The following is a 115343-nucleotide window of genomic DNA, read 5'->3' on the forward strand; positions in this document are numbered from 1 at the left end:
GCAAAAATCGAAGGCCCGATCGATGCCCAGCGCGTGCAAAATCCCTGGGGCATTGAGCGATACGGATGCCAGCCCAATTTTGACCTTCGCGGCACGGATCTCCGCCAGCACGTCGCGGATCCCCGGCAGCAGAGAATCCTGCGTTAGTGATGCCAGCGACTGGACGTAAAGCGCGTTTTTTTTCGTCGCAAGCGCCAGGCACTGCTCCTCGCTAAACATCCCCGTTTTATCGCCATGCTTGAGAATGCGCTGGAGGGAATCCATGCGGCTTATCCCCTTCAGCTGTTCGTTAAAAACTTCATCAAAGGTGATGCCAATGTCTTCCGCCACGGCGCGCCACGCCAGAAAGTGGAGATGTGCGGTATCGGTGATCACACCGTCCAGATCGAATACGACAGCCTTAAGCGTCATGGTGCCCCTCCGTGGTAGCGGTCCCAAATGCGAATGCAGAAAAGTCCTTACAGGCGCAAACTTTTCGCTCCGATACGTGCAGCGTTTTGCCCCACAGCGTCAGCGTGGCAGGTGCCGTGGTTTCAATGGTTAACACCTCGTTTTCATAGGTGAAGTGCATGGTTGCGTTCCGCCACCGCAGCGGGAAAGCGAGTTTCTGCCAGTGAGCAGGCAGTTTCGGCGCGAGATGCAGTTCCCCTTCAATGATTTGCAGGCCAGCAAACCCCTGAATTGCGCCAGACCAGATCGCACCGGTGGCCGCGGCATGAATGCCCTCATCGCTGCTGTGCGGATCGTCGCCCAAATCAATGGCGATACCGTCGCGCCAGAAGGCATAGGCCCCCTGCGTGTCACCGCAGCGCGCGAGGACAATCCCGTGAATGGCCTTGCTCAGGGATGAGTCATGGATCGTGCGTGGCTCATAGAACGCCAGATTGGTGGCGCATTGCTGTGGCGTAAACCGCTCCGGCAACAGGTAGTTAAGCATCACCACATCGGCCTGCTTAAGGATCTGCATCTCGTTCACTTCCGCGCGGGAATAATCGAGCAGAATCGTCTGTTTACCCGCTTTGGCTTTGTAGCGGCTCAGATCGATGGCAGGTTTAGACATGAAGGTATCATCCTGCGGGATCACACCGTCTGCATCAGCCTCTGGCAGCCATAAGCGCGCCAGGAACTGCGTGGCATTCTCCGTAAAACGCGTATCCTCACGCTCAAACATCGCCATAAACTGGCGCGCGCAGGCAACGTTGTGCCAGGCCAGATAGTTGGTGTAGGCGTTGTTGTTCACGTGCTCGGTGTATTCGTCCGGTCCGATCACGTCATGGATTTCCAGACGACCATTGATTTCAGTGGCGCGTCCCATCCAGAACAAGGCCGTTTCCATCAGCAGCGTCAGGCCTTCATTACGCATAAAGGCATCATCGTGCGTCGCCTGCCAGTAAGTGACGACGGCCCAGGCGATATCTGCCACGATGTGATGTTCAGCGAGTGCGGAAGCCACCTTCTGGCGTACCCCGGTGCGGATGTTAATCGCCGCGAACTCTGGCGTCTCTTCCTCTCCGCTTGCGGCGCTTTCCCATGGGAACAGCGCGCCAGGCCAGCCGTTACGACGGGCTTTTTCCCGGGCGCCTGAGAGATTAAGCCAGCGATAGCGCAGAAGGCTACGGGCAATCTGCGGGCGGGTAAACAGATGGAAAGGCAGCAGGAAAATTTCGGTATCCCAGAAAACGTGGCCTTTATAACCCTCTCCCGTCAGCCCTTTTGCAGCAATACTGCTTCGCTCATCATGGGCAGGCGTCATCGTGGTCAGATGCCAGACAGCATAATCCAGCGCCATCTGATCCTGATGTTCAGCGGAAGCCACCTCCACCCGAGCGTCACGCCAGACGTCTTTCCAGGCATACGCTGAGCTTTCAAGCAACGCGTCGTAACCTCTTGCCGCAGAGACTTTGAGATCGGCCAGTGCGTTGCGTGCAAAAGACTCCTGCGACAGCGATTTATCACTGCGATGCGTCAGCCAGACGATTTTCTCAAGCGTGACAGTGTCACCCTGAGCAATCGTCAGCGAATGGTGAACGCTGAGACGACGATTTTTGGCGGTGAAGCAGCTGTCGCTCTTCGCTGAGAGCTGACAAAACGCCGAAACAACAACCTCTGACGCCCGATCCTGCGTTTCATACACGCCCTGCATGTAGTGCTGGTCAAAAACCCTGACCGAGATTTCATCCAGATGCTGTCTGCCGCTGTTCGTTTGCGTTGCGTCGATGCCGGTTTTCAGCACCGCGTGCGTGGCGTCATCAAGAGGCGTGATCGAGAGCTGCATAGCCACTAAAGGCAACTGGTCCAGCGACACAAAACGACGGCTCTCCAGCCTATAGTGCTTCCCGTTGGGTGAACGCCAGACCACGTTACGATGCAGCTCGCCGTTCGCAAAGGCCAGTTCGCGCTGCCACTCAAGGATTTCCCCTGAAAGGAGGGTGAAATTGATGCCATCCAGCTCAACATCAATCCCGGTGATATCCGGCAGATTGACCAGCTCAGTGGTCTCATTGCGCCCCGCGCGATGATACAGCCCCGCGAGATACATGCCTCTGGTCTGCTGGGTGTAATCTTCTTCGTGCACAGCGCGAATGCCCATGTAGCCATTGCCGGTGGCCATGACAGAGGCATATTTATTCAGGCTGTGAGGACAAAAGCCCGGATCGGTTAATACAGACACGTTCAGCATAATGTCACGCTTTCCCCTGTTTCTGCTGATTCATACAGCGCGGCGACAAGCTGCTGAATAACCAGTCCCTGTTCTGCATCGGCAATCATGACGGGCTCTCCCTGCACATGGCGCACGAAGGCATCCATGCTGCGCAGATGGCGCTGATCGTCCGCCTCTTCGCGCTGGGTAACGGTTTCTAAAACACCGGCTTCGTCGTTGTAGATGTGCGCCGGGAACAGCGTTGCACCCGCCTTTTCTCCGCAGAAAGAGACGTTCATGATGGACTGCTCGCGAATGTTAAGCGCAAAGGAGGTGTCCAGACGCAGAATGCCGCCGTTGCAGAATTCAATCGTGCCAAACAGGGCATCTTCCACGGTAAATTGCGCAGGATCCCACTCGCCAAACTGACCGGCGCTTTTACGGTTTCCCAGCCTCTGGAAGCTGTGCGCGGTCACCCGTTTTACCGCCGGGAAACCCAGAACATACATTGCGGCGTCAAGCATATGAATGCCGATATCAATCAGCGGTCCGCCACCCTGTAACGATTTGTTGGTAAAAACGCCCCATCCCGGTACGCCGCAGCGGCGCAGCGCCTGCGCCGAGGTAAAGTAAACTTCACCGAGCGTCCCGTTCATTACCGCATCACGCAGCAGTTGGGTATCCAGGGCAAAGCGATGGTGAAAATCGTACGCCAGGACTTTTCCTGCCTTGCGCGCCGCGATGCGCATCTGGTCGGCCTGTTCCGACGTCATCGCCGGGGGCTTTTCACACATAACGTGGCAACCTGCTGCAAGGGCCGCCATCACGTGTTCAAAATGGAACCGGTTAGGCGAACAGACGCTCACCACATCCGGTTTTACTGCCTGCAACATCTCGTGAGCGTCCTGCCATGCCGATGGAATAGCATAACGTTCCGCGAACGCCTGTGCCTGCTCAAGGCGGCTGTCCATGACAGCCACCATTTGAACATCACTGCGCGTGGCGTAATACGAGGCATGCACTTTGTCCGCGACCTGCCCGGCGCCAATAATGGCGACGCGCAGAGGCGAAGGTGTAGAAGCACTCATCACGCTCGTCATCCTTAGCATTCACGCAAATAAGTGAGAGAGTCCTGATAAGCCTTAGCCGGATCCTCGGCGCGAACACGGCATTCATATACCACGTATCCCTGATAGTTATCGGCACGCAGCTGGTCGAACAGGCTGGCAAAATCAAGGCTGCCGCTGCCTGGCTGATAGCGATGATTATCTGCAATGTGCACATGACCCAGCAGATCGCGGTTCTGATGCAGCGCGTCCGTCAGCGAGTCTTCTTCAATGTTCATATGATAGAAGTCGCCGATGATCTGCACGTGCTTCAGGCCGTTCTCTTCGATATAACGACGCGCTTCTGCCAGGGTGTTGATCATATGATCCTGATAGCGGTTCAGCGGTTCCAGGTAGACGGTAGTACCGGTGCGCGCCGCCACCTCATCCAGCCAGCGCAGCGAGGCGCTAACCGCTTTGCGGTCACCGTCGAGGCTGCGTGGGGAGGTCATTGGCGGCAGACGGAAGGTAAACATCCCCCAGGCAGCAGGCACGATAATGCCCTTTCCGCCGACTTCCGCCAGCGCTTCCAGAATGCGTTCGATCTGCTGTAACCCGTTCAGTCGGCGTTCTTCGATGAAATCACCGATCCAGCCATCGTATCCGCCACATGCTGTCGTCACCGGCAGACCAGTGGCTTTGATAGCGGCTTTCACTTCGTCGAGGTTTTCAACCAGCAGGCGGCCGTCAATTTCGTAGCCATCAAAGCCCATTGCTTTGATGTACTCGAATTTTTCCATAATGCTGGACGGGAAAAAAGCCTGGTTTTGTGTTGCGATCTTCATGATTTGCTGTCCTTAGCTTAAAAAGTGACGCCCATTTTGATACTGAGTTCCGGGTGCTGATCGACATACTTCATATAGCTCTCCGGGCTGGTGGCGAAGGTCACGACCGGGTCGATCAGATCTTCACAATTCAGATAACCGTTCATCAGCAATTCCCAGCAGGTCTCTTCGATACGCTTGCGGCTCCAGCGCGGATAGTCCGGGTTGGGTTCACTGCAGGCGCGGGAGAAGACAATCTTCGCGTTGTTGAAATGCGCTTCGCGGCCGAGGTTGAAACCCGCGGCAAACGGCTTGGCGAACGCCACGTAGGAGATGGTTCCGCCATAGGCGAGTCCGCGCAGCGCAGACTGCAGTGCATCCGCAAACCCGCTGGTTTCGATGATCACGTCTGCGCCCTGCTTGCCGGTCAGCTTTTTGATTTCCAGACCCACATCGGTACCGATTGGATTCAGGCAGTGGTCAGCACCGTGACGACGAGCGATCTCACAGCGGTGTTCAATCGGATCAACGCCGATAACCACTGACGCACCGGCTTTTTTCGCCAGCTGAATCGCAATCTGCCCGATGGCTCCCAGACCGACCACGACAACAAAGTCGCCCACGCGGACGTTGGCATCACGCACGCCGCTCATGGCGAACTGCGCCGGATCGTAGCAAACGGCATTCTTCCAGGACGCGCCCTGCGGCATTTTACGCAGCTTATAGTTGTTCACCGCGTTAACGATGACCGTCTCCTGCAGCGGGCCGTAGCAGCAGACGCTGTCGCCGACCTGGTATTCCGTCACGTCTGCACCGCATTCAATAATGTCGCCAACGATCATGTTGCCCAGCTGGAACTTACCGAATTCGATACCGCGCGCAGCGCCCTCTTCACGCGGAGTGAACATCTGCCACTCTGCGTTGAACTCTTCATCAATAAACGGGCTTGCCGCGCGGAAATCCACGACTTCCGTTCCGTGCTTCGGGGCGCCAAAGCGGGCGCGAATTTTCACTTCATGTGCTTCCACAGCACGGTCTTCATATTCCACCAGCGCCGCCACGCGTGGCGCTGTCGCAACTAACTTCTTCATAACTTGCTCCTGATAAAAAAATTGGCCGCCTTAGCCCTTGACGCCACCGGCGGTCAAACCACTTTTAATAAAACGTTCAGAGAGTGCGTACATGATGACCACCGGAAGCGCCGTCACCAGCGATGCCGCCATCATGCGACCCCAGATATAATCTGGCGTACTAAAGAGCGTGTTCAGCCCGACCGGCAGGGTAAAGTTGCTGGCACTGGACAGGAAAATGGAGGCAAACAGGTAGTCGTTCCATGCCACCATGAAGCAGTAAACAAACACCGACACGAGACCGGAAATGGCCAGCGGCACGGTAATGCGGAAGATGATTTGCAGTCGGTTCAGACCATCCATCATCGCGGCCTCTTCTATTTCGTCCGGAATGGTGTCGAAATAGCTGCGCAGCATGAATACCGCCGTAGGCAATGTCTGGGTCACCATGGTGATGATCAGCGCCAGTTCAGTGTCATAAATGCCGAGCGCGGTAATGATTTTGAACAGCGGCACCACCAGCAATATCCCGGAGAACATATAGACGGTGTAGAAGCTCGCATTGATCGTCGTGCGTCCTTTAAAACGCAGCTTGGACAAGGCGTAAGCGCCCAGCGTGCCGAGAAACACCGCAATTACCGAAGACGTCAGCGACACCACCATGCTGTTGCGGAAGTAATCCACAAACGGGAAGATCAGCGGGTTAAAGATGTCGACATAATGCTGAAGCGTCCACGCCTGCGGCAGAATAGTCGGATTCAGCGATATGGCCTCTTTCGCGCTCTTGAATGACGTCATCAGCATCACGAAGAACGGGAACAGCGTGATAATCAGAAATACCGCCAGCCCCAGATAGAAACCAATACGGCCCAGTATGCGTTTATTTGTTGCCATTGAGGTTTACCCTTTTTCTGGTCAGCAGAATGACGGCGAAGATGATCACAAACAGCACAACGGAAATGGCGGCTGCTTTACCCAGATCGTTGAATGCAAAGGCGGTTTTATAGAGATACACGCCCAGAATATCGACCTTCGTGGTCAGCAGATAAACATCCGCAAACATGTAGAACATCCAGATAGTTCGCAGCGTGACCACCGTTGCCAGCACAGGCATGATGGCGGGCAACGTGACGATACGGAAACGCTGCCAGGCGTTTGCCCCATCCATCTCTGCCGCTTCGTACAACGATTTATCAATGGTCTGCAAAATTGCCAGGAATGAGATAAAGGCATACGGGAAGTAACGCCAGATGGCGAACAGCACCACCAGCACAAAGCTGCTGCCAGGGTTGTCGAACCAGAGCGGCGCCTGGTCATACAGATGCAGCAGATCGACGCCCAAATAGTTCACAATGCCGTAGCCGTTGTTGAACATGTATTTCCAGGCAAACACCAGGGAAATAGACGGCGTCACGTAGGATAAAATCACCAGCGAACGCGCCGTCTTACGCAGACGAAACTCACGGTTAAAGAAGATGGCGACGGCAAGCCCCAGCCCGGTGCTGCCGAGCACGACCAGCGCCGTATACCAGAACGTCATCCACAGTGAATGCCAGAACGCAGCATCCCCCAGAATGCGGATGTAGTTATCCAGGCCGACGAACACCGCATCAATACGCGGGTTAAGCGGCAGACGTAAGAAACTGATTTCAATATTGGAAATCATTGGCCAGGCCACCAGGCCCCCCAGCAAAATCAGGCTGGGGGCCAACAGCAGCATGGCGAAAGGCATATCTGAACGACCAGAAAACAACGTCTTCATAATTTCCTTCCGCAGAGCGCTCCTATCGTTGTGAAATCAGGTCAGTCAGTCGCTTTTGGCTCTTGCTAAGCGTTGCGCTGAGATCTTGTTTACCCACAGTGACGTTATGCACCATGGAGCTGATAATGCCGGAGCCTGTCACATCGCCCATGCGCGTGAAGTTTTTGTCGCCGACAGCGCCAAATACCTGCACGTTCGGAAACTGGGCGATCAGCTCATAAGGCAGTTGCCCAAACGCTTTAATCACGTCGTTGTTTTTCCAGGTGTCCGTGCCTACCACCAGCGTGTTCACCGGCAGCGCCGCGCCCGGCGACATCATGACCCAGTCGGTTGCGTTTTGAGCCTGCTCCATCCACGTCACAAACTTTTCAGCCGCTTGCGTTTCTTCTTCGGTTTGGCCGGTGGTGATCGTCAGCGACGTGACCATGCCGTAAACGGCAGAGGACTTTTCTGTAGGCACGACGAAGCCAAGGTTGGCAGGGTTACCATCCTGGAATACTGCCGGCAGGATGTAGGTGGAATAGACGGCCATCGGTGCAGAACCGTTCATGAAGGCATCTTTGATCTCCATGACGTCGTTCGAGCCCGGCATGGTGGTCGCGGCCAGCGTTTTATAGAACGCCAGTGCTTTCGCCATTTCAGGGGTATCAATTTCAACGTTTCCGTTGGCATCAAAAACGTTCGCGCCGCCGGACAGAGCAAACTGAGAGAACGCCTGCTCGGTCATGACGCTTTCCGCGGTGGGCAGTGCAATGCCGTAATGTTTCCTGGCCGGGTCGTTAAGTTTCTGGCTGGCGTTCAGCAGCTGTTCCCAGTTATGCGGCTCCTGGATACCTGCGGCGGCAAGCACATCTTTGTGATACCAGACGCCGGACAGCCAGGCACTCATCGGCACCCCCGTCCAGGCTGTACCGTCTTCGGTACGCACAACGCGCAGGATCCCGTCATAGAAGGTCTTTTCACCTACCGCTTTAATGACGTCACCGACAGCCTTGCGATCCAGCAGCTGTTCCTTATCCATGACTTTCGCGTAATCATGGCTGACTTCAATCACTTCAGGCAGCGCGCCCGTTCTGGCGAGCGTAATCACCTTGGTGTTGTAGGCGTCTTCTTCCACCGGTACCTGCTTCACCGTAATGCCAGGGTTTTCTTTCTCGAATTTTTCGATCAGTTTCGTAATAACCGCCTGACGCTCCTGCTCTACTGACGAGTGCATGAACTCAATGGTCACAGCAGACGCTTTATCATCCTTACAGCCTGATAACAGGGCGCACGAAACCAGCGCTGATAACAGCACAATTTTGGGCATTTTCATTTTAGGGTCCTTTTTAGTTTTCTTTAATCCACATAACTTGCCATGGATTGAGGGTCAGTTCTTTACCGCTAACAGCTTGTCCTGATAGTAATTCCATACCAGTAAGCGTGTCCCCATAAACGGTATGAACGTTATTACTAAAATTAAACAGCGCTGTAATTCTCTCACCATTTTCAGCCACGCGAACAATTTTAAGAATTTGTTCATCCAGTGATTCAAAAATTGCCTGTGCATCAGGGTGAAACGCACTTTCCCCACGTCGGATCGCAATATATTCGCTTAAACGGGAATAAATCTTATGACGAATGCTATTTTTATTATTAAGTTCAAGATCAACCTGACCCGCAGTATATTTCTTGCGGTTTATCGCGCGGTTATAGCCGAGGCGCTCGACCCCTTCATAATCGTTACGGGAGCCAAGAATGCTTTGAATATACACGGCAGGTACGCCTGGGAAACTTAACAGCACCGCATGCGCCAGAATAAAGCGCGCAATGCGTTCATCATCGGAACTGTTTTGCGCACTTAACGCGTCAAGATAGGTCACATTGATTTCGTAAGGACTGCGCGTTCCGTCAGGATTATTTTTCCAGTTGACCAGTGCCCCTTCCTGCTGAAGTTTCTCAACCAGTGCGAGGATTTCTGATTCCGGCAAAATGCCGCGCAGCGGGTTCAGACCGATACCGTCATGAGACGCCAGGAAGTTGAACCAGGTAGTTTTTGTTGAAGGCAGCGCCAGCGATCCCGCCCACTGACAGAGGGCTTTAACATCCTGACGGTGCACTGCATGCAGCACCAGCGGTGGCAAGGAGAACTGATAGACCATCTGGGCTTCATTTTCACCGTCGCCGAAGTAAGAGATATTGTCCTTATGAGGAACGTTAGTCTCAGTAATGATCACCGTTCCTGGCGCCACGGCCTCGGTAATGGCACGGAAAAGCTGGATAAGACAGTGGGTCTGTTCCAGGTGGATGCAGCTTGTTCCAGGGATTTTCCACATAAACCCGACGGCATCCAGACGGATATAACGCGCCCCTTCCGCCAGGTAATGGAGCAGCACGTCAACCATCGCAATCAGCACCTGAGGCGAGGCGAAGTTGAGATCGATCTGGTCATCACTGAAGGTGGTCCAAAGATGACGCACGCTGCCATCATGCAGCGTAAATGGCGTCAGCAACGGTAATGCGCGAGGACGCGTTACCGCAGATAAATCGGTTTCAGGATCGACAGCAATAAAGAAATCTTCGTAGCCAGGTTTTTGCGCAAGATAATTAGCAAACCATTCACTTTTTGCTGACATATGGTTGCACACGAAATCAAACATTAAACTGGCGGACTGTTTTAAATCAGCAACGTCTTGCCAGGTTCCGGTTTCAGGCGCAACGTTATGGTAATCAATAACGGAAAACCCGTCATCAGAGGACCACGGATAAAAAGGTAAAAGGTGGACATGGGAAAACGTGCGAGCAAGCCACTCATTATAAAAGCGGGTAAATACCGGCAACGCTTTCTCCCCTTTCGCGGAGAACTGATCGGCGTAGGTAATCAGAACAACGTCTTTTTCATCCCAGCCTGATTTACGCTTTTCTGTAATATCAACAGCAGCTTGTTCAAGCTTTGTTAATAACATTTTAAAATGTGCTTCAGAAAATGATTCACCGTAAATATGATTGATAAGATTTTTAATTTTTGCGTTCACATTATTTTCCATGGTAGCGGTCCCACGAAGGGCAATCTACTCCCCTGAAAAATATCTGTCAACGAACCGGGAGGCTGAAAAACGCAATTACAAAGCAGCTCTGTGCAGTAATGTGAGCTGCCGCAAAGAAAGTGAGGGGAAAGGATGAAATGTCGTTGCCCTTCCAGGGAGAGAAAGGGCTAACGCGAGCGTAAATTATCGGGATAGATAGCGGCGTGACAGGCGCTTTGCCGCTTTTTGCAACAGGGGTTCAAGGGCTACGGCCAGCAACATTCTGACCGGCTTGCGGGCAACAGATTTGATCGCCCAGCCCGCCACACCTGCCGGGCCGTAACGCAACGCCGTCATCAGAACCAGTTTACCTGCGATTTTCAGGCCGGGTTTTACCTTCTGACCGGCCTGTTGCCAGTTTTTCTTCATGTATGTTCTCTCTTAAAGCTGACGAAAACGACTTCTCAGCGTAAAGGTATCGGATGTGACATAACGCTCCATCTCACGCAACCGCTTCTCACCGGCTGCCAATTGATCGTCAACCGCATTGAGAAGATCGTTACTGGTAGGCGCGCCTTCGGCAGCCAGCTCTCCTTCCGGCATCGGGTCAAGTACAAACGACAGAACGATGTAAGCCACGAAAGTGATAAACGCCAGGCCAAAAAATATCGACAGCACCGTGACCACGCGAACCAGTTTGACCGGAACGTCAAGATAATGGGCCAGCCCGGCGCAAACGCCGCGCACCATGCCCTGCTGTGGAATTCGCCACAATTTTTTATTCAGATTCAGTCCTGACATTAACGGTCCCTCCAGTTAGGATGTTCTGCATCCAGGATAGCTTCCAGCGCCTGAATGCGATCGCGCATCTTATTCGCCTGCTCGGTAAGTTGCGCCAGACGTTGTTGTTCACTCTGGGATAAATCGTCCCGCGATGACCGGTTGCTGTAGTGCAGCCATAACCAAATCGGCAAAACAAACAGCACGAAAATCGTCAGGGGAATAGCCAGGAAAAGCGCGCTCATGTGTACTCCTTGTCGTAGGATGCTTAGCGGCACGCTCAGGTGCCGCAACATTATTATTGGTTATCTTGCTTCATTTTGGCTTTCAATGCCGCCAGCTGCTCGCTGATTTCATCGTCCGCTTTCAGGTCGGCAAACTGTTGATCCAGCGACTTTTGCTTACCCATGCTGTGGCTCTCTGCTTCCGCTTCCATCTGGTCGATACGACGCTCAAATGACTCAAAACGCGCCATAGCCTCATCCAACTTGCCGCTGTCCAGCTGACGACGCACGTCGCGAGAAGAGCTTGCCGCCTGATGACGCAGGGTCAGCGCCTGCTGACGCGCCCGGGTTTCGCTCAGTTTATTTTCCAGCTCACCAATCTCTTTCTTCATGCGGGTGAGCGTGTCGTCCACCAGCGTTACTTCATGCTCAAGCGTAGCGATCATCTCCGCCAGCTTCTGCTTTTCAATTAACGCCGCGCGTGCCAGATCTTCTTTATCTTTGCGCAGGGCGAGTTCCGCTTTTTCCTGCCATTCATTGAGCTGAGCGGTGGCCTGCTCAATACGGCGCGTTAACTGTTTTTTCTCAGCCAGCGCACGGGCGGAGGTAGAACGCACTTCAACCAGCGTGTCTTCCATCTCCTGAATCATCAGGCGCACCAGCTTCTGCGGATCTTCCGCTTTCTCCAGCAGCGAGTTGATGTTGGCGTTCACGATGTCGGCAAAACGAGAAAAAATACCCATAATCAAATCCTCATAGTTCTGTTATCGGGCTATGCCCTGCTGTACTGATAATACAATTCCCGTGCCAACTTTTTATCTTATTGATTTTACAGAGAGTGATTGATTTTTATTCATTGCAGAACTATGCTGACCTGGTGAATATCGCTAAGGAGTGGTTAATTTCATCATGGCTCACTATAAAGATAACTTACTCGGCGAAGCCAACAGTTTTCTTGAGGTGCTGGAACAGGTTTCTCGCCTTGCGCCGCTCAACAAACCGGTGCTGATTATCGGCGAGCGCGGCACAGGTAAGGAACTGATTGCCAACCGTCTGCACTACTTATCCGGACGCTGGGACGGCCCCTTCATTTCTCTTAACTGTGCGGCGCTGAATGAAAACCTGCTCGACACCGAGCTGTTCGGCCACGAGGCGGGGGCATTTACCGGCGCTCAGAAGCGTCATCCGGGGCGTTTTGAGCGCGCCGACGGCGGTACCCTGTTCCTTGATGAACTCGCCACCGCGCCGATGCTGGTGCAGGAAAAACTGCTGCGCGTCATTGAGTATGGCGAACTGGAACGCGTCGGCGGCAGCCAACCGCTGCAGGTTAACGTGCGCCTGGTCTGCGCCACCAACGCCAATCTGCCGGAGATGGTTGCGGAGGAGAAATTCCGTGCCGATCTGCTTGACCGTCTGGCCTTTGACGTCGTTCAGCTTCCGCCCCTGCGCGATCGGAGAAGCGACATCATGCTGCTGGCTGAACAATTTGCGATCCAGATGTGCCGCGAGCTCGGCCTCCCCCTGTTCCCCGGCTTTAGCGATTATGCGCGGGAGACGCTACTGGCCTACCGCTGGCCGGGAAATATCCGCGAGCTGAAGAACGTTGTGGAGCGTTCTGTATACCGCCACGGCAGCAGCGAGACGGAGCTGGACAATATCATTATCGATCCTTTTCAGCGCAATGCGCCATCGCTACCCATGCCATCGTCTTCAGGCGACGCCCCAACTCTCCCGCTGGATTTACGCCAGTTCCAGCACGACCAGGAGCAACAGCTGCTTGAGCAAAGTCTGAAGGCGGCGAAATATAACCAGAAACGGGCGGCTGAACTTCTGGGCCTGACCTACCATCAGTTACGGGCATTGCTCAAAAAGCATCAAATGCGCTGACAATATCGGCACTTGCTCGCAGACATTTTTACGAAGCAGGCGTAAGTGCGATACACTTTGCAGATCGAACCTAAAAACCTTAAAAATTATGCGTCTGGTTTTATCGTCCTTTTTTGCACTCGGTCTGTTCAGCGGCCTGGCGTTTGCTGCGCCCGGGCAAACTACGCAGCCTGACATCCGTGACAGCGGCTTCGTTTATTGCGTGAGCGGCCAGGTAGATACCTTTAACCCGCAAAAAGCGGGCAGCGGCCTTATTGTGGATACGCTCGCCGCGCAGCTGTATGACCGCCTGCTTGATGTCGACCCGTACACCTACCGCCTGGTGCCTGAACTTGCGGAAAGCTGGGAAGTCCTGGACAACGGTGCAACCTACCGTTTTCGCCTGCGCGACGATGTCGCGTTTCAGCGCACGCCGTGGTTTACCCCCACGCGCAAGCTGAACGCGGATGACGTTGTCTTCACCTTCCAGCGCATCTTTAACCGTAACCACCCGTGGCATAACGTTAACGGGGATAATTTCCCCTATTTCGACAGTCTGCAGTTTGCAGACACTGTTAAAAGCGTGCGCAAGCTGGACAGCCGGACGGTTGAATTTACGCTGGCGCGCCCGGATGCCTCCTTCCTCTGGCACCTGGCGACCCACTATGCATCCGTCATGTCCGCCGAATACGCGGCGAAGCTGACGAAAAAAGATCGCCAGGAACTGCTCGACCGCCAGCCGGTCGGTACCGGGCCGTTCCAGCTGGCCGAATACCGCGCGGGGCAATATATTCGCCTGCAGCGTCACGAACATTTCTGGCGCGGCACGCCGCTGATGCCGCAGGTGGTGGTCGATCTCGGTTCTGGCGGAACGGGACGGCTCTCGAAACTACTCACCGGGGAGTGTGACGTGCTCGCCTGGCCTGCCGCCAGCCAGCTCACGATTTTACGCGACGATCCGCGTCTGCGTCTGACGTTACGCCCGGGTATGAACATCGCTTATCTGGCCTTTAACACCGATAAGCCGCCGTTGAACAACCCTGCCGTTCGCCACGCGCTGGCGCTGGCGATTAACAATCAGCGCCTGATGCAGTCGATCTACTACGGCACGGCAGAAACCGCAGCATCAATTTTACCGCGCGCCTCGTGGGCCTACGACGGTGAGGCTAAAATTACGGAATACAATCCGGCAAAGGCGCGTGAACAGCTGAAGGCGCTGGGCGCAGAAAACCTGACGCTGCAGCTTTGGGTGCCAACCAGTTCCCAGGCGTGGAACCCGAGCCCGCTGAAAACCGCCGAGCTGCTGCAGGCGGATATGGCGCAGGTGGGCGTCAAAGTGATCATTGTACCGGTTGAGGGCCGTTTTCAGGAGGCGCGCCTGATGGACATGAATCACGATCTCACCCTGACAGGCTGGGCCACCGACAGTAACGACCCGGACAGCTTCTTCCGGCCGCTGCTGAGCTGTGCGGCGATAAATTCGCAGACCAACTACGCTCACTGGTGTAACCGGGAGTTTGACGCCGTGCTGCAAAAAGCGCTCTCTTCCCAGCAACTGGCCTCGCGCATTGACGCCTATGATGAAGCGCAGAAGATCCTCGCTCAGGAACTGCCCGTGCTACCGCTGGCCTCTTCCCTGCGTCTTCAGGCCTATCGCTACGATATTAAAGGTCTGGTGCTGAGTCCGTTCGGCAACGCCTCGTTCGCCGGCGTGTCGCGCGAAAAAGAACAAGAGGTGAAAAAACCATGATTATTTTTACCTTACGTCGACTCCTGCTGCTGCTGGTGACGCTCTTTCTGCTGACCTTTGTCGGCTTCAGCCTGAGCTATTTTACGCCGCACGCCCCGCTTCAGGGCTCATCGCTGTGGGATGCCTGGCTGTTCTGGTTTAACGGTCTGCTGCACTGGGATTTCGGCGTGTCGAGCATAAATGGGCAGCTTATCTCCGAGCAGTTGAAAGAGGTGTTCCCGGCCACGATGGAGCTGTGCATTCTGGCCTTCGGCTTTGCCCTGATGGTGGGTATCCCCGTGGGCATGCTGGCCGGGATCTACCGCAACAAATGGCAGGATAAGTTTATCAGCGCCCTCGCCCTGCTCGGCTTCTCTATCCCGGTATTCTGGCTGGCGCTGCTGCTGACGCTATTCTTCTCGCTGACGATGGGCTGGCTGCCGGTCTCTGGCCGTTTTGACCTGCTCTATACGGTTAAAACGGTGACGGGTTTTGCCATCATTGACGCGTGGCTTTCCGATTCGGTGTGGCGCCATGAGATGATCGTCAGCGCCCTGCGCCATATGGTATTGCCGGTGCTGACGCTGGCGGTTGCGCCGACGACCGAGGTGATCCGCCTGATGCGCCTGAGCACCATCGAGGTGTTTGAGCAGAACTATGTCAAAGCTGCTGCCACGCGCGGATTATCGCGCCTGACCATACTGCGCCGCAACGTCCTGCACAACGCTTTGCCGCCGGTGATTCCGCGTCTTGGGCTGCAGTTCTCCACCATGCTTACGCTGGCCATGATCACCGAGATGGTCTTTAGCTGGCCAGGGCTGGGACGCTGGCTGATTAACGCCATCCGCCAGCAGGATTACGCCGCTATCTCAGCGGGTGTGATGGTGATTGGTTCGCTGGTCATTATTGTTAACGTGTTGTCCGATATTTTGGGTGCGATGGCTAACCCATTGAAGCATAAGGAATGGTATGCCTTACGATAACGTATACAGTGAAAAGCGCACGCCCGGTGCGCTGCGTACCGTGTGGCGTAAGTTCTATGGTGACACCACGGCAATGATTGGTCTTTATGGCTGTGCCGGTCTGGTATTGCTTTGCCTCTTTGGCTCGTGGTTTGCGCCTTATGGCATCGATCAGCAGTTCCTTGGCTATCAGCTGCTGCCGCCTTCCTGGTCTCGCTACGGCGAAGTCTCTTTCTTCCTCGGCACTGACGACCTCGGACGCGACGTGTTAAGCCGTCTGTTAAGCGGGGCCGCCCCGACGGTGGGCGGCGCGTTTGTCGTGACGCTCGCGGCGACGATCTGTGGACTGGCGCTCGGTATTTTCGCGGGCTCCACGCATGGCCTTCGCTCGGCGGTGCTGAACCACATTCTGGACACGCTGCTGTCGATTCCTTCTCTGCTGCTGGCAATCATCGTGGTTGCCTTTGCCGGCCCGCATCTGTCACATGCCATGTTCGCCGTCTGGCTGGCTATCCTGCCCCGCATCGTGCGCTCGGTTTACAGCATGGTGCATGACGAGCTGGAAAAAGAGTATGTCGTTGCGGCCCGTCTGGACGGTGCGACGACCTTCAACATTCTGTGGTTTGCCGTTCTGCCAAACATCGCTGCCGGGCTGGTCACCGAAATCACCCGGGCGCTGTCGATGGCGATCCTGGACATCGCTGCGCTCGGCTTCCTCGACCTCGGCGCACAGCTGCCGTCCCCTGAATGGGGCGCGATGCTCGGTGACGCGCTGGAATTGATCTACGTGGCGCCCTGGACGGTTATGCTGCCGGGGGCGGCGATTATGGTAAGCGTGTTGCTGATCAACCTGCTGGGCGACGGTATTCGCCGTGCAATTAACGCGGGGGTGCAATAATGCCGCTTCTTGATATTCGCAACCTCACTATTGAATTCAAAACCGGTGAAGGCTGGGTAAAAGCCGTCGATCGCATCAGCATCACCCTCGCCGAGGGCGAGATTCGCGGGCTGGTGGGTGAATCCGGCTCGGGCAAAAGCCTGATCGCCAAAGCTATCTGCGGCGTGGCGAAAGATAACTGGCGCGTGACCGCCGACCGTATGCGGTTTGACGATATCGACCTGCTGCGCCTCTCCCCGCGCGAGCGGCGTAAGCTGGTCGGCCATAACGTCTCGATGATTTTCCAGGAACCACAGTCCTGCCTCGATCCGTCCGAGCGCGTAGGCAAACAGCTGATGCAGAACATTCCCGGCTGGACCTATAAAGGCCGCTGGTGGCAGCGTTTCGGCTGGCGCAAACGCCGCGCCATTGAGCTGTTGCACCGCGTCGGGATCAAAGATCATAAAGACGCGATGCGCAGCTTCCCGTACGAGCTTACCGACGGCGAGTGCCAGAAAGTGATGATTGCCATCGCGCTGGCTAATCAGCCACGTTTGCTGATTGCGGATGAGCCGACGAACGCAATGGAGCCAACCACGCAGGCGCAAATTTTCCGCCTGCTGTCGCGCCTGAACCAGAACAACAACACCACCATATTGCTGATCAGCCATGACCTGCAAATGCTCAGCAAGTGGGCGGATAAAATTGACGTGATGTACTGCGGACAAACGGTCGAAACTGCCCCCAGTGAAGACCTGATCACCGCGCCGCACCATCCGTACACGCAGGCGCTTATCCGCGCCATTCCGGATTTTGGCAGCGCCATGCCGCACAAGAGCCGTCTGAATACCCTGCCCGGGGCGATTCCGCTGCTGGAATCATTGCCAATAGGCTGTCGTCTGGGGCCGCGTTGTCCGTATGCTCAGCGTAAATGTATCGAAACACCGCGCCTGACCGGCGCCAAAAATCATCTTTACGCCTGTCATTTCCCGCTGAACATGGAGAGAGAGTGAAATGGTCGAAACCTTGCTGGAAGTCCGCAATCTGAGTAAGACCTTTCGCTACCGCACGGGGCTGTTTCATCGTCAGACTGTCGAAGCGGTGAAGCCGCTGAGTTTTACCCTGCGTGAAAAACAGACGCTGGCGATCATTGGCGAAAACGGCTCCGGCAAATCCACGCTGGCGAAGATGCTTGCCGGCATGGTCGAGCCCACCGCTGGCGAAGTATTGATTGACGATCATCCTCTGCAGTTTGGCGATTACTCTTTCCGCAGCCAGCGCATCCGCATGATCTTCCAGGATCCGTCAACCTCGCTTAATCCACGCCAGCGCATTTCGCAGATCCTTGATTTCCCTCTGCGTCTGAATACCGAACTGGAGCCAGAGGCGCGCCGCAAGCGTATCTTCGAAACCCTGCGTATGGTTGGGCTGTTACCGGATCATGAAAGCTACTACCCGCATATGCTGGCCCCGGGTCAGAAACAGCGTCTGGGCCTGGCGCGCGCGTTGATTCTGCGCCCGAAAGTGATCGTTGCTGACGAAGCGCTTGCCTCGCTGGATATGTCGATGCGTTCGCAGCTGATTAACCTGATGCTGGAATTGCAGGAAAAACAGGGGATCTCGTATATCTACGTCACCCAGCATCTGGGGATGATGAAGCACATCAGCGACCAGGTGATGGTTATGCACCAGGGGGAAGTCGTCGAGCGCGGCAGCACGGCGGATGTGATGGCCTCCCCGCTTCATGAGCTGACGAAAAGGCTGATTGCCGGTCATTTCGGTGAAGCATTGACCGCCGATGCGTGGAGAAAGGACCGTTAAGTGCCGCGGTAAACACAGATTGCTCCGCTTAAATAAGGATTAAATAGTCTGCACGCGCTATTTAATCCTTTAATTTTTTGTCTCCATCTCTGCTCCATAGTTTAAGCACTATCCATCAACAGTTCTTCTCCAGAATATCCGGATATTACGGAGGAGAAGAAATGAACACCGCCACCTATGTTCTGAAATACGCAGAGTATCTCATCAGAAAATGCCGTTCATATTTAATGACGGACCTTAATTTTCATACTGCAAGGCTCGAAAAGACATCAGGGAAAACCCCTGACATTAAATCACCCACTACGTTGAGTGAAAAAATATGCCATCGACTGGTCTATGACCATAATAATCTCTACACAATGCTTGCCGATAAACTCGCAGTCCGTGAATACGTTGCGACCAGAACAACGCGAGTAAAAGCGGTGCCTCTGATTGGAGTATACCGCAGGTTTTCGCATATTGATTTTTCAACACTGCCCGATCAATTCGTCCTTAAGTGCAATCATGATAGTGGTAGCACAATAATCTGTACAAACAAAGACCAGTTCAATTACCGGCAGGCCCGAAAAAAGCTCAATCTCGCATTAAAGAAGAATTTGTATTACACCACGCGCGAGTGGCAGTACAAAAATATTATACCCGTTATACTGTGTGAGCCTTATGTCGATCTTTTCAATAATGCGGACAGGAACAGCACGCCGGAAATGCTGCGAATTCACTGTTTTCACGGCATCGCACACTATGTTGAGGCCGATTTTACGGATGACCGCGGCAGAGAGTTTATCAACGTTTACGACCGATACTGGAATTTACAGCCTTTCCGGATGGAATACCCTAATACGCCGGTAGCGCCCGGCGAGCCGGGGTTGTTCCGTGAGGCTTTGCTGGCCGCTCAGGAACTGGCGAATGGCCTTGACTACTGCCGCGTTGACCTCATGCTAAAAAGCAATGAAATTTACTTCAGTGAAATAACCTTAAGCCCAAAACGAGGCAAACTGCGTATTACCCCGATGGAGTGGGATACAAAATTAGGCGCTATATGGCAGTTGCCGCTATCGGCGGACAGGCCAGGCTGACCTCCCGCCAGGGCTCAGGCATCGGGCCAGGTCAGCTTGAACAGGGAGTGGTTTTGCTTCGATAAGGTATACGTTACGTCGCCACCATGAGCCAGCATGATTGCTTTTACCACCGATAAGCCTAAACCACATCCTTCAGGATTCAACTCTCTGGCACCATTATCCCGCTGGAAGGGTTGAAATAAGAAATCATGAAATTCTCTGGGGATGCCCGGCCCGCCATCCTGAATAAGAATAAAATTGCCTTTATCAGAGACGCCATTTTTTACGATGAGTTTCCGCGAAGTTGAATAATGTAATGCGTTGTCAAACAGAACGGCCAGACACTGATTGATGCGCAAGGGGTCGAACACGCATCGCTGTTCTCTCAGCTCAGTCTTAAGCGTAAATTGGTTGCGTTTGAACTCGGGCATGAAAGTATCAAGCGCATCCTGGATTGTGCCTTTGAGGTCTGTTCTGAATTTATACAATGTATAACCCGCCCCGCCGTCCGAGCTGATCACCCGGAGATCTTCAATCAAACGGGTCAACCCCTCAGTCTGCCTGAGAAGGTTATTAAAGAGCTGCGGATCCGGCTCAAAGACGCCGTCAACCAGCCCCTGAAGCCGACCGCGTAAAATCGTGACCGGGGTTCGCAACTCATGGGCAATGGCGGCATTCCAGGATTTCCTCTGAATATCCAGCGTCTGGAGTTTTTCCGCCATTTCATTGAAATCCGTGACCAGATGATTGACCTCTCCGAGCCGGGAGCTGGCACAATAAGCCCGGGCGTCCAGTTGACCCTGAGAAATTTTTCTCAGGCTGGACGCTACCGCGTTTAACGGGGTGAGTATTCGCGAAGAAAGTTTGATCGTTAAAAATATCGCGATTATCAGACTGATTGTTGTGGCGGTCCCGATCCACACCCAGTCCCACATCGTCATCTGCTCATCATCACCCGCAACGGCGCCGCCGGGGAGGTGATCGAGAATAAAAGAGTAAAAAAACCAGGAGCCCAGTACCGCAATGGCAATTATCGTAAACGTCAGCAGCAGCATATACGTTAAGATCTGCCGACTCAGGACAGAATCTCTGTTCATTTTTTCTCCCCAAGCCGATAGCCCATCCCCCGAATACTTTCAGGAATGCCATAAAGGCCCGCAAGCTCCAGCTTTTTACGCAGCTTGCTCATATGGCTGTCTACCGTCCTGTCGAGCGTATCGCCCTCCGGCAGACACGCGTTGAGTAACTCTTCCCTGGAACAGACCTTACGCGGGTATCTCACCAGATAAGTAAGAAGTTTAAATTCCGTCGTCGTTAATACCGGCGAGACCACCTCTTCGCCAGCGGTGACCTCAACGTAGAAATCGTCCGGATAGACCGTAATAAAAGGCGTCCTGAGAGGCACGGCCCCCGCCTGCTGGAGAGCCGGTTTGGTTCTGCGCAGCACCGCTTCAACCCGCGCGACCACTTCGGATGGGTTGAAAGGTTTGATGACGTAATCATCCGCGCCAAGCCGCAGCCCCATAAGCTTATCCACGTCCTGATCGAGAGCGGACACCATAATAACAGGCACGGTACTTTCCTGGCGGAGCGTCGTGAGTACGCTCCAGCCATCGCACAGGGGCAAATGGATGTCCAGCAAGATAAGATCCGGTTTATGGAGTCGATTGAGCGCTATCGCCTGTTCGCCCTGCCGGGCTCTCAGCGTTTTCATCCCTGAACGCTCTAAGTAACTCATCAGTATATCGGCAATTTCGTCTTCATCTTCAACAACAAGGATTAGAGTATTTTTGTTCATTTTATCTCCGCGGGTGAAATCCCTTTGAGCACGCTATCAGATATCTTTAGCACAATAAGACACAGGCTCCGGGAAAAAGTGCCGTGGCCGCGAAAATTTCCTGGGTTAATTTAAGTGTCCGGCAATTTCTCCATACAGCCTACACATTCAGTCAATAAAGGCTCGACAATGACAGTCCAGAATAGTTATTCGGAGTTAAACCGTCTTCCGTTTAACGTAGTAAATAACCCTGTCGCTTAAAGGCTTTCTGAATTTGGTTGAGATAATGAACATGGAACTTTCGAAATACCTCTCTCCTAAAAAAATCGGCATATTTTCCCTGTTCCTGCTGCTAACGTGGGGATTACTTTATACGTGGCTGATACTGATGCATAAAATGGATGAAAAAGTCGCCGCAACGCTGCCCTCTTCCCCCATTATCTATGGCTGCATTGTCTTGTCGGTTGTCTCTCTGATAATACAAAACAAAGCAGGTGCGTTCACAGAATTACTTCTCATCGCCTTCTGGCTGATGGTGATTTTTGTTTATCTCATTATTACGTTCACTGTTCTGCTGAACGCTACGCCAGATTTTAACGATCTGGTGTTTTACTACGAATGTTATTTAATTCTGTTTTTTGGCGGTGCACCGCTTTACCTCATCATGAGAATGATTTAAACAACCGCGCTGTTTCGCTCCACACTCTCTCCATAAACCGCCCATGTCCGCTAAACAGGCGAGCTGTAGAGTTTCCATCACACCATTTGAACAAAAATAACTCACTGAAATAGCCATATACCTGTTACCCATAATGATAAACCTCACTAATAACCGTCGTTCTCCTCAGGGATACCGGCTAGCGCGTGTCAACCGACGACGAAATTCACGTATCTGGAAGTTAAATTAATGCCTCATTTTTTTATTGAACGTCCAATTTTCGCCTGGGTAGTGGCGCTTTTTATCGTCCTGGCAGGTGTTTTGTCTATCCCCCGGCTGCCGGTTGCGCAGTATCCGGCGGTGGCACCGCCTGGGATCATTATTTCTGTCACCTACCCGGGTGCCAGCCCCGATATTATGAATACTTCAGTGGTGTCGTTAATTGAGCGCGAAATATCTGGCGTCGATAATTTGCTCTACTTCGAATCATCCAGTGACACAACCGGTTCTGCGTCTATTACCGTGACGTTTAAGCCCGGCACGGACATCAAGCTGGCGCAGATGGACCTTCAGAACCAGATCAAAATTGTGGAGCCGCGTTTGCCACAGGCGGTCAGGCAAAATGGTATCAACGTCGAGGCGGCCAATTCCGGATTTTTAATGATGGTGGGATTGAAATCTCCAACCGGTAAATTTGAGGAGGCCGATTTAAGCGATTATTTCGCCCGGCATGTCAGCGACGAACTTCGCCGCGTACCTGGAGTAGGGAAAATTCAGCTTTTTGGTGGCGAAAAAGCGCTACGCATCTGGCTGGACCCAATGAAGCTTCATAGCTACGGACTTTCTGTGAGCGATGTGCTTACCGCTGTTGGCCAGCAAAATGCCCTGGTTTCACCCGGCAAGACGGGAGATGAACCGGCATCTGAAGGGCAAGGCGTAACGTATCCGATCGCCGTCAAGGGGCAGCTCGCTTCCGTAGAGGCTTTCAGGAATATTACACTGAAATCAGAGGCGTCCGGCGCAAGGCTAAAGCTGTCCGACGTCGCACGAATTGAGTCCGGCCTGCAAAGCTACGCTTTCGGCATCCGCGAAAATGGGGTACCCGCAACGGCTGCGGCAGTCCAGTTATCGCCCGGCGCCAATGCGATGAGCACGGCTGCAGGCGTACGCGCGCGCATCGACGAACTTTCTCAGGTGTTGCCGGAAGGAATGATGTTTACGGTTCCCTTCGATACCGCGCCTTTTGTGAAGCTTTCCATCATGAAGGTGGTGCAGACATTTGTGGAAGCGATGGTCCTGGTCTTCCTCGTGATGCTGCTGTTTCTGCACAAGATACGCTGTACGCTTATCCCGGCTATTGTTGCCCCCGTCGCACTTCTTGGCACCTTCACGGTGATGCTACTGAGTGGATACTCCATCAATATTCTGACCATGTTCGGCATGGTTCTGGCGATAGGGATTATCGTAGATGACGCTATTGTGGTCGTGGAGAACGTTGAGCGCCTGATGGAAGAAAAAAAACGCTCTCCGCGCGACGCGACCCGGGAGGCCATGAATGAAATCACGCCGGCAATTATCGGGATCACGCTGGTGCTTACCGCCGTCTTTATTCCCATGGGTTTCGCCGAAGGATCCGTCGGTATTATTTATCGACAATTTTGTATCTCCATGGCGGTATCGATACTGTTGTCGGCATTTCTTGCCCTCACGTTGACTCCCGCGCTTTGCGCGACGCTACTTAAGCCTCACAGCGCAGAGAAGCACGGTGGCGGCAGGTTCGCGGCAGGGTTTAACGCCCGCTTTCGTACGCTCACGACGTGGTACGAATCCGGGCTGGGCGCGGTGCTGAGACGAACCGGACGTATGCTGCTGCTGTACGTTGCGCTTTGCGCTGCGCTGTTTTTGGGGCTTTCTTCGCTGCCCTCGTCCTTTCTGCCCGATGAAGATCAGGGCTATTTTATGTCCTCAATTCAGCTGCCTTCCGATGCCACCATGCAGCGCACCCTGAACGTGGTTAAAAAATTTGAAGAGGAAATTGCGGCCCGGCCGGATATTGAAAGCAACATTATGATCCTGGGGTTTGGTTTTTCAGGATCGGGCCCGAATTCGGCCATGGGCTTCACCACGCTGAAAGACTGGAAAGATCGGCAGGGTTCGACGGCACAAAATGAAGCCGACCATATACAGGCCAGCATGGCGAGCGTCTCTGATGCCGTCACGATGAGCCTGCTCCCGCCGGCCATTTCGGATATGGGCACCTCCTCGGGCTTCACCTGGTACGTGCAGGACAGGGCGGGACTGGGCTACGAGGCGTTAAAGAGTGCGGCCGATGCGCTGGTTGTGAAGGCTAATCAGCGTCCTGAACTGAGTGACGTGTATATAGACGGTCTGCCGGAAGGAACAAGCCTGGCCCTTCACATTGACCGGGAAAAAGCAGAAGCACTGGGCGTTTCATTTGATGAAATCAACCAGACGCTCTCGGTCACCATGGGGTCGAACTACGTTAATGACTACACGAACAATGGCCGCGTTCAGCAGGTCATTATTCAGGCCGATGCCCCTTACCGCATGCAGCCTGAGCAGATCCTGAAATTATCGGTAAAAAACCGTATGGGGCAGATGGTGCCAGTATCTACGTTTGCGACGCTTTCCTGGAACGTTGCGCCGCAGCAGTTGACGCGTTATCAGGGATATTCTGCTATCCGCATTACCGGCAGTGCAGCCCCGGGCACATCCAGCGGTACCGCAATGAAGGCCATGGAGACGTTGTCACGGGATTTACCGCAGGGGATGGCCGGCGAGTGGGCCGGGAGTTCATTGCAGGAGAGAAAATCCGAATCTCAACTCCCGGGTCTGATCGTTCTGTCGATACTGGTCGTGTTCATGGTGCTCGCCGCCCTGTATGAGAGCTGGTCAATTCCCTTTGCGGTGATGCTGGTCGTTCCCCTGGGGCTTATCGGTGCGGTGGCTGCCGTTTCCGTTGCGGGCATGACGAATGATGTTTTCTTTAAGGTCGGTCTTATTACCCTGATAGGCCTCTCCGCCAAGAACGCCATTCTGATTGTCGAGTTTGCAAGGCAGCTCCACCGGGAAGGACAATCCCTGCTGGCGGCAACGATACAGGCCGCAAGCCAGCGCCTGCGCCCTATTCTGATGACATCGTTAGCCTTTACGTTAGGGGTGGTGCCACTGATGCTGGCGCGTGGCGCGAGTGACAGCACGCAGCACGCTATCGGCACCGGGGTGTTTGGCGGCATGATTAGCGGTACGCTTCTCGCGATCTTCTTCGTCCCGGTATTCTTTATTGTCGTTGCGCGTTTCGTTGAAGACGCCAGGGACGGATAGCGGATCCTCGCTGGTTGGATGAGGCGAAGCTGCTGCCGGGTGATATACTGGACGAATGCTGAAATTTTGAGCCCCCGCCAGCCCGCGCCTCACCTTTTAGGGCATTTGTCTTCAGAGATCGGCGAGAAATATCGTGACACAAGGGGCCGTGAGTGGGCTATAATTTCGAGCTAATTTCGAATGATTTTGAAATACTGCCTGTAACGCTATGAATTACAAGGCAAAATAAGCAATGAATATAAGGATTAAAGCTATGGGTTTTCTTTCCGGTAAGCGCATTCTGGTGACTGGCGTTGCCAGCAAACTGTCCATCGCATACGGCATCGCACAGGCAATGCATCGCGAAGGCGCTGAGCTGGCGTTCACCTACCAGAACGACAAGCTGAAAGGCCGTGTTGAAGAGTTTGCCGCGCAGCTGGGTTCCAGCATTGTTCTGGAATGTGACGTTGCACAAGACGAAAGCATCGACGGCATGTTTGCTGAACTGGCAAAAGCATGGCCGAAATTCGACGGTTTCGTTCACTCCATTGGCTTCGCTCCTGGCGACCAACTGGACGGCGACTACGTGAACGCGGTTACCCGTGATGGCTTCAAAATCGCTCACGACATCAGCTCCTACAGCTTCGTAGCGATGGCAAAATCCTGCCGCGCGATGCTGAACCCGGGCGCAGCCCTGCTGACCCTGTCCTACCTGGGCGCTGAACGTGCTATCCCTAACTACAACGTTATGGGTCTGGCGAAAGCGTCTCTGGAAGCCAACGTACGCTACATGGCAAACGCAATGGGTCCAGAAGGCGTGCGTGTTAACGCCATCTCTGCGGGTCCTATCCGTACCCTGGCGGCGTCCGGCATCAAAGATTTCCGTAAAATGCTGGCACACTGCGAAGCGGTTACCCCGATTCGTCGTACCGTTACCATTGAAGATGTGGGTAACTCTGCTGCATTCCTGTGCTCTGATCTTTCCGCAGGTATCTCCGGCGAAGTGGTTCACGTTGACGGCGGCTTCAACATCGCTGCAATGAACGAGCTGGAAATTAAATAAGCTGTGGCTCTCTTCCCGCACGGGAAGAGAGCTTTCCCCCTCCGCACTCCCCCCTTCGTTATTCCGTTCTGCTATTTGTTATCACCTAACAATATTTTTCCCTTTATCTGCCTTACGCCAGGATATTGATCGCCATTTTGAGATCAAGGAACGCACATGGAACAACGCCGTTTTTCCGGCAAAGGCCACTGGTATCACGAAACCCAGTCAAACCACGCGCAGCCGGATGTGCTGCCTCTGGTGCCCGAAGCCGCTAACGTCGACGATCGTTTTTTGCTCGATTTAGCCCTGCCAGATGAGATTGTCGCCGCCTGTACCGGCTGGCTTGCTCCAGCCAGATCCTTATGCCACCAGCTGTTCCCACTCTCACTTCCCGTAAACCGCCTGCGAACGCTCAGCGCCTACGATCGGTTAAGTACCGCGTTGACGGTGGCGCAGGCCTGCGGCGTTCAGCGGCTTTGCAACCACTACGCCGCCCTCCTCGCCCCGCTGCCGGGTCCCGACTCCTCCCGCGAAAGTAACCGACGGCTGGCGCAAATCACCCAGTACGCCCGCCAGCTCGCCAGCTCGCCTGACGTCATTGATGATAAGGCGCGAAACGAGCTTGATGAGGTAGGTCTGTCTACCTATGACATAGTGGTGATTAACCAGATAATCGGCTTTATCGGTTTTCAGGCGCGCGTGGTCGCCGTCTTTCAGGCGCTGCTTGGCCATCCCGTTCGCTGGTTGCCGGGCCATCATATTCAGCCACACAGCCTGCCGGCGTGCTCCGACGCGTGGATAGTGCTTCTGCCCGTTGTCGAGCTTCGCTATGCCAGTGCGCATCAACTTGAGTCCCTCTCCCGCTGGCAGGCAGAGCCCGCGCTTGAGGCGCTGACGCCGGTACTGTGTCATGAACCGACCTTGCTCGACCTGACGGGTGAGATCCTGATAAACAGCCGGGAAACGATTTCGCATCCTCCTCCAGCGCTTACGGCAGCAGCCGAATTGCTGACACGCTCGCCGGACCGCTTCAGTGCCGCACAATTTACCCCGCTAACGGAAGAAGGACTTACTGCCGTTCAGGCGATCAACATGCTGAGCCAATGCGCGCTGGAGGGCTGGCTCAATCGGCTAAAAGTCGCTTCCGGCAAAGCGGAATAACCACACTCTTTCCCCAAAGAGCGCTTGCTGTAGCAGTGAGAATCGCGTAAAACTGTCAGCCGCTCAATGGCTACGAAAATAGAACATTATGTTTCAGGACAACCCGCTGCTAGCGCAGCTTAAACAGCAACTGCATTCCCAGACGCCGCGTGCAGAAGGGGTCGTGAAAGCCACGGAAAAGGGCTTTGGCTTCCTTGAAGTTGACGCGCAGAAAAGCTACTTCATTCCGCCACCGCAGATGAAGAAAGTGATGCATGGCGATCGCGTCATGGCCGTCATCCATACCGAGAAAGAACGTGAATCCGCCGAGCCGGAAGAACTGATCGAGCCGTTCCTGACCCGCTTTGTGGGCAAAGTGCAGAGAAAGGACGATCGTCTTTCTGTCGTGCCGGATCACCCCCTGCTGAAAGATGCCATTCCGTGCCGCGCCGCCCGCGGCGTTGAGCATGATTTTAAAGAAGGTGACTGGGCCGTAGCAGAAATGCGCCGTCATCCTCTGAAAGGCGACCGCGGTTTCTATGCTGAACTGACCCAGTTCATCACCTTTGGCGACGACCATTTCGTCCCGTGGTGGGTCACGCTGGCGCGCCATAATCTTGAAAAAGAAGCGCCGAACGGCGTGGCAACCGAGATGCAGGATGAAGGTCTGACGCGCCGCGATCTCACCGCGCTGGAGTTTGTCACCATCGACAGCGCCAGCACCGAAGATATGGACGATGCGCTCTACGCTGAAGAGAGCGCCGATGGCAAACTGCATTTGACCGTCGCCATTGCCGATCCCACCGCCTGGATCGTAGAAGGCAGCAAGCTGGACGAAACGGCGAAAATCCGCGCGTTCACGAACTACCTGCCAGGCTTTAACATCCCGATGCTGCCGCGCGAACTGTCTGACGACCTCTGCTCGCTGCGCCCAAATGAGGTGCGTCCGGTTCTTGCCTGCCGCATGACCATTGCCGCCGATGGCGCGATTGAAGACGATATCGAGTTCTTTGCTGCCACCATCGAATCCAAAGCCAAGCTGGCCTACGATAACGTCTCCGACTGGCTAGAAAATACCGGCAGCTGGAAACCTGAATCAGACGCCATAGCCGCGCAGCTCCGTCTGCTGCACCGCATCTGTCTGAACCGCGGCGAGTGGCGTAAAACCCACGCGCTGGTGTTCAAAGACCGACCGGATTATCGCTTTGTTCTGGGCGAGAAAGGTGAAGTGCTGGACATCGTGGCCGAACCGCGACGCATTGCGAACCGCATCGTTGAAGAGGCAATGATTTCCGCCAACATCTGTGCCGCACGCGTGCTGCGCGACAGGCTGGGCTTTGGTATTTACAACGTTCACACCGGATTCGATCCGGCCAATACCGAAGCGCTGGCGGCTCTGCTGAAGAATCACGATGTGCATGTTGATCCGGAAGAAGTGCTGACGCTGCCAGGCTTCTGCAAGCTTCGCCGCGAGCTGGACGCTCAGCCGTCCGGTTTCCTGGATAGCCGTATTCGCCGCTTCCAGTCCTTCGCGGAAATCAGCACCGAGCCAGGCCCGCACTTCGGCCTCGGTCTGGAGGCCTACGCCACCTGGACATCCCCAATCCGCAAGTACGGCGATATGGTTAACCACCGCCTGCTGAAAGCGATTATCAAGGGCGAAACCATTGCCCGTCCTCAGGACGACACGACCCTACAGATGGCTGAGCGTCGCCGTCTGAACCGCATGGCGGAACGTGACGTAGGAGACTGGCTTTATGCGCGCTTCCTGCAGGATAAAGCCGGTACCGATACCCGTTTCGCGGCGGAGATCGTTGATATCAGCCGCGGCGGAATGCGCGTACGCCTGGTGGATAACGGTGCGGTAGCCTTTATCCCTGCTCCGTTCCTGCACGCCGTTCGTGACGAACTGATCTGCAGTCAGGAAAGCGGCACCGTGCAAATTAAAGGCGAGACGGTTTACAAAGTCACTGACGTGATTGACGTGACTATCGCTGAAGTTCGCATGGAAACCCGCAGTATTATTGCGCGCCCTGTCGCCTGATAACCTCTGCTAAATTGTCGGTCATTTCCGTTCGGAAAGGCCGACAATTTTTTCTCCCGTCTTTCCCCCCGCAAAAGCATCATTTTTCTTACTTTTTTCAGTCCCGGCTCGCCCAAAATGGCCATAATTATCTACAGTAAAAGAGTGCTGTCCTGTTCGGGCACGTGGATTTTATACGCTCAGCATTTTTATATGCCTGATGCGTTTTATTATAAAAAAGCTCAGAAAAACAATACTTTCACTGCGGCTTTGCCGCAATTTTCAACGGAAAAGTCGACGGCAAATGAATAATTTGTGCGCTAATACGTCGCGGCGGGAGAAATCATGATCGACGAACTTGTGCAGAATTTGCTGTTTCGTTACACGGGTACTCACAGCCCGTGGTGGCGATTGTCGGCTGATAGCAACGCTCTGCACCTTGCTGCCAGCGAAAATGCAGACGTCACTCAGGTGGTCACGCTGACCGACGATCAGGCCGCACTGATCCGCCAGCTAACGGTGATTACCTCCAGCCTTTCTATGAACCTTTCTCTTTATGGCGAAGAAGTTCCCGTCCATCTTGTCGGACGAAAAATAACCCGCAACGAGTGGGCCGGCACGGCCTCCGCCTGGAACGATACGCCCTCCGTGGCACGCGATCTGGCTCAGGGGCTCTCCTTTGCAGAACAGGTTGTTTCTGAAGCGAATTCCGTCATTGTTATTCTCGATCAAAACGGCAATATCCAGCGTTTTAACCGCCTGAGTGAAGAGTACACCGGTCTGAAAGAACACGAAGTCATTGGCCAGAACGTGTTTGAACTGTTCATGAGCCGCAGCGAAGCGGCAGCCTCGAAGCGCAACATTGCGGGTATCTTTCGCAACAGCAGCTCCTACGAAGTCGAACGCTGGATCAAAACGCGGAAAGGGCAACGCTTGTTTCTGTTCAGAAATAAATTCGTTCACAGCGGCAGCGGTAAAAATGAAATTTTTCTTATCTGTTCAGGGACCGACATTACCGAAGAACGGCGGGCGCAGGAGCGCCTGCGCGTGTTGGCCAATACTGATACCATCACCGGCTTGCCAAACCGCAACGCGATCCACGAGCTGATTTCAGGCGCCATAGCCAACCGCGGCGATACGCAGGTTGGCGTGGTGTATCTCGACCTGGATAACTTCAAAAAGGTCAACGATGCCTACGGACATATGTTCGGCGATCAGCTGCTGCAGGCGGTTGCACTTGCCCTTCTGAGTTGCCTGGATGAGGGGCAAGTTTTAGCGCGGCTCGGTGGCGATGAGTTTATCGTTATGGCCACCCATACCTCTCAGGGCTCTCTGGAAGCGATGGCGTCGCGCATTTTGACCCGCCTGCGTCAGCCGTTCAGAATCGGTCTGATTGAGGTTTACACCGGTTGCTCCCTGGGAATCGCCCTCGCGCCGCAACATGGGAACGATCGGGAAAGCGTGATTCGCAATGCCGACACCGCTATGTACACCGCCAAGGAAAACGGCCGTGGCAAGTTCTGCGTCTTCTCCCCCGAGATGAACCAGCGCGTGTTTGAGTATCTTTGGCTGGACACCAATCTGCGTAAAGCGCTGGATAACGATCAGCTCCTGATCCACTACCAGCCAAAAATCACCTGGCGCGGCGAGGTCAGAAGCCTTGAAGCGCTGGTCCGCTGGCAGTCGCCCGAGCGCGGGCTGATCCCTCCTCTGGAATTTATCTCTTATGCCGAGGAGTCCGGTTTGATTGTCCCGCTGGGTCGCTGGGTGATGCTTGATGTGGTTCGGCAGGTGGCAAAATGGCGAGACAAGGGAATTAACCTGCGCGTGGCGGTGAACGTCTCAGCACGTCAGCTCGCCGACCAGACAATTTTCAGTGAGTTAAAGCAGGCGCTTAAGGATCTGCATTTTGAGTACTGCCCTATCGATGTCGAGTTGACCGAAAGCTGTCTTATCGAAAACGAAGAGCTGGCGCTCTCTGTGATCCAGCAATTCAGCCGGCTCGGGGCACAAATTCATCTGGACGATTTCGGTACCGGCTACTCTTCTCTCTCACAGCTGGCGCGTTTTCCTATTGACGCTATTAAGCTCGATCAGGCTTTTGTCAGAGATATTCATAAGCACTCTGTCTCCCAGTCTCTGGTGCGCGCCATTGTCGCAGTGGCGCAGGCGCTAAATCTGCAGGTGATTGCCGAAGGGGTGGAGAACGCAAAAGAGGACGCCTTTCTGACCAAGAACGGCGTCAACGAACGACAGGGTTTTCTTTTCGCTAAGCCGATGCCCGCTGCCGCATTCGAGCGCTGGCTAAAACGATATCAAGCGCGACAACAGCGTTAAGGCCATAAAGAGGTTCACTTTCGTTTATGTAATTTCGTTATGGCGTTTTTTCCCTTCTCTTTTGACCCTATTTTCTGCATCATTGAAATTATTAACTTTTCGTTCCTGGGGAGAGATTATGTCTACTATTGATCCACAAGCTGTAGCACAACGTATTGATACCGTGCTGGATATCCTGGTGGCGGGTGATTATCACTCTGCGATCCGTAATCTCGAGATCCTGAAGTCTGAACTCCTCGCTCAGGATGGCGCTGACAATGCCCCCGAAAACCGACAGCCTAAAGCGCCGTGGGAAGTTTAATCCCACTGTCCCAGACCTCGTTTCGCTTTATTAATTGGATGCTATGAATTCCCGACAACAACTCATTTTGCAGATGGTCATCGATCAGGGGCGCGTAAGCGTAGTCGAACTCGCGAAAACCACCGGCGTTTCCGAAGTCACCATCCGTCAGGATCTTAATCTGCTGGAAAAACAGAGCTACCTGCGCCGTGCGCATGGCTATGCCGTGCCGCTGGACAGCGACGACGTTGAGACGCGCATGATGAATAACTACGCGCTTAAACGAGAACTGGCAGAATTTGCCGCATCGCTGGTAAACCCAGGCGAGACGGTCTTTATTGAAAACGGCAGCAGCAACGCCCTGCTGGCACGTACGCTTGCCGAACAAAAAGACGTTACCATCATCACCGTCAGCAGCTATATCGCCCATTTGCTCAAAGAGACACGCTGTGAGGTGATTTTACTGGGCGGCATTTACCAGAAAAAGAGTGAGAGCATGGTAGGCCCGCTGACCCGGCAGTATGTCCAGCAGGTTCATTTCAGTAAGGCGTTTATCGGGATTGACGGCTGGCAGCCGGAGACAGGCTTCACCGGCCGGGATATGATGCGATCTGACGTGGTTAATGCCGTCCTGGAAAAAGAGTGTGAAGCCATTGTGTTGACCGACAGTTCCAAATTTGGTGCCGTTCATCCTTACACCATGGGTCCAGCCGCGCGCTTCAGCCGCGTAATTACCGACGAAAGGTTAAGCGACGAACATCGTATTAAACTGGAAGAAGACGGTCTCATTGTCGATATTATTAAAACCTCCGCCTGACTCCATTTTGCGCCCGTATGCCGGGCGCATATGCCCCCTTCGTCTGAGAGGATTCCTAACCTTCCTTTAAGAGTTTTTACCTGTTTAACCTGCCGTAAAGTCGTAAAATTAATGTTAGCGATATAACAGGAAGTGACTATCACTTGCGTGATTACGTAACGCCTGCGCGACCAGCTTTCACGGGAAAAGAATTAAGTATTCATTTTGACTATACTTAACGTGTACATCTTTCCGTGAATCGATAATTCAGGAGAAAGTATTATGACCTTAACCAGCAAAAAATTAGCCGCCGCTGTTCTGGCAATCACTGTAGCAATGTCCCTGAGCGCGTGCTCTAACTGGTCTAAACGTGACCGTAACACCGCTATTGGCGCCGGTGCTGGTGCGCTCGGTGGTGCAGTATTAACGGATGGTAGTACGCTGGGTACATTAGGCGGCGCCGCTGTCGGTGGTATTATCGGTCACCAGGTCGGCAAATAATTATTCTATAAGCCTTCCCGTTATGGCGATTTAGCATCGCATTTCAGGTCTGACTAACGCACGTATATAACACGAGCCACGGCATTTGCCGTGGCTTATTTATTTTAACCGCCTGCCAGTTTAACTTTCATGCCTTTGGCTTCAAGCAGCGATTTAATTAAATCGCGTTTATCGCCCTGTATTTCGATAATGCCGTCCTTAACGGCACCGCCGCAGCCACATTTCTTTTTCAGTTCGGCTGCCAGCTTGTTCAGTTCCGCATCATCCAGATCAATCCCGGAGATCAGGCAGACCCCCTTTCCTTTTCGTCCGCTGGTCTGACGCTGGATGCGGACAATACCGTCACCTTTCGGACGCTCCGCTTTCATTTTCGGTTCGTCTATGCGCCCGCTCTCCGTTGAGTAAACCAGACGACTGTTGGAATCGGTCATTGCGCCCCCTTTTTCAGTGATGCGTTGATAGCCTTAAGCGTCTCTGCCGGGTGCGCAGACTGCGTCACCGGACGCCCGATAACCATGTAATCAACGCCTGCGGCCAACGCCTGCTCAGGCGTCATAATACGGCGCTGATCGCCCACGTCGCTGCCTGCCGGACGAATGCCCGGCGTAACCAGCTTAAACGCGTTGCCCAGCTCTGACTTGAAGCGCACCGCTTCCTGAGCAGAGCAGACGACGCCATCAAGGCCGCAGTTCTGCGTCAGACGCGCCAGGCGTTCAGCGTGCTCGGCTGGTGACAACGTCACGCCAAGGTCGCGCAAATCGCTTTCGTCCATGCTGGTCAGCACGGTGACCGCAATCAGTAATGGCGCATCGTTGCCGAACGGCAGGAGCGCTTCGCGAGCGGCTGTCATCATTCTCGCCCCGCCCGACGCGTGCACGTTGACCATCCACACACCCAGTTCCGCAGCGGCGGCAACGGCGTGCGCCGTGGTGTTCGGGATATCATGGAATTTAAGATCGAGGAAGACATCGAAACCGCGCTGCTGCAGATCGCGGACGATTTGCGGTCCAAACAGCGTGAACATCTCTTTACCAACTTTCAGACGACAATCGCGGGGATCGATACCGTCGACAAAGGCCAGTGCAGCATCGCGCTTATTGTAATCAAGCGCGACAACAACAGGAGAATCCGTAATAACGCGGGAAGTGGAAGAAGTAACAGACGTCATGACCAGCCCTTTTCGTCTATGGGCGCGCAGCGGCGCGGAACAGATAAACGGCCAGCATTCTACCTGCCGCCGCCCTAAATTGACAGAATCCATTTACGTGCCTGCCAGACCGACAAACCGCACGGTGCTGAGAGAGAGGTAAAACTTTAGTATGTTGTAACTAAAATGAGGGATTTTAAAAAATTACTGCCCGTCAAGGCCACGAATAGGCTTGATGGTAGACCAGGCACGGCAGGAAGGACAGTGCCAGTAGAGCGTATACGCGGTAAAACCACACTTCTGACAACGGTAACGCGGTTTGCTGCGCACCTGCTCACCAACCATGTCGCGCAGCACCATCAGGCTCTCTTTGGCGCGCCCTTCTTCCGCATCGTTAAGATGGTAATCCATCAGCTTATGGAATACGCGCATCGTGGGATGACGCTGCAGCTGACGGGTAATATAAACCTGTGCGGTGTCGCTCCCCTCATATTGCTCAACCACGTCTGAGAGCATCAGCTCAGCGGTCGCGCCGGTATTCTCTTCCACGCAACGGCGCAGGAATGCCACCCACTCTTCCTGCTTGTCCAACTGCTGATAGCAGGTTTGCAGCATTTCAAGCGTTTCGCTGACCAGCTCTTTGTCCTGGTCAATAACCCGCAGCAGGCTTTCAACGGCTTTAGCGTAGTCGCCGCTGGCCATAAAAACACGCCCCATCATGATAGAGATACGCGCGCTATTGCGGTCCGCGGCGGCGCCTTTCTTCAGTAACGCCATGGCTTTATCCATGTCGTCGTTGCCCATCTGCTGTAGGGCAAGCTCGCAGTAGAAATGCGCAATTTCAACGCGCTGCTTGTCTTTACCCAGCTTCACCAGACGCTCGGCCGTATCAATGGCTTTCTGCCAGTCGCTGGTGGCCTGGTAAATCTGTAGCAACTGCTGCAGCGCGCCAATGCGGAAATCCGTTTCATCTACCAGCTGAGTGAACATATCTTCAGCGCGATCGTACAGCCCCGCGGCCATATAGTCTCGGCCCAGCTGTTGTACCGCCAGGAGACGCTGTTCGTAAGTCAGGGACGCGCTTTCCATCAGGGTCTGGTGGATACGGATGGCGCGGTCAACCTCGCCACGAGAGCGGAACAGGTTACCGAGAGTGAGATGGGCTTCTACGGTCCCCGTATCCTCTTTCAGCATATCGAGGAACAGATCTACCGCTTTGTCCTGCTGATTGCTCAGGAGGAAGTTCACCCCCGCAACGTAGTCGCGGGAGAGTCGGTTAGCCTCATCCTGTTTTGTTTGTTGCGCACTTCTGCGGCCCATATACCAGCCATAGGCTGCGGCTACAGGCAAAAGCAGAAACAACAACTCCAGCATAGTCGATTATTCCTTCACGACCGGCACACCTGAGCTTTCCGGAATGTCGGACGCAGGCGCAATATTATGCTCAAGTCGTTTAATTTTACGTTCAGCGCGCGCAAGAGAAACACGAACCTTCAACCAAAACAGGCCGCAAACCAGCCAGCCTATGGCAAAGCCTGCAGCAAACAGGACCGCCAGCAGACTTGATACGCGATACTCGCCCTGCGCAAGCAGATAGTTAAACGTTACCTGCTGATCGTTTTGTGCACCCAATGTGACTGAAATGACAAAAATCGCCAATACCAGTAAGAAAATGAGTAAATATTTCACATTACTTCCCGTTATGTGGTTCAAGCGAATAAAGTGTGTTCAACCCACCGCAATCAGCCTTATAAACTACCATTTTAGCGACGGGCGCGAAACGGAAAAAGTAACGCGCACGTCATGGATTTATGGGCGAAATGCACAATATCAACCGTCAGGCGTCGCTTTGCTCCCTTTCGGCGATCTCTTCTTTCTCTTCAGGCGGTGGCGTGAGCGGGCCGCAGAACCGTTCTGCAAGCCAGGTTGCCAGCGTTACCAGCATCCAGGAGATCAGCGTAGCAACCACCAGATCCCGCGGCCAGTGCATCCCCAGCAGCAAGCGACTGCCCATAACCCCTGTCGCCCAAACCAGTAAAATCGCGATGGTCATCGTGCGACGTCGAGGCCAAAGCAGCCCAACGCCCAGCAACGCCCAGCTGGCCGCAAACATCGTATGGCCGGAAGGAAACGCGAAACCCGTCTCTTTTTGCCAGTGCTTACGCAGGAATTTGGGAATATCTTCCTGTTCCGCAAGCTGTTCTTTCACCAGCGCACCGCGATCTTTACGCTTTAAATTGTAGAACTCATCCACCGGAACATGGTGCGCTTTTTCCAGCCAGACGACAAAAGGTCTTGGCTCCTGAACATGATCCTTTACCCAGGACTTCACACCCTGTCCAATAACGATCGCGCCGCCGAGGATAGCAAAGAGCATTAGCGCCGCGCGCAATCGAAAGCGCAAGCACCACAAGAACCAGCCGCAAAGGATGACGTGGGTAATAATTCCCCACGGTTGCGTGACCGTTTCCGTTACCCAGTATAACGTTTTCAGCCACGTGGCATTCTGCCCCGGCTGCCACATCCAGCCGGAGACCCACACGGCCAAAGGCATAATCAGTAAAATGGCCGCGCCTGCTGCCGTACGTCTGGCGATTGAAAGCATGTCTTCTCCTTTTTCGCTAAGCTTCACAATCATAACTGAAATTCATTCGATGGGTGGATATGTCGGATCGTGCGTTTAACGTTCATATAGCATGGTGCCCATTAGGCGAACGTGCTGAGCTTGTGGCAAAATGAACAAATACAGAAAGCAAAACAGGCGTAAGGCACGAAACGTGTCAGCCTACTCTGGAGAATCACATGCAGCTTAAACGTGTGGCAGAAGCCAAACTGCCAACCCCATGGGGCGATTTCCTGATGGTGGGGTTTGAAGAACTGGCAACCGGACAGGATCATGTCGCGCTGGTCTACGGCGACATTTCAGGGCAGACGCCGGTACTGTCCCGCGTCCATTCGGAGTGTCTGACCGGCGACGCGTTGTTCAGCCTGCGCTGTGATTGCGGTTTCCAGCTCGAAGCAGCCCTTACCCATATCGCCGAAGAAGGCCGCGGCGTGCTGCTCTATCACCGTCAGGAAGGTCGTAACATTGGTCTGCTGAATAAAATCCGCGCTTACGCACTGCAGGACCAGGGCTACGATACGGTGGAAGCCAACCACCAGCTCGGTTTTGCCGCCGATGAACGCGACTTCACGCTGTGCGCCGATATGTTCAAGCTGCTGGGCGTGGACGAGGTTCGCCTGCTAACCAATAACCCGAAAAAAGTTGAGATCCTTACCGAAGCGGGGATCAACATCGTCGAGCGCGTACCGCTGATTGTCGGCCGCAACCCGAAAAACGCCCACTATCTCGATACCAAAGCGGCCAAAATGGGCCATCTGCTGAAAGAGTGAGAGTAAAAAGCCCGGCACAAATGCCGGGCTTTTTTATCAATCCAGCATCTTACGGATCACATAATGTAAAATGCCGTCGTTCTGGTAGTAGGTCAGTTCGGTTGCGGTATCAATACGACAGCGGCATTCCAGTACCTCTGTTTTCCCGTCTGCCCGCGTTAATTTCACCGGCACCGTTTTGCCCGGCTGCAGGTTTTGCAGGCCGCTAATATCAATTTGCTCTTCCCCGGTCAGGCACAGCGTTTTGCGCGTGACGCCCTGCGGGAACTCAAGCGGCAGGATCCCCATGCCAATTAGATTCGAGCGGTGAATACGTTCAAATGACTCGGCAATGACCACGCGAACGCCAAGCAGACGTGGACCTTTCGCCGCCCAGTCACGGCTGGAGCCGGATCCATACTCTTTCCCGGCGATAACCGCCAGCGGCGTACCTTCCTGCTGATATTTGACGGCTGCGTCATAAATCGACACGACTTCAGTCCCCGGCAGATGGCGCGTCATCCCCCCTTCCACGCCCGGAACCATTTCGTTACGAATGCGGATGTTGGCAAACGTTCCGCGCATCATCACTTCATGGTTACCGCGGCGCGAGCCGTAAGAGTTAAAATCGCGGCGCTCCACTCCCCGGCTTTGCAGATAACGGCCTGCCGGGCTGTCGGCTTTGATACTCCCCGCCGGAGAAATGTGGTCAGTGGTGACGGAGTCCCCCAGCATCGCCAGTATGCGCGCGCCATGGATATCCTTAAGCGGTGCAGGCTCGGCCAGCATCTCATCAAAGAACGGCGACAGACGAATATAGGTTGAGTCGTCCTGCCAGTCATAGGTGTCCGAGCCCACAACGTTGATGGCTTTCCATTCCGGCGTACCTTCAAACACTTCCGCATACTCTTTGCGGAACATCTCGGTAGAAACCTTTTCAACGGCCATCGCGATTTCACGCGAGGATGGCCAGATATCTTTCAGGTAGACAGGCTCATTCTTACGGTCGTAACCAATGGGATCGGTCGCCAGGTTAATATTCATGTTCCCGGCCAGCGCGTAGGCCACCACCAGCGGCGGCGAAGCGAGCCAGTTGGTTTTCACCAGCGGGTGAATACGCCCTTCAAAGTTACGGTTGCCGGAAAGGACTGCGCCAACCGTCAGATCGCCCTGCCTGATTGCCGTTTCAATAGGTTCAGGCAGCGGGCCGGAGTTACCTATACAGGTGGTACAGCCGTAGCCCACGAGGTTAAAGCCCAGCTCGTCAAGATACGGCGTTAGCCTGGCCTGTGCCAGGTAATCCGAAACCACTTTCGAGCCCGGTGCCAGCGAGGCCTTGACCCACGGCTGGGGTTTCAACCCCAGCTCAACCGCTTTTTTAGCCAGCAGACCGGCCGCCATCAACACGCTGGGGTTCGAGGTATTGGTGCAGGAGGTAATGGCGGCAATGACAACCGCGCCGTCCGGGAGCTGATACTGATGTCCGTTCAGAACATAGTCGATTGGGCGATGGTCCTTCTTCGCCACGTTGACTTCCAGCTCATTGCTGGCGGCAAACGCTTTTGGCACGTCGCTTAACGCCACGCGATCCTGCGGACGCTTCGGACCAGCGAGGCTCGCCTCAACGCTTCCCATGTCGAGCGCGAGCGTGCTGGTAAATACCGGCTCATCGCCCGGATTACGCCACATGCCCTGCGCTTTGGTATACGCCTCCACCAGCGCCACCTGCTCTTCGCTGCGACCGCTCAGGCGCATGTACTCCAGCGTGACGTCATCAATGGGGAAAAAGCCGCAGGTTGCGCCATATTCTGGCGCCATGTTGGCGATGGTCGCACGGTCAGCCAGCGGCAGCGAATCCAGCCCGTCACCGTAAAATTCAACAAATTTGCCCACTACGCCATGCTTACGCAGCATCTGGGTAACGGTGAGCACCAGATCGGTGGCGGTAATGCCTTCAGAGAGCTTCCCGGTGAGCTTAAAGCCCACAACATCAGGGATGAGCATGGAGACCGGCTGACCGAGCATGGCGGCTTCCGCTTCGATACCGCCGACACCCCAGCCCAGCACGCCGAGGCCGTTAATCATAGTGGTATGGGAATCTGTGCCCACCAGCGTGTCCGGATAAGCCACCCACTCTTTGTCCTGCAATTCACTCCAGACGGCTTTACCGAGATATTCAAGGTTAACCTGGTGACAGATACCGGTGCCGGGTGGAACTACGCTAAAGCGGCTGAACGCCTGCTGGCCCCACTTCAGGAAGACGTAACGCTCGTGGTTACGCTCCATCTCAAGACGCACGTTCTCGCCAAAGGCATCGTCATCACCGAAGTGGTCAACGGTTACGGAGTGGTCAATCACGAGGTCGACGGGGGAAAGCGGGTTCACTTTAGCCGTATCGCCACCGAGGCGTTTAACCGCCTCACGCATGGCGGCGAGATCCACCACGGCAGGCACGCCGGTGAAGTCCTGCATCAGGACCCTTGCCGGGCGGTAGGCAATTTCTCTGTCGGCATGGGCATTCTTAAGCCACCCCGCCAGCGCCTGAATATCGTCGAGAGTGACGGAATCACCGTCCTGCCAGCGCAATAGGTTTTCCAGCAAAACTTTCAATGACTTGGGTAAACGCGAAATGTCCCCAAGCGTTCTGGCAGCCAGCGGCAGGCTATAGTAGTGCCAGGTTTTATTTTCTGCCTGTAATGTGTCCTTACTGGCTTCGCGTAGGGTTAACGACATAAGCTCCTCCTTAATTACAGAGATGTCCTGACAATCATCAGGGCCGTAATTAAAGATAACACAAAGATGTCGTAACGTTTTGATAACAACCCGAATTGATAAATTTAGGAATGGTCCAGAGGAGAGCAAAACAAAAAACCCCGCCGCAGCGAGGTTTTATCATTTAGTGGATGGCCAGCCAGATGAGCTGACTCCAGAACAGAATCGACAGGGTAAAAACGCCGATCCATGACCAGTATTTTTGAGACATCATGTTATTCATCATAGGGACACCAGGCATTATTTATTAAACATTCCGAGGCAGGTCCTCGTGCTATATTGCTGATGTGTATTTATTAAAGAGTACAAAGGTGCACAATCATTATTCAGACTAGCTGCATCATTACGCAATAAACTAAATTATTGTTTTTTGGGTTCGTCTTCCGCGAACACATCAATAAAAGCCTGCTGCTGCGGCGTCAGTTTCCAGGACGCTGGCACAGCTGTCGCAGGGGCTTTGCGTCCTTTGTGAACAGTGTCATGATGCTGACACATCCGTTTTGCCGTTTCTGTACGTACCGTCACTGCCATATTCAACCCCAATATTTCCAGGCCAGGAGAGCAACCATCACCCAGAACAGGGCGGAAACGAGAAAGACCGCCAGCCAGGCTTTACGCTTGAGCGCAGGATCCCTTTGCGGTTCTTCACTTCCTGAAGGCATTGCTAACCTCATACAATCGATATCGCTTATCATTTAGGACCAAACAATTGGTACAATTAATCATCTGTTGAGATAAATCCTAAAGAAACTTTAGCCGAAAAGCCAGTGAATTTACGCATCAGGAGGCATGAAATATTCAATCTTTTGACCAGAAATAAATATTTGAAAAGAAAAATTTGCGTAGCCGTTAATTAGTTTCTATTTTTGTCGCCAATTCACGACATTAAAACCACACAAATTTAAAGGATAATGGCAATATATGGCAGGGAAAGTGCAGATGATGATAATTCTAATTTAGCTTTAAGCCGATATTTCGGTATCTTTCCCTCAGGGAAAGATACCGGGTGTGATTATTTTTCGGGGAGTTTGATATCTTTAAACATCTCTTCAATATCTTCATTTGAGCGTAATGCCACGGCGGTATCGACCACGTCACGCGTTAAATGCGGGGCAAAGCGCTGAATAAAATCATACATATAGCTTCGCAGGAAGGTACTACGACGGAAGCCAATTTTTGTCGTGCTATGGCTGAAAATATCATGTGCATCAAGACGCACCAGGTCGGGGTCTGATACCGGGTCGACCGCCATGCTGGCGATCACCCCTACCCCCAGGCCAAGCCGTACATAGGTCTTAATCACGTCAGCATCGGTTGCGGTAAAGACAATCCGCGGCGTTAACCCGGCCCGGTTGAAGGCGGTATCAAGCTCAGAACGTCCGGTGAAGCCAAACGTGTAGGTGACTAAAGGATATTGCGCCAGCTCTTCGATTGTCACCGACCCTTTGCCCGCCAGCGGGTGATCGGGAGTCACCACAATGGAGCGGTTCCAGTGATAGCACGGAAGCATGACTAGATCGTCATACAAATGGAGTGCTTCCGTCGCGATGGCAAAATCTGCATTGCCCTTCGACACCGCCTCAGCAATTTGCGTCGGCGAACCCTGGTGCATATGCAGAGAGACGCGCGGATAGCGCTCGATAAAGCCCTTAATAACACCCGGTAACGCATAGCGCGCCTGGGTGTGCGTCGTGGCAATATACAGCGAGCCTTTATCCGGCCAGGTATGTTCCCCCGCCACAGACTTAATCGCATCGACTTTGGAGAGGACTTCCCGCGCAATACGGATGATTTCCTGCCCTGCTGGCGTCACCTGGGTAAGGTGCTTACCGCTGCGGGCGAAAATCTGAATACCTAATTCGTCCTCCAGCATGCGAACCTGCTTGCTGATGCCCGGTTGCGAGGTATAGAGCCCCTCGGCGGTAGAAGAGACATTAAGGTTGTGATTCACCACCTCAACGATATAACGAAGCTGCTGTAATTTCATGCCAGACCATCCGATTTAGCGCACGCGGTCAATCGCTTAAGACGATTTGATAATAAGAAAAGGGTTAACTATAACCACTATATCATTTATAGCCCGACTGTATAGTACGGAACAAAAAATAATAATAAGGTAATAAAAAAGGGCCGGATGTCCGGCCCTTTTACAGGTAAGTTACGGTTAAGGAAGATTATTTCTTGCCTTCAACCCATTTACCATCGACATAGAAGGCGGACCATCCGGTCGCTTTGCCCTCTTTCTCTGCCGCCACGTACTGCTGCTTCGTTTTACGGCTAAAACGGACCACCGTCTTATTGCCTTCAGGATCCTGCTGTGGCGCATCGGCCAGATAACGCAGTTTTTCAGGCAGGCGATCGCGGAAGCGATACAGCTCTTCCACCAGCGGCGCACGCGTTTCACGCGATTTCGGGAAGGTGTTCGCGGCCAGGAAGACTCCTGCAGCGCCATCACGCAGCACGAAGTACGCGTCGGATTTCTCACACGGCAGTTCTGGCAGCGGAACCGGATCTTCCTTCGGCGGAGCCACTTCACCGTTACGCAGTATCTTACGCGTGTTCTTACACTCGTCGTTGGTGCACGCCATGTACTTACCGAAACGCCCCATTTTCAGGTGCATTTCAGAGCCACACTTCTCGCACTCCACGATCGGGCCGTCATAGCCTTTAATGCGGAACTCGCCCTCTTCGATCTCATACCCGTCACAGGTTGGGTTATTACCGCAAACGTGCAGTTTGCGTTTAGGATCGATCAGGTAGCTGTCCATCGCCGTGCCGCATTTTTTGCAGCGGCGCTTGGCGCGCAGGGCGTTAGTCTCCGCATCATCACCCTCCAGCACGTTGAGAACTTCGTTCTCCGGCACCAGGTTGATGGTGGTTTTGCAGCGCTCTTTTGGCGGCAGCGCGTAGCCTGAACAGCCCAGGAAGACGCCTGTTGTCGCGGTACGGATACCCATCTTACGGCCACAGGTCGGGCAGTCGATGCTGGTAAGAACCATCTGGTTAGGCAGCATGCCGCCCTCTTCAGGATCTTTCTCCGCTTTCTCAAGCTGGTTGGTAAAGTCGCTGAAGAAGCTGTCGAGAACCTTCTTCCACTCAGCCTTGTGGCTGGCCACCTCGTCGAGGCTGTCTTCCATCTGCGCGGTGAAGTCATAGTTCATCAATTCGCGGAAGTTAGCTTCCAGACGGTCGGTGACAATCTCCCCCATTTTTTCGGCATAGAAACGGCGGTTTTCTACGCGAACGTAACCGCGGTCCTGAATGGTCGAGATGATTGACGCGTAGGTTGACGGACGGCCAATCCCGCGTTTTTCCAGCTCTTTAACCAGCGACGCTTCACTAAAGCGCGCAGGCGGCTTGGTGAAGTGCTGGGCCGGAACCAGATCGACAAGCGACAACTCGTCGCCTTTGTTTACCGCAGGCAGCGTACGGTCTTCATCACCTTTACGCAGCGCAGGCATCACTTTCGTCCAGCCGTCGAAGCGCAGGATACGGCCGCGCGCTTTCAGACGGAAATCGCCCGCGCCAACGGTCAGCGTAGTGGAGTCATACTTCGCCGGCGTCATCTGACACGCGACGAACTGACGCCAGATCAGCTGATACAGCTTCTGGGCGTCGGCTTCCATATCTTTCAGCGACTCGGCAAGCACAGAGACATCAGAAGGGCGAATCGCTTCGTGCGCTTCCTGAGAATTCTCTTTGCTGGCGAATTGGTTGGCGCTCTCCGGCAGGTATTTTTTACCAAAGTTTTCGCTGATATAGCCGCGCACCATGTTCACCGCGTCCTGGCTCAGGTTCGTTGAGTCAGTACGCATGTAGGTGATGTAACCTGCTTCATACAAACGCTGGGCCATCATCATGGTTTTCTTCACGCCGTAGCCCAGACGGGTGCTCGCCGCCTGTTGCAGTGTGGACGTGATAAACGGCGCGCCAGGCTTGCTGCTGGTCGGCTTATCTTCGCGTTCCAGCACCTGATATCGCGCTTTTTCCAGCAGCGCCACGGCGGCCATGGTCTGGTCGCGGTTTTCAGGGCGGAAAGGCTTATCGTTGTGATGGCTGACCTGCAGCGGCAGCGCGTCACCGCCCGGGGTGGTGACGTTGGCGTCAACTTCCCAGAACTCTTCCGGCACGAAGGCTTTAATTTCGCGTTCACGCTCAACGACAAGACGCACGGCTACCGACTGCACGCGTCCCGCAGACAGGCCGCGGGCAATCTTTTTCCACAACAGTGGAGAAACCATGTAACCCACAACGCGGTCCATAAAGCGACGCGCCTGCTGGGCGTTTACACGGTCGATATTCAGCTCGCCCGGCTTCTCAAACGCCTGACGAATCGCATTCTTTGTAATTTCGTTAAACACTACACGGCTGTAGCGTTTGTCATCCCCTCCGATCACTTCCCGCAGGTGCCACGCAATGGCTTCCCCTTCGCGGTCAAGGTCGGTTGCGAGATAGATGTGGTCTGCTTTTTCAGCAAGCTGCTTCAGCTCGTTAACGACTTTTTCTTTCCCGGGCAGCACTTCATATTGTGCATCCCAGTTGTGCCATGGGTTAACACCCATGCGGTTGACAAGCGCGCTACGTTCATCCTTTTTAGGCTTTTTAGCCCCTTTGGTGGAGGTAGAGTCTGCGCTCTTTTTGCTGGCTGAGCCACTGGTCGGCAAATCGCGGATGTGACCAACGCTGGACTTAACCACGTAGTCATTACCCAGATACTTATTGATCGTTTTGGCTTTTGCCGGGGACTCAACGATGACGAGAGCTTTACCCATATTCACCTTTACCTAATTTAATTCTTCCAGGAATACGCCGCACGTTGATTTCCCTTCCGCTGACGACGAGCCAATGATATTGCGACTGCGTCAGGGGATATCAACCCCTATGTCTTACCGAACGTCAGAATGGCGACATCCAGGTCATTGAGTTATCGGGTATTTTTCTCACATCTCGTATAATTCGTGACGAATTCCCGGTCGAATGTCAAGCAATTCTGTTGCCAGAATGACGAAAGCGCACACTCTACCTGATAAAATTCGTTACGCAACTTTATTAGCATGCAAAAGCAAATCCCGCCAACCTGCCCTCTGCACCTTATCCCCTCACATTACAGGGAAAATTTGCCCCCAAAGCGCCCCCGGCGTAGACTATTGTCACTGTTTAAGGAGTGGATTATGCAGAATACGACCCAACCTATTGACCGAGCCTCTCTGCTTATCGAAGCAAACAAGCTTATTCGTGACCATGAAGATACGCTCGCCGGCATTGAAGCCACCGGCGTTGAGCAGCGTAATGGCGTGCTGGTTTTCAGCGGCGAATACTTCCTTGACGAGCAGGGGTTACCGACCCCGAAAAGCACCGCCGTGTTTAATATGTTCAAATACCTGGCGCATACGCTTTCAGAGAAATATCACCTGGTCGATTAATGCAAAACGCGAGGCAGATGCCTCGCGTTTTTGTTTACAGCAGCGGTTTTTGTCCGCGCTGTAGCCAGCGAAGCAGCAGGCGGTCCGCGCTTTCCGCCGCACTGTTGGTAAAGCGGTCCATCAGTCGTTTGCGCTGGGTGAAGCGCACGCCTACCAGTTCACGGCCTTCCATCAGTTTGAGCAGCAGGTCATCGCTGGTACCCACTTCATCCACCAGCCCTTTTTCCTGCGCCTGAATGCCGTACCAGTGCTCACCGGTCGCCACCTGTTCAATATCCAGCGTTGGGCGCATGCGGTGTACGAAGTCTTTAAACAGATGGTGGGTTTCATTCAGATCTTCACGGAATTTTTGACGCCCCTCTTCCGTGTTTTCACCCAGCAGCGTCAGGGTGCGTTTGTACTGACCTGCCGTGTGAAGTTCGATATCAATCTCTTTATTTTTCAGGAAGCGGTTAAAGTTAGGGATCTGTGCGACCACGCCAATTGAACCAATGATGGAAAACGGCGCCGCAACAATTTTGTCCGCCACACAGGCCATCATATAGCCACCGCTCGCCGCGACTTTATCCACCGCCACGGTAAGCGGGATCTGCTTCTCTCGCAGGCGCTGCAGTTGTGAGGCGGCCAGCCCGTAACCGTGAACCACCCCGCCCGGGCTCTCAAGACGCACCACGACCTGATCCTGAGGCGTTGCCACAGCCAGCACGGCAGTCACCTCTTCGCGCAGCGAGGCGACTTCATGCGCATCCATGCTGCCTTTGAAATCGAGCACATAGACGCGAGGTTTTGCGTCAGACTGTGGCGTCGCGAGCTTCGCTTTCGCCTTCGCGGCTTTGGCTTCCTGCTTATGCTTTTTCTTCTGGGCTTTCAGCCACAGCTTTTGTTGATGACTATCAAGCAGCGAGAGGGACATCTCTTCCTGCATCTCTTTATACTGTTCGCTCAGGCGGGTAATGCGTAACTCCCCACGCTGACGCTTGCGCTGCGTCAGGTTAACAATCAGAACGGCAACCACCGCAATGGCAATTACCACCGTCGCGATTTTGGCCAAAAACAACCCATATTGAGAAAGTAATTCCACGCGTTCCACCTTGATTTAACCACGAATCTTTCACGGCAGTGTACAACAGCCCTGCCTCTGCGTCTCGCCCGTGACATTACCTATGCGAGCCGTCTTCAGGAATCCCCGTTCTGCGGTTTAAATATTTGCAAATTGTTAATTTTACAGTAATACGTCCTGTAGACTGATTGAATTCTCACGCTAATTCGGGCATAAAGCCGAAAAGTCATTATGAAGGCGTGATTGAGATACCGTGCGCCTGAGGAGTCACCGTGCATTATCAACCGCAAAAAAACCTGCTGCAAAACCGGATCATTCTTGTCACCGGCGCCAGCGATGGTATTGGTCGCGAAGCGGCCCTGACGTATGCTGAGTATGGCGCGAGCGTCATTCTGATTGGGCGCAACGAAGAAAAGCTCAAAGGGGTCGCAAAGGAAATTGAAGCCGCAGGCGGCACGCCGGCCCCATGGTACACGCTCGATTTGCTGACATGCACGCCAGCGGAGTGCCAGGAACTTGCCCGCCGTATCAGTACCCACTACCCACGTCTGGACGGCGTGCTGCATAATGCCGGTTTGTTAGGCGAAGTGCGTCCGATGGATGAACAGGATCCGGATATCTGGCAGCAGGTCATGCAGGTTAACGTCAACGGCACCTTTTTCCTCACGCAGGCCTTGCTTCCTTTATTACTCAAATCCGAGTCCGGGTCTCTGGTCTTCACCTCTTCCAGCGTAGGCAGAGAGGGACGCGCAAACTGGGGGGCTTATGCTGTCTCAAAATTCGCGACCGAGGGCATGATGCAAGTGCTGGCGGAGGAGTATCAGAACCGCCATCTGCGCGTAAACTGCATTAACCCGGGCGGTACGCGCACCAGCATGCGTGCCAGCGCGTTCCCGACAGAAGATCCGCTGAAGCTGAAAACCCCGGCAGACATAATGCCGCTCTATCTCTGGCTGATGGGTGACGACAGCCGCCGCAAAACCGGAATGACCTTTGATGCACAGCCGGGCCGCAAACCGGGGATTTCGCAATGAGCGAAGAGCGTCATCAGCAGCGCCAGCAGCGCCTGAAGGAACAGGTTGACGCCCGCGTCGCGGCAGCCCAGGACGAGCGTGGGATCGTCATCGTTTTTACCGGTAACGGCAAAGGCAAAACCACTGCCGCGTTTGGCACCGCTACCCGCGCCGTCGGCCACGGGCAAAAAGTGGGGGTCATCCAGTTTATCAAAGGGGAATGGCCCAACGGTGAGCGTAATTTGCTTGAACCTCACGGCGTTGAGTTTCAGGTGATGGCGACCGGGTTTACGTGGGATACGCAGAACCGGGAAACCGATACCGCAGCCTGCCTTGCCGTCTGGGAGCACGCCAAAAGAATGCTGGCTGACCCGGCGTTAAATATGGTGCTGCTGGATGAGATCACCTATATGGTCGCCTACGACTACCTGCCGCTGGAGGACGTACTGGATGCACTGAAGAACCGACCTGCGCATCAGACTGTTATCGTGACAGGTCGCGGGTGTCATCGGGAGATTCTGGAGCTGGCAGATACCGTGAGCGAGCTGCGTCCGGTCAAGCATGCGTTTGATGCAGGCATCAAAGCACAAATTGGCATTGATTACTAAAGAAAAAAGCCCGGTACGTTCACCGGGCTTTTTTAAATCAACCGTTGTTATTCCGGCTGCCAGAGCGACGATTGCTGTTCACCTGGCTGTGTCGTTTCACCGCACGACGGATCTGATTCGCCTTCATGCGACGACGATCTTTCTCCACCGCCACTTTAGAGGTGGTTTCCGGAGTCAGGCCAACCAGCTCCCGCAGGTAGTTAGTCTGAGTAAGATCCAGCTCGGTATAACCCCCGCGCGGCAGGCCTTTCGGCAGCAGAATGTCGCCGTAGCGAACGCGGATCAGGCGGCTCACCTGCACGCCAACCGCTTCCCACAGACGACGCACCTCGCGGTTACGTCCCTCAGTCAGGGTGACGTTGTACCACTGGTTAATCCCTTCACCACCGGTAAATTTGATGGTTTTGAACGCCGCAGGCCCATCTTCCAGCTGCACGCCGCGCGACAGATCGCGCAGTTTATTCTCATCAACCTGGCCAAACACGCGCACCGCGTATTCACGTTCCACTTCGCGGCTTGGGTGCATCAAACGGTTTGCCAGTTCACCATCGGTGGTAAACAGCAGCAGACCGCAAGTGTTCACGTCAAGACGACCTACGGCAATCCAGCGAGCGCCGCGCAGTTTTGGCAGACGGTCAAACACCGTCGGACGACCTTCCGGATCGTTGCGGGTACATAGCTCGCCTTCCGGCTTGTAGTACGCCAGCACGCGGCAGATTTGTTCTGCGGACTCTTTTACGGAGATAAGATGGCCGTCGATGCGGATCTTCAGCCCCGGTACGATTTCAACGCGGTCACCCAGCGTGGCGATTTTACCGTCCACACTCACGCGGCCCGCTTCAATAATGGCTTCGATTTCACGGCGTGAACCGTGGCCGGCGCGCGCCAGCACTTTCTGTAACTTCTCGCTCATTGAGCTTCCTCAGGTGTCGCCTTCACAGGCGTCGAATCAGGTCAAAACAGGGCCGAGCCCTGCTTTGATGGCCGCGTAGTATATCTGCTTACACCTCTACAAGAAAGGCTTAACATCACCCACGCCTTCACGAATCACTTCCGGCGCATCTTCAGTGAGATCCACAACGGTGGTCGGCTGCTGGCCGAGATAACCGCCGTGAATAATCAGCTCCACCACTTTCTCCAGGCGATCTTTGATCTCTTCCGGATCGGACTCGGTAAACTCGCTTCCCGGCAGCATCAGCGAGGTTGAGAGCATCGGTTCGCCGAGGGTCTCCAGCAGCGCCTGGGCAATCGGGTTCGACGGCACGCGCATCCCGATGGTTTTACGCTTCTCCTGCAACAGACGGCGCGGCACCTCTTTCGTCCCTTTCAGGATGAAGGTGTAGTTCCCCGGCGTGTTGTTCTTAATCAGGCGAAACGCCACGTTATCCACATAAGCATAGGTCGACAGCTCAGAGAGATCGCGGCACATCAGAGTAAAGTTATGGCCGTCCGGCAGCTGACGGATGCGACAGATACGCTCCATCGCCCCTTTATCTTCAATTTTGCAGCCCAGCGCGTAGCCCGAATCGGTTGGGTAGACTATCACACCGCCTTTGCGGACGATCTCCACGGCCTGGTTAATCAGACGTGGCTGCGGGTTATCCGGATGGATATAGAAAAACTGACTCATACTTCCCTCTCTTCAATTTGCTGCGGCTGCTCCCAGAGCTGCCAGACCGGCTCAACGCCAGCGGGTAGCCAGAGCTTGCGCCCGAGTTCGATCCACGCGCAGGGCTGATGGAAATCAGAGCCCTGTGACCCAAGCAGGCCAAACTGGCGGGCGTAAGTCGCGAGCTGCGCGCGCTCGTTGGGCGCCTGCTGACACTGGGCGACTTCCATCGCCTCGCCACCGCATTCGGCAAAGTGCGCCAGCAGTCTTTTCAGCCATTTAGCAGAAAGATTATACCGTCCCGGATGGGCCAGCACGGCCTTACCGCCAGAATGATGAATCACATCAATAGCTTGTTTTATTGTACACCACTGTGGCGGAACGTATCCGGTTTTCCCGCGCGCCAGATACTTTTTAAAGACGTCCGCCATGGTCGTCGCTTTACCCACTTGAACCAGAAAACGGGCGAAATGTCCGCGGGTGACCGCCCCGCCGTTCGCCAGCTTTCGCGCTCCTTCCAGCGCCCCCGGAATATGCGCCTTTTCCAGGCGCTCGCCGATCATCTCCGCGCGCTGGTTGCGACGCGTTTTTTGTTCTTGCAAAAAGGCAAGAAGTGCCGGATGTTCTATATCAATGTTCAGGCCAACGATATGAATCTCATGGTTTTCCCAGACAGTCGATATCTCGACGCCGGGCACCAGATTCAGCGCCAGCCCGCTGCGGGCAATCTCGGCGCGCGCTGCCGGAATGGCGTCGGTGGTGTCGTGATCGGTTATCGCCAGCGTGCCGACACGCATTTCAACCGCGCGATGAACCAGGGCTTCGGGTGTCAGCAGGCCATCAGAAGCCTGAGTATGGCTGTGTAAATCATAAATAATCGCGTAGGTGGTATCGCTCAAAGCACTTCCCATATCAGGTTAGAGACATCCGAAACCGCCATGATACCGACTTAACGTGAAATTCTGAAATCAAGGGTTGACAACACGCCACCGAACCAGTTAACTAGTACGCAAGTTCACACGATAAAGGTATCTGAAAATGACGGCACATTTCACTCTGCACGGTTGGTGGCGCACTACCTGATATTCGGGCAGTGTCACGCGTCTGCGAAATGCAAACAGATACCCGCCCGCTAACCAGCGGGCTTTTTTTTGAACAGAAAATGAGAACAACAACATGCAAACAGCCAAACCCCATCTTGAACTGTTGACCTGCGAGGCGGCCTATCGCCACAACCCGACCGCGCTGTTTCATCAGGTATGCGGCGCGCGTCCGGCGACGCTGCTGCTGGAGTCTGCGGATATCGACAGCAAGGACGATCTGAAAAGCCTGCTGCTGGTCGACAGCGCGCTGCGCATTACCGCATTAGGTGACACCGTCACCATTAAGGCGCTTTCTGACAATGGCGCATCGCTGCTGCCGCTGTTAGATGAGGCTCTGCCTGCGGGCATCGACAATGAACGTCACCCTGACCTGCGAATTTTGCATTTCCCGCCGGTAAGCCAGCTGCTGGACGAAGACGCGCGCCTCTGCTCGCTGTCCGTATTCGATGCCTTCCGACTGCTGCAAAATCTGGTGACCGTGCCGGAAGATGAGCGTGAAGCCATGTTCTTCGGCGGGCTGTTTGCTTACGACCTGGTTGCCGGTTTTGAAGATTTGCCGGAAACCGAGCAGGGCAACCGCTGCCCGGACTACTGTTTCTATCTGGCCGAAACCCTGCTGGTGATCGACCATCAGAAACAATACACCCGCATTCAGGCCAGCCTGTTCACGCCTTCTGGCGCTGAGAAAAACCGTCTGGAGCACCGCATTGCCCAACTGCAGCAGCAAATGACGGAAGCGCCGCCTGCGCTACCGGTGCAGCGCGTCGAGAAGATGACCTGTGAAGTTAACCAGACCGACGATCAATACGGTGCCGTGGTTCGCCAGATGCAAAAGGCGATTCGCGCCGGGGAAATTTTCCAGGTGGTGCCTTCCCGCCGTTTCTCTCTGCCCTGCCCGTCGCCGCTTGCGGCTTACGACGTGCTGAAGAAGAGTAACCCGAGCCCGTACATGTTCTTTATGCAGGACAACGATTTCACGCTGTTCGGTGCCTCGCCGGAAAGCTCGCTAAAATATGATGCCACCAGCCGCCAGATTGAGATCTACCCGATTGCAGGTACCCGTCCGCGTGGCCGTCGTGCCGATGGCTCGCTGGACCGCGATCTGGACAGTCGCATCGAACTGGAAATGCGTACCGACCATAAGGAGCTCTCCGAGCATCTGATGCTGGTTGACCTGGCACGTAACGACCTGGCGCGTATTTGCACGCCGGGCAGCCGCTACGTGGCGGACCTGACCAAAGTCGACCGCTACTCCTTCGTGATGCACCTGGTCTCCCGCGTGGTGGGTGAGCTGCGCAGCGACCTCGACGTGCTGCACGCCTACCGCGCATGTATGAACATGGGCACCCTGAGCGGCGCGCCGAAGGTGCGTGCCATGCAGCTTATCGCCGAAGCGGAAGGACGTCGGCGCGGGAGCTACGGCGGCGCGGTGGGTTACTTCACCGCCCACGGCGACCTCGATACCTGCATCGTGATCCGTTCCGCCTACGTAGAGGACGGTATTGCTACCGTTCAGGCCGGCGCCGGGATTGTTCTCGACTCTGTTCCGCAGTCTGAAGCTGACGAAACCCGCAGTAAAGCGCGCGCGGTATTGCGCGCCATCGCTACCGCACACCACGCACAGGAGATTTTCTGATGGCTGACATTCTGCTGCTCGATAATATCGACTCCTTTACCTATAACCTGGCAGATCAGCTGCGTGCAAATGGCCACAACGTCGTTATCTACCGTAACCACGTTCCGGCTCAGACCCTGATTGACCGTCTGGCGACCATGCAAAACCCGGTGCTGATGCTCTCCCCGGGGCCGGGCGCGCCGAGCGAAGCGGGCTGTATGCCCGAGCTGCTGACCCGCATGCGCGGCAAGCTGCCAATTATCGGTATCTGCCTGGGTCACCAGGCGATCGTGGAAGCCTACGGCGGCTACGTCGGCCAGGCGGGAGAGATCCTGCACGGTAAAGCCTCCAGCATTGAACATGACGGCCAGGCAATGTTTGCCGGGCTGCCGAATCCGCTCCCGGTCGCGCGCTACCATTCGCTGGTCGGCAGCAACATTCCGGCCGGGCTGACCATCAACGCCTCGTTCGAAGGGATGGTGATGGCGGTACGCCACGATGCGGATCGCGTCTGCGGGATGCAGTTCCACCCGGAATCTATTTTGACCTCCAATGGCGCACGCCTGCTGGAGCAGACCCTTGACTGGGCATTACAGAAGCTGGAGCAGACCAACACCCTGCAGCCGATTCTGGAAAAACTATATCAGGCGCAGACCCTGAGCCAGCAAGAGAGCCACCAGCTCTTCTCCGCCGTGGTGCGCGGTGAGCTGAAGCCTGAACAACTGGCGGCAGCGCTGGTCAGCATGAAGGTGCGCGGCGAAAGCCCGCAGGAGATCGCCGGCGCGGCCACTGCCCTGCTGGAAAATGCCGCCCCGTTCCCGCGCCCTGACTATCAGTTTGCCGATATCGTCGGAACCGGTGGTGACGGCAGCAACAGTATTAACATCTCCACCGCCAGCGCGTTCGTGGCGGCGGCGTGTGGTTTGAAGGTAGCGAAACACGGTAACCGCAGCGTCTCCAGTCGTTCAGGCTCGTCCGATCTGCTGGCCGCTTTTGGCATCAACCTGGAGATGAATGCCGAGCGTTCACGCGAAGCGCTGGACGATCTGGGCGTTTGCTTCCTGTTTGCGCCGAAATATCACACCGGTTTCCGCCACGCCATGCCGGTTCGCCAGCAGCTTAAAACCCGCACGCTGTTTAACGTGCTCGGCCCGCTGATCAACCCGGCCCATCCGCCACTGGCATTAATTGGCGTTTACAGCCCTGAGCTGGTCCTGCCGATTGCCGAAACGCTGCGCGTGCTGGGTTACAAACGCGCCGCCGTGGTGCACAGCGGCGGAATGGATGAAGTTTCGCTGCATGCGCCGACGCTGGTGGCCGAGCTTAACGATGGCGAAGTGCTCAGCTATCAGCTTGAAGCGTCTGATTTCGGCTTAACGCCGTACCATCAGGAAGCGCTGGCAGGCGGTACGCCGGAAGAAAACCGTGACATTCTGACGCGCTTACTACAAGGTAAAGGTGAGGCCGCTCATGAGGCCGCCGTGGCTGCCAACGTCGCCATGCTGATGCGTTTGCACGGTGAGGAAGACCTGAAGGCCAATGCTCAAAAAGTTCTGGATGTACTGCGCTCCGGTGCAGCTTACGATCGCGTTACCGCACTTGCGGCAAGAGGGTAAAGAATGCAGACCGTTTTAGCGAAAATCGTTGCCGATAAGGCCATCTGGGTGGAAGCACGCAAAGCAGAGCAGCCGCTTGCCAGTTTCCAGAATGACGTCGTCCCAAGCAGCCGTCGTTTCTATGACGCCCTGCAGGGTGCACGCACCGCCTTTATTCTGGAGTGCAAAAAGGCGTCTCCCTCAAAAGGCGTTATTCGTGACGATTTTGACCCGGCGCGTATCGCCGGTATTTATAAGCATCATGCGTCGGCTATCTCCGTGCTGACGGATGAGAAATATTTCCAGGGCAGCTTCGATTTTCTGCCGATCGTCAGCGGCATCGCGCCGCAGCCGATCCTGTGCAAAGACTTTATTATCGACCCGTATCAGATCTGGCTGGCGCGTTTCTACCAGGCCGATGCCTGCCTTCTGATGCTCTCGGTACTGGACGACGAACAGTATCGCCAGCTTGCTGCCGTGGCGCACAGCCTGAAAATGGGCGTGCTGACCGAAGTGAGTAACGAAGAAGAGCTCGAGCGTGCCATTGCGCTGGAAGCCAAAGTGGTCGGCATCAACAACCGCGACCTTCGCGACCTGTCGATTGACCTGAACCGCACGCGCCAGCTGGCTCCGCGTCTGGGTTCTGGCGTCACGGTGATCAGCGAATCCGGCATTAACAGCTACGCCCAGGTGCGCGAGCTGAGCCACTTCGCCAACGGTTTCCTGATTGGCTCCGCCATGATGGAGCATGACGATCTCAACGCGGCGGTGCGTCGCGTACTGCTGGGTGAAAACAAAGTCTGCGGCTTAACCCGTGAACAGGATGCACTGGCCGCGTATGAGGCTGGGGCAATCTATGGCGGTTTGATCTTCGTTGACGCCTCACCTCGCACAGTCAATGAGGAACAGGCCCGCAAGGTAATCGCAGCGGCCCCGCTGAGCTATGTTGGCGTATTCCGCAATGCGGATATCGCGGACGTTGTGGCAAAAGCCGCGACGTTATCCCTGAGTGCCGTTCAGCTCCATGGCGAAGAAGACCAGGCGTATATCAATGCCCTGCGCGATGCGCTGGCACCGCAGGTTCAGATTTGGAAAGCGCAAAGCGTGGGCAGCACCCTGCCCGCACGTAATCTTAACCACGTTGACAAATACGTGCTCGATAACGGCCAGGGCGGCACCGGACAGCGTTTTGACTGGTCGCTGCTGAACGGCGAAAAGCTGGACAACGTCCTGCTGGCGGGCGGACTAAGTCCGGATAACTGTGTGGAAGCCGCGAAAACCGGCTGTGCAGGCCTCGATTTCAATTCAGGCGTAGAGTCGCAACCGGGTATAAAAGATGCCAGCAAGCTGGCCTCAGTGTTTAAAACTCTGCGTGCATATTAAGGAAGAGAAGATGACGACATTACTTAACCCGTATTTTGGTGAGTTCGGCGGGATGTACGTTCCGCAAATCCTGATGCCCGCGCTGCGCCAGCTTGAAGAAGCGTTCGTGAGCGCGCAGAAAGATCCGGCGTTTCAGGCGGAGTTTACCGACCTGCTGAAAAACTATGCCGGGCGTCCAACCGCGCTGACCAAATGCCGCAACCTCACCGAAGGCACCAAAACCACGCTGTATCTTAAGCGTGAAGACCTGCTGCACGGCGGCGCGCATAAAACTAACCAGGTGCTGGGCCAGGCGCTGCTCGCAAAGCGTATGGGTAAAACCGAAATCATCGCCGAAACCGGCGCGGGACAGCACGGCGTGGCTTCTGCGCTCGCCAGCGCCCTGCTCGGCCTGAAGTGCCGCATCTACATGGGCGCGAAAGACGTTGAGCGTCAGTCGCCGAACGTGTTCCGTATGCGCCTGATGGGTGCGGAAGTGATCCCGGTGCACAGCGGCTCCGCGACGCTGAAAGATGCCTGTAACGAAGCGCTGCGCGACTGGTCAGGCAGCTACGAAACCGCGCACTATATGCTCGGTACCGCGGCGGGCCCGCACCCGTTCCCGACCATCGTGCGCGAATTCCAGCGCATGATCGGTGAAGAGACCAAAGCGCAAATCCTTGAAAAAGAGGGTCGTCTGCCGGATGCGGTGATTGCCTGCGTCGGCGGCGGATCTAACGCCATCGGCATGTTTGCCGATTTTATCGACGAAACCCGCGTAGGGCTGATTGGCGTCGAGCCTGCCGGTCACGGGATTGAAACCGGCGAGCACGGCGCGCCGCTGAAGCATGGCCGGGTGGGGATTTACTTCGGCATGAAAGCCCCGATGATGCAGACCGATGAAGGGCAGATTGAAGAGTCTTACTCGATTTCTGCCGGACTGGATTTCCCGTCCGTTGGGCCACAGCACGCGTTCCTGAACAGCACGGGGCGCGCGGATTATGTCTCCATTACCGATGATGAAGCGCTGGAAGCCTTCAAAACGCTGTGCCGCAGCGAAGGTATCATCCCGGCACTTGAGTCTTCACACGCGCTGGCGCACGCGCTGAAAATGATGAAAGAGAACCCGGAAAAAGAGCAACTGCTGGTCGTTAACCTTTCCGGTCGCGGTGACAAAGATATCTTCACCGTTCACGATATTCTGAAAGCACGAGGGGAAATCTGATGGAACGCTACGATAATGCATTTGCTGAACTGAAATCCCGCCAGGAAGGCGCGTTCGTTCCCTTCGTTACCCTGGGCGACCCTGGCCCGGAGCAGTCTCTGAAGATTATCGACGCCCTGATCGAAGCCGGTGCCGACGCGCTGGAGCTGGGCATTCCATTCTCCGATCCGCTGGCGGATGGCCCGACCATCCAGAACGCCACCCTGCGCGCGTTTGCCGCAGGCGTAACCCCAACCCAGTGCTTTGAGATGCTGGCGGCGATCCGCCAGAAGCACCCGACCATTCCGATTGGCCTGCTGATGTACGCCAACCTGGTGTTTAACCGTGGTGTTGACGAGTTCTACGCCGAGTGCGCGCGCGTGGGTGTTGACTCGGTGCTGGTAGCAGACGTGCCCGTTGAAGAGTCTGCGCCGTTCCGCCAGGCGGCAATGCGTCATAATGTCGCCCCGATTTTCATCTGCCCACCAAACGCTGATGACGAACTGCTGCGCCAGATTGCCTCTTACGGACGCGGATATACCTACCTGCTCTCCCGCGCAGGCGTGACCGGTGCCGAGAATAAAGCCGCACTGCCGCTGCATCATCTGGTGGAGAAGCTGGCCGAATACCATGCCGCGCCTCCGCTGCAGGGCTTCGGGATTTCCTCTCCGGATCAGGTCACTGCGGCAATTGAGGCGAAGGCGGCTGGCGCCATCTCCGGCTCCGCGATAGTGAAGATCATCGAGAAGAACGTGGACAAGCCCGAGCAGATGCTGAACGAATTGAAAGCGTTCGTGACCGCAATGAAAGCGGCGACGCGGAAAGCATAATCCCTCCACCGTCTGGCATCTCTGCCAGACGGTTACGCCTCCTTCACCATCCACTACAAAGGATCACGTCAAAATTGATCCCTTCGATATTTTCGGTGTGAATAGCTTCCCATTCTTGCCTGCAGGCGTATGATCTGGACTCTTTTTTATCTTTAATCCTTCTGAGTTCAGAGGCTTATTCATGTCATGGCAATACTTCAAGCAGACTTACCTGGTTAAGTTCTGGTCGCCAGTTCCGGCCGTCATCGCGGCAGGCATTCTCTCTACTTATTATTTCGGCATTACCGGCACCTTCTGGGCCGTCACCGGCGAGTTCACCCGCTGGGGTGGTCAGCTGCTGCAACTTGCAGGCGTGCATACCGAAGAGTGGGGCTACTTCAAACTGATTCACCTGGAAGGCACACCGCTTACCCGCATCGACGGGATGATGATTGTCGGCATGTTTGGCGGCTGCTTCGCCGCGGCGCTGTGGGCAAACAACGTTAAGCTGCGCATGCCCAAAAGCCGTATTCGCATTCTGCAGGCGGTAGCAGGGGGTATAATTGCCGGGTTTGGTGCCCGCCTGGCGATGGGCTGCAACCTGGCCGCATTCTTTACGGGGATTCCGCAGTTCTCGCTTCATGCCTGGTTTTTTGCTGTCGCCACGGCAATCGGCTCTTACTTTGGGGCAAAATTCACCCTGCTGCCGCTGTTCCGCATCCCGGTGAAAATAACAAAAGTCAGCGCGGCGTCCCCGCTAACCCAGAAGCCGGACCAGGCAAAGCGTCGTTTCCGCCTGGGTATGCTGGTCTTTTTTGCCATGATCGCGTGGGCCATTTGCACGGCGATGAATCAGCCGAAGCTTGGCCTGGCGATGTTGTTCGGCGTCGGCTTTGGCCTGCTGATCGAACGCGCGCAGATCTGCTTTACCTCCGCGTTTCGCGATATGTGGATCACCGGACGGACGATGATGGCGAAGGCAATCATTGCCGGTATGGCGGTGAGCGCCATCGGCATCTTCAGCTACGTTCAGTTAGGCGTGGAACCGAAAATCATGTGGGCTGGCCCAAACGCGGTGATTGGCGGCCTGTTGTTTGGCTTCGGGATTGTGCTGGCGGGCGGGTGTGAAACCGGCTGGATGTATCGCGCGGTAGAGGGACAGGTGCACTACTGGTGGGTCGGGCTGGGTAACGTCATCGGCTCAACCATTCTGGCGTACTACTGGGACGACGTCTCTCCGGTACTTGCAACGAACTGGGACAAGGTCAACCTGCTGAGCACCTTCGGTCCCCTTGGCGGTCTGCTGGTCACCTATGCCCTGCTGCTGGTCGCTTTTTTACTGGTTGTTGCGCAGGAGAAACGTTTCTTCCGCCGCGCCACCGTTAAAACTGAAACGCAGGAGAACGCTGCATGAAAGAGATCGTCCCCAATTATCGACTGGATATGGTCGGTGAACCCTGCCCGTATCCGGCGGTTGCCACGCTTGAGGCGCTACCGCAGCTCAAAAAAGGTGAAATTCTGGAGGTGGTCAGCGATTGTCCGCAGTCCATCAACAACATTCCGCTGGATGCGAAAAACCACGGTTATACGGTGCTGGATATCCAGCAGGATGGGCCAACCATTCGCTATTTGATTCAGAAGTAATATACGAAATGCGCCCCTTCGGGGGCGCATCGAACAGCCTGAATTAGAAACGATAACCCGCAGAGAACATAAACACCCACGGATCCAGACGCGTATTGATGCTTTGCTGCTCACCGCCCGCCTTGAAGCGCACGTCCGTATCAATGTCCATGTACCAGACCGAGGCGTTGATCAGCCAGTCGCGGTTAATCAGATAGTCCAGACCAACCTGCCCCGCCATGCCCCACGAGTCTTTCAGGCTGAGATCGGAGAGACCTGCCTCTTTCCCGGTATCGTTGAATTTCTCATCGAAGAAGGTGGTGTAGTTGACACCTGCGCCAATATACGGACGCACCTTGCTGCTGGCATCGCCAAAGTACCATTGCGCCATCAGCGTTGGCGGCAAATGGTGAACCGTGGCGATATCACCGGTTGCCCCAAGACCGACCCGGTGACGGAACGGCGTTGCCGCCAGAAGCTCAACGCCAACGTTATCCGTCGCCATATAGGTGAACGTTAACCCCAACTGGGTGTTGTTACTGACGTTAAAACCGCCCATCCCCAGCACGTTATCCGAACCTTCAGTTGGGCGAACCGTGGCCGAACCGGCACGAATAAAGAACTCGCCTGCTTCATGCGCGTACGCGCCGCCAGAGAGACTGCTTAATACAAGGGCTGCCACCGCTAATTTTTTCATATCCGCTCCATCGTTGTGGTTTTAATCGCGGATGAGAATATACTCACAAAAGAGTAATAAGTGATCTGCCACAGATCACATTAAAACCAGTAAGTTAACATTCATTGATCTGGGTTAATTTTTTGTGGCGCCCTGAAAAGCAATAAGTTGTTTCTATGTCAATTTTTAGCATTTCACAGTTACAAAATTTTCTCTTTTCTCCCTCTTGCTCTTCCTCTGGCGGCTGGATAATTTATCGTTCTCACAAGTTGATTTGATGCGTTCTTCTTTTGCAGGTGTGTCATGAGTGAAGTTAACCCGTGCATGACGTGCGGAGCCTGTTGTGCGTATTTTCGAGTCTCTTTCTACTGGGCCGAAGCCAGCGATGGCGGCGGTACCGTTCCGGTTCATCTCACTGAGCCAGTCACTCCTTTTCTGCGGTGTATGCGCGGCACAAACCAAAAGCAGAGCCGCTGCGTGGCCTTACAGGGGGAGCCGGGCATCTCTACCCGGTGCGCTATCTATGAAGATCGCCCCAGCCCGTGCCGGGAATTTGCCATGTCCGGCGAAGATGGGCAGGTCAATGAAGCCTGTAATCGTGCCCGGGCACGCTTTGGATTACCGCCGCTTTACAAAGATATGCTTTTCCATACAAGCCTTGATGCTGCCACAGCAGGTGCATCCGGTGTACAATTGCCGGCTAATTAACACCTGCAATACTCAAGGAGAGTGCATGTCTATCACGGCGAAGTCTGTCTACCGTGACACGGGAAATTTTTTCCGCAATCAGTTCATTACCTTTTTACTGATCGCGTTGCTTTGCGCCTTTATCACTGTGGTGCTGGGTCATGCGTTCTCACCGAGTGAAGAACAGATTGCCAGCCTGAGCCAGGGCGACCATCTGGCAGGAAGCGTGGGGCTGTTTGAACTGGTGCAAAACATGACGCCGGAGCAGCAACAGATTCTGCTGCGGGCTTCTGCCGCATCCACTTTCTCCGGGCTCATTGGTAATGCGATTCTGGCAGGTGGCGTTCTGCTGATGATTCAGCTGGTGTCGGCGGGCCACCGGGTCAGCGCCTTACGGGCGATTGGAGCCAGCGCGCCGGTCTTACCTAAGCTGTTTATCCTGATCTTTTTAACCACCATGCTGGTGCAGATGGGGATTATGCTGGTCGTGGTGCCGGGTGTGTTACTCGCTATCGTGCTTGCTTTTGCTCCCGTGATGGTCGTGCAGGATAAAATGGGGATTTTTACCGCGATGCGCAGCAGCATCAGGCTGGCATGGGCGAACATGCGTCTGGTAGCGCCCGCCGTGATCGGCTGGCTGCTGGCAAAAACGCTCCTGCTCCTGTTTGCACCCAATTTTGCGGTATTAACCCCGAATGTTGGCGCGGTGGTCGCGAATACGCTGAGCAACCTGATTTCAGCGGTACTGCTGGTCTATCTGTTCCGCCTGTATATGTTAATTCGTCAGTAATCCTGATGCCGGGAGGATGATCTTTCCCGGCTCAACAGAGAAGATGGAATCACAGAATGAAGCAGTTTCTTGATTTTTTACCGCTGGTTGTCTTTTTCGCATTTTATAAGCTGTATGACATTTATGCTGCGACCACGGCGCTGATTATTGCGACTGCGGTTGTGCTGATCTACAGCTGGGTGCGCTACCGTAAAGTTGAAAAAATGGCGCTGGTGACGTTCGTCCTGGTCGCCGTATTCGGTGGACTAACCCTTTTCTTCCACAATGATGAATTCATTAAGTGGAAAGTTACGGTGATCTATGCGCTGTTTGCGGGTGCCTTACTGATCAGCCAGTGGGTGATGAAAAAACCTCTGATTCAGCGCATGCTCGGCAAAGAGCTGACGCTGCCTCAGGAGGTCTGGTCTCGCCTGAATATCGCCTGGGCGGTGTTCTTTATCCTTTGCGGTCTTGCCAATATCTATATTGCCTTCTGGCTGCCGCAAAACATTTGGGTCAACTTTAAGGTCTTCGGCCTGACGGCCCTGACGCTGATTTTCACCCTGCTAAGCGGCGTTTATATTTATCGCCACATGCCGCAGGACGATAAGCACTGATTGTTGACTGACCAGAACGTGTTCGACAGGCGTTCTGGTCTATTCTCTCCGCTGTGAAATCATAGTAGCATCCCGCCTGAAGTCTTCCGTTATGAGTTAAAACAATGACAACAAATAACGCCCCTCAGGGCGAACTGGTTTTACGCACACTGGCAATGCCCGCTGACACCAATGCCAATGGCGATATTTTTGGCGGCTGGCTGATGTCGCAGATGGATATGGGCGGCGCAATTCTGGCAAAAGAGATTGCTCATGGGCGCGTGGTGACCGTGCGGGTGGATGGAATGACCTTCCTGCGCCCGGTTGCGGTAGGTGATGTGGTTTGCTGTTACGCCCGTTGCGTAAAACGCGGCAATACCTCCATCTCCATCAACATTGAAGTCTGGGTGAAGAAAGTCTCTTCTGAACCGATTGGGCAGCGTTATAAAGCAACTGAAGCGCTGTTTATTTATGTAGCTGTCGATAGCGAGGGTAAACCTCGTCAGCTTCCGCCAGCCTGAACGACAGGCAAAAAAAAGCCTCCTTCCGGAGGCTTTTCTTATTCCATCTGCGCCCCGCCATTCAGGCGGAAAACAATGTTCACGATCAGTCCACTACCCGGTTTACCGGGTTCGTAGCGCCATCTGCGCATCGCCGATTTCACTTCGCGCTCGAACATATTTGAAGGTTGAGCAGACAGGATTTCCACGTTATCAACGCGGCCATCCGCAGTGACGTCAAATTTCACCCGTACGCGGCCTTCAATGCGTAAGGCCTGAGCTCGCGCCGGGTACTGAGGCTGATTACGGCTCAACGCACGTGGGCCTGCCGGTGCGGCAACCGTCGGCTTCGCGGCCGGCGCGCTGTTATTCATAACCGGACGCGAAGGCGCCGTATTCTCGACCGGCTGGGTCGCGCGTGGTTCAACCGGGCGTTCTTCACGTTTTGGACGCTCTTCAACCTTCTTAACCGGCTTTGGCTTCGGCTTAGGTTTTGGCTTTGGTTCAGGTTTATGGATCACCACCGGTGCTTCCTTCGGTGGTTCCGGGACAGGCTCGGGTTCCGGCTCAGGCTCAGCAACAGGCTGTGGCGGGGGCGGCGCAACCTGCGGCGGTTCGAGATCCGCTGGCGAGACCATGGTCACCGAGATCGGCTGGGCGGGTGCGGGCATTTCAATAACCTGATGAACCGAAGTGTAGAGCAAACCCGCCACGACGGCACCGTGAATCACGACGGACAGCAGCGTCGGCCAGGGAAAGCGGCGAGGTAAATCAAGGGTCATCGAAGTCATAATCATCAACGTTAAAAAACCGAACTCCGATTTTAAATGCAAATAGCAATCATATTCAATAAGACACTTTGTTCTGGCGCAATTTAAGCGCTGGAGTGGTCAAAAAAGGGGCACTCAGATTGGGGGATTAACGTTGTTTTTATCTTTACATTGCAGTTAATTGCCCTTTCACATAACGTAACTGTCACTTTATTACGCTTAAGGAGCTTCACCGTGCTTTACGTGATCTACTCTGAAGATGTCGCTGATTCCCTCGAAAAACGTCTCTCGGTTCGCCCTGCCCATCTGGCTCGCCTGCAGTTGCTCCAGGACGAAGGCCGTTTGTTGACCGCAGGTCCAATGCCTGCTGTTGACAGCAATGACCCTGGAGCCGCCGGTTTTTCTGGCTCCACGGTCATTGCGGAGTTTGAGTCTCAGGAAGCGGCGCAGGCCTGGGCTGACGCAGACCCATACGTTGCGGCGGGTGTGTATGCGAAAGTGACGGTGCGGCCATATAAGAAAGTGTTCTGATGTAAAAAGGCTCCGGGAGGAGCCTCTTTTCACATCAATGCAGCGACGCTAACCGCGCCGCAAATCCGACAAACAGCAGCCCTATCAGCCCGTTCCCCAACTTTGCCAGCTTCTTTTTGGTTTTCAGATAACGCGTGACAAACGCCCCGGAGAAGATCAGGAAGCTCATGTACATAAAGCTAATCAACTCAAGCGTGGTGGCGAGGATCAGGAAAGAGGTCCCGGTATTTTGCGCATTCACGTCGATAAACTGCACAAAGAACGAAACGTAGAACAGAATCGCTTTTGGATTGGTCAGGCTCAGGACGAGGGAGCGTTTCATGATCGTGCTGGCCGGCTCGGTTCCGCTCTCTTGAGCGTTATTCTGACGGGTAATTACCGACCAGAGCATTTTGCCCCCCAGCCACAGCAGATAGAAGGCCCCAAGATAGCGCACGATATTAAAGAGTACGGGGGTCGTCTGGATCAATGCCGCAACACCCGCCCAGGCCAGAAACATCAATACCGCATCACCGATAAACACACCGGTCGCGGCAAGATACCCTTTTTTCACTCCGTGACCAATCCCGGTTTTCAGCACAAACAGGGTGTTTGGCCCGGGAACCAGCACGATAAAAAATGCGCCAACAACATACGTCCAGAAATTCAGTACACCAAACTCCGCAAACACCTCTCCCTCCTTTTGCTAAAAATAACCGGAATATCGCCGCAATAACGATATTCGCAAAATCAGACACTATAAAATCAGCGGGCACCTTGCGGTGCCCTCATGGGTTACAGATATCCTGGACTGCGAACAGCAACGCATTGCGGTGCCGGGTCAATCCACATTTTCTGATGGCGTGGATACGCATATTGCGGCGGGATTGTGCCTCCAGCCAACGAGCCTTACGACGACTCACCTGTCGCAACATGCGCCAGCGCCCTACTTCTGTTCTACTGCGCTTCATGTCTACAACTCTTTCTCAAACAGAGCCGCCATTATAAACCCAACCCGGCAGCAAACCAGCGCTTTTACCTGGCGTTTTTATTTGCCAGATGAATCCTGATGCGTACACTCATAACAATACGCTTTCAAAAGGATTTTTTTAACTATGACAACCTTCTACACCGTGGTGAGTTGGCTGGTCATTCTGGGATACTGGCTGTTAATCGCGGGTGTGACGTTACGCATCCTGATGAAGCGCAGAGCCGTACCCTCTGCCATGGCCTGGCTTCTGATCATTTATATCCTCCCACTGGTGGGAATTATTGCCTATCTCTCTTTCGGTGAGCTTCATTTGGGTAAACGCCGGGCCGAGCGGGCGCGTGCCATGTGGCCTTCCACCGCGAAATGGCTTAACGATCTCAAAGCCTGCAAGCATATCTTTGCCGAGGAGAACAGTAGCGTCGCCTCCTCGCTGTTTAAGCTCTGCGAGCGCCGCCAGGGGATTGGCGGCGTGAAGGGCAATCAGCTCCAGCTACTGACGTCGTCCGATGATGTCATGCAGGCGTTGATTCGCGATATTCAGCTGGCTCGCCATAATATTGAGATGGTGTTTTATATCTGGCAGCCCGGCGGCATGGCTGACCAGGTCGCTGAGTCGCTGATGGCGGCCGCACGCCGGGGGATCCACTGCCGTCTGATGCTGGACTCCGCGGGCAGCGTGGCATTTTTCCGTAGCCCCTGGGCGGGCATGATGCGTAACGCCGGTATCGAGGTGGTTGAGGCGCTGAAGGTTAATCTCCTGCGCGTGTTTCTGCGCCGGATGGACCTTCGCCAGCACCGTAAAATGGTCATGATCGATAACTATATTGCCTACACAGGCAGTATGAACATGGTTGACCCGCGCTTCTTTAAACAGGATTCCGGCGTCGGGCAATGGGTGGATCTGATGGCGCGAATGGAGGGGCCGATTGCCACCTCGATGGGCATCGTGTACTCCTGCGACTGGGAAATAGAGACCGGCAAGCGTATCCTGCCGCCGCCGCCGGATGGCAATATCATGCCGTTTGAAGAGGCCAGCGGCCATACAATTCATACCATCGCCTCCGGACCGGGCTTCCCGGAGGACTTGATTCATCAGGCGCTGCTGACGGCAACCTACTCCGCGCGTGAATATCTGATTATGACGACGCCCTACTTTGTCCCCAGCGATGACCTGCTGCACGCGATTTGTACCGCAGCGCAGCGCGGTGTCGATGTGAGTATCATTCTGCCGCGCAAAAATGACTCCCTTCTGGTGGGCTGGGCCAGCCGTGCCTTCTTTAGCGAACTGCTGGCTGCCGGGGTGAAAATTTATCAGTTTGAAGGCGGGCTATTGCACACCAAGAGCGTGCTGGTCGACGGCGAGTTAAGCCTGGTGGGCACGGTTAACCTTGATATGCGCAGCCTGTGGCTAAACTTTGAAATCACCCTGGTGATTGATGACGCTGGCTTTGGCGGTGACCTGGCGGCAGTTCAGGATGACTATATCTCCCGCTCGCGACTGCTGGATGCCAGGCTGTGGGTAAAACGTCCGCTATGGCAGCGAATAGCTGAACGACTGTTTTACTTCTTTAGTCCGTTGCTGTAAAACGTGCCCAACGATGTTAAACAGGTAGTCATCATGGAAATGGATCTGAACAATCGCCTGACCGAAGACGAAACGCTCGAGCAGGCCTATGACATTTTTCTCGAACTGGCGGTTGATAACCTCGATCCCGCAGACGTGATCCTCTTTAATCTGCAGTTCGAAGAGCGCGGCGGTGCCGAATTGTTCGACCCTTCAGAGGACTGGGCCGAACATGTGGATTTCGACCTGAATCCTGACTTCTTTGCCGAAGTGGTAATTGGGCTGGCTGACGAAGACGGAGGGGAAATTAACGACATCTTCGCCCGCGTCCTGCTGTGTCGCGAGAAAGACCACAAGCTGTGCCATATACTCTGGCGCGAATAATAAAAAAGGCTGCGATGGCAGCCTTTTTTATTTAATCCGGTAACGCACTTCCACAGCGGTTGCAAAACCGCGCGCTGTGTTCATGATCGGCCTGGTGGCAGTTCGGACATTTGCGCCGCTGTTTATGGTTCTGAAACGCGCTGCTCATGTGCGTGGTGATAAGCCCCGTCGGGATGGCAATAACCGAGTACCCAATCAGAATCAGCACGGATGCCACTATCCGCCCCAGCGGCGTATGGGGCGTGATATCGCCATACCCCACGGTCGTAACGGTCACTATCGCCCAGTAGACGGACGCATTGAGCGTCGCGAAGCCATATTTCGGCCCTTCTATCAAATACATCAGCGCGCCGAAAACAATCATGACGATGGCAATAAACGAATAGAAAAGAATAAGCTGGTGTCGTGCGCTGACGATCGCGCTCCAGAATACCCGCAGCGACGGCATAAAGCGCAGCAATTTCAGGATACGTAATACCCGAATAACACGCATCGCTCGCCAGGCGAAAACATAGTTGAGGCTGATCTCCGGCCACAACCACATCACATAGAGCGGCAGGATAGTGGCTAAATCAATGAAGCCCCAGAAGCTGAAGACGTACTTTGCCGGGTTGGGCCAACAAACTACCCGCAAAATATACTCAGCGGTAAAGACCAGGGTGATAATCAATTCCAGCCAGACAAACGCATGCCATTCCTCAAATGTCAGGTGATACTGCGTACCAACACCCGATTCAATAAATATGACCACTACGCTGAGTAGCGCAAAGAGCGCGCAGAGACCTTCAAAACGGCGTCCCGATACCGTTTCAGGATCGAATAAAAGATGATAGAGCCGACGACGGACTGAGGTGAATAAACGCGACACGATAACCTCGCAAAAAATAAGGGCTGACATCATGTCAGCCCTTACGATTATAACGGGTCTACTTTCAGGCAGGAAACCGCATGTCGGAAACTGCCTTCAAGAACCGGTCGCGTTTTCGCACATTCCGGCCCCGCCATCGGGCATCGCGTGCGGAACACGCAGCCCGACGGCGGGTTAATTGGCGACGGCAATTCCCCTTCCAGAAGCTGAATTGTTTTATTCTTTTCCAGATCGGGGTCAGGGATCGGCACCGCCGACATCAGCGCTCTGGTGTAAGGGTGCAGCGGGTTGTGATACACCTCATCGTAGGTACCTAACTCCACGGCATGGCCGAGATACATCACCAGCACGCGGTCTGAGATGTGTTTTACCACCGCCAGGTCGTGCGCGATAAAGATCAGCGACAGCCCCATTTCTCGTTGCAGCTTCTGAAGCAGGTTCACCACCTGCGCCTGAATAGATACGTCCAGCGCGGAAACCGGCTCATCACAGATTATCAGCTTAGGTTCGAGGATCAGCGCACGAGCAATACCAATACGCTGGCACTGGCCGCCGGAGAATTCATGCGGATAACGGTTGATGAGGTTAGGCAACAGGCCGACTTTCAGCATCATCGCCTTCACGCGGTCGCGCACTTCCTGACGCGACATCTTAGGATGATAGGTGCGCAGCGGCTCGGCGATAATCTCACCGATGGTCATACGCGGGTTTAATGACGCCAGCGGATCCTGGAAAATCATCTGGATATCGCTGCGCACTTCGCGCCACTCGTCGGGCTTCATGCCCAGCAGATCTTTACCCAGCCAGGCTACTTTGCCGCCGGTGGCTTTCACCAGTCCGATAATCGCACGCGCAAAGGTGGATTTACCGCAGCCAGACTCTCCCACCACACCCAGGGTCTCCCCTTCGTACAGGCGCAGCGTGACGCCATCCACCGCTTTCAGGGTCTTCGGCGGCTGCCAGAACCACTGTTTGCCGTCTTTGATGTCGAAATGCACCTTGAGGTCAGCGATTTCGAGAAGCACGTTGCGTTTTTCATCTACTGCGTTCATACCAGCTCCTCCTGCGGCTTAAAGCAGGCGCGCAGACGGCCTGGGGCAAATTCTTCCAGCGGCGGCGCGCTGTTGCAGATTTCCATTGCGTGCGGGCAGCGCGGCTGGAATGGACAGCCTTTCGGCAGACGCAGCAGGTTTGGCGGGTTGCCAGGAATGGTGAGCAGGGATTCCCCTTCCGCATCAAGACGCGGCACCGCGTTCAGCAGGCCAATGGAGTAAGGATGGGCAGGCTGATAGAACACGTCACGCGCTTTGCCGTATTCCATGGTGCGCCCGGCATACATCACCAGCACTTTGTCACAGATACCTGCCACGACACCAAGATCGTGGGTGATCATGATAATCGCCGTGTTGAACTCACGCTTAAGCTCGTTCAACAGGGTCATGATTTGCGCCTGAACGGTCACGTCCAGCGCGGTAGTCGGTTCATCGGCAATCAGCAGCTTCGGCCGACACAGCAGCGCCATCGCAATCATCACGCGCTGACGCATACCGCCGGAAAACTCGTGCGGGAACATGCGCATGCGCTTGCGCGCTTCCGGCATTTTCACCGCATCCAGCATTTTCACGGATTCCTCAAAGGCTTCCGCTTTGCCCAGGCCTTTGTGCAGCATCAGGACTTCCATAAGCTGCTCGCCGACGCGCATATACGGGTTCAGCGAAGTCATCGGATCCTGGAAAATCATTGAGATTTGTTCGGCGCGAAGCTTGTTCAGCTCGTGCTCCGGTAAGTTGAGGATTTCACGGCCGTTGAATTTTGCCGAACCGCCAATCACGCCGTTCGCGGCCAGCAGGCCCATCAGCGCAAAGGCGGTCTGGGATTTTCCGGAACCGGATTCCCCCACGATCCCCAGCGTTTCACCTTTGCTCAGGTTAAAGTTGAGATCGTTGACTGCGGTCACATCCCCGTCCGGCGTTTTAAAGGTCACGCGGAGGTCTTTCACATCCAGCAGAAGGTTGTTCTGCTGTTGCGCCTGAGGCGCGGTGGCCGTTTCAATTATTGTCATGACGGCGCTCCTTAACGGTCTTTCGGGTCGAGGGCATCACGCAGGCCATCGCCGATAAAGTTAAAACAAAACAGGGTGACGACCAGGAAACCCGCCGGATAAAGCAACAGCCACGGTGAAACTTCCATCGAGTTTGCGCCGTCGCTCAGCAGCGCGCCCCAACTGCTCAGTGGCTCCTGCGTACCCAGCCCCAGGAAGCTGAGGAAGGATTCAAACAGGATCATGCTTGGCACCAGCAGTGATGCATAGACCACCACCACGCCCAGCACGTTAGGCACGATATGACGAACCACGATATTACTGGTTGATACGCCCCCTACCTGCGCCGCTTCGATAAACTCTTTGCGTTTGAGGCTCAACGTCTGGCCGCGCACGATACGCGCCATATCCAGCCAGGAAACCATCCCGATAGCCACGAAGATCAACAGGATGTTCTGGCCAAAGAAGGTCACCAGCAAAATAACGAAGAACATAAACGGGAAGGAGTTCAGGATTTCCAGCAAACGCATCATCACTGAGTCTACTTTGCCGCCAAGGTAGCCGGAGAGCGCGCCGTAAAGCGTCCCCACAATCACCGCCACCAGCGCGGCAGCGATACCGACCATCAGTGAAATACGACCACCAATCGCCACGCGCACCAGCAAATCACGGCCGGATGAATCGGTACCGAAATAGTGGCCAGACTCCATATCCGGCGCGCTGGACATCATGCCCCAGTCCGTATCGAAATAGGTAAATTGCGACAGCATAGGTGCCAGGGTCACAAAAAGCGCGATGATCACCAGAACCACCAGGCTGGCGACCGCGGCACGGTTGTGCATAAAGCGACGGCGCGCGTCCTGCCAGAGGCTACGACCTTCTACTTCCAGTTTTTCACTGAAGTTTTCCAGCACCTCGCTGTTTTTCTTACTCAACATCATGGCGTGCTCCAGCGTTAGTAACGGATTTTCGGGTCGATAACGGCATACAGCACATCGACAACGGCGTTAAAGAGAATGGTCAGCGCGCCCACGAGGATCGTGAGGCTCAGAACGAGCGAGTAGTCACGGTTAAGCGCCCCGTTAACAAACAGCTGACCAATGCCCGGCAGGCCATAGATCGTTTCGATAACCATTGAACCTGTAATGATGCCGACGAATGCCGGTCCCATATAGGAAAGCACTGGCAGCAGCGCCGGCTTGAGCGCGTGACGGAAGATGATCCGGCGCATCGGCAGCCCTTTCGCGCGTGCGGTACGGATGAAGTTTGAGTGCAGCACTTCGATCATAGAACCACGGGTGATACGCGCAATACTGGCGATGTATGCCAGCGATAATGCCACCATCGGTAAAATCATGAACTTCAATGCCCCGCCGTTCCAGCCGCCCCCGGGCAGCCATTTCAGCGTGATGGCAAATATCATCACCAGCAATGGCGCGACAACGAAACTGGGTATCACTACCCCGGTCATTGCCACCCCCATTACGGCATAATCCCATTTGGTATTTTGTCTGAGCGCGGCGATAACGCCTGCGGTGACTCCGAGAACGACGGCCAGAATGAATGCTGCAGCACCCAGTTTTGCCGACACCGGGAAGCTGGAGGCCACCAGGTCGTTAACGGAATAGTCTTTATATTTAAATGACGGTCCAAAATCACCGTGCGCCAGCTGCTTCAGATAGTTGAAGTATTGGGTGGTGATGGGATCGTTTAAGTGATACTTCGCCTCGATGTTCGCCATAACTTCCGGCGGCAGCGTGCGTTCACCGGTAAATGGACTTCCCGGCGCGAGACGCATCATAAAGAAGGAAATCGTAATTAGAATAAATAGCGTTGGTATCGCTTCTAAGCAGCGACGCAGGATAAATTTCAACATTGCCCGTACCTTCTGGCGTGTGCCTGATGAATGTTACAAAGTAGACACAGTGGGGCAAGCCAGGCTCGCCCCACGTATTGCCATTAATGCTTGATAATATAGAGATTCTTAACGGAAATATTATCCAACGGGTCTTTACCGGTATAACCCCCTACCCACGGTTTCACCAGACGGGCGTTAACGTAGTAGTAAACCGGTACAATTGCAGAGTCTTTATCGAGCTGCTCTTCTGATTTCGCGTACAGCTCTGCGCGCTGCGCATCGTCAGACACTTTCAGCGTTTCGGCGATGATCTTGTCGAACGCCGGGCTCTTATAGTGCGCCGTGTTGTTGGAACTGTCGCTGAGCATGGTGTTCAGGAATGAGGTTGGTTCGTTATAGTCCGCACACCAGCCCGCACGCGCCACGTCGAAGGTCCCCTGATGACGCGTATCGAGGAAGGTTTTCCACTCCTGATTTTCCAGCTTAACGTTCACGCCCAGGTTTTTCTTCCAGATAGACGCCACCGCAATCGCCAGTTTCTTATGCAGATCTGATGTGTTGTACAGCAGGTTAAACGTCAGCGGTTTATCTGCGGTGTATCCTGCTTCAGCCAGCAGTTTTTTCGCCTCTTCGTTTCGTTTTTCCTGTGACCACTTGAACCACTCAGGCTCAACCAGCTTCATCCCATCGGTATACGGAGGCGTGTAGCTGTACGCTGGCAGATCGCCCTGGTTTTTCACTTTGTTCACGATAATATCGCGATCCAGTGCCAGCTTCAGCGCAGTACGAACGCGCACGTCGGTGAACGGTGCTTTCTGGTTGTTGATTTCGTAGTAATAGGTGCACAGATACGGATCGACGTGAACTTCTTTCGGGATCTCTTTCTTCAGCTTCTGGAACAGTTCAATCGGCATGTTGTTATAGGTCATGTCGATTTCGCCGCTGCGGTAGCGGTTAACGTCGGTCACTTCGGAAGAGATTGGCAGGTAGGTGACCTGATTAATCACGGTCTTCGCGTTGTCCCAGTACTGCGGGTTACGCTCCAGCACCATACGTTCGTTGACCACCCAGTCTTTGAGCTTATAGGCACCGTTGGTCACGATATTGGCAGGCTGTGTCCATTTTTCACCAAATTTTTCGACAGCGGATTTTGGTACAGGCGATACGGACGGGTGAACCAGCAGCTTATAGAAGTACGGAACAGGTTCGCTCAACGTCACTTCAAAGGTATTAGCATCGATCGCCTTCACGCCCAGGTCGGTGACCGGCTTTTTACCAGCGATGATGTCATCGATATTGGCGATGTGGCCATACTGCAGATAGCTCGCATACGGAGAAGCGGTGTTTGGATTCGCCAGACGCTGCCAGCTATACACGAAATCTTCGGCGGTAACCGGTGTACCGTCGGACCATTTGGCATCTTTACGCAGATGGAAGGTCCAGACTTTGAAATCTTTGTTTTCCCACTTTTCTGCCACACCCGGTGCCGGGTGGCCGTCTACGTCAGTCACCAGCAAGCCTTCGAAAAGGTCGCGGTTAACGTTCGACTCAGGAACGCCTTCAATTTTGTGCGGGTCGAGAGACTGCACTTCCGCACCGTTGTTACGAACCAGCGTCTGTTTCTCCGCCAGTTGAACACCTGCAGGAACGTCCGCAGCCATTGCAGCGTTGCCCGCGATTAGCGCAGTTAAAATCCCCGCCGCTACCAGATTTTTTTTTGTGATGATGGACATTGTGTTGGTACTCCACTCATTATAATTACTGGCTTTCGCCAGCTGTTTAATCCCCTGTTGGGGCCTGTACAGCGCAGGAGTTTTTTTTGCTGCTGTCAGGTTCTTTTTTTACTTCTTGCTATCACCGACTTTTTTATTACTGACCGCTCGTATGGCCGTCTTGCGTCGATTCTTGCCAGGCCTCCCCTGTTTGAGACCTGTGCCGGATATCTGAGAAGAGGACTATATGAAAATAATTCTCATCTGGTTGTTTTATGCTGCAAAATATTAGGCCGGAAAGTATCAAATGGCGTAAACACGCGCCAATACATTTTGCAAATTTGTTAAGCAATTCTCTTTTACGGTGAGTGCCGTATCTTTGGTGGCGGCCCTGCCAGACGTTGAACATTAAGAAAAACCAATAATATTCAAAATGATAGAGAAAGTTTTCTCTACAAGCGCGTCGCTGCGCTATCATCGCGTGATTTTGTACAAAAATTTAACAACTGGTTATTATTTAGCACATTCATCTACATGAATGTTGAAATTACTAATATCATTTCGGTTATCACTCAGCAAGCCCCAGACTATCGTGTGAGTAAAATAACAGAGCGTTCGAAGATTTTCTGCGCAGGTGGACTGGAGGGGAATTCATAACTCTATGAAATACAAGCAATGAACATTATTAGTAGAATTTATTATGATATGTGAGCATTTCAACTTTATTTATATGATTTGCTGATAATTACATAAAAAAATCGGCGCCGCAGCGCCGTTCTTTCATATGAAATATCAATGCAACAAGCCGGGGAAAATGCTTTTAATACCCGTTACAATGAACTCGATCCCGAGTGCCATCAACAGCAGCCCCATGATACGCGTAATAACGTTAATGCCCGTCTGCCCCAGCAAGCGCACCAGCCACGGCGCCATGCGGAATACACCCCAGCAACAGAGCGCGAAAACGGCAATTGCGACAGAAAAGCCAATCAGGTGCATGAGACTATGGTAACGCGTGCCCCAGACAATCGTCGAACTGATGGCACCCGGCCCGGCCATCAGGGGTAACGCCAGCGGAACCACGCCGATACTTTCGCGAATGGCGGTTTCTGACTTTTCCTGCTTGTTCTGCTTATCCTCACCCAGCTTACCGCTGATCATGGACATGGCAATGGTCACCACCAGGATCCCGCCCGCAATGCGGAAGGAGTCAATCGAGATGCCAAAGATCTGGAGAATGGCATCTCCCAGGAAAAGCGAGGTGAGCAAAATGATCGCCACAGACAGGTTAGCGGTGAGATTGGTTTTGTTCCGGGCCGCCGCCGTCTGGTAACTGGTCATACTAATGAAGACAGGAATGATCCCCACCGGGTTGACCAGGGCAAACAAACCAATAAAAAATTTGAAATACGTAGGAAAATCAAAGAGCGTTTGGATCACGTTTTGCTCCGCTTTTGCGCATGCCCGGGACTGGTACGTTGTCATGAAAAATCGCGCTGAAGATACGCTTTTTATTAGCATACTTCACCAGAAATCTGTGCCAAAACGTTAGCATTTCAGAATGTTAAACATATGTTGAGACAATGATAGCGCCACTTCCAATAGTTACTTAATTAATTAACAGTGGAAATATATCCATTAAATAACCCTGCTGAAAGGTATCAGCTTGGTGGAAAATTGACGCAGATCATGATTTCTGTACTCAGAAGTGAGTAATCTTGATTACGCCCCCAGGGAGGTCACCTGACAAAAAGGGATGATGCTAAGGTAAGGCTCTTTTAGTAAATTAGTGTACTGGAGCATAAAGTAACCCTTTGTTTTACTTTATGTAACGCAAGTCGTATTGGCACTGTCTATACTGTCTGACGTATCGAGCGCTGGTTTACTAAAAGAGTTTAAACATTATCAGGAGAGCATTATGGCTGTTACTAATATCGCTGAACTGAACGCCCTCGTCGAGCGCGTTAAAAAAGCCCAGCGTGAATATGCCAATTTCACCCAAGAACAGGTTGATAAAATCTTCCGCGCGGCCGCTCTGGCTGCTGCAGATGCTCGAATCCCTCTCGCTAAAATGGCCGTTGCCGAATCTGGCATGGGTATCGTTGAAGATAAAGTGATCAAAAACCACTTTGCTTCTGAGTATATCTACAACGCCTATAAAGATGAGAAAACCTGTGGCGTTCTGTCTGAAGACGACACCTTCGGGACTATCACAATCGCCGAACCTATCGGTATCATTTGCGGTATTGTTCCAACCACTAACCCAACTTCAACGGCTATCTTCAAATCACTGATCAGCCTGAAGACCCGTAACGCAATCATCTTCTCTCCACATCCACGTGCGAAAGACGCGACAAATAAAGCAGCAGACATCGTTCTGCAGGCTGCAATTGCCGCTGGCGCACCAAAAGATCTGATTGGCTGGATCGACCAACCTTCTGTTGAGCTGTCCAACGCGCTGATGCATCACCCGGACATTAACCTGATTCTGGCGACCGGTGGTCCTGGCATGGTTAAAGCGGCATATAGCTCCGGTAAACCAGCTATCGGTGTGGGTGCAGGTAACACCCCAGTTGTTATCGATGAAACCGCTGACATCAAACGTGCTGTGGCGTCTGTTCTGATGTCTAAAACCTTCGATAACGGCGTTATCTGTGCATCTGAACAGTCTGTTGTTGTTGTCGATTCCGTGTACGACGCAGTACGCGAACGTTTCGCCAGCCACGGTGGCTACCTGCTGCAGGGTAAAGAGCTGAAAGCGGTTCAGGACATTATCCTGAAAAATGGCGCGCTCAACGCCGCTATCGTGGGTCAGCCAGCCTATAAGATCGCTGAACTCGCAGGCTTTACCGTTCCGGCAACCACCAAAATCCTGATCGGTGAAGTTAAAGTTGTCGACGAAAGCGAGCCGTTTGCTCACGAAAAACTGTCTCCAACGCTTGCTATGTACCGTGCGAAAGATTTCGAAGACGCGGTAGAGAAAGCCGAGAAGCTGGTTGCCATGGGCGGTATCGGTCATACCTCATGTCTGTACACCGACCAGGATAACCAGCCAGAGCGTGTTGCCCACTTCGGTCAGATGATGAAAACAGCCCGTATCCTGATTAACACCCCTGCTTCTCAGGGTGGTATTGGCGACCTGTATAACTTTAAACTCGCACCTTCCCTGACTCTGGGTTGTGGTTCCTGGGGTGGTAACTCCATCTCTGAAAACGTTGGTCCAAAACACCTGATCAACAAGAAAACCGTTGCTAAGCGAGCTGAAAACATGTTGTGGCACAAACTTCCGAAATCTATCTACTTCCGCCGTGGCTCTCTGCCAATCGCGCTGGATGAAGTGATTACTGATGGCCACAAACGTGCGCTCATCGTGACTGACCGTTTCCTGTTCAACAACGGCTACGCTGACCAGATCACCTCTGTACTGAAAGCGGCTGGCGTCGAAACTGAAGTGTTCTTCGAAGTTGAAGCTGACCCGACCCTGAGCGTTGTCCGCAAAGGTGCTGAGCTGGCGAATTCATTCAAACCAGATGTGATTATCGCACTGGGTGGTGGTTCCCCAATGGACGCCGCGAAAATCATGTGGGTTATGTACGAGCATCCGGAAACCCACTTCGAAGAACTGGCGCTGCGCTTTATGGACATCCGTAAACGTATCTACAAGTTCCCGAAAATGGGCGTGAAAGCGAAAATGATCGCCGTCACTACCACTTCCGGTACCGGTTCAGAAGTGACACCATTTGCGGTGGTAACGGATGACGCAACAGGTCAAAAATATCCACTGGCTGACTACGCGCTGACCCCAGATATGGCTATCGTTGATGCCAACCTGGTTATGGAGATGCCGAAATCTCTGTGTGCATTCGGTGGTCTGGATGCGGTCACTCACGCCCTGGAAGCCTACGTTTCTGTACTGGCGTCTGAGTTCTCTGACGGTCAGGCTCTGCAGGCTCTGAAACTGCTGAAAGAAAACCTGCCAGCGTCCTACAACGAAGGTTCTAAAAACCCTGTAGCACGTGAACGTGTCCACAGTGCAGCAACCATCGCCGGTATCGCGTTTGCGAACGCCTTCCTGGGTGTTTGCCACTCTATGGCGCACAAGCTGGGTTCACAGTTCCACATTCCTCACGGTCTGGCGAACGCCCTGTTGATCAGCAACGTTATCCGTTATAACGCTAACGACAACCCAACCAAGCAGACTGCTTTCAGCCAGTACGACCGTCCGCAAGCGCGTCGTCGTTATGCTGAAATCGCTGACCACCTTGGTCTGAGCGCACCGGGCGACCGTACTGCTGCGAAGATTGAGAAACTGCTGGCATGGCTGGAAAGCCTGAAAGCTGAACTGGGTATTCCTAAATCTATCCGTGAAGCAGGCGTTCAGGAAGCTGACTTCCTCGCTCACGTAGACAAGCTGTCTGAAGATGCCTTCGATGACCAGTGTACTGGTGCTAACCCGCGCTACCCACTGATCTCCGAGCTGAAACAGATTCTGCTGGATACCTACTACGGTCGTGAGTTCAAGGAAGGTGACGTTGCTGCTGTGAAAACAGAAGCTCCGGTCATTAAAGCTGACAAGAAAGCGAAGAAAAGCGCTTAACTGACAGCCTGATGAAAAAACCCGCCTTCGTGGCGGGTTTTTTTATGTCTGAACAACAGCAGATATTATTTTCTGTTGTCGTGCTGGATCGCCGTGAGCGAGCCTACGGACAATGCTTCCTTATAGTGCTTACGACAGACCGACACATAGCGTTCATTGCCGCCAATCACCACCTGCTCACCGTCCGCATAAGGTTTTCCGGCCTGGTCGAGACGAAGCACCATGCTGGCCTTGCGTCCACAGAAGCAGATAGTTTTCAGTTCAACCAGCTTATCTGACCAGGCAAGCAGATACTGGCTTCCGGCAAACAGTTCCCCGCGGAAGTCTGTACGCAACCCGTAGCACAGGACGGGGATATCGAGCTCATCAACCACTTCAGAGAGCGCGTGCACCTGTTCACGCGTCAGGAACTGGCTTTCATCAACCAGAACGCAGTGAATAGGCTCTGACGCATGCGCAGCGCGGATATCCTCCAGCAGGTCAGTTTGCGGGTTAAAAAGCCTGGCTGGCGAAGAGAGGCCTATTCTGGAACTCACCTTCCCTGCACCGAAGCGATCGTCGATTTCAGCAGTATAAACAACGGTACGCATTCCTCGTTCCTGGTAATTGTATGAGGATTGCAGCAGCGCGGTGGATTTACCGGCATTCATTGCCGAATAGTAGAAATAAAGTTGTGCCATTGGCCGTCAAACCCTAATCAATGTGTAATATTCCCGATGATTCATTGTACCATATTTTGTCTGGTCATCAGCGACACGCCGCACAAACGATGCCGTGCTGAAAGGTGTAAAACACCTTCTTTTCGCAAAAATAATCCGTTAAAACAGAGAGTAATGGAGGTCATGCTGATCAATAGGTTATATGGTTAGCCAAACATAACACTTCTTTTTATAGTGGAATCCGCGTTCATTAAAATTCACTGTTTATTAACTATTCCTGCCTTAGCGCCGTAGCCTGGAACTAATACAAAAGGCTGATATTTATCCGCCGAAACTATAATTCCTGCGGTAAATGTCACAAAAAAAAGATGCAAGCGGCGGGGTTAAGCAGGTTATCGTGATAACAAGCGAGACTGTCGAAGAGGAAATTTAAGTTAGCGTAATTAATAATAGCGGCTTTATTTAGTATTTTTTGAATTCCTTACATTCCTGGCTATTGCACATCTGAATTTATGGCTCTATTATTAGGTCAACAAACCACCCCCCATTATAAGTTTGAGATTACTACAATGAGCGAAGCACTTAAAATTCTGAACAACATCCGTACTCTTCGTGCGCAGGCAAGAGAATGTACCCTTGAAACGCTCGAAGAAATGCTGGAAAAATTAGAAGTTGTAGTTAATGAACGTCGCGAAGAAGAAAGCGCTGCTGCTGCTGAAATCGAAGAACGTACGCGTAAACTGCAGCAATATCGTGAAATGCTGATTGCTGATGGTATCGATCCAAATGAATTGCTGAACAGCATGGCTGCTGCAAAAACCGGTACCAAAGCAAAACGCGCTGCCCGTCCTGCTAAATATAGCTATGTTGATGAGAACGGCGAAACTAAAACCTGGACCGGCCAGGGCCGTACTCCTGCTGTAATCAAGAAAGCCATGGATGAGCAAGGTAAACAGCTGGATGACTTCCTGATCAAGGATTAATCACGCCGAATTCAGAAAAATCCCGCCTCTGGCGGGATTTTTTTTGCCCGCAATTTATCACAAACATCCTCTTACACTCCGTCATAAAGAGTTATTCGGCTATTTAGTTTTGCTTACAAACAGGCTCGTGATGGCGTTTTATGGGCATAAAAAAACCGGTGGGCAGCGCCACACCGGTTTCAGAGATTTACGCCCGGGTTATTTCTTAATACCCATACTCTCTTTGAGCCAGCCTTTAAATTCTTCACCCAGCGTATTATGGCGAATGCCATATTCAACGAACGCCTGCATATAACCGAGCTTATTACCGCAGTCATGGCTCTTACCTTTCATGTGGTAAGCCTCAACGGTCTCTTTCTCGATCAGCATATCAATGGCATCCGTCAGCTGGATTTCATCCCCTGCTCCTGGAGGCGTTTTCGCCAGCAGAGGCCAGATTTCAGCGCTCAGGACATAGCGACCCACCACCGCCAGATTAGACGGCGCTACGTCGGCTTTAGGCTTCTCTACGACACCAACCATTGGCACGCTTTCGCCTGGCTCAAGGTTCACACCCTTGCAGTCAACCACACCGTAAGCGGTCACATCTTCAACAGGCTCAACCATGATCTGGCTGCAGCCCGTTTCGTCGAAGCGATGGATCATCTCAGCCAGGTTATCCTGGGAAAGATCGGATTCGTATTCATCCAGAATAACGTCTGGCAGAATGACCGCGACAGGCTCATCACCCACAACCGGGTGTGCACACATAACCGCGTGGCCCAGACCTTTAGCCAGCCCCTGACGGACCTGCATGATGGTAACGTGCGGAGGGCAAATAGACTGAACTTCTTCTAACAGCTGACGCTTAACGCGTTTTTCCAGCATGGCTTCGAGTTCAAAACTTGTATCGAAGTGGTTTTCGATAGAGTTTTTAGATGAATGCGTAACCAGCACAATTTCAGTGATGCCGGCCGCGATACACTCATTAACGACATACTGGATTAATGGCTTATCAACCAGAGGCAGCATCTCTTTAGGAATCGCCTTAGTTGCTGGTAACATCCTGGTCCCCAATCCCGCTACCGGGATGACGGCCTTTCTGACTTTCGAATTTAGGGCAGCCATTCAAATTCTCCTGAGCTGTTCAAGTTTTGAACTTTTATGCAATAAATAACGCGTTGAGTATATCAGCCTCGCCCCGCAGTCCGGGTCTGAAAAGAACGCGTTGCCGATCAATTAGGACAAATACGCATGAATCTGGGCAGCGATAGTAGCACTCCCGAGAAAACACAGGTAAAGCAATCTTAAAATTAAGATCCAATTGCTTATTCCGTGGACAACATTAAGCGTAGCCTTCCCCCGGCACCCCAAATTTGGCACTGCCAGGAAGAACAGCGATGGCTAATTTGATTGAGATACGCCGTTCCCAGCGTTCCAAGCGGCACACCGTTACTCACCTGAATATGGTGCTCCCCGGTATTCAGTGACGCGTTGAGACCTGCTGAAACGAGGATAAGATTCTTTAAACCGCTATGGTAATAACCAACCAGCAGCGGGAACTGTCCGGGTAAATTAGCCTGACGAAAAAGCTGGTTTACCTGTTTGAGTAAACTTCCTAACTCAGGGAGCCGTTGTCCCTGATGTGATAACTGTTCCTGCAATAATCCATTAAAGAGCGCACGAAGTAACAACGCAGCTAATACGCCATTATCCCCTGCCCGGGTTACGTCCAGAGAATAAAATGCGAGGTCGGAATCAGACAGAGGTGCAATATCCAGCACCAGCCCAGGCTGATCGGCCGCCACCAGCTGGCGATAATTTACGCGACAGTGGGAAATAGTTTGCTGAACGGGAGGCTGAAGCTCTTGCAGCAATTTCGCCGCCGCTGGCGGATTACTCACCAGCGCGTCCCAGTCCTGAAAAAGGCGTTCCTCTTCCTCAACGCGAGAATTAAACATATTCGGATAAAGGCACGCTAATACCGTTTCACGTAACCGGCTCAGATCTTTGACGGGTTTAAGCAGAATATCCTGAACGCCAAGACGTAATGCTTTGGCAATATCCGCCATATTCTCAGTCGCGGAGATCACCAGAATGGGCATCTGGTCACCCTCGTTGCGCAAATGTTCAACCAGTTTCAATCCATTCATTCGCGGCATCGCGATGTCGCAAATCATCAGATCGGGCGTAATACCGGTCATTTTTTCCAGCGCGTCGACACCATCTTCGGCCAGTAAAGTGTTTGCTCCCAGCGAGGATAACCACGAATCCAGTAGCGATCGGAAAACGGGCTCGTCTTCAACAATCAAAATGAGTTTTCCGGCCAATGGCTGCGTCATGGTTCCTCCCCTGGCTGACAGTTACTAAATAGTGGCATGCTATCGGCACTATCGCCTGTCAGATTTTGCTGAAGTAGTCAAAAAAAGGTGCTTAACGTGCTGTTCGCACAAACGGCAGCAACTCGTCTATTTTCTTTTCGACGGCTAGCGAGCCCGCTGCGATGGCGGCCTCAGCCCGATGGAAATCAAGGGTAGAGATTTGCGGACAGTAAGGCTGAATAAGAATATCCGGTGGATCGCCGGCCATACGGTTACGTTTGAGGCGATTTTCAAGAACCTGAATTGAGGTGGTCATGATTTCCATGGCTGTCGGCGCGGCAACCGATCGCCGTGCGGCCATACGCCCGATTCTTCCGCGCAGGCGCTCATGCCAGGCAAGCTTTTCGACTTCGGCACTTTCGCTCTGGAGATTGACCGGCATAAGGTCTTGCTGCATCAGATGAGCATCGTGCTGCAAATCCACGGCGATGACGATGTCGGCCCCCATGGCACGCGTCAGAGAGATGGGAACCGGGTTCACGACGCCACCATCGACAAGCCAGTAGCCGTTATGAGGCACGGGCGCCATAAGCCCAGGAATACTGCATGAAGCACGCACCGCAAGGTGAATATCCCCTTCGGTCAGCCAGAGTTCACGGCCTGTGCTGAGATTCGTCGCGACGGCGCCAAAAGGCATCCGGCAGTCAGTAAAATCTTCGAGAGGCATCACCCGGCGGAACTGGTTAAAGACGCGTTCACCGCGCAACAGCCCACCGCGCTGCCAGGAGAGATCCATCAGACGCAGCACGTCCCAGTAACTGAAGGAGCGTACCCAGGTTTCGAGTTCAGGGAGTTTGCCGCACGCGTAAGCGGAGCCGACCAGCGATCCTATTGAACATCCTGCAACGATATCAACGTCAACACCCATTTTGTTTAAGGCATTAATCACGCCGATATGAGACCATCCGCGGGCTGCACCTGAGCCCAGCGCCAGTCCAATTTTAACCTTTCTCATTAGCCCTGTTTTACTTCCCCTGGATTCCTGACATAGCGTCAACGCAACTGCTCAGTTAACATAGTGCTACCCGAAGCGTTTTACGCCCTTATTTTTTTCCAGGAAGAGAATCGTGTCTCAACTCTGCCCTTGTGGTAGCGCTCTGGAGTATAGCCTATGTTGCCAGCGATATCTTTCTGGCAATCAGGTTGCACCGGACCCGTCACACCTCATGCGTTCACGGTATACTGCTTTTGTGATCAAAGACGCAGACTACCTGATAAAAACCTGGCACCCGTCCTGCCACGCCGCCGATTTCAGACAAGAGATCGAAACCGGGTTCGCCAACACCCACTGGCTCGGGCTTACCGTGTTTGAATCGTCACCAGGCAGCCACGACGATGAAGGCTTTGTCAGCTTTGTTGCCCGTTTTACCGAAAACGCCAGGCCTGGCGCCATTATCGAGCGTTCCCGGTTCTTAAAGGAAAGCGGGCAATGGTATTATATTGACGGTACGCGCCCACAGTTTGGTCGTAACGATCCCTGCCCTTGTGGTTCAGGAAAAAAATTCAAAAAGTGTTGCGGGCAGTAACGCCTGACAACCCAGACTTCGCAAATACAAACAGGATTTCCCGGCGATGCAATCATTACAACGTAAAGTTCTGCGCACTATCTGTCCCGATCAAAAAGGGCTGATCGCACGAATTACCAACATTTGCTACAAGCATGAACTGAATATCGTGCAGAACAACGAGTTCGTTGACCACCGTACCGGTCGCTTCTTCATGCGCACCGAGCTGGAAGGCATTTTCAACGACACCACCCTGCTGGCCGATCTGGACAGCGCGCTGCCGGAAGGTTCCGTGCGTGAGCTGAATCCAGCGGGCCGTCGTCGCATTGTGATTCTGGTGACAAAAGAGGCTCACTGCCTGGGCGATCTATTGATGAAGGCCAATTACGGTGGTCTGGACGTGGAAATCGCCGCTGTTATCGGTAACCACGAAACCCTGCGCACGCTGGTTGAGCGTTTTGATATTCCGTTTGAGCTGGTGAGCCATGAAGGCCATACCCGTGAAGAACACGACAACCTGATGGCTGCTGCCATTGAAGCGCATAACCCGGACTACGTGGTGCTGGCGAAATATATGCGCGTGCTGACGCCTTCCTTCGTGGCGCGTTTCCCGAACAAGATTATCAACATCCACCACTCGTTCCTGCCGGCCTTCATTGGCGCCCGCCCATACCATCAGGCGTACGAGCGAGGCGTGAAGATCATCGGCGCCACCGCGCACTACGTGAATGACAACCTGGACGAAGGCCCAATCATCATGCAGGACGTGATTCACGTGGATCACACCTATACCGCGGAAGATATGATGCGTGCCGGACGTGACGTTGAGAAGAACGTGTTGAGTCGTGCCCTGTATCAGGTGCTGGCGCAGCGTGTCTTTGTCTACGGTAACAGAACCATCATTCTTTAATCTTTCGGAAAATGAATTGATTAGCTTTGCGCCTTTACGGATAAAAAGCAGGCAAACAACTTCATTTCCCTAAAGGAATGCTTTACAGGGGCGTCTCATTTGATATGATGCGCCCCGCTTCCAGCAGGAAGCAGGCCAGTTAAAAGCATTACCCCGTGGTGGGGTTCCCGAGCGGCCAAAGGGAGCAGACTGTAAATCTGCCGTCATCGACTTCGAAGGTTCGAATCCTTCCCCCACCACCATCTCTCAGCACGACCTCAAAATTTGAATTACCCCTGGTGGGGTTCCCGAGCGGCCAAAGGGAGCAGACTGTAAATCTGCCGTCATCGACTTCGAAGGTTCGAATCCTTCCCCCACCACCATCACTTCCAAATGACCTTAAATTTTCTATTCGCACTGCGCATCATGTATTCCCATAACGGGGAATGATGAGAAGCTTCGATTCGAGCGTAGCGAGAAAGCGTTGCCGCAGGCAACGACCCGAAGGGCAAGGCGCAACGCGCCGAGTAATCCTTCCCCCACCACCATCGCTTTCAATAAAATCCAAACGTCATAACAAAACCGAACCGAATCTACCTTCGCAGGCCGGGTAAGGCGCAGCCGCCACCCGGCAACAGAAATCTACATCGGCGGCAACCGGCGCTTCACCGGCGAACTCTTCACAATCGACGTATTACACTGGGCATGCTCCGCCAGCCCGTCCAGCAGCGCATCCAGTTGCTCTATCGATCGCACCACCAGCCTAATCACAAAGCAGTCTTCCCCGGTCACCTTGTCGCTCTCAATACACTCCGGCATCGCCTGAATGTATTTATCCACCTTATGCAACAGCCCTGGCAGAGGCCGCACGCGCACCAGCGCCTGCAGCGTATACCCCAGCGCGGCCAGATTCACCCGCGCACCATATCCCTGAATCACGCCCCGCTCTTCCAGCCGCTTCAGACGTTCTGCCGTGCTGGGTGAGGTCAGACCGATGCGGCCACTGAGCACCTTCAAAGACATGCGCGCATCTTCAACCAGGCAGGATAAAATTTGCCGGTCGATATCATCAATAAGGTATTCCACTCGTTTCACCTAATTTTAAAAAGCAGTTAACACTTTCAACCTTATATCACCCCTGTAAAACCCGACAGCATTTTTCGACAATAGCGTCATTCAATCAGGAGGTGGATGATGCGCGATTTCCATAAAGGCGTCTGGCAAATGAGCCTGGCGATGTTAATTTCCGGCTCTATCGGGGCGTTTGTTTTGCTCAGCGGTCTGCCGGTAACGGAAGTGGTGTTCTGGCGCTGCCTTATTGGGGCAATGGCGCTTTTTATTTTTATCCGGGTAAGTCAAAAGCCCTTTAGTCCCCTTACCCGCACCACGCTGCTGCTGGCGATTCTCGGCGGTGTGGCTTTAGTAGTGAACTGGCTGCTGCTCTTCGCAGCCTATGAACGCATCTCTATTGGCCTCTCTACCGTGGTCTATAACACCCAGCCGTTTATGCTGGTCCTGATGGGGATGTTTTTAGGCGAGCGCGTCAGCCTGGTGAAATGGGGCTGGTTGTTCCTCGCCTTTGGCGGTGTGGTGATACTGCTCTCCAGCGAGCTGACCGGCGCGCATGGCAGTGAATGGCTCACCGGTATCGGTCTGGCCATGGCCGCGGCCTTCTTCTACGCGCTGACGGCAATCATTGCGCGCAAACTGAAAACCATCGCACCGCAGCATATTGCCTTTATTCAGGTGCTGACGGGCGTCGTGATGCTTCTGCCGTTTGCCAGCCTGCCGACTTTTTCCGGTGATTTCCCCTGGCCGATCCTGCTTACGCTCGGCATCGTCCATACCGGCATAATGTACCAGCTGCTGTATAGCGCGATTCAGAAGCTGCCTACCCCCATAACCGGTTCCCTGTCGTTTATCTATCCGGTGGTGGCGATTGTTGTCGATAATCTGGTGTTCGGACACTCGCTGAACCTGACGCAGCTGGCGGGCGGCGCGTTGATCCTGTTTGCTGCGGCGGGCAATAACCTGGGCTGGGGCGAAAAAAAACCCCGCGAATGCGGGGTTGGTATCAAAACGGCAAACTAGCGACGGGCGCGCACAATCTGGTATTTGCGCGTCAGGTACTCCACCGGCGCGCTCCAGATGTGCACCAGACGGGAGAACGGGAACAGCACAAACAGCGTCATCCCCAGCACCAGGTGAACGCGGAAGATAAACGCCACGCCGTCCAGGTGCTCAGACGCTCCGCCGTGGAAAGTCACCACGGACTGCGCCCAGCCCACCAGCTTCATCATCTCGCTGCCGTCCATATGCTGCGCCGAGAACGGAATGGTCAGCAGGCCCAGCGCGCACTGCACCATCAGCAGGGAGAGGATCAGGATGTCCGCTGCGGTAGTGGTCGCACGCACGCGCGGGCTGAACAGACGACGCTTCAGCAGCAGCAGGCCACCTACCAGGGTCATCACGCCGCAGGCACCGCCGGCGATCATCGCCATCTTCTGCTTCACCTCAATCGGCAGCCACGCTTCGTACATCCAGTGCGGCGTAAGCATCCCCAGGAAGTGACCGGCAAAAATCCCCAGGATCCCGATGTGGAACAGGTTAGACGCGACGTGCATCCCCTTACGATCCAGCATCTGGCTGGAGGCAGCACGCCAGGTGTACTGGCCGTAGTCATAGCGCAGCCAGCTTCCCACCAGGAACACGGTGCCCGCGATATACGGGTAAATGTCAAAGAAGAACATATTCAGGAAGTGCATTAGTGCCGTCCTCCGTTAGAGATATTCAAATATTGCGGGGCAACCGCCCCGGCAAAACGACGCTGGTGAGCCGAGATTTCAGACTCCCCGCAGTTCTGGTCAGCAAAGAATTTCACCTGTTCTTCTTCCCAGACCGCATCCAGCGCCTGCGGGGTATCGTCGCGGGCTTCATCCGCGATTTTCTCCGCCACTTTTTCACTGTCTACAGAGGCGTTAGCCAGCTTCACCAGCAGGTCGAACAGTACCGCGTAGCGGCTCTCGCGCTGCTGAAGACGCGCGCCGAGCAGCGCCAGAATCGGCGCGATGTCCTGCAGACCGCCCAGCGCCTCTTCTTTCGGCAGCTGTGCCAGATACTCAAGGTACAGCGGCAGGTGATCCGGCAGCTCGCGGCTGTCGAGCTGCAGGCCGTGCTGCTCGTACTGGGCCATCAGGTCAACCATCGCCTGACCGCGGTCGCGGGATTCCCCGTGAACATGTTCAAACAGCAGCAGCGACGTCGCGCGCCCGCGGTCAAACAGCTGGCTATAGTCCGCCTGGGCATCCAGAAGGTCGCGCGCCAGCAGATCGCGGAGGAAAACGCCAAGCCCCTGGGCGTCCTCTTTGTCCAGGTTTTCAGATGACGCGAGTGCATCAAAGAGTTCCTGCTGATGCTGCGCAAGCGCAGCATCCGGGTACTCGAGCAGACGCGAAACAATGACGAGTTCAATCATTGGTGCGGCTCCGTTTTGCTGGTCACATCCATAGCGTCGATGCGGCGGCTGTTGAACAGGTTGAATTTGCTGTCAGACCCGTGGCAACCGTCACCGAAGGTAAAGCCGCACCCGTTTTTCTCCGGGAAGGCCTCGCGGGCCAGCTCGCGGTGGCTGCTCGGCACCACGAAACGGTCTTCGTAGTTGGCAATCGCGAGGTAGCGGTACATCTCCTGCGCCTGCGCTTCAGTCAGGCCCACCTCTTCCAGCGCGCGAGTATCGTTAACGCCGTCAACGGTTTCCGCACGTTTGAAGTGACGCATCGCCAGCATACGTTTCAGCGCCAGCAGTACCGGCTGGGTATCCCCCGCGGTCAGCAGGTTAGCCAGGTACTGAACCGGGATACGCAGGCTTTCCACGTCCGGCAGAATGCCGTTGCTGCCCAGTTCGCCCGCGTCAGCGGCAGACTGAATCGGTGACAGCGGCGGCACATACCAGACCATCGGCAGGGTGCGGTATTCCGGGTGCAGCGGCAGGGCCAGCTTCCAGTCCATCGCCATTTTGTACACCGGAGACTGCTGCGCCGCATCAATCACGCTCTGCGGAATGCCGTCTTTCAGCGCCTGCTCAATCACCTTCGGATCGTTCGGATCGAGGAACACGTCCAGCTGACGCTGGTACAGATCTTTCTCGTTCTCGGTGCTCGCGGCATTTTCAATCGCGTCCGCGTCGTACAGCAGAACGCCGAGGTAGCGAATACGGCCCACGCAGCTCTCAGAGCAAACGGTCGGCATACCGGCTTCGATACGCGGGTAGCAGAAGATGCACTTCTCTGATTTACCACTCTTCCAGTTGAAGTAGATTTTTTTGTACGGGCAGCCGGTGATGCACATGCGCCAGCCGCGGCACTTGTCCTGGTCGATCAGCACGATGCCGTCTTCTTCACGCTTGTAGATGGCGCCGCTTGGGCAGGTCGCCACGCACGCCGGGTTGAGGCAGTGCTCGCACAGGCGCGGCAGATACATCATGAAGGTATTTTCGAACTGGCCGTACATCGCCTTCTGCATGTTCTCGAAGTTCTGGTCTTTGGCGCGTTTTTCGAACTCGCCGCCCAGAATTTCTTCCCAGTTAGGACCGCTGGTAATTTTGTCCATGCGCTTGCCGGTAATCAGCGAACGGGGACGGGCGATCGGCTGGTGTTTGCTTTCCGGCGCGTTGTGCAGGTTCTGGTAGTCGTAATCAAACGGCTCGTAGTAATCCTCGATGCCCGGCAGGTGCGGGTTAGCGAAGATTTTACCCAGCATCATCGCGCGGTTGCCCATGCGCGGCTGCAGCTTGCCGTTAATTTTACGGATCCAGCCGCCCTTCCACTTCTCCTGGTTTTCCCAGTCGGTCGGGAAGCCGGTGCCCGGCTTGCTTTCCACGTTGTTGAACCAGGCGTACTCCATACCTTCACGGCTGGTCCAGACGTTTTTACAGGTGACCGAGCAGGTGTGGCAGCCGATGCATTTATCCAGATTCAGCACCATGCCGACTTGTGAACGAATTTTCATTTTACGCTCTCCTGTACCTGGTCATTACCTTCGCCGTCTAACCAGTTAATATTCTTCATCTTACGTACCACCACGAACTCATCGCGGTTCGATCCTACGGTGCCGTAGTAGTTAAAGCCGTAGGCCAGCTGCGCATAGCCACCGATCATGTGGGTCGGCTTTGGCGTAATACGCGTCACGGAGTTGTGAATACCGCCGCGCTGCTCGGTAATTTCTGACCCCGGCAGGTTAACGATACGCTCCTGCGCGTGGTACATCATGGTCATCCCGGCCGGTACGCGCTGGCTCACCACCGCACGCGCCGTCAGGGCGCCGTTGCTGTTAAACACTTCGATCCAGTCGTTATCTTCGATACCCAGATCTTTGGCGTCCGTTTCGCTCATCCAGACAATCGGACCGCCGCGAGAAAGGGTCAGCATCAGCAGGTTGTCGCTGTAGGTGGAGTGGATACCCCACTTCTGGTGCGGCGTCAGGAAGTTCAGCGCTTTCTCCGGGTTACCGTTGGATTTCGCGCCCATCACCGCTTTCACGGAGCGGGTGTCGATTGGCGGACGATACACCAGCAGGCTTTCGCCGAAGTCGCGCATCCACTGGTGATCCTGATACAGCGACTGACGGCCGGACAGGGTGCGCCACGGGATAAGCTCGTGAACGTTGGTGTAGCCCGCGTTATAGGACACATGCTCATCTTCCAGACCTGACCAGGTCGGGCTGGAGATAATCTTGCGCGGCTGCGCCTGAATATCGCGGAAGCGGATTTTCTCTTCCTCTTTATTCGTCGCCAGATGCGTATGGTCGCGGCCGGTGAACTCGCTCAGTGCCGCCCAGGCTTTCACCGCCACGTGGCCGTTGGTTTCCGGGGCCAGGGTCAGGATCATCTCTGCCGCATCAATCGCCGTGTTCAGCATTGGCTGGCCTTTCGCCGGGCCGTCCGCTTTGGTGTAATTGAGCTTGCGCAGCAGGTCCATTTCGCTCTGGGTGTTCCAGGCGATCCCTTTCCCGCCGTTGCCGATTTTCTCCATCAGCGGGCCGATAGAGGTAAAGCGCTCGTAGGTTGCCGGGTAGTCGCGTTCAACCGGAATAATGTGCGGCGCGGTTACGCCCGGGATCAGGTCGCACTCGCCTTTTTTCCAGTCCTTCACGTCCAGCGGCTGCGCCAGCTCGGCGGCGGAGTCGTGCTGGATTGGCAGCGTCACCACGTCGGTCTCTTTGCCCAGGTGCCCCACGCAGACTTCGGAGAATTTCTTCGCGATGTCTTTGTAGATATCCCAGTCGCTTTTCGATTCCCAAGCCGGGTCAACGGCGGCAGACAGCGGATGAATAAACGGATGCATATCCGAGGTATTCATATCGTCTTTTTCGTACCAGGTCGCAGTTGGCAGCACAATGTCGGAGTACAGGCAGGTGCTGGACAGACGGAAGTCGAGGGTCACCACCAGATCCAGCTTGCCGTCGAGACCGTTATCTTTCCACTCCACCTCTTCCGGCTTCACGCCGCCCTGCTTGCCGAGATCTTTACCCTGAATACCGTTTTCGGTACCGAGCAGGTATTTCAGCATGTACTCGTGGCCTTTACCGGACGAGCCCAGCAGGTTGGAGCGCCAGATGAACAGGTTACGCGGATGGTTTTTACCGTTTTCAGGCTGTTCTGCCGCGAAGCGGATTGAGCCATCCTTCAATGATTTCACGGTGTAGTCCACCGGCGACATCCCCGCCTGCTTCGCCTCTTGTGCAATGCGCAGCGGGTTAGTGCCCAGCTGCGGCGCAGAAGGCAGCCAGCCCATACGCTCAGCGCGCACGTTGAAGTCAATCAGGTGGCCGCTGTAGCGGGATTTATCCGCCATCGGCGACAGCAGTTCCTGCGCGGTGACCGTTTCGTAGCGCCACTGGCTGGAGTGGTTATAGAAGTAGGAGGTGCTGTTCATGTGGCGTGCCGGACGCTGCCAGTCGAGGGCAAACGCCAGCGGCTGCCAGCCGGTCTGCGGGCGCAGTTTTTCCTGGCCCACGTAGTGCGCCCAGCCGCCGCCGCTCTGACCAACGCAGCCGCAGAAGATCAGCATGTTGATCAGACCGCGATAGTTCATATCGAGGTGATACCAGTGGTTCAGACCGGCGCCGACGATGATCATAGAGCGACCGTGGGTCTTGTCGGCGTTTTCCGCAAACTCGCGGGCAATACGAACGATCTGCGCGCGCGGTACGCCGGTGATCTGCTCCGCCCAGGCCGGGGTGTACGCCTTCACGTCGTCATAGCCGGTTGCGCAGTTTTCATCGTTCAGACCGCGCTCCAGGCCGTAGTTCGCCATGGTCAGGTCATAAACGGTGGTGACGAGTGCAGTTGAGCCGTCGGCCAGCTGCAGGCGCTTAACCGGCAGCTTGTGCATCAGAACGTTTTTCAGTTCGACCTTGTTAAAGTGCTCGGAACCTTCACCGCCAAAGTACGGGAAGCCGACCTCGGCAATCTCGTCCTGGCTGCCCAGCATGCTCAGACGCAGCTCCGTCTCTTCGCCGGTGGTGCCGTTGCGTTGCTCAAGATTCCACTTGCCCTTCTCTCCCCAGCGGAAGCCAATAGAGCCGTTTGGCACTACCAGCTCGCCGTTGCTGTTGTACGCAACGGTTTTCCACTCAGGGTTGTTTTCCTGGCCCAGCGAATCCACCAGATCGGCAGCGCGCAGCGTGCGGCCCGCGGCATAGTAGCCCTCACGCTCTTCCAGCATCACCAGCATCGGCATGTCGGTGTAGCGACGCACGTAGTCGGTAAAGTACTGGCTTGGCTTGTCGAGATGGAATTCACGCAGCATGACGTGGCCCATCGCCATCGCCATCGCGGCGTCGGTACCCTGTTTCGGCGCCAGCCACAGGTCGCACAGCTTGGCGATTTCGGCGTAGTCCGGGGTGACCGCAACGGTTTTGGTCCCTTTGTAACGAACTTCGGTAAAGAAGTGCGCGTCCGGGGTACGGGTCTGCGGTACGTTAGAGCCCCAGGCGATGATGTAGCTTGAGTTGTACCAGTCCGCGGATTCCGGCACATCGGTCTGCTCGCCCCAGGTTTGCGGAGACGCAGGCGGCAGGTCACAGTACCAGTCGTAGAAGCTCAGGCAGGTACCGCCGATAAGTGACAGATAGCGAGCCCCGGAGGCGTAAGAGACCATCGACATCGCCGGGATTGGCGAGAAGCCCGCCACGCGGTCAGGACCGTAGGTTTTGACGGTGTAGACGTTGGAGGCGGCAATCAGCTCGTTCACCTCTTTCCAGGAAGAGCGAACGAAGCCACCGCGACCGCGAGCCTGCTTGAAGCTTTTCGCTTTGTCGGCGTCCTCAATGATGGACGCCCAGGCATCCACCGGATCGCTGTGCTGCACTTTCGCTTCACGCCACATTTTCATCAGGCGCTTACGCATCAGAGGGTATTTCAGACGGTTAGCGCTGTAGAGATACCAGGAGTAGCTGGCGCCACGCGGGCAGCCGCGCGGTTCGTGGTTTGGCATATCCGGGCGGGTGCGCGGATAGTCGGTCTGCTGCATTTCCCAGGTCACCAGACCGTTTTTAACGAAAATCTTCCAGCTACATGAGCCAGTGCAGTTTACGCCGTGGGTAGAACGGACGACTTTGTCATGCTGCCAGCGCTGGCGGTAACCGTCTTCCCAGTCCCGGTTGGTATCCAGAACCTGGCCGTGCCCATCGGCAAACGTTTCACCCTTCTGTTTGAAGTAGCGAAACCGGTCCAAAAATTTGCTCATCGGGTATCTCCTGTATGGAGCCTGTGGCTCTCTAAATCGACATTGCTGATTTGCAGCGAAGGTAACGCCCTGAAAGAGGAGGAGAATTGATAACGATCAAGACGAAGAGGGACTTTAAAAGGAGGGGTTAGACTAAATACCACCAAAGCGGTATGTTTTTAAAATTAATAAATAAATGATTTATAAGGACATTTTTCATTCATCGTACAATAACCCAGGCAAAATTTAACATCTCAGGTATTAAGGGGTAGACCTGCCTGCAACGCGATGGCGATCACAATGTTACCCGCAGGCGACTGCTGTAAAAGCTTTTAGTATGTTGTAACTATTATTCGACCAAAAAAAACGCGGCCAGAAGGCCGCGAAAACGGATAATCACACTTACTTATTTTTCTTGGTATTACGGCCATATACCAGCCACGTAATCACAACGCAGGCGATATAGAAGACGAGGAAGACTTTCATGGCGCCTGCCGGAGAGCCGGTCAGGTCCAGCGAGATACCGAACGCTTTCGGGATAAAGAAGCCGCCAATGGCGCCAATCGCAGAGATAAAGCCCAGCGCCGCAGCCGTATCTGTCGCCGCTTCACGCATGGCCTGCTCTTCGCTTCCACCCTGTGCTTTCACGCGATCCATCGTCAGCTTGCGGAAGATCACGGAGATCATCTGGAAGGTGGAAGCACTCCCCAGTCCGGCGGTCAGGAACAGCACCATAAACACGGCGAAGAAGGCGATGAAGCTACCGCCCTGCCCGTCAGCAGGCAGCGTCAGGAACAGCAGCGCACAGAAGACCGCCATCACAATAAAGTTCACCAGCGTCACGCGGGTACCGCCCAGACGGTCAGAGATCATACCGCCCAGCGAGCGCGCCAGTGCGCCAATGAACGGGCCGAAGAAAGCGAACTGCAGGATCTGCACGTCCGGGAACTGGGTTTTCGACAGCATCGCAAAGCCCGCTGAGAAGCCGATAAACGAACCGAAGGTAGCCAGATACAGCAGCGCCATCACCCAGAGGTGTCCACGCTTCAGCACCGGCAGCTGCTCGCTCAAAGAGGCCTTTGACGCGCTCAGATCGTTCATAAAGAACCAGGCTGCCAGGGTGAAGACCACCAGGAACGGGACCCAAATCCAGGCCGCGTTCTGCAGGTAGAGGGAAGAACCATCCGCCTGCTCGACGCCACCGCCGCCGAAGGCGGCAAAAATAGAAACAGAGATCGCCAGCGGCGCAATCAGCTGCATCACGCTCACGCCCATGTTGCCCAGACCGCCGTTAATGCCCAGCGCGCCGCCCTGCTTCGCTTTCGGGAAGAAGAAGCTGATGTTCGCCATGCTGGAGGCAAAGTTAGCCCCCGCAAAACCGCACAGCAGGGAGATAATCACGAACACGCTGAACGGGGTGGAGGTATCCTGCACCGCGAAGCCAAGCCACACGCAAGGGACGATCATGATGCCCGTACTGAACGCCGTCCAGCGACGGCCGCCGAAGACCGGCACCATAAACGCGTATGGAACACGCAGCAGCGCGCCAGACAGCGACGGCAATGCGGTCAACATAAACAGCTGATCGGTCGTAAACGTAAACCCAACTTTCGGCAGGTTTACCGCGACCGCGCTAAACAACATCCATACGCAAAACGCTAAAAGCAGACACGGAACGGAAATCCACAGATTCCGGCTTGCTACACGATGGCCGCGCTGTTGCCAGAACGCCGGATCCTCTGGACGCCAGTCTGTAATAACGGCACCATTTTCCCTTTCGGGGGCGGATGAGTGACTCATAGACACCTCTGATTCTCGAATGATGCTGCAAACATTAGGGTTTTAGGGCGGCGGTAAGTTGATATAAATCAAAGGAAAAGTTCGGGGATTTGCGGCGAAAAAAAAGGGCTTATCCTTAGTGAGTAGAATAATTCGGTAAAAAAGACGTGGTTTTTCACTGTACTGACGGTTCCTTGCTACCACCGCTTCTTCGCCTATACTCCGTTGGCAATTTAGGGGTAATCCTTTATTGGTATGGGTATACTCCAGGGTATGCACCAGAATAACGCCATTCCTGCAAGCAGGCCACGTCAGGAGCCCGGCAACTCTATGTTAAAAAGATGTTTATCACCGCTGACTCTCGTGAATCAGTTAGCCCTGATTGTTTTGCTGTCTACCGCCCTTGGCGTGACTGGCATGGCGATTTCCGGCTGGCTGGTACAGGGAGTACAGGGTAATGCACATGCCATCAACGAGGCAGGCTCGCTACGCATGCAGAGTTATCGTCTGCTGGCGTCGGTTCCTCTGACGCAGGGCGATCGGCCCTTGATTGATGAAATGGAGCGCACGGCCTTCAGCCCTGAACTGGAAAACGCTGCCATCCGCGCCGGCCAGCAATCCCAGCTTAAAGCCCTGCAGGGCTACTGGCACACCCAGCTGGAACCCGGCCTGAAACAGGCGCGCAGCGCCGAAACCGTTGCGCAGGACGTAGCGGGTTTCGTATCCCGCATTGACTCGCTGGTCTCCTCTTTCGACCAAACCACCGAATTACGCATCGACCGGGTGGTGATGGTACACCGTGCCATGGCGCTGTTTATGGGCCTGCTGCTGATCTTCACCATTATCTGGCTCCGGGCGCGGCTGCTGAATCCGTGGAAACAGCTGCTGGCGATGGCGCGCGCCGTGACGAACAGAGATTTTACCCAGCGTACGCACATCAGCGGTCGCAACGAGATGGCCATGCTCGGCCAGGCACTGAACACCATGTCGGCGGAGCTCTCTGAAAGCTATGCGGTGCTGGAGCAGCGCGTGCAGGAAAAAACGGCCGGGCTGGAGCAGAAAAACGAAATCCTCTCCTTCCTTTGGCAGGCCAACCGTCGGCTGCACATGCAGGTGCCGCTATGTGAACGCCTTTCGCCGGTGCTGAACGGCTTGCAAAATCTGACCCTGCTGCATGACCTGGAGCTGCGGGTTTACGATGTGGAAGATGAAGATAATCATCAGGAGTTTACCTGTCAGTCCGACATGTCCTGCGATGATAAAGGCTGTCACCTGTGCCCGCGCGGCCTGCCGCTGCAGACTACTGGCGGAACTACCCTGAAGTGGCGGCTGACGGACAGCCATACCCAGTATGGTATTCTGTTGGCAACGCTGCCAGCCGGGCGTCATCTGAGCCATGACCAGCAGCAGCTGGTTGATACGCTGGTTGAACAGCTAACGGCCACGCTGGCGCTAGACCGACATCAGGAAAAGCAGCAGCAGCTGATCGTCATGGAAGAGCGCGCGACCATTGCCCGCGAGCTCCACGATTCTATCGCCCAGTCGCTCTCCTGTATGAAAATGCAGGTGAGCTGCCTGCAGATGCAGGACGCGGAGATGCCGGAAAGCAATAAACAGCTGCTGAGCCAGATCCGCAACGAGCTGAACACCTCCTGGGTACAGCTGCGCGAGCTGCTGACCACCTTCCGCCTGCAGCTGACCGAGCCGGGCCTGCGCCCGGCGCTGGAATCCAGCTGCCAGGAATTTAGCGCCCGGCTGGGCTTCCCGGTGAAGCTGGATTACCAGCTCCCCCCGCGGTTTGTCCCTTCCCATCAGGCGATTCATCTGCTGCAGATCGCCCGCGAAGCGCTGAGCAACGTGCTTAAACACGCTGAAGCGACGGCGGTTACGGTCACCGTCAGCCAGCACGCTAACCAGGTCAGGTTGACGGTTTACGACAACGGCCGCGGCGTGCCGGAAAACGCCGAACGCACTAACCACTACGGTTTAATCATTATGCGAGACCGCGCCCAAAGCCTGCGCGGTGATTGCCAGGTTCGCCGGAGAGAGACGGGGGGCACGGAAGTCGTGGTCACCTTCATTCCCGAAAAACCGCTTACAACTGCTCAAGGAGAAACCCATGACTAATCAGGAAACGGCATCCATCCTGTTGATCGACGACCATCCGATGCTGCGTACTGGCGTAAAACAGCTGGTCAGCATGGCACCCGATATTACCGTGGTTGGCGAAGCCAGCAACGGTGAACAGGGCATTGAGCTTGCCGAATCCCTCGATCCGGATCTTATCCTGCTCGATCTCAACATGCCCGGCATGAACGGTCTGGAAACGCTCGACAAGCTGCGCGAGAAATCCCTTTCCGGTCGCGTGGTGGTCTTTAGCGTCTCCAATCACGAAGAGGATGTGGTCACGGCGCTGAAGCGCGGCGCGGATGGCTATCTGCTGAAGGATATGGAGCCGGAAGACCTGCTGAAGGCGCTGCAGCAGGCGGCTGCAGGCGAGATGGTGCTGAGCGAGGCCCTGACGCCGGTGCTGGCCGCCAGCCTGCGGGCGAACCGCGCCACGTCTGACCGTGACGTCAGCCAGTTAACGCCGCGCGAACGCGATATTCTTAAACTGATCGCTCAGGGCCTGCCGAACAAAATGATCGCCCGCCGTCTGGATATCACCGAAAGCACGGTCAAAGTGCACGTGAAGCATATGCTGAAGAAAATGAAGCTAAAATCCCGCGTTGAAGCCGCGGTGTGGGTCCATCAGGAACGCATTTTTTAAGCATTACTCATCCGGCAGCAGCTTCCAGCGCGGGTCGTCGTCAGGTAATGCGGCCAGCGGCTGCACCACAGCAAGCGTGATCTCATTGGACGAGACGCGCTGGCCCTTCTCATCTTCCACCACCGCCGAAAGATGCCAACGGTTTGTCGACCCCTCGCCGTCATTCCAGGCCGGCATAATCACGCTCCAGCCGTCGGTGCTGTTACTTTTCCCCGGTGACGTCAGGCTTAAGGCCTGGGTATCACCCTGCCAGTGGATCTGGCGGATGCCGTGGGTGCTGCGCACCTGTAGCTTCAGCATAACGGTTTCGCCCCCCTTCAGGTCCCACGGCGGGGTTGCCAGCCAGACGGAGAGCGTTTTTCGCTGGCGGAACTCCATCACCGGCAGGCTGTTACGCTCCGGCGAGTCATAGCGGCTTCCGCGCAGGGATCGCGTGGCCGCAACCTCTCCGGCGGAGAGCTGCTTAACCAGCGGCACGCCGAAGCGATAGTTGAGCTTCAGCCCGAGGTTATTCTGGCTCTCTCCGCTTTCGCCCTGCTTATGCGCGGCGGTCAGTGTCACCAGCGGCACGGGGGTATAGTTAAGCCCGAGATTGACCGCTACCGGGTTGTGATAGCCAGTTCCGCTGTTGAAGAGGTCGACGTTGTCGCCAAAATACTGCTCGACGCTGACGCTGGTGTTCAGGTGATGAAACCACGGCAGCCAGGCTTTGGCGGTAACGTCATATCCCCGCGCCATGCGCTGCTCCTGGACGTCAGAGCTGTCGCGCCAGCTGGCAAAAGGCTGATAGTAGTTAGCCGACAGCCGCAGATTTTCTCCCCACACCTCCGCACCCAGCCCGGCACGCTGCAGGTTCTCATCCAGCAGGTTGTCGTAAAAGGTGTTGTAGCCCAGCAGCCATTTCCCGGCCACCCAGCGCTGGCCGATTCCGGCGTTACTGACCAGGCCATCCGTCTGCTGCGTCAGGCCGAGCTGGCTCCAGCTCAGATAACGGTTGTTATCGTTCCAGGGGATAAACCAGCTCCCGCTACTGCCGTTGAATTTGCCTTCATTATCCACGAGCAAATTGACGCTGGCATTCCCCCACGGTGACAGCCAGGATTCAATCTGCTGGTTCACCTCACCGCTCACCGCGTCGCGCACCTGACCAAAGGCAAACTGCCGCGCCTGCTCGCCCGTTGTCAGGCCGTTGTCGGTCATACTGGCTTCACCAAAGGCTTTCGCCATTTCGGCGAGATGCTTTTCCCCTTCCCCGGTTGGGGCCGCCATGCCGAGATCGGGCAGACTGTCCCCGTTGTTATCAAAGGGATTTTGTGCCTGCTGGATAAAGGAATTCGGAGCACCATGAACGGCTCCGGCAGTAACAAGGGAGAGTAAAACAAGCGTTCGGAAAGGGGGAGAAACAGTCATCAATGTCGTAAGAATTACCCGGTGCTTACGTAAGAACACCAGTTACCTTAACGCGATTTCTCCCCATTTGCAGCTTTAAGGGGAATTTTCCGGAATTTCCTGAAACATTGTTTTGAGCTCAGGCACGCACGAACCGCAGTTCGTTCCGCAGCGTAACCGCGCGCCCAGCATGGTTACGGAATCACACCCTCCGGCAATCGCTTCCCGTATCGCGTTTTCTCCCACACTGAAACAGCTGCAGATGATGCGCCCCGGATCGGCACTCTTCCCCGCGCCCTGCCCGTTCAGCAGCGCATGCCGCTCTGCGGGCGTCGAGGGTGGCGACTGAAATGCGGCGTCAATCACCGGGTGCGCCAGCTCGGGCAACGCGGTGCCTTCCCAGAAGCCGAGCATCAGATGGCCTTCGTGCCAGGCCAGCACGCTGCTGCGTTCCCCGGTTTGCGCAACCTGCAGCTGCCAGCCGCGCCCGCTGGCATAATCCATGACCCACGGGAGCAGCGGCTTATCACCTGCTATCGTCATTCGCGAGGGTTTACGCCACCAGTGAACCGAAGAGGGTATTTCCGGCCATTCCCGGGCATAGAGCTCCCCCTGCCAGCCGGGCTGCCAGGGCATGATTCTGACGGCGGTTTGTTTACTCTCCGGCTGGCCCGAAGCCGGATCGCAGCGCCCTTCCACCAGCGCGTTCACCTTACCCTGGCGGGCAAACTCAGCGTTCCAGTGCATCGGGGCAAATGCTTCGCCTTCCCGTATTCCATCGTTGATTCGCACTCTGGCAACCATGACGCCGCGCGGGGAATTGATGCGCGCCAGCTGGCCGTCACACAGGGCAAATCGGATCGCGTCTGCGGCGCAGACCTCAACAAACGGCTCCGCGATATGCTGCATCAGACGGGGTACGTATCCTGTCCGGGTCATGGTGTGCCACTGGTCGCGGATGCGCCCGGAGTTAAGGATCAGCGGGTAGAGCGCGGTGGTCGTTGCGCCGTGCGGCAGCGGCTCGACCGGCACCAGGTTTCGGCGCGGGAAATCCCCCGTTCGCCATTGATAAGGTTCAAGTCGCTCCCACGCTTCACGGGTTAGCCCGGCCAGCTCATGCAGGTTCAATGCCCGCGCGCCGTCGTTTTCAAAGGCTGTAAGCGCCGCATGCTCGCAAAAAATGTCGTGCGGATGATCCCAGGCAAAAGCCTCGCCGTAGCCCAGCCGTTTTGCAATCTGAGCCACGATCCACCAGTCAGGCTTCGCTTCGCCCGGCGCGGGCAGAAACGCACGCTGGCGCGAAATACGCCGCTCGGAATTGGTCACCGTGCCGTCCTTCTCCCCCCAGCCCAGCGCCGGAAAACGGATATGGGCAAACCGGCTGGTGTCGGTATCTTTCATCACCTCAGAGACTATCACCAGCGGGCAGCCTGCCAGCGCCTGACACACCGCGTGGCTGTCCGGCAGCGACACGGCAGGGTTGGTGCCCATGATCCACACCGCCTTCACCTCGCCGCGGGCGATGGCGTCAAACAACTCCACCGCCATCAGGCCCGGCGTCTGCGCCAGCCGTTCCGTTCCCCAGAAACGCGCCACCCGAGAGAGATCGTCCAGCTCGAAGTTCATATGCGCCGCCAGCTGGTTCGCCAGCCCGCCCACTTCGCGACCGCCCATGGCGTTTGGCTGTCCGGTCAGCGAAAACGGGCCGCAGCCCGGACGGTTAAATTTCCCGCTGGCAAGATGAACGTTAATGATGGCGCTGCACTTGTCGCTGCCGCTGGTGGACTGGTTGATCCCCATGGTGTAGAGCGTTATCGCCCGCGGCGCGGTGACAAACCAGTCATAAAAAGTCCCCACTTTCTCTGAAGGAAGGTCGCAAAACGCCGCCACGCGGGCAACCGGCCACTCATCGGTGCCCTGAATCAGATTGAGCAACCCCACAAACAGCCCGGCGTCGCTGCCGGGTTTAAGCGCCAGATGCAGGTCGGCAATATCGCAGGTAGCGGTTTTACACGGGTCAATCACCACCACCTTCATCTGCGGGTTGTTATGCTTTGCCTGCACCAGGCGCTGATAGAGCACCGGATGCGTCCAGGCCGCGTTCGAGCCAGCCAGCACCACCAGATCGCTGTTTTCCACATCCTCATAGCTGCACGGCACCACGTCTTCGCCGAAGGCACGCTTGTAGCCCACCACCGCCGAGGACATGCAGAGCCGGGAGTTGGTATCAATGTTCGCCGCGCCGATAAACCCTTTCATCAGCTTGTTGGCGGCATAGTAATCCTCGGTTAACAGCTGGCCGGAGGCGTAAAACGCCACCGCCTGCGGCCCCCATGTGTCGACGATCTCCCGCAGCCGCTCACCCGCCGCGTTCAGCGCCTGCGCCCAGTCAACCTCAAGTCCGTCGACAACGGGGCGCAAAAGCCGCCCCTGCAAACCCGTCGTCTCCCCCAGGGCTGCTCCTTTCACGCACAGGCGGCCAAAGTTCGCAGGATGGGTTTCATCCCCGCGAACGCTGACCGCGCCATCCTCCACGCTGGCGACCACGCCGCAGCCTACCCCGCAGTAGGGGCACGTTGTCCGGGTATCCGTCATGAGGCCTCCGCACGCATTACCAGCTCTTCGTTTCCGACCCACACCTTGCCGTTTTCAATTTTTACCGGCCAGGCGCGCACCGCGGGTTCACCGTTCTCCACCTGACAACCGTCGCGCAGACGAATGCGCTGCTTGTAGAGCGGGGAAATTACCACCGGCTCGCCCGCCGCATCGCCAAGGATGCCGCGCGAAAGCACGTTCGCGCTGCTGCCCGGCTCCAGATCGTCCAGGGCATAAACGGACGTTCCAAAGCGGAACAGCGCAATCGGTTTTCGGCCAAGCCGCGCGCCGATGCCCGCCTGCTCCGGGATATCGTCAATGCCGCAGATCTCCTGCCAGCGCTTGCTTTCGTCCGACGGTGCGTGGTTCACCGCGGTGCGGAACAGCGCCAGGCGATCAGGATCGTTGAGAGTGGTTTGCCACTCGCACTGGTACGTCTCTACTACCCGGGCCATCTCCTGCTCCAGCTCGTGGGCGATGCCGAGGCTGTCGTTGAGGATCACCTCCCGCAGATAGTCGAGGCCGCCCTCCAGGTTGTCCATCCAGGTGCTGGTGCGCTGCAGGCGATCCGCCGTGCGGATGTAAAACATCAGGAAACGGTCGACGGTGCGGATCAGCGTTTCGTCGTCCAGATCGCTGGCGAAGAGATCCGCATGACGCGGCTTCATGCCGCCGTTGCCGCACAGATAGAGGTTCCAGCCTTTGTCCGTGGCAATCACCCCCACGTCTTTGCTCTGCGCCTCCGCGCACTCGCGGGTGCAGCCGGAAACCGCCATTTTGATTTTGTGCGGCGCGCGCAGGCCCTTGTAGCGGTGTTCCAGCCGTACCGCCAGGCCGGTGGAGTCCTGCACGCCGTAGCGGCACCAGGTCGACCCAACGCAGGATTTCACCGTGCGCAGGGATTTCCCGTAGGCGTGCCCGGTTTCAAACCCGGCCTCCACCAGCGCCTGCCAGATTTCCGGCAGCTGTTCCAGAGTGGCGCCAAACAGGTCGATACGCTGCCCGCCGGTGATTTTGCTGTACAGGCCGTAGCGTTTGGCAATCTGACCGATAGCAATCAGCCCGTCTGCCGTCACTTCCCCTGCGGGCATGCGCGGCACGATGGAATACGTTCCGTCTTTCTGGATGTTGGCGAAGTAGCGGTCGTTAGTGTCCTGCAGCGGCAGATGCGCCGGCTTGAGCAGGTACTCGTTCCAGCAGGAGGCCAGCACCGACCCCACCAGCGGCTTACAGATTTCGCACCCGTGGCCCTGACCGTAGCGGCTGATGAGCTGGTCGAAGGTATGGATATGGTTGACGCGCACGAGGTGGTAAATCTCCTGACGCGAGTACGGGAAGTGTTCGCAGATATCCTTTTTCACCTCCACGCCCTGCTCGGCAAGCTGGAACTCCATCACCTGCTTCACCAGCGCGCTGCAGCCCCCGCAGCCGGTCGCTGCTTTGGTGCACTGCTTAACGGCGCCGATATCCGCTGCGCCCGCGCTCACCGCCCGGCAGATATCGCCTTTACTGACGTTATGACACGAACAGATCTGCGCGCTTTCCGGGAGCGCCGCCACGCCCAGCGCTTTCGGCGCGCTGCCTGACAATGCGGGTAAAATCAGTGTTTCCGGCTCTTTCGGCAGGCTGATGCCGTTAAGCATCATCTGCACCAGCGTGGCGTATTCGCTGGCATCACCCACCAGCACGCCGCCCAGCAGCGTTTTGCCGTCGTGGCTGACCACAATTTTCTTGTAGATTTGCTGCGGGCCGTGCGTCCACTGGTAGCTTAGCGCTCCCGGCGTGCGCCCGTGGGCATCGCCAAAGGACGCCACGTCCACGCCGAGCAGCTTGAGCTTAGTGCTCATATCTGCCCCGGTGAAGGTTTTATCTTCGCCCGCGAGCGCGGCGGCGGCCACGCGCGCCATCTGGTAGCCCGGCGCCACCAGGCCGAAGATTTTCCCTTCCCACAGCGCGCACTCGCCGATGGCCAGCACGTCCGGATCGGAGGTCCGGCAGCCGTCATCAATGCAGATCCCGCCGCGCTCGCCGACAGCCAGCCCGCCGCTGCGTGCCAGCGCGTCCTGCGGACGAATGCCGGCAGAAAAGACCACCATGTCTGTTTCCAGCTGTTCACCATCGGCGAAGCGCAGCACCAGTCCGTCGTCCGCGGTGGCAATCTCCGTCGTCACTTTACTGGTATGAACGCCGACGCCCAGCGCCTCGATTTTCCTGCGCAGCATCGCCGCGCCGTCGTTGTCGAGCTGCACCGCCATCAGGTTGGGCGCAAACTCCACCACATGGGTTTCCAGCCCGAGCTGCCGGAGGGCATTCGCCGCCTCCAGCCCGAGCAGGCCGCCGCCAATCACCACCCCGCGGCGCGAGCCCGCGGCGTGGGCCGCAATGTTGTCCAGGTCGTCAAGGGTGCGGTAGACAAAGCAGCCCGGCAGATCGTTGCCCGGCACGGGCGGGACGAACGGGTATGAGCCGGTCGCCAGCACCAGTTTATCCCAGTGCGTTTCATGCCCGCTGGCGGTACATACCACGCGCGCGTCGCGGTCGACAGCGACGATCTGCTGCGACAGGCGCAGCTCAATGCCGTTGTTGGCAAAGAAATCCCCTGCCACCAGCGAGAGCGACGCCGCGCTGCGTCCGCCAAAATATTCCGAGAGATGCACGCGATCGTAGGCCGCATAGCGCTCCTCGCCAAAGACAACGATCTGATACTGCTGATGCAGATTGCGGTTAACGCAGTCTTCGAGGAAATGATGGCCGACCATACCGTGCCCAACCACCACCAGAGTAGGTTTTGTCATAGCGTTCTGTCCTGCAACCTGCGGTTGCGTAGTGAAACGATCGAATAGCCAGTCCGCGTGGGCGGGCACAGCCGTTGCCAGTAAATCGGTAAATGTTGCCGCGCTGCGGCAGTCGCCCATCAGCAGCACGCCAGCCAGCGCCCCCTGATGAATAAGTAAACGCCGATAGTGGCGGGTCAGCGGATCCCATGAACTCCAGACCACATCGCTCTCCAGCGCTTCCGCACGCCCGAGGCTGAACAGCTCCACGCCGGTCACCTTGAGGCGCATGCCGTTGTCGGTCAGGGCAAACGGCGCGGTAACGTCCCCGGCCAGCCGCGCGGCGAGAATATCCGCCTGCGCCAGGCAGGGGGCGACCAGGCCAAACGTCTGGCCGTCAATCTCACAGCACTCGCCAATGGCGTAGACGTTCGGCCTGGAAGTCCGCATCTGGTGATCCACCACGATGCCGCGCGCGCAGCAAATGCCGCTGGCCTGCGCCAGCGCGACGTTGGGCTGCACACCGGTCGCCAGCACCACACGCGCGGCGGTGACGCGGCGTCCGTTCAGCAGCGTCACGCTATTCCCGTCAATTGCCGCGATACCGGAGGCGAGTTCACAGCTAACGCCCCGCGCCGCCAGCGCCTCTTCCAGCAGCATTCCCGCCTGCTGGTCCAGTTGCTGCTCCATCAGCCACGGACCGCGATGAACGAGCGTGACGTTGTCACCTGAACGCGCTAACGCTGCCGCCGTCTCTACGCCGAGCACGCCGCCCCCCAGCACCACCGCCGGACCGGCGATCGCCTGAATGGCCCGGGTATCCTCCAGGGTACGGAACGTGAAGACATGCGGCGCATCACCGCCAGGGATCGGCGGCACAAAGGGCGTTGACCCGGTAGCAAATACCAGCGCATCCCAGCCCAGCGTGCGGGCGGTGGTTTGCACTTCCCGCGCGTCCAGGTCCACAGCGAGCGCCTTTTCGCCGCAAAGCACCGTTACGCCCCGCTCCTGGTACCAGCGGTCATCCTGAAGGCAGATGCCCGCAGCCGTTTTTTCACCGCCCAGCACCGGCGAAAGCTGGATGCGGTTATAGGCATGCACCGGCTCATCACCGATGACGGTCATAGCGAACCGACCGGAAGCACGCCCGGTGAGCGAAGCAATCAGCCGGGTTGCCGCCATGCCATTCCCGATAATGACCAGTCGCATCAAAGCCCCCTCGCTACGCCGCTTTCGGCTGTTTTTCGTAGAGGAAATGAAGGATCTGCTGACGCATGTGGTGATAGCGGCTATCGTCCGCCAGCTGAACCCGGTTGCGCGGACGCGGCAGGTCTACGCGTAGGATCTCCCCGACGGTTGCCGCCGGGCCGTTGGTCATCATCAGCACGCGATCGGAAAGCAGCACCGCCTCGTCCACGTCGTGGGTAATGAGCACGATGGTGGTGTTCAGCGCCTGCTGGATCTGCATCACCGAGTCCTGCAGGTGGGCGCGCGTCAGCGCATCCAGCGCGCCGAACGGCTCATCCATCAGCAGCACTTTCGGCTTCATCGCCAGCGCGCGGGCAATGCCGACGCGCTGCTTCATGCCGCCGGAGATCTCCCCCGGACGCTTGTGCAGCGCGTGGCCCATCTGCACGCGGTCAAGGTTGTGCTCTATCCACGCTTTGCGCTCGGCCTTGCTCATGGTGTGGCGGAACACCTGATCCACCGCCAGCGCCACGTTGTCGAAACAGGTCAGCCACGGCAGCAGCGAATGGTTCTGGAACACCACCGCGCGCTCGGGCCCCGGCCCGGCGATTTCGCGGTTGTCGCAAATCAGCCCGCCTTCCGTCGGCAGCGTAATGCCGGCGATGAGATTCAGCAGCGTTGATTTGCCGCAGCCGGAGTGGCCGATCAGGCTGACGGTTTCGCCCTCGTGGATATCAAAAGAGACGTTTTGCAGCGCCAGAAACTCGCCGCTGGCGGTGGAAAAACGCTGGCTCACGGCCTGGACCTGAATTAATGGTTTCATGTTCGCTCCTTATTTTTCCTGCCAGCTAAAGCGACGGGCGATCAGCATCAGCCCCTGCTCCAGCAGCAGCCCGACCACGCCAATGATGACGATGGCGATGAGAATGTTTTCGACGTTGAGGTTGTTCCACTCGTTCCAGATCCAGAAGCCGATGCCGAGGCCTCCGGTGAGCATCTCGGCGGCGACAATCACCAGCCAGGCGATGCCGATGGAGAGGCGCACCCCGGTCAGTACAGCGGGCAGCACCGCCGGAAAAAGAATGCGGCGCATGATGGTCCACTCGGAAAGCTGCAATACGCGGGCGACGTTGAGGTAATCCTGCGGAATGCGGCGCACGCCTTCGGCGGTGTTGATGACCATCGGCCAGATGGAGCAGATAAAAATGGTCCAGCTCGACGCGGGCTCCGCCTTCTGGAACAGCAGCAGGCCGATGGGCAGCCAGGCCAGCGGGCTGACCGGGCGCAGAAGCGCAATCAGCGGGTTAAACATGCGCGCGAAAAAGGTGAAGCGACCAATCAAAAAACCCAGCGGTATGCCCGCCAGCGCCGCCAGGCCAAAGCCGATGGCAACGCGCTGCAGTGAAGCAAGCACGTTCCAGCCAATGCCCATATCGTTAGGCCCGTCGCGATAAAACGGATCGGCGAAAAGGGTAATAGCGGAATCAAGCGTGCTGAGCGGCGTCGGGAAACCTTTGCTGTTTATCGCTGCCAACTGCCAGAGCACCACCAGCAGCCCGAGACCGAGCAGAGCCGGAATCACGCGCTGTAAAAAATCGTTCATCCGGCGCGCAAATGCGGGCGTGCGGCGGCGAACCTGTACCGGAGGCAGGACAATCACTTCCCCGCTCTCTGACGTCTGTTGTGGTTTCGTATTTTGCAGATGCGGCATAATCAGGCCCCTTTACGGTGAATGGCGAAACGGCTGGCGTACCCTTCCGGATCGGTGCCGTTCCAGACGGTGCCGTCCATCAGCGTGCTGCTGCGGAACGGTGATGACGGCGTGGACACGCCCCCGACGGCGGTGGCGGCATCCTGCCAGACCGCGGTCTGGTTAATGCGCTGCGCGATGCCCGCATAGTCCGGCGCGGCTTTGAGCAAGCCCCAGCGGCGGAACTGGGTTAAGAACCACATACCGTCGGAATGGTACGGGTAGCTGACGGCCCCCTCGTTGAAAAAGCGGATCGGGTGTGCGTCCTGCCAGCGCCGGCCCAGGCCGTTGTCGTATTCGCCGAGCATGCGCCCGGTGAGATACTGTTCTTTGCAGTTGAGCCACGCCCGGCGGGAGAGGATCTGCGCGGTTTCGCGTTTGTTTTCCGGGGATGCCTCGATCCAGCGCGCGGCCTCCAGCACCGCGCTCACCAGCGCCCGCGCGGTATGCGGATTTTTCTCCACCCAGTCACGGCGCGTACCGAGGATTTTTTCCGGATGATCGGCCCAGATGGACTGCGACGTGGCGGCGGTAAAACCGATGCGGTCGTTAATCGCCCGCGCGTTCCACGGCTCGCCGACGCAGAAGCCCACCATGTTGCCAATGCGCATGTTCATCACCATCTGCGGCGGCGGCACGACCACCGTGCGCACGTCGTCAAAGGGGTTAATGCCCACGCTGGCCAGCCAGTAGTAGAGCCACATGGCGTGCGTCCCGGTCGGGAAGGTGTGCGCGAAGGTATAGGTTCCCGGCGCTTGCTGCCCGATCAGCGTTTTCAGCCCATCGAGATCGCGAACGCCCTTCTCTGCCAGATCGCTGGAGAGCGTAATGGCCTGACCGTTCTGGTTGAGCGTCATCAGGTTCGCCATCTGCTGTGGCTTGCCGGCGATGCCCAGTTCCAGGCCGTACAGCAGGCCGTAAAGAATGTGTGCGGCATCAAGTTCCCCCGCCACCAGCTTGTCGCGCACCGCCGCCCAGCTCGCCTCTTTGGTGGGAACAAGGGTGATACCGTATTTTTTATCAAAGCCTTTCAGGGCTGCGATAACCACCGGCGCGCAGTCGGTCAGCGGGATAAACCCGACGCGCACCGTCTCCTGTTCCGGTTTATCCGAGCCTGCCGCCCAGGCGGCCTGCATTACACCCGGTAACAGCACTGCGCCACTCGCCAGCATGCTGGCCTGCAAAAATCGCCGTCTCGACAAATCCGCCATAACCGCTCCCGAAAAAAAGCCAAAAAAAAGCGCCCGCCGTGCCGAAGCACCGCTGGACGCCTTTATCCCGAAGACTGATGCACCGCCGTTGGCGCACCGTCAAAAATGGTTAATTGAATAATGCAAAGCTAATGCCAGGTCTGAAGACTCTGTTTCAGGGCCTGAAGCCGGGTTTTGCGCGCGACCACGCACCTCAATCAGGCATAAAATGCCCGCTGATTGTGCAGCTACTCCTTAGGTGTTACCTGCCACACGCTCTTCACCGTAAGCAGCGCGCGGGCGATATCCACCATGCGCTGGTTCTTGTCCATCGCCATTTTGCGCAGCGTCGTCCAGGCCTGCTCTTCACTCATATGCTGATGGGTCATCAGCACGCTTTTGGCTTTATCAATGGTTTTGCGCTCCTCAAGCGTATCGCGCAGCGACGCGAGCTGGCGGGACAGCTGCTCTATTTCACGCGCCTGCTGGCGAACCAGGGTCAGCAGCGGTTTATCCGGGTAGTGAGCAAGCGGATCGTCCTCTTCATCCCCAGGAAGCGGGTACGCCTCGTCGCGCTGAATACGCTCATCCACCGCGACCATCAGATCGGCGATGATCGTCTCTTCCAGCGCGCGCAGATGCTCCAGCCGCGCCGTTTGCAGCGCAAACCAGGCGAGCGCGGTATGGCCATTGTCTGCGGCAGGCTGGCGGGTACAGGCCACGCGCCGGAGTTGCTCCGTCTCACGATCGGGCTGGCAGTTGAGTGAGAATATAGTCTGCACGTCAGCCTGGCTGTGGGAGAGAAAGATCTCAAAGCAGGCCTGCTGCCCGTCAATGCGGTCAACCAGCCGCTGGCGCGTCACATCGTCGAAAAAGCCCTGCGTAAAGCCAATCGCCCCCAGGGCCCGCTCCTGTCCTGCCAGCTCTTTCCCCTGCATCAGGCTATAAAGCGCGACGAAACGGCCCGCGATTTGCGGGTCGTCAATGCTGTCATTAAGCTGAGGCACGATACTGAGCAGGTGGCGCAGCATACGGGAGTAGTGCTCCATTGCCTGCGGAGCCGTCAGCGTTTGCCGACTTACACCGTCGCGCAGCGCGGGAAGCGTCTCCAGCGTGAGCAGCGCATTGCCGATACGTTCGCAAACGGCGCTTCCCGGGAAGGCGGAGTGCTTTCCAAGAATGTCATTCAGTGCAGCAAGGTTTTCGTCCACCAGCGCCCGGCTGGCTTTGCATTCAGGCGCGTAGAGCTTACCCTGTGAGCAGAGCCAGACGTTGGACGCCCCGCGCTCGCACTGGAGCATATGCACCAGCTGGCTAATGCCGTGCACCAGCACGTTCAGCTGCGCCAGCCTGCTGAGCTGCTCCCGGCGCATACGCCTTGCGCGCTGGAGCCATTCGGTTGCACCTGGCGAAATGCCGGCCATTAATGTCATGCTTACTCTCCCGGACAGCGAAACTCCGGGTAATTAAGCAATATTCGTGCCTTTTAAAGAACAGGAGTCAACATGCAGAAGATTGTGATCGTCGCCAACGGTGCGGCCTACGGCAGCGAATCCCTTTTCAACAGCCTGCGCCTGGCGATCGCGCTACGCGAAAAAGAGAGCGACCTGGCGTTACGGCTTTTTTTAATGTCGGACGCCGTCACTGCCGGGCTGAAGGGGCAGAAACCGGCAGAGGGCTATAACATTCAGCAGATGCTGGAGATCCTGACCGCGCAAAATGTACCGGTGAAACTGTGCAAGACCTGCACCGACGGGCGAGGTATTACCGGGCTGCCGCTGATCGATGGCGTGGAAATCGGTACGCTGGTGGAACTGGCCGAATGGACGCTGACCGCGGATAAAGTATTAACTTTTTAATAATAAACCCGTAAAAATATTATTTTCTTATGGACGCGGTTTCAGCATCAAGTTTACCTGCGGGGTTGCCGATAGGCATGGAAACAACACAGCAGGTATTTCACTTATGTTCAGATCCATTCGCGCACGCATTATCGCCGCGACGACAGGCTGCCTTGTCGTCGCCCTTCTTCTCAATACCGTTATTAACTTCCAGGTGACGCGCCAGGATAACCAGCAGTCCCAGCGCGATATTCTGACCAGCACCAGCGCCAGCCACAACATGGCGATTGCCGACTGGGTCAAAAGCAAAATGACGGTGATTGCCTCCGCGCAGAGCATCGCACTGGCTGACGATCCCGTTCCGGTATTTAAGCAGCTTGCCCAGGCTGGCGGCTTCACCAACGTCTACGTGGGCTACGCCAGCAAGACGGCGAAATTCTCCGACCCGGCGGGCGTCCCGGCGGATTATGACCCGACCATACGCCCCTGGTACCAGCAGGTGGTGAGCACGGACGGCCCGGTTGTGACGGCGCCCTACGTTGATGCCGGGACCGGGAAGCTGGTGGTGACATTTGCCGTGCCGGTGAAGGAGAATGGCACTCTGAAAGCGGTGGTGGCGGGCGATGTCGCCATGGATAGCGTGGTGGCGAACGTGCGCGGTATCCACCCCACGCCTGCCAGCAGCGGGTTACTCCTGAACACCGACGGCACGGTGATTGCCGCCAACGAGCCGGCCCTGACGTTGAAGCCGTTTGCCGAGACGATCAAAGGCATCGACCTTGCAGCGCTGAAAAGTGGTAACCCGGTCGACGGAACGCTGAATGACGAGGAAAAAACCTTTATCGCCTCAGCCGTGCCGGGCACGAACTGGCTGCTGGTGGTCGCCCTCGATAGCAGCGACGCCACCTCCGGCATGCGTTCCCTGCTGAAAGCGTCGGCGATTTCGCTGGTGATCCTGGCACTCCTGAGCGGCGCTATTGTTCACGTCCTGATTGCACGCCTGCTTAAGCGCCTGTCCGACATTCGCGACGCGATGCACAGCATTGCCAACGGCACCAACGATCTTTCCCAGCGCCTGCCGGACAGCGGCGATGACGAAGTGGCGCAAATTGCACAGGCGTTTAACGCCTTCAGCGATAAGCTCTCGGTGGTGATGGTCCAGCTTCGCGACGCCAGCGCCTCGGTGAAAAACGCCGCGCAGGAGATTGCGGCAGGCAACCAGGATCTTTCCGGACGTACCGAGCAGGCCGCGTCCAGCCTTCGCGAAACCGCCAGCGCCGTGGAAGAGATAACCGCCTCCGTCACCCAGTCGAATGAATCGGCAGCAGAAGCCAACGACCAGGCAAGCCGGGCCTCTGCGGCCGCAGCGCGCGGCGGTGAAGTGGTCTCGCAGGCCATCAGCACCATGCAGTCCATCGAAGTGGCTTCTGCAAAAATTGGCGATATCACCAGTGTGATCGACGGCATCGCCTTCCAGACCAACATTCTGGCGCTGAACGCCTCCGTCGAGGCGGCACGTGCCGGTGAGCAGGGCCGCGGGTTCGCTGTGGTGGCCGGCGAAGTGCGGAACCTCGCCAGCCGCAGCGCCCAGGCGGCGAAAGAGATCAAATCGCTTATCGACTCTACCACCGACAGCGTGGCCACCGGCTCGCGCTACGTGCATCTGGCCGGGGAAAGCATGGATGAGATCCGATCCAGCATCGGCAGCGTCTCCGGCATCATGCGCGAAATATCTATTGCGACCAGCGAACAGATGAAAGGCATTCACGAGATCAACCACGCGGTAACCCATCTCGACCGGATGGTGCAGCAGAACGCCGAGCTGGTGGTGCAGTCCGCCGCGGCCGCCAGCGCATTGCAAAGCCAGGCGGGCGACCTTGCTGAAACCGCCGGCCATTTCCGCATTTAATTTTATTTCCGCGCGGGTTTACCGGGTAAAACCCGCGCCAGCTGAATGCTTTCAGGCATTTTGTCATTTTTGTTTAAACGTTATGCCATTTTTTGATCAAAATCAGCATCCCTCGCCTCCCTCTTTGGTGTTATGCAATGAGTATTTTGTGAACAATATCACGCTCGGGATGGGCAAAATCGACGGGGTAAATAAATGGCACTGGTGAAAACAAGTTTGAAACTGTTTGGCGGGGATACGGTGGTGGTGCGTTGCTCAGAGCGCTGTCGTATTCATCTGATGAGTGCGAAAGCACAGAAGCAGTCCCAGGCGGATATTCTGACCGTTCAGGATGATAAGGCCTGGCTAACCGTGCCGTATACCGGCACGTGGGATGTTCTGATCGACAGCCACAGCCAGTCGCTGGAACATTCGGTCAGTTACGTGGCAGCGTAATTTAAACGCCCGGCGAGCCGGGCGTATTCTCAGGCAAAACCCGGTCGCAGCGTGCTGTTGAGTGGGTTCCCTTCCAGCAACGCCTTCACCTTTACCACCAGCTCATTCAGACAATCGTCCTGCATGCCGAGGCGGGTCAGCTCCTGATCGAGGGAGAAGAGATACTGCGCGTTGGTGCCGAGCGGCCCGCTGGCGGCGGCAATTAACGGGGCAATCACCTGCGTGCGGGTGTCCGCTTCATACAGCGGATGGCGCGGATCCATAATAAACACCAGCGCGTTTACGGTGCGTCCGTCGTCAAGCTCCAGCTTGCACCAGCTCGGCATATAGCAGCCGGTGATCATCTCGCGCTTCCAGAGCAGCGTCAGCTCCTCTTCGAGCGTGGCATTCGGCAGGCGATACGCCACGCCCGTGGTGCGCCCGCCCTCTTTCAGTGCAAGCATGCGCCCTGGCTGACAGGCGCTGCCGCGTCCGGCCGTCAGGCGCAGGCAAAATGCGCGGTGCCAGCCGGGCAACGTACCCGTTGCCGATTCAACAAATTCGAGAGCCGGGTTCCACATCAGTGAACCGTAGCCAAAAATCCATACCGGGCCATCATCCGGGCGGCAGGCAAGCGTTGCAGCGAGCGACGCCGCACGTTGTTCAGCTGACCAGAGAAGCGATTCCTCAATAGCACCAAATGCCGTCTTACAATCTGCCTTCATTAAGAAATCACGCGTTAACACTTTACACCTCCGCCACTGCATGCTTCCTTGCGACATCTGTAATTCGCCTTCCCGACATTCTGTGCTGGTCATTTTGCCAGCAGTCAAATAACGATAAGCAATTAGCGGACCAGTTGCAATACAACGGAAGTTCAACCGCCTGAAAAGTCAAAATGAAGGCAGCGAATAATTTCACGGCTATTTCTTTTTATGCCATTTATCATCGTCTCCTTTCTCATAGTCATGTTTTACTGCGGCCCAGGCGACTTTGTGTGCCGTCTCTTCCCGGCTGGCATCATCCCGCCGATCGTCCTTATCTTTGTACTGATCCCATGCGCTGTTAAATGCTTCTTTATAGATATCCTGGGCGTGTTCGGGCAGGACGTTTTTCACGTTATCGGGTAATTCGCGTTTCGTTTTATATGGCATCACTAACCTCTCTTTTGGCTAAAGAGTAAGTGTGGACGACGATACGCCATGGTGCCACCCGGCAATAGATACTGATTAAACTAAATTCATAATCTATTGTTATTTAATTACTATTTAAATTAAATATCTTATTACAGGCATCAAACATGAAAACCATGACAAAGGGTAAAATTAAGTAAAAAATAAAGGGTATTTAACAGATTTCTGTTAGTTTAATGCCCTCAAAATCTATCTATAATTACAAGCACCTGCATTGATGGAGAAGCACATGACAGCAACACACGAGGCGGTAAAGACCCGCCACAAGGAGACGTCACTCATTTTCCCGGTTCTGGCACTGGCTGTGCTGCTCTTCTGGGGAAGCAGTCAGTCACTGCCAGTGGTGGTTGGTATCAATATTCTTGCTCTGGTCGGCATCTTAACCAGCGCATTTAGCGTCGTTCGCCATGCGGACGTATTGGCCCACCGTCTGGGCGAGCCGTACGGCTCGTTAATTCTCAGCCTTTCTGTCGTTATTCTCGAAGTCAGCCTGATTTCCGCGCTCATGGCGACCGGCGATGCCGCCCCAACGCTGATGCGCGACACGCTCTACTCCATCATTATGATTGTGACGGGCGGCCTGGTGGGCTTCTCTCTTCTGCTGGGCGGACGCAAATTTGCGACCCAGTATATGAACCTGTTCGGTATTAAACAGTATCTGATTGCCCTCTTCCCGCTGGCCATTATCGTGCTGGTCTTCCCGATGGCGCTGCCGGGCGCGAATTTTTCTACCGGTCAGGCACTGCTGGTCGCGCTGATTTCCGCCGCCATGTACGGCGTGTTTCTGTTGATTCAAACCAAAACGCACCAGAGCCTGTTTGTGTACGAGCATGAAGATGACGGCGACGATGATGACCCGCACCACGGTAAGCCGTCGGCCCACAGCAGCGCGTGGCATACGGTTTGGCTGATCGTGCATCTGATCGCGGTTATCGCGGTCACCAAGATGAACGCCAACCCGCTGGAGACGCTGTTAACCGAGCTGAACGCCCCGGTGGCCTTTACCGGTTTCCTGGTGGCGCTGCTGATCCTGTCCCCTGAGGGT

106 protein-coding genes, 2 tRNA genes, 1 other RNA gene and 1 other annotated feature (2 of these 110 running past the window's edge) are annotated in these 115343 nt (G+C 55.2%); of the genes, 49 read left to right on the forward strand and 60 right to left on the reverse strand.

Translation table 11 applies throughout. The annotated features are described in order from the left end of the window. The 13 genes from pgmB to pspA form a co-directional block, all read right to left on the reverse strand. Positions 1-411, reverse strand: partial view of a beta-phosphoglucomutase gene (gene pgmB / locus AB8818_RS03530; RefSeq protein WP_192984229.1) — the 5' portion only. The gene continues 255 nt to the left of window position 1, outside the view; the window shows 411 of its 666 coding nt (coding positions 1-411); it begins with the start codon at positions 409-411; the stop codon falls past the left edge of the window. Further along, the gene (locus tag AB8818_RS03535) at positions 401-2680 is read right to left on the reverse strand and encodes a glycoside hydrolase family 65 protein (protein ID WP_192984226.1); all 2280 of its coding nucleotides are present in this window, start codon (positions 2678-2680) and stop codon (positions 401-403) included. Before AB8818_RS03535 ends, pgmB begins: the two co-directional genes overlap by 11 nt. Beyond that, complete coding sequence (locus tag AB8818_RS03540; protein ID WP_192984223.1) at positions 2674-3732, reverse strand: Gfo/Idh/MocA family protein; 1059 nt, start codon at positions 3730-3732, stop codon at positions 2674-2676. The genes AB8818_RS03535 and AB8818_RS03540 overlap by 7 nt, the downstream gene beginning before the upstream one ends. A gap of 11 nt (positions 3733-3743) precedes the next feature. After that, positions 3744-4532, reverse strand: coding sequence for a sugar phosphate isomerase/epimerase (locus AB8818_RS03545; RefSeq protein ID WP_192984220.1), 789 nt, complete (start codon positions 4530-4532; stop codon positions 3744-3746). Between the two features lie 17 nt (positions 4533-4549). Then, positions 4550-5602: a zinc-binding alcohol dehydrogenase gene (locus tag AB8818_RS03550; protein WP_116339535.1), complete on the reverse strand. Its 1053-nt coding sequence runs from the start codon at positions 5600-5602 to the stop codon at positions 4550-4552. Positions 5603-5632: 30 nt separating this feature from the next. After that, positions 5633-6475 carry a carbohydrate ABC transporter permease gene (locus AB8818_RS03555; protein ID WP_151413656.1) on the reverse strand — a complete coding sequence of 281 codons (843 nt, stop codon included), beginning with the start codon at positions 6473-6475 and terminating at the stop codon, positions 5633-5635. Then, positions 6462-7343, reverse strand: coding sequence for a carbohydrate ABC transporter permease (locus AB8818_RS03560; protein ID WP_028013373.1), 882 nt, complete (start codon positions 7341-7343; stop codon positions 6462-6464). Before AB8818_RS03560 ends, AB8818_RS03555 begins: the two co-directional genes overlap by 14 nt. A 22-nt stretch (positions 7344-7365) precedes the next feature. Next, complete coding sequence (locus tag AB8818_RS03565; protein WP_192984217.1) at positions 7366-8658, reverse strand: ABC transporter substrate-binding protein; 1293 nt, start codon at positions 8656-8658, stop codon at positions 7366-7368. Positions 8659-8671: 13 nt separating this feature from the next. Next, a complete protein-coding gene (locus AB8818_RS03570) occupies positions 8672-10369 on the reverse strand; it encodes a sugar phosphorylase (RefSeq protein ID WP_226857656.1) in 1698 nt (565 codons plus the stop codon). Between the two features lie 183 nt (positions 10370-10552). After that, a complete protein-coding gene (gene pspD / locus AB8818_RS03575; protein ID WP_028013376.1) occupies positions 10553-10777 on the reverse strand; it encodes a phage shock protein PspD in 225 nt (74 codons plus the stop codon). A gap of 12 nt (positions 10778-10789) precedes the next feature. Further along, on the reverse strand, positions 10790-11149 hold the full coding sequence (gene pspC / locus AB8818_RS03580; protein ID WP_116339527.1) for an envelope stress response membrane protein PspC: 360 nt from the start codon (positions 11147-11149) through the stop codon (positions 10790-10792). Continuing rightward, positions 11149-11373 carry an envelope stress response membrane protein PspB gene (gene pspB, locus AB8818_RS03585; RefSeq protein ID WP_116339525.1) on the reverse strand — a complete coding sequence of 75 codons (225 nt, stop codon included), beginning with the start codon at positions 11371-11373 and terminating at the stop codon, positions 11149-11151. Before pspB ends, pspC begins: the two co-directional genes overlap by 1 nt. A 53-nt stretch (positions 11374-11426) precedes the next feature. After that, complete coding sequence (gene pspA, locus AB8818_RS03590) at positions 11427-12095, reverse strand: phage shock protein PspA (protein WP_116339523.1); 669 nt, start codon at positions 12093-12095, stop codon at positions 11427-11429. A 151-nt stretch (positions 12096-12246) separates the two neighbouring features. Here pspA and pspF point away from each other — a divergent pair, with 151 nt between their 5' ends. The 7 genes from pspF (at position 12247) to AB8818_RS03625 (ending at position 19683) form a co-directional block, all read left to right on the forward strand. Further along, a complete protein-coding gene (gene pspF, locus AB8818_RS03595) occupies positions 12247-13239 on the forward strand; it encodes a phage shock protein operon transcriptional activator (protein WP_192984213.1) in 993 nt (330 codons plus the stop codon). Positions 13240-13327: 88 nt separating this feature from the next. Beyond that, positions 13328-14968 carry an ABC transporter substrate-binding protein SapA gene (gene sapA, locus AB8818_RS03600; RefSeq protein WP_116339519.1) on the forward strand — a complete coding sequence of 547 codons (1641 nt, stop codon included), beginning with the start codon at positions 13328-13330 and terminating at the stop codon, positions 14966-14968. Next, the gene (sapB, locus tag AB8818_RS03605; protein WP_061098013.1) at positions 14965-15930 is read left to right on the forward strand and encodes a putrescine export ABC transporter permease SapB; all 966 of its coding nucleotides are present in this window, start codon (positions 14965-14967) and stop codon (positions 15928-15930) included. Before sapA ends, sapB begins: the two co-directional genes overlap by 4 nt. Continuing rightward, entirely contained in the window at positions 15917-16807 is an 891-nt protein-coding gene (sapC, locus tag AB8818_RS03610; RefSeq protein WP_061098012.1) for a putrescine export ABC transporter permease SapC, read from the forward strand. Before sapB ends, sapC begins: the two co-directional genes overlap by 14 nt. After that, the gene (sapD, locus tag AB8818_RS03615) at positions 16807-17799 is read left to right on the forward strand and encodes a putrescine export ABC transporter ATP-binding protein SapD (RefSeq protein ID WP_047958816.1); all 993 of its coding nucleotides are present in this window, start codon (positions 16807-16809) and stop codon (positions 17797-17799) included. Before sapC ends, sapD begins: the two co-directional genes overlap by 1 nt. A gap of 1 nt (position 17800) precedes the next feature. Continuing rightward, the gene (sapF, locus tag AB8818_RS03620) at positions 17801-18607 is read left to right on the forward strand and encodes a putrescine export ABC transporter ATP-binding protein SapF (RefSeq protein WP_028013385.1); all 807 of its coding nucleotides are present in this window, start codon (positions 17801-17803) and stop codon (positions 18605-18607) included. A 161-nt stretch (positions 18608-18768) separates the two neighbouring features. Next, positions 18769-19683, forward strand: a complete 915-nt coding sequence (locus AB8818_RS03625; protein WP_192984210.1) for an ATP-grasp fold amidoligase family protein — start codon at positions 18769-18771, stop codon at positions 19681-19683. 14 nt (positions 19684-19697) lie between these two features. Here the strand turns inward: AB8818_RS03625 and AB8818_RS03630 are convergent, their stop codons facing one another. Both AB8818_RS03630 and AB8818_RS03635 read right to left on the reverse strand, forming a co-directional pair. Then, positions 19698-20762, reverse strand: a complete 1065-nt coding sequence (locus AB8818_RS03630; protein WP_192984208.1) for an ATP-binding protein — start codon at positions 20760-20762, stop codon at positions 19698-19700. Beyond that, entirely contained in the window at positions 20759-21463 is a 705-nt protein-coding gene (locus AB8818_RS03635; RefSeq protein WP_116339513.1) for a response regulator, read from the reverse strand. Before AB8818_RS03635 ends, AB8818_RS03630 begins: the two co-directional genes overlap by 4 nt. A gap of 271 nt (positions 21464-21734) precedes the next feature. On the opposite strand from AB8818_RS03635, the gene AB8818_RS03640 reads away from it, so the two are divergent. From AB8818_RS03640 to osmB, 9 genes are all read left to right on the forward strand, one after another. Then, positions 21735-22121 carry a transporter gene (locus AB8818_RS03640; protein ID WP_226857654.1) on the forward strand — a complete coding sequence of 129 codons (387 nt, stop codon included), beginning with the start codon at positions 21735-21737 and terminating at the stop codon, positions 22119-22121. Positions 22122-22349: 228 nt separating this feature from the next. After that, positions 22350-25445, forward strand: coding sequence for a multidrug efflux RND transporter permease subunit (locus AB8818_RS03645; protein ID WP_192984203.1), 3096 nt, complete (start codon positions 22350-22352; stop codon positions 25443-25445). Between the two features lie 253 nt (positions 25446-25698). Further along, complete coding sequence (gene fabI, locus AB8818_RS03650; RefSeq protein ID WP_003856831.1) at positions 25699-26487, forward strand: enoyl-ACP reductase FabI; 789 nt, start codon at positions 25699-25701, stop codon at positions 26485-26487. Between the two features lie 156 nt (positions 26488-26643). After that, positions 26644-27630 carry a CMD domain-containing protein gene (locus AB8818_RS03655; RefSeq protein ID WP_192984201.1) on the forward strand — a complete coding sequence of 329 codons (987 nt, stop codon included), beginning with the start codon at positions 26644-26646 and terminating at the stop codon, positions 27628-27630. A gap of 88 nt (positions 27631-27718) precedes the next feature. Further along, a complete protein-coding gene (locus AB8818_RS03660; RefSeq protein WP_116339505.1) occupies positions 27719-29653 on the forward strand; it encodes an exoribonuclease II in 1935 nt (644 codons plus the stop codon). Between the two features lie 324 nt (positions 29654-29977). Then, positions 29978-31969, forward strand: a complete 1992-nt coding sequence (gene pdeR / locus AB8818_RS03665) for a cyclic di-GMP phosphodiesterase (RefSeq protein ID WP_116339503.1) — start codon at positions 29978-29980, stop codon at positions 31967-31969. A gap of 118 nt (positions 31970-32087) precedes the next feature. Further along, positions 32088-32270 (forward strand): hypothetical protein, encoded by a 183-nt coding sequence (locus AB8818_RS03670; protein WP_041909652.1) that lies wholly within the window; start codon positions 32088-32090, stop codon positions 32268-32270. A gap of 43 nt (positions 32271-32313) precedes the next feature. Beyond that, positions 32314-33066, forward strand: coding sequence for a DNA-binding transcriptional regulator YciT (locus AB8818_RS03675; protein ID WP_116339501.1), 753 nt, complete (start codon positions 32314-32316; stop codon positions 33064-33066). Between the two features lie 261 nt (positions 33067-33327). Continuing rightward, positions 33328-33546 (forward strand): osmotically-inducible lipoprotein OsmB, encoded by a 219-nt coding sequence (gene osmB, locus AB8818_RS03680; protein ID WP_008501216.1) that lies wholly within the window; start codon positions 33328-33330, stop codon positions 33544-33546. A gap of 104 nt (positions 33547-33650) precedes the next feature. On the opposite strand, the gene yciH is transcribed toward osmB, so the two are convergent. The 5 genes from yciH to pgpB form a co-directional block, all read right to left on the reverse strand. Continuing rightward, a complete protein-coding gene (yciH, locus tag AB8818_RS03685; protein ID WP_063942363.1) occupies positions 33651-33977 on the reverse strand; it encodes a stress response translation initiation inhibitor YciH in 327 nt (108 codons plus the stop codon). Next, entirely contained in the window at positions 33974-34714 is a 741-nt protein-coding gene (gene pyrF / locus AB8818_RS03690; protein ID WP_116341110.1) for an orotidine-5'-phosphate decarboxylase, read from the reverse strand. The genes yciH and pyrF overlap by 4 nt, the downstream gene beginning before the upstream one ends. A 183-nt stretch (positions 34715-34897) precedes the next feature. Beyond that, a complete protein-coding gene (gene lapB, locus AB8818_RS03695) occupies positions 34898-36067 on the reverse strand; it encodes a lipopolysaccharide assembly protein LapB (RefSeq protein WP_151413139.1) in 1170 nt (389 codons plus the stop codon). Positions 36068-36073: 6 nt separating this feature from the next. Beyond that, on the reverse strand, positions 36074-36382 hold the full coding sequence (locus AB8818_RS03700) for a LapA family protein (protein WP_014884085.1): 309 nt from the start codon (positions 36380-36382) through the stop codon (positions 36074-36076). Positions 36383-36530: 148 nt separating this feature from the next. Further along, positions 36531-37298, reverse strand: coding sequence for a phosphatidylglycerophosphatase B (gene pgpB / locus AB8818_RS03705; protein WP_116339495.1), 768 nt, complete (start codon positions 37296-37298; stop codon positions 36531-36533). A gap of 197 nt (positions 37299-37495) precedes the next feature. On the opposite strand from pgpB, the gene ribA reads away from it, so the two are divergent. Beyond that, on the forward strand, positions 37496-38086 hold the full coding sequence (gene ribA, locus AB8818_RS03710; RefSeq protein WP_028013401.1) for a GTP cyclohydrolase II: 591 nt from the start codon (positions 37496-37498) through the stop codon (positions 38084-38086). 36 nt (positions 38087-38122) lie between these two features. Here the strand turns inward: ribA and acnA are convergent, their stop codons facing one another. From acnA to topA, 6 genes are all read right to left on the reverse strand, one after another. Continuing rightward, on the reverse strand, positions 38123-40798 hold the full coding sequence (gene acnA / locus AB8818_RS03715) for an aconitate hydratase AcnA (RefSeq protein WP_192984199.1): 2676 nt from the start codon (positions 40796-40798) through the stop codon (positions 38123-38125). A 163-nt stretch (positions 40799-40961) separates the two neighbouring features. Beyond that, complete coding sequence (gene ymiC / locus AB8818_RS03720; RefSeq protein ID WP_226857662.1) at positions 40962-41060, reverse strand: small membrane protein YmiC; 99 nt, start codon at positions 41058-41060, stop codon at positions 40962-40964. Between the two features lie 137 nt (positions 41061-41197). Further along, on the reverse strand, positions 41198-41368 hold the full coding sequence (locus AB8818_RS03725) for a hypothetical protein (protein WP_032644881.1): 171 nt from the start codon (positions 41366-41368) through the stop codon (positions 41198-41200). Positions 41369-41370: 2 nt separating this feature from the next. Beyond that, positions 41371-41511 (reverse strand): YmiA family putative membrane protein, encoded by a 141-nt coding sequence (locus AB8818_RS03730; RefSeq protein WP_213743510.1) that lies wholly within the window; start codon positions 41509-41511, stop codon positions 41371-41373. A gap of 338 nt (positions 41512-41849) precedes the next feature. After that, the gene (cysB, locus tag AB8818_RS03735) at positions 41850-42824 is read right to left on the reverse strand and encodes an HTH-type transcriptional regulator CysB (protein WP_061097998.1); all 975 of its coding nucleotides are present in this window, start codon (positions 42822-42824) and stop codon (positions 41850-41852) included. 187 nt (positions 42825-43011) lie between these two features. Beyond that, complete coding sequence (topA, locus tag AB8818_RS03740; RefSeq protein WP_192984197.1) at positions 43012-45609, reverse strand: type I DNA topoisomerase; 2598 nt, start codon at positions 45607-45609, stop codon at positions 43012-43014. Positions 45610-46008: 399 nt separating this feature from the next. On the opposite strand from topA, the gene AB8818_RS03745 reads away from it, so the two are divergent. Beyond that, entirely contained in the window at positions 46009-46260 is a 252-nt protein-coding gene (locus AB8818_RS03745) for a YciN family protein (protein ID WP_003856804.1), read from the forward strand. Positions 46261-46294: 34 nt separating this feature from the next. Here the strand turns inward: AB8818_RS03745 and sohB are convergent, their stop codons facing one another. Continuing rightward, positions 46295-47341 carry a protease SohB gene (sohB, locus tag AB8818_RS03750; protein WP_192984195.1) on the reverse strand — a complete coding sequence of 349 codons (1047 nt, stop codon included), beginning with the start codon at positions 47339-47341 and terminating at the stop codon, positions 46295-46297. A gap of 251 nt (positions 47342-47592) precedes the next feature. Here sohB and AB8818_RS03755 point away from each other — a divergent pair, with 251 nt between their 5' ends. Both AB8818_RS03755 and cobO read left to right on the forward strand, forming a co-directional pair. Continuing rightward, positions 47593-48354: a YciK family oxidoreductase gene (locus AB8818_RS03755; RefSeq protein WP_166711418.1), complete on the forward strand. Its 762-nt coding sequence runs from the start codon at positions 47593-47595 to the stop codon at positions 48352-48354. Continuing rightward, positions 48351-48941, forward strand: a complete 591-nt coding sequence (cobO, locus tag AB8818_RS03760; protein ID WP_116339485.1) for a cob(I)yrinic acid a,c-diamide adenosyltransferase — start codon at positions 48351-48353, stop codon at positions 48939-48941. The genes AB8818_RS03755 and cobO overlap by 4 nt, the downstream gene beginning before the upstream one ends. Before the next feature lie 37 nt (positions 48942-48978). Here cobO and rluB read toward each other — a convergent pair whose 3' ends face one another. The 3 genes from rluB to rnm all read right to left on the reverse strand — a co-directional run bounded on the left by rluB (position 48979) and on the right by rnm (position 51461). Beyond that, positions 48979-49854, reverse strand: a complete 876-nt coding sequence (gene rluB, locus AB8818_RS03765; RefSeq protein WP_028013408.1) for a 23S rRNA pseudouridine(2605) synthase RluB — start codon at positions 49852-49854, stop codon at positions 48979-48981. A gap of 96 nt (positions 49855-49950) precedes the next feature. Further along, complete coding sequence (locus tag AB8818_RS03770; RefSeq protein ID WP_003856793.1) at positions 49951-50571, reverse strand: L-threonylcarbamoyladenylate synthase; 621 nt, start codon at positions 50569-50571, stop codon at positions 49951-49953. Then, on the reverse strand, positions 50568-51461 hold the full coding sequence (gene rnm, locus AB8818_RS03775) for an RNase AM (protein ID WP_166711422.1): 894 nt from the start codon (positions 51459-51461) through the stop codon (positions 50568-50570). The genes AB8818_RS03770 and rnm overlap by 4 nt, the downstream gene beginning before the upstream one ends. 127 nt (positions 51462-51588) lie before the next feature. On the opposite strand from rnm, the gene trpL reads away from it, so the two are divergent. The 8 genes from trpL (at position 51589) to yedF (ending at position 59882) form a co-directional block, all read left to right on the forward strand. Next, positions 51589-51633, forward strand: a complete 45-nt coding sequence (gene trpL / locus AB8818_RS03780; protein WP_116341108.1) for a trp operon leader peptide — start codon at positions 51589-51591, stop codon at positions 51631-51633. Continuing rightward, positions 51610-51703 (forward strand) — a sequence feature (Trp leader region). Its footprint overlaps the gene before it by 24 nt. 23 nt (positions 51704-51726) lie before the next feature. Continuing rightward, the gene (locus AB8818_RS03785) at positions 51727-53289 is read left to right on the forward strand and encodes an anthranilate synthase component 1 (protein ID WP_166711424.1); all 1563 of its coding nucleotides are present in this window, start codon (positions 51727-51729) and stop codon (positions 53287-53289) included. Continuing rightward, positions 53289-54884 carry a bifunctional anthranilate synthase glutamate amidotransferase component TrpG/anthranilate phosphoribosyltransferase TrpD gene (gene trpD, locus AB8818_RS03790; protein WP_028013411.1) on the forward strand — a complete coding sequence of 532 codons (1596 nt, stop codon included), beginning with the start codon at positions 53289-53291 and terminating at the stop codon, positions 54882-54884. The genes AB8818_RS03785 and trpD overlap by 1 nt, the downstream gene beginning before the upstream one ends. A gap of 3 nt (positions 54885-54887) precedes the next feature. Then, on the forward strand, positions 54888-56246 hold the full coding sequence (gene trpCF, locus AB8818_RS03795) for a bifunctional indole-3-glycerol-phosphate synthase TrpC/phosphoribosylanthranilate isomerase TrpF (RefSeq protein WP_166711426.1): 1359 nt from the start codon (positions 54888-54890) through the stop codon (positions 56244-56246). A gap of 10 nt (positions 56247-56256) precedes the next feature. Next, complete coding sequence (gene trpB / locus AB8818_RS03800) at positions 56257-57450, forward strand: tryptophan synthase subunit beta (RefSeq protein WP_028013413.1); 1194 nt, start codon at positions 56257-56259, stop codon at positions 57448-57450. Continuing rightward, positions 57450-58259, forward strand: coding sequence for a tryptophan synthase subunit alpha (gene trpA, locus AB8818_RS03805; protein WP_116339476.1), 810 nt, complete (start codon positions 57450-57452; stop codon positions 58257-58259). The genes trpB and trpA overlap by 1 nt, the downstream gene beginning before the upstream one ends. Before the next feature lie 181 nt (positions 58260-58440). Further along, complete coding sequence (gene yedE, locus AB8818_RS03810; RefSeq protein WP_116339474.1) at positions 58441-59652, forward strand: selenium metabolism membrane protein YedE/FdhT; 1212 nt, start codon at positions 58441-58443, stop codon at positions 59650-59652. Then, the gene (yedF, locus tag AB8818_RS03815) at positions 59649-59882 is read left to right on the forward strand and encodes a sulfurtransferase-like selenium metabolism protein YedF (protein ID WP_069598428.1); all 234 of its coding nucleotides are present in this window, start codon (positions 59649-59651) and stop codon (positions 59880-59882) included. The genes yedE and yedF overlap by 4 nt, the downstream gene beginning before the upstream one ends. A gap of 43 nt (positions 59883-59925) precedes the next feature. Here the strand turns inward: yedF and ompW are convergent, their stop codons facing one another. Beyond that, positions 59926-60558 carry an outer membrane protein OmpW gene (ompW, locus tag AB8818_RS03820; RefSeq protein ID WP_116339472.1) on the reverse strand — a complete coding sequence of 211 codons (633 nt, stop codon included), beginning with the start codon at positions 60556-60558 and terminating at the stop codon, positions 59926-59928. A 282-nt stretch (positions 60559-60840) separates the two neighbouring features. Here ompW and AB8818_RS03825 point away from each other — a divergent pair, with 282 nt between their 5' ends. The 4 genes from AB8818_RS03825 to yciA all read left to right on the forward strand — a co-directional run bounded on the left by AB8818_RS03825 (position 60841) and on the right by yciA (position 63110). Next, on the forward strand, positions 60841-61245 hold the full coding sequence (locus AB8818_RS03825; protein WP_192984193.1) for a YkgJ family cysteine cluster protein: 405 nt from the start codon (positions 60841-60843) through the stop codon (positions 61243-61245). 25 nt (positions 61246-61270) lie between these two features. Then, entirely contained in the window at positions 61271-62014 is a 744-nt protein-coding gene (locus AB8818_RS03830) for a YciC family protein (protein ID WP_023292236.1), read from the forward strand. A 56-nt stretch (positions 62015-62070) separates the two neighbouring features. After that, the gene (locus AB8818_RS03835; RefSeq protein ID WP_061097985.1) at positions 62071-62610 is read left to right on the forward strand and encodes a septation protein A; all 540 of its coding nucleotides are present in this window, start codon (positions 62071-62073) and stop codon (positions 62608-62610) included. A 104-nt stretch (positions 62611-62714) separates the two neighbouring features. Continuing rightward, positions 62715-63110: an acyl-CoA thioester hydrolase YciA gene (yciA, locus tag AB8818_RS03840; protein WP_028013420.1), complete on the forward strand. Its 396-nt coding sequence runs from the start codon at positions 62715-62717 to the stop codon at positions 63108-63110. Positions 63111-63148: 38 nt separating this feature from the next. Here yciA and tonB read toward each other — a convergent pair whose 3' ends face one another. Further along, a complete protein-coding gene (gene tonB / locus AB8818_RS03845; RefSeq protein ID WP_049138284.1) occupies positions 63149-63871 on the reverse strand; it encodes a TonB system transport protein TonB in 723 nt (240 codons plus the stop codon). Between the two features lie 222 nt (positions 63872-64093). On the opposite strand from tonB, the gene AB8818_RS03850 reads away from it, so the two are divergent. Next, on the forward strand, positions 64094-64390 hold the full coding sequence (locus AB8818_RS03850; protein WP_049006872.1) for a YciI family protein: 297 nt from the start codon (positions 64094-64096) through the stop codon (positions 64388-64390). A 34-nt stretch (positions 64391-64424) separates the two neighbouring features. Here the strand turns inward: AB8818_RS03850 and leuE are convergent, their stop codons facing one another. Together leuE and AB8818_RS03860 are read right to left on the reverse strand one after the other, a co-directional pair. Next, on the reverse strand, positions 64425-65060 hold the full coding sequence (gene leuE / locus AB8818_RS03855) for a leucine efflux protein LeuE (RefSeq protein ID WP_028013423.1): 636 nt from the start codon (positions 65058-65060) through the stop codon (positions 64425-64427). A 97-nt stretch (positions 65061-65157) separates the two neighbouring features. After that, positions 65158-65340: a YciY family protein gene (locus AB8818_RS03860; RefSeq protein ID WP_192984191.1), complete on the reverse strand. Its 183-nt coding sequence runs from the start codon at positions 65338-65340 to the stop codon at positions 65158-65160. A gap of 144 nt (positions 65341-65484) precedes the next feature. On the opposite strand from AB8818_RS03860, the gene cls reads away from it, so the two are divergent. Continuing rightward, on the forward strand, positions 65485-66945 hold the full coding sequence (cls, locus tag AB8818_RS03865) for a cardiolipin synthase (protein WP_028013424.1): 1461 nt from the start codon (positions 65485-65487) through the stop codon (positions 66943-66945). A 33-nt stretch (positions 66946-66978) separates the two neighbouring features. Beyond that, a complete protein-coding gene (locus AB8818_RS03870; RefSeq protein ID WP_006810881.1) occupies positions 66979-67308 on the forward strand; it encodes an HI1450 family dsDNA-mimic protein in 330 nt (109 codons plus the stop codon). Positions 67309-67339: 31 nt separating this feature from the next. Here AB8818_RS03870 and AB8818_RS03875 read toward each other — a convergent pair whose 3' ends face one another. From AB8818_RS03875 to AB8818_RS03905, 7 genes are all read right to left on the reverse strand, one after another. Continuing rightward, positions 67340-68209: an ion transporter gene (locus AB8818_RS03875; RefSeq protein ID WP_192984189.1), complete on the reverse strand. Its 870-nt coding sequence runs from the start codon at positions 68207-68209 to the stop codon at positions 67340-67342. Between the two features lie 14 nt (positions 68210-68223). Beyond that, on the reverse strand, positions 68224-69228 hold the full coding sequence (oppF, locus tag AB8818_RS03880) for a murein tripeptide/oligopeptide ABC transporter ATP-binding protein OppF (RefSeq protein ID WP_192984186.1): 1005 nt from the start codon (positions 69226-69228) through the stop codon (positions 68224-68226). After that, entirely contained in the window at positions 69225-70238 is a 1014-nt protein-coding gene (locus tag AB8818_RS03885; RefSeq protein WP_116339413.1) for an ABC transporter ATP-binding protein, read from the reverse strand. Before AB8818_RS03885 ends, oppF begins: the two co-directional genes overlap by 4 nt. 11 nt (positions 70239-70249) lie before the next feature. Continuing rightward, positions 70250-71158, reverse strand: coding sequence for an oligopeptide ABC transporter permease OppC (gene oppC / locus AB8818_RS03890; RefSeq protein ID WP_116339411.1), 909 nt, complete (start codon positions 71156-71158; stop codon positions 70250-70252). 14 nt (positions 71159-71172) lie between these two features. Beyond that, positions 71173-72093, reverse strand: coding sequence for an oligopeptide ABC transporter permease OppB (oppB, locus tag AB8818_RS03895; protein WP_028013429.1), 921 nt, complete (start codon positions 72091-72093; stop codon positions 71173-71175). A gap of 83 nt (positions 72094-72176) precedes the next feature. Beyond that, a complete protein-coding gene (gene oppA / locus AB8818_RS03900; RefSeq protein WP_028013430.1) occupies positions 72177-73808 on the reverse strand; it encodes an oligopeptide ABC transporter substrate-binding protein OppA in 1632 nt (543 codons plus the stop codon). 771 nt (positions 73809-74579) lie between these two features. Beyond that, positions 74580-75227 carry a YchE family NAAT transporter gene (locus AB8818_RS03905; protein ID WP_116339409.1) on the reverse strand — a complete coding sequence of 216 codons (648 nt, stop codon included), beginning with the start codon at positions 75225-75227 and terminating at the stop codon, positions 74580-74582. Positions 75228-75705: 478 nt separating this feature from the next. Here AB8818_RS03905 and adhE point away from each other — a divergent pair, with 478 nt between their 5' ends. Continuing rightward, on the forward strand, positions 75706-78384 hold the full coding sequence (gene adhE / locus AB8818_RS03910; protein WP_028013432.1) for a bifunctional acetaldehyde-CoA/alcohol dehydrogenase: 2679 nt from the start codon (positions 75706-75708) through the stop codon (positions 78382-78384). Positions 78385-78449: 65 nt separating this feature from the next. On the opposite strand, the gene tdk is transcribed toward adhE, so the two are convergent. Continuing rightward, entirely contained in the window at positions 78450-79064 is a 615-nt protein-coding gene (gene tdk / locus AB8818_RS03915; RefSeq protein ID WP_028013433.1) for a thymidine kinase, read from the reverse strand. Positions 79065-79612: 548 nt separating this feature from the next. Here tdk and hns point away from each other — a divergent pair. Next, on the forward strand, positions 79613-80026 hold the full coding sequence (gene hns / locus AB8818_RS03920; RefSeq protein ID WP_008502781.1) for a histone-like nucleoid-structuring protein H-NS: 414 nt from the start codon (positions 79613-79615) through the stop codon (positions 80024-80026). A gap of 198 nt (positions 80027-80224) precedes the next feature. On the opposite strand, the gene galU is transcribed toward hns, so the two are convergent. From galU to rssA, 3 genes are all read right to left on the reverse strand, one after another. Beyond that, positions 80225-81133: a UTP--glucose-1-phosphate uridylyltransferase GalU gene (gene galU / locus AB8818_RS03925; RefSeq protein WP_028013435.1), complete on the reverse strand. Its 909-nt coding sequence runs from the start codon at positions 81131-81133 to the stop codon at positions 80225-80227. A gap of 200 nt (positions 81134-81333) precedes the next feature. Continuing rightward, positions 81334-82347: a two-component system response regulator RssB gene (rssB, locus tag AB8818_RS03930; protein WP_192985107.1), complete on the reverse strand. Its 1014-nt coding sequence runs from the start codon at positions 82345-82347 to the stop codon at positions 81334-81336. A 91-nt stretch (positions 82348-82438) separates the two neighbouring features. Then, positions 82439-83341 carry a patatin-like phospholipase RssA gene (gene rssA, locus AB8818_RS03935; RefSeq protein WP_192985105.1) on the reverse strand — a complete coding sequence of 301 codons (903 nt, stop codon included), beginning with the start codon at positions 83339-83341 and terminating at the stop codon, positions 82439-82441. A gap of 112 nt (positions 83342-83453) precedes the next feature. Between rssA and AB8818_RS03940 the strand changes: the two genes are divergently transcribed. The 5 genes from AB8818_RS03940 (at position 83454) to AB8818_RS03960 (ending at position 85328) form a co-directional block, all read left to right on the forward strand. Continuing rightward, on the forward strand, positions 83454-83912 hold the full coding sequence (locus AB8818_RS03940) for a YchJ family protein (protein ID WP_116339404.1): 459 nt from the start codon (positions 83454-83456) through the stop codon (positions 83910-83912). Between the two features lie 46 nt (positions 83913-83958). Continuing rightward, the gene (gene purU, locus AB8818_RS03945; protein WP_003856715.1) at positions 83959-84801 is read left to right on the forward strand and encodes a formyltetrahydrofolate deformylase; all 843 of its coding nucleotides are present in this window, start codon (positions 83959-83961) and stop codon (positions 84799-84801) included. A gap of 157 nt (positions 84802-84958) precedes the next feature. Further along, positions 84959-85043, forward strand: a tRNA-Tyr gene (locus AB8818_RS03950). Positions 85044-85078: 35 nt separating this feature from the next. After that, positions 85079-85163 (forward strand) — tRNA-Tyr (locus tag AB8818_RS03955). Between the two features lie 45 nt (positions 85164-85208). After that, positions 85209-85328, forward strand: a non-coding RNA gene (locus tag AB8818_RS03960) — RtT sRNA. Between the two features lie 94 nt (positions 85329-85422). Here the strand turns inward: AB8818_RS03960 and AB8818_RS03965 are convergent. Further along, positions 85423-85866 carry an Lrp/AsnC family transcriptional regulator gene (locus tag AB8818_RS03965; RefSeq protein ID WP_028013440.1) on the reverse strand — a complete coding sequence of 148 codons (444 nt, stop codon included), beginning with the start codon at positions 85864-85866 and terminating at the stop codon, positions 85423-85425. A 108-nt stretch (positions 85867-85974) separates the two neighbouring features. Between AB8818_RS03965 and AB8818_RS03970 the strand changes: the two genes are divergently transcribed. Next, positions 85975-86871: a DMT family transporter gene (locus AB8818_RS03970; RefSeq protein WP_192985109.1), complete on the forward strand. Its 897-nt coding sequence runs from the start codon at positions 85975-85977 to the stop codon at positions 86869-86871. Here the strand turns inward: AB8818_RS03970 and narI are convergent. From narI to AB8818_RS03995, 5 genes are all read right to left on the reverse strand, one after another. Further along, positions 86868-87545, reverse strand: a complete 678-nt coding sequence (narI, locus tag AB8818_RS03975) for a respiratory nitrate reductase subunit gamma (RefSeq protein WP_021240339.1) — start codon at positions 87543-87545, stop codon at positions 86868-86870. The two genes, AB8818_RS03970 and narI, sit on opposite strands and share 4 nt — an antisense overlap. Continuing rightward, positions 87545-88255, reverse strand: coding sequence for a nitrate reductase molybdenum cofactor assembly chaperone (gene narJ, locus AB8818_RS03980; RefSeq protein ID WP_192985103.1), 711 nt, complete (start codon positions 88253-88255; stop codon positions 87545-87547). The genes narI and narJ overlap by 1 nt, the downstream gene beginning before the upstream one ends. Further along, positions 88252-89787, reverse strand: coding sequence for a nitrate reductase subunit beta (gene narH / locus AB8818_RS03985; RefSeq protein WP_192985101.1), 1536 nt, complete (start codon positions 89785-89787; stop codon positions 88252-88254). The genes narJ and narH overlap by 4 nt, the downstream gene beginning before the upstream one ends. After that, a complete protein-coding gene (locus AB8818_RS03990) occupies positions 89784-93527 on the reverse strand; it encodes a nitrate reductase subunit alpha (protein WP_116339398.1) in 3744 nt (1247 codons plus the stop codon). Before AB8818_RS03990 ends, narH begins: the two co-directional genes overlap by 4 nt. 381 nt (positions 93528-93908) lie before the next feature. Further along, entirely contained in the window at positions 93909-95306 is a 1398-nt protein-coding gene (locus AB8818_RS03995) for a NarK family nitrate/nitrite MFS transporter (protein ID WP_116339396.1), read from the reverse strand. Between the two features lie 309 nt (positions 95307-95615). Between AB8818_RS03995 and narX the strand changes: the two genes are divergently transcribed. Continuing rightward, complete coding sequence (gene narX, locus AB8818_RS04000) at positions 95616-97412, forward strand: nitrate/nitrite two-component system sensor histidine kinase NarX (protein WP_192985099.1); 1797 nt, start codon at positions 95616-95618, stop codon at positions 97410-97412. Further along, positions 97405-98055, forward strand: a complete 651-nt coding sequence (gene narL / locus AB8818_RS04005; RefSeq protein WP_371199776.1) for a two-component system response regulator NarL — start codon at positions 97405-97407, stop codon at positions 98053-98055. The genes narX and narL overlap by 8 nt, the downstream gene beginning before the upstream one ends. Positions 98056-98058: 3 nt before the next feature. Here the strand turns inward: narL and AB8818_RS04010 are convergent, their stop codons facing one another. From AB8818_RS04010 to nasR, 7 genes are all read right to left on the reverse strand, one after another. Next, the gene (locus AB8818_RS04010; protein WP_116341100.1) at positions 98059-99465 is read right to left on the reverse strand and encodes a YchO/YchP family invasin; all 1407 of its coding nucleotides are present in this window, start codon (positions 99463-99465) and stop codon (positions 98059-98061) included. A gap of 75 nt (positions 99466-99540) precedes the next feature. Next, positions 99541-102039: a nitrate reductase gene (locus AB8818_RS04015; RefSeq protein ID WP_316387190.1), complete on the reverse strand. Its 2499-nt coding sequence runs from the start codon at positions 102037-102039 to the stop codon at positions 99541-99543. Then, entirely contained in the window at positions 102036-106022 is a 3987-nt protein-coding gene (nirB, locus tag AB8818_RS04020; protein WP_371199777.1) for a nitrite reductase large subunit NirB, read from the reverse strand. Before nirB ends, AB8818_RS04015 begins: the two co-directional genes overlap by 4 nt. Before the next feature lie 13 nt (positions 106023-106035). Then, positions 106036-106824 carry an ABC transporter ATP-binding protein gene (locus tag AB8818_RS04025; RefSeq protein WP_015570359.1) on the reverse strand — a complete coding sequence of 263 codons (789 nt, stop codon included), beginning with the start codon at positions 106822-106824 and terminating at the stop codon, positions 106036-106038. Positions 106825-106833: 9 nt separating this feature from the next. Continuing rightward, positions 106834-107712 carry a nitrate ABC transporter permease gene (gene ntrB, locus AB8818_RS04030; RefSeq protein ID WP_163329943.1) on the reverse strand — a complete coding sequence of 293 codons (879 nt, stop codon included), beginning with the start codon at positions 107710-107712 and terminating at the stop codon, positions 106834-106836. A gap of 2 nt (positions 107713-107714) precedes the next feature. Continuing rightward, positions 107715-108962 carry a CmpA/NrtA family ABC transporter substrate-binding protein gene (locus AB8818_RS04035; RefSeq protein WP_163329942.1) on the reverse strand — a complete coding sequence of 416 codons (1248 nt, stop codon included), beginning with the start codon at positions 108960-108962 and terminating at the stop codon, positions 107715-107717. A 227-nt stretch (positions 108963-109189) separates the two neighbouring features. Beyond that, a complete protein-coding gene (gene nasR / locus AB8818_RS04040) occupies positions 109190-110374 on the reverse strand; it encodes a nitrate regulatory protein NasR (protein ID WP_192985093.1) in 1185 nt (394 codons plus the stop codon). Positions 110375-110446: 72 nt separating this feature from the next. Here nasR and AB8818_RS04045 point away from each other — a divergent pair, with 72 nt between their 5' ends. The 3 genes from AB8818_RS04045 (at position 110447) to AB8818_RS04055 (ending at position 113126) form a co-directional block, all read left to right on the forward strand. Beyond that, positions 110447-110800 (forward strand): DsrE/DsrF/TusD sulfur relay family protein, encoded by a 354-nt coding sequence (locus AB8818_RS04045; RefSeq protein WP_116339382.1) that lies wholly within the window; start codon positions 110447-110449, stop codon positions 110798-110800. 106 nt (positions 110801-110906) lie between these two features. After that, a complete protein-coding gene (locus AB8818_RS04050; RefSeq protein WP_116339380.1) occupies positions 110907-112691 on the forward strand; it encodes a methyl-accepting chemotaxis protein in 1785 nt (594 codons plus the stop codon). A 195-nt stretch (positions 112692-112886) separates the two neighbouring features. Continuing rightward, the gene (locus tag AB8818_RS04055; protein WP_013096243.1) at positions 112887-113126 is read left to right on the forward strand and encodes a DUF1883 domain-containing protein; all 240 of its coding nucleotides are present in this window, start codon (positions 112887-112889) and stop codon (positions 113124-113126) included. Between the two features lie 29 nt (positions 113127-113155). On the opposite strand, the gene AB8818_RS04060 is transcribed toward AB8818_RS04055, so the two are convergent. Next, entirely contained in the window at positions 113156-113851 is a 696-nt protein-coding gene (locus tag AB8818_RS04060; protein WP_163329939.1) for a gamma-glutamylcyclotransferase, read from the reverse strand. Positions 113852-114028: 177 nt separating this feature from the next. Continuing rightward, complete coding sequence (gene chaB, locus AB8818_RS04065; protein ID WP_014884191.1) at positions 114029-114259, reverse strand: putative cation transport regulator ChaB; 231 nt, start codon at positions 114257-114259, stop codon at positions 114029-114031. 268 nt (positions 114260-114527) lie between these two features. On the opposite strand from chaB, the gene chaA reads away from it, so the two are divergent. Further along, positions 114528-115343: the 5' portion of a sodium-potassium/proton antiporter ChaA gene (gene chaA, locus AB8818_RS04070; protein WP_116339378.1), read on the forward strand. The gene runs 285 nt beyond the window's last position; only the first 816 of its 1101 coding nucleotides appear in the window; its start codon is at positions 114528-114530; its stop codon lies off the right edge, out of view.

Source organism: Enterobacter sp. KB-280D8, assembly GCF_041399405.1.
GTDB lineage: Bacteria > Pseudomonadota > Gammaproteobacteria > Enterobacterales > Enterobacteriaceae > Enterobacter > Enterobacter cloacae_N.

What these genes read in the sequence shown, in the direction of transcription:
- AB8818_RS03535 (WP_192984226.1), bottom strand. Translation starts at nt 2,680, where the DNA reads ATGCTGAACGTGTCTGTATTAACCGATCCGGGCTTTTGTCCTCACAGC.
- AB8818_RS03545 (WP_192984220.1), bottom strand. Translation starts at nt 4,532, where the DNA reads ATGAAGATCGCAACACAAAACCAGGCTTTTTTCCCGTCCAGCATTATG.
- AB8818_RS03550 (WP_116339535.1), bottom strand. Translation starts at nt 5,602, where the DNA reads ATGAAGAAGTTAGTTGCGACAGCGCCACGCGTGGCGGCGCTGGTGGAA.
- AB8818_RS03555 (WP_151413656.1), bottom strand. Translation starts at nt 6,475, where the DNA reads ATGGCAACAAATAAACGCATACTGGGCCGTATTGGTTTCTATCTGGGG.
- AB8818_RS03560 (WP_028013373.1), bottom strand. Translation starts at nt 7,343, where the DNA reads ATGAAGACGTTGTTTTCTGGTCGTTCAGATATGCCTTTCGCCATGCTG.
- AB8818_RS03565 (WP_192984217.1), bottom strand. Translation starts at nt 8,658, where the DNA reads ATGAAAATGCCCAAAATTGTGCTGTTATCAGCGCTGGTTTCGTGCGCC.
- AB8818_RS03570 (WP_226857656.1), bottom strand. Translation starts at nt 10,369, where the DNA reads ATGGAAAATAATGTGAACGCAAAAATTAAAAATCTTATCAATCATATT.
- pspD (WP_028013376.1), bottom strand. Translation starts at nt 10,777, where the DNA reads ATGAAGAAAAACTGGCAACAGGCCGGTCAGAAGGTAAAACCCGGCCTG.
- pspC (WP_116339527.1), bottom strand. Translation starts at nt 11,149, where the DNA reads ATGTCAGGACTGAATCTGAATAAAAAATTGTGGCGAATTCCACAGCAG.
- pspB (WP_116339525.1), bottom strand. Translation starts at nt 11,373, where the DNA reads ATGAGCGCGCTTTTCCTGGCTATTCCCCTGACGATTTTCGTGCTGTTT.
- pspA (WP_116339523.1), bottom strand. Translation starts at nt 12,095, where the DNA reads ATGGGTATTTTTTCTCGTTTTGCCGACATCGTGAACGCCAACATCAAC.
- sapA (WP_116339519.1), top strand. Translation starts at nt 13,328, where the DNA reads ATGCGTCTGGTTTTATCGTCCTTTTTTGCACTCGGTCTGTTCAGCGGC.
- sapB (WP_061098013.1), top strand. Translation starts at nt 14,965, where the DNA reads ATGATTATTTTTACCTTACGTCGACTCCTGCTGCTGCTGGTGACGCTC.
- sapC (WP_061098012.1), top strand. Translation starts at nt 15,917, where the DNA reads ATGCCTTACGATAACGTATACAGTGAAAAGCGCACGCCCGGTGCGCTG.
- sapD (WP_047958816.1), top strand. Translation starts at nt 16,807, where the DNA reads ATGCCGCTTCTTGATATTCGCAACCTCACTATTGAATTCAAAACCGGT.
- sapF (WP_028013385.1), top strand. Translation starts at nt 17,801, where the DNA reads ATGGTCGAAACCTTGCTGGAAGTCCGCAATCTGAGTAAGACCTTTCGC.
- AB8818_RS03625 (WP_192984210.1), top strand. Translation starts at nt 18,769, where the DNA reads ATGAACACCGCCACCTATGTTCTGAAATACGCAGAGTATCTCATCAGA.
- AB8818_RS03630 (WP_192984208.1), bottom strand. Translation starts at nt 20,762, where the DNA reads ATGAACAGAGATTCTGTCCTGAGTCGGCAGATCTTAACGTATATGCTG.
- AB8818_RS03635 (WP_116339513.1), bottom strand. Translation starts at nt 21,463, where the DNA reads ATGAACAAAAATACTCTAATCCTTGTTGTTGAAGATGAAGACGAAATT.
- AB8818_RS03640 (WP_226857654.1), top strand. Translation starts at nt 21,735, where the DNA reads ATGGAACTTTCGAAATACCTCTCTCCTAAAAAAATCGGCATATTTTCC.
- AB8818_RS03645 (WP_192984203.1), top strand. Translation starts at nt 22,350, where the DNA reads ATGCCTCATTTTTTTATTGAACGTCCAATTTTCGCCTGGGTAGTGGCG.
- fabI (WP_003856831.1), top strand. Translation starts at nt 25,699, where the DNA reads ATGGGTTTTCTTTCCGGTAAGCGCATTCTGGTGACTGGCGTTGCCAGC.
- AB8818_RS03655 (WP_192984201.1), top strand. Translation starts at nt 26,644, where the DNA reads ATGGAACAACGCCGTTTTTCCGGCAAAGGCCACTGGTATCACGAAACC.
- AB8818_RS03660 (WP_116339505.1), top strand. Translation starts at nt 27,719, where the DNA reads ATGTTTCAGGACAACCCGCTGCTAGCGCAGCTTAAACAGCAACTGCAT.
- pdeR (WP_116339503.1), top strand. Translation starts at nt 29,978, where the DNA reads ATGATCGACGAACTTGTGCAGAATTTGCTGTTTCGTTACACGGGTACT.
- AB8818_RS03670 (WP_041909652.1), top strand. Translation starts at nt 32,088, where the DNA reads ATGTCTACTATTGATCCACAAGCTGTAGCACAACGTATTGATACCGTG.
- AB8818_RS03675 (WP_116339501.1), top strand. Translation starts at nt 32,314, where the DNA reads ATGAATTCCCGACAACAACTCATTTTGCAGATGGTCATCGATCAGGGG.
- osmB (WP_008501216.1), top strand. Translation starts at nt 33,328, where the DNA reads ATGACCTTAACCAGCAAAAAATTAGCCGCCGCTGTTCTGGCAATCACT.
- yciH (WP_063942363.1), bottom strand. Translation starts at nt 33,977, where the DNA reads ATGACCGATTCCAACAGTCGTCTGGTTTACTCAACGGAGAGCGGGCGC.
- pyrF (WP_116341110.1), bottom strand. Translation starts at nt 34,714, where the DNA reads ATGACGTCTGTTACTTCTTCCACTTCCCGCGTTATTACGGATTCTCCT.
- lapB (WP_151413139.1), bottom strand. Translation starts at nt 36,067, where the DNA reads ATGCTGGAGTTGTTGTTTCTGCTTTTGCCTGTAGCCGCAGCCTATGGC.
- pgpB (WP_116339495.1), bottom strand. Translation starts at nt 37,298, where the DNA reads ATGCTTTCAATCGCCAGACGTACGGCAGCAGGCGCGGCCATTTTACTG.
- ribA (WP_028013401.1), top strand. Translation starts at nt 37,496, where the DNA reads ATGCAGCTTAAACGTGTGGCAGAAGCCAAACTGCCAACCCCATGGGGC.
- acnA (WP_192984199.1), bottom strand. Translation starts at nt 40,798, where the DNA reads ATGTCGTTAACCCTACGCGAAGCCAGTAAGGACACATTACAGGCAGAA.
- ymiC (WP_226857662.1), bottom strand. Translation starts at nt 41,060, where the DNA reads ATGAATAACATGATGTCTCAAAAATACTGGTCATGGATCGGCGTTTTT.
- AB8818_RS03725 (WP_032644881.1), bottom strand. Translation starts at nt 41,368, where the DNA reads ATGGCAGTGACGGTACGTACAGAAACGGCAAAACGGATGTGTCAGCAT.
- AB8818_RS03730 (WP_213743510.1), bottom strand. Translation starts at nt 41,511, where the DNA reads ATGAGGTTAGCAATGCCTTCAGGAAGTGAAGAACCGCAAAGGGATCCT.
- cysB (WP_061097998.1), bottom strand. Translation starts at nt 42,824, where the DNA reads ATGAAATTACAGCAGCTTCGTTATATCGTTGAGGTGGTGAATCACAAC.
- topA (WP_192984197.1), bottom strand. Translation starts at nt 45,609, where the DNA reads ATGGGTAAAGCTCTCGTCATCGTTGAGTCCCCGGCAAAAGCCAAAACG.
- AB8818_RS03745 (WP_003856804.1), top strand. Translation starts at nt 46,009, where the DNA reads ATGCAGAATACGACCCAACCTATTGACCGAGCCTCTCTGCTTATCGAA.
- cobO (WP_116339485.1), top strand. Translation starts at nt 48,351, where the DNA reads ATGAGCGAAGAGCGTCATCAGCAGCGCCAGCAGCGCCTGAAGGAACAG.
- rluB (WP_028013408.1), bottom strand. Translation starts at nt 49,854, where the DNA reads ATGAGCGAGAAGTTACAGAAAGTGCTGGCGCGCGCCGGCCACGGTTCA.
- AB8818_RS03770 (WP_003856793.1), bottom strand. Translation starts at nt 50,571, where the DNA reads ATGAGTCAGTTTTTCTATATCCATCCGGATAACCCGCAGCCACGTCTG.
- rnm (WP_166711422.1), bottom strand. Translation starts at nt 51,461, where the DNA reads ATGGGAAGTGCTTTGAGCGATACCACCTACGCGATTATTTATGATTTA.
- AB8818_RS03785 (WP_166711424.1), top strand. Translation starts at nt 51,727, where the DNA reads ATGCAAACAGCCAAACCCCATCTTGAACTGTTGACCTGCGAGGCGGCC.
- trpD (WP_028013411.1), top strand. Translation starts at nt 53,289, where the DNA reads ATGGCTGACATTCTGCTGCTCGATAATATCGACTCCTTTACCTATAAC.
- trpCF (WP_166711426.1), top strand. Translation starts at nt 54,888, where the DNA reads ATGCAGACCGTTTTAGCGAAAATCGTTGCCGATAAGGCCATCTGGGTG.
- trpB (WP_028013413.1), top strand. Translation starts at nt 56,257, where the DNA reads ATGACGACATTACTTAACCCGTATTTTGGTGAGTTCGGCGGGATGTAC.
- trpA (WP_116339476.1), top strand. Translation starts at nt 57,450, where the DNA reads ATGGAACGCTACGATAATGCATTTGCTGAACTGAAATCCCGCCAGGAA.
- yedE (WP_116339474.1), top strand. Translation starts at nt 58,441, where the DNA reads ATGTCATGGCAATACTTCAAGCAGACTTACCTGGTTAAGTTCTGGTCG.
- yedF (WP_069598428.1), top strand. Translation starts at nt 59,649, where the DNA reads ATGAAAGAGATCGTCCCCAATTATCGACTGGATATGGTCGGTGAACCC.
- ompW (WP_116339472.1), bottom strand. Translation starts at nt 60,558, where the DNA reads ATGAAAAAATTAGCGGTGGCAGCCCTTGTATTAAGCAGTCTCTCTGGC.
- AB8818_RS03825 (WP_192984193.1), top strand. Translation starts at nt 60,841, where the DNA reads ATGAGTGAAGTTAACCCGTGCATGACGTGCGGAGCCTGTTGTGCGTAT.
- AB8818_RS03830 (WP_023292236.1), top strand. Translation starts at nt 61,271, where the DNA reads ATGTCTATCACGGCGAAGTCTGTCTACCGTGACACGGGAAATTTTTTC.
- AB8818_RS03835 (WP_061097985.1), top strand. Translation starts at nt 62,071, where the DNA reads ATGAAGCAGTTTCTTGATTTTTTACCGCTGGTTGTCTTTTTCGCATTT.
- yciA (WP_028013420.1), top strand. Translation starts at nt 62,715, where the DNA reads ATGACAACAAATAACGCCCCTCAGGGCGAACTGGTTTTACGCACACTG.
- tonB (WP_049138284.1), bottom strand. Translation starts at nt 63,871, where the DNA reads ATGACCCTTGATTTACCTCGCCGCTTTCCCTGGCCGACGCTGCTGTCC.
- AB8818_RS03860 (WP_192984191.1), bottom strand. Translation starts at nt 65,340, where the DNA reads ATGAAGCGCAGTAGAACAGAAGTAGGGCGCTGGCGCATGTTGCGACAG.
- cls (WP_028013424.1), top strand. Translation starts at nt 65,485, where the DNA reads ATGACAACCTTCTACACCGTGGTGAGTTGGCTGGTCATTCTGGGATAC.
- AB8818_RS03870 (WP_006810881.1), top strand. Translation starts at nt 66,979, where the DNA reads ATGGAAATGGATCTGAACAATCGCCTGACCGAAGACGAAACGCTCGAG.
- AB8818_RS03875 (WP_192984189.1), bottom strand. Translation starts at nt 68,209, where the DNA reads ATGATGTCAGCCCTTATTTTTTGCGAGGTTATCGTGTCGCGTTTATTC.
- oppF (WP_192984186.1), bottom strand. Translation starts at nt 69,228, where the DNA reads ATGAACGCAGTAGATGAAAAACGCAACGTGCTTCTCGAAATCGCTGAC.
- AB8818_RS03885 (WP_116339413.1), bottom strand. Translation starts at nt 70,238, where the DNA reads ATGACAATAATTGAAACGGCCACCGCGCCTCAGGCGCAACAGCAGAAC.
- oppC (WP_116339411.1), bottom strand. Translation starts at nt 71,158, where the DNA reads ATGATGTTGAGTAAGAAAAACAGCGAGGTGCTGGAAAACTTCAGTGAA.
- oppB (WP_028013429.1), bottom strand. Translation starts at nt 72,093, where the DNA reads ATGTTGAAATTTATCCTGCGTCGCTGCTTAGAAGCGATACCAACGCTA.
- oppA (WP_028013430.1), bottom strand. Translation starts at nt 73,808, where the DNA reads ATGTCCATCATCACAAAAAAAAATCTGGTAGCGGCGGGGATTTTAACT.
- adhE (WP_028013432.1), top strand. Translation starts at nt 75,706, where the DNA reads ATGGCTGTTACTAATATCGCTGAACTGAACGCCCTCGTCGAGCGCGTT.
- tdk (WP_028013433.1), bottom strand. Translation starts at nt 79,064, where the DNA reads ATGGCACAACTTTATTTCTACTATTCGGCAATGAATGCCGGTAAATCC.
- hns (WP_008502781.1), top strand. Translation starts at nt 79,613, where the DNA reads ATGAGCGAAGCACTTAAAATTCTGAACAACATCCGTACTCTTCGTGCG.
- galU (WP_028013435.1), bottom strand. Translation starts at nt 81,133, where the DNA reads ATGGCTGCCCTAAATTCGAAAGTCAGAAAGGCCGTCATCCCGGTAGCG.
- rssB (WP_192985107.1), bottom strand. Translation starts at nt 82,347, where the DNA reads ATGACGCAGCCATTGGCCGGAAAACTCATTTTGATTGTTGAAGACGAG.
- rssA (WP_192985105.1), bottom strand. Translation starts at nt 83,341, where the DNA reads ATGAGAAAGGTTAAAATTGGACTGGCGCTGGGCTCAGGTGCAGCCCGC.
- purU (WP_003856715.1), top strand. Translation starts at nt 83,959, where the DNA reads ATGCAATCATTACAACGTAAAGTTCTGCGCACTATCTGTCCCGATCAA.
- AB8818_RS03970 (WP_192985109.1), top strand. Translation starts at nt 85,975, where the DNA reads ATGCGCGATTTCCATAAAGGCGTCTGGCAAATGAGCCTGGCGATGTTA.
- narI (WP_021240339.1), bottom strand. Translation starts at nt 87,545, where the DNA reads ATGCACTTCCTGAATATGTTCTTCTTTGACATTTACCCGTATATCGCG.
- narJ (WP_192985103.1), bottom strand. Translation starts at nt 88,255, where the DNA reads ATGATTGAACTCGTCATTGTTTCGCGTCTGCTCGAGTACCCGGATGCT.
- narH (WP_192985101.1), bottom strand. Translation starts at nt 89,787, where the DNA reads ATGAAAATTCGTTCACAAGTCGGCATGGTGCTGAATCTGGATAAATGC.
- AB8818_RS03990 (WP_116339398.1), bottom strand. Translation starts at nt 93,527, where the DNA reads ATGAGCAAATTTTTGGACCGGTTTCGCTACTTCAAACAGAAGGGTGAA.
- AB8818_RS03995 (WP_116339396.1), bottom strand. Translation starts at nt 95,306, where the DNA reads ATGAGTCACTCATCCGCCCCCGAAAGGGAAAATGGTGCCGTTATTACA.
- narX (WP_192985099.1), top strand. Translation starts at nt 95,616, where the DNA reads ATGTTAAAAAGATGTTTATCACCGCTGACTCTCGTGAATCAGTTAGCC.
- narL (WP_371199776.1), top strand. Translation starts at nt 97,405, where the DNA reads ATGACTAATCAGGAAACGGCATCCATCCTGTTGATCGACGACCATCCG.
- AB8818_RS04010 (WP_116341100.1), bottom strand. Translation starts at nt 99,465, where the DNA reads ATGACTGTTTCTCCCCCTTTCCGAACGCTTGTTTTACTCTCCCTTGTT.
- AB8818_RS04015 (WP_316387190.1), bottom strand. Translation starts at nt 102,039, where the DNA reads ATGACGGATACCCGGACAACGTGCCCCTACTGCGGGGTAGGCTGCGGC.
- nirB (WP_371199777.1), bottom strand. Translation starts at nt 106,022, where the DNA reads ATGCGACTGGTCATTATCGGGAATGGCATGGCGGCAACCCGGCTGATT.
- AB8818_RS04025 (WP_015570359.1), bottom strand. Translation starts at nt 106,824, where the DNA reads ATGAAACCATTAATTCAGGTCCAGGCCGTGAGCCAGCGTTTTTCCACC.
- ntrB (WP_163329943.1), bottom strand. Translation starts at nt 107,712, where the DNA reads ATGCCGCATCTGCAAAATACGAAACCACAACAGACGTCAGAGAGCGGG.
- AB8818_RS04035 (WP_163329942.1), bottom strand. Translation starts at nt 108,962, where the DNA reads ATGGCGGATTTGTCGAGACGGCGATTTTTGCAGGCCAGCATGCTGGCG.
- nasR (WP_192985093.1), bottom strand. Translation starts at nt 110,374, where the DNA reads ATGACATTAATGGCCGGCATTTCGCCAGGTGCAACCGAATGGCTCCAG.
- AB8818_RS04045 (WP_116339382.1), top strand. Translation starts at nt 110,447, where the DNA reads ATGCAGAAGATTGTGATCGTCGCCAACGGTGCGGCCTACGGCAGCGAA.
- AB8818_RS04050 (WP_116339380.1), top strand. Translation starts at nt 110,907, where the DNA reads ATGTTCAGATCCATTCGCGCACGCATTATCGCCGCGACGACAGGCTGC.
- AB8818_RS04055 (WP_013096243.1), top strand. Translation starts at nt 112,887, where the DNA reads ATGGCACTGGTGAAAACAAGTTTGAAACTGTTTGGCGGGGATACGGTG.
- chaB (WP_014884191.1), bottom strand. Translation starts at nt 114,259, where the DNA reads ATGCCATATAAAACGAAACGCGAATTACCCGATAACGTGAAAAACGTC.